This window comes from Mesorhizobium sp. CNPSo 4670, from assembly GCF_057784235.1.
The window spans coordinates 163,703-250,794 of the sequence record NZ_JBWJFQ010000009.1 but is presented as its reverse complement, the minus strand read 5'-3'; the positions used below and the strand labels follow the sequence as shown (position 1 = coordinate 250,794).

Genomic DNA, 87,092 nt, shown 5'->3' with positions numbered 1-87,092 from the left:
TGCGTTGCGTAGGATCAGTCGATTGCCGCGAGCCCGAAATGAACTGTCGCGAAACGTTAGGAACACCTGACGGGAACTGACCAAAAGGATCGCGAGCCCCCCATGATGGCAAGCGAAGCTGAATCAGGAATATAATCCTCCCCGTTGCGGCGCCCTTCAACGGAGTTCGCTACTATGGCCAGAACCAAACCTTCCAAGCAACTTTCACAGGCTGAAATCGATCGCTTCCTGACGGCAGCGGAGGCGCTTCACATCAGCATCGTCAAGCCGCTGATATCGCCTAGCTGCGATCACTACCGGTCAACGCGGATCCTGCATGAGGCGCTGTTGAAAGCTGCGGGAGGTGGCTGGCAAGGAAGTCCAGTTCATCCAGTGGAACACCACCGGACCGGTGCGACCTACCGCGGCTGGGTAGCGCCAACGGAACCATTCCGTGTCGGCTACCGTTGGGTCAGTTGGAAGGTACATCCAACATGATTCAAACCGTAGCAACGCCGCCGAGCGCCGTTCAAGCCTTTACAGTAGTGCGACGCCTGATGGCAGAAACTGGCATTACCGAAGCACAAGCTATCGAGCTTATGGCCATCCTGGGGCTCCAACTGATCGAGGGTCAACGCTATGCGCCGGAACCTGACGTGGGAGCCACCATACTCGGCGAGGCGCCGCGGTAGGTCTTCCTCTGACATGTACATGCCGCTCGGGTCGTAGTCGCCGGCGTACAGAACGATTAGCGGGCGCCCGTCATCATCTGTCGCAATGTCGTTGACGGTGGTTGCACTGGCGAAACCATGCATGACGCGGAAGCCGACTGCGAAGTGATCGAGCACCGGCTTTAGGACGCCGCGAACGGTCCCCTTCTCTGACACACTTCGACGCGATACGGCTGCTGATTCCAGAAGTCACGACGATAGGACAGTGCCACCGCGCGGGCATATTGGGCAGGGTCGTCCCAGGTCGAAACCCGCTCTAGTTCCCTGGTCTCGTCAACGATCCAGTCCCACGGAATGTCGCCCTGTTCTCGCGCGGTGCGCAGAAGGCGATAGACCTTGGCCATGTCGTTGGTCGACATCGATGGGATAAGGCCGGCCGTGAATAGTTTGTAGCCGACGTCGACCGGTGATCGGCTGCATCTCCTCGGCGATCTTGTGCATCGCCCCAATCAGGTCGAGCGAGGCTTGCGCCATGCCGCGACCTTTTTTCAATCCCGGTTGAATTTGCTCGGTCATGGCGCGGCCTCCATACGATCGAGTGCGATTGCACCATAATTTGTTGACAATCCGACGCTATTACCGCTGTTTTCTTGAACAACGAGCGCGGATGCGGTATGGTCGCATCCGTCGATCCGGTCCCCTCCTGGCGACATCCCCGATGAGCCCGCCGCCTGCCCTGCGGCGGGTTTTCGCTTTTCTGAAGCCATCAGTGTGCCCTCGCCAGTCGTATCGCGTTGGCAAGCCTAATCGCCTCCAAAGTCGTCAATCCGTAGCGGGTCTTCAATTCAGGAACGCAGGGCTGGCCCGTTCGCTCGCGCGGACCCGCCAGGTATTCGGCAGCAGCTCGCACGGCCTCGTCGGGCTGAAGGTCGGACTGGTCCATCATGCCGCCTCGCGCCGCCGGGCCGCAATCCGCTCCCGGATCCACTGCTCGACTTCGGACTTAACGAAGGCGATGCGCTTGTCGCCGAGTGGAACCGGTTGTGGGAATTTGCCAGTCGAGCGCTTCTCGTTGATTGAAGTTCTGGAGAGGCTGGTAATCCGAGCCGCCTCTTTGATAGAAATCAGAACAGCTTCGCCGTCCATGGTCAGCCACCTTTCGCTCTGCGGCGAGATGGCCAGTAGTGTTGCCAACGTCGCCTTTGTTGCGTGTGACTGAGTGAATAATCACGATTTGAGAGGCGAAAAATCGCGCGGGGATTTTATTTCTTTTGGGGACGACCACGGCAAGCAGAAGATCGTCCTAAAACGTTCAAGTCTGACGGTCTGACTCGTATTTCGAGGGCCGCGATGTAGCAATCGGTGGCGGGCCCAGGCGCAAAGCATTACCATGTCATAGTCGCTATTTTCTAATGCCTTGATACCCTGACGCGCCATCCGATTTGCTTGCAGCCATTGCAGGCGCCCGGCTGCCAAGTCGTCGTAAACTTGTCGTTCACCGGCAACATCGCCTACCCAAAAGCCGCCACCCTTGAGCTTCTCGGCGCTTGAGGTCTTTTCAAGTCGTCGTGCAAGGCGATCACGAAGATCGCGAATCTGATCATCGTCGCCAGTCATGACTGCCTCTGAAGGCGGACGATGTTCTGGCCGCCTTTCGTGGTCGACACATAAGCCGCCCAAGCATCCATCAGCTTCTTGCGCTTCGCCAATGCCGAACCGCGGCGGTATGCCTGCTCGACCTCGTCGCCGACCTTGTGGGCCAGCGCCATCTCGGCGACATCGCGCGGGAAGTTCGTCGCGTCGCCGGCCCAATCGCGGAAGCTGGACCGGAAGCCATGCACTGTGAACTCGCCCTTTTCCATGCGGCGGATGACTGCGGTCATCGCCATGTTGGACAGCGGCCTTTTCGGCGCGGCGCCTGGAAACACGTAGTCTGACAGCCGCTTTGCCTGAAGGCCCTTCAGCACAGTCACGGCGCGCGCTGTCGCCGCCGTGTTTGATAATCTCTCGCGCCTCGTCGGCCCGGCTGCGCGCATCGGCCAAGCTGATCTTGCCTGAAGCATTGCCGTATGAGCCAAGCCCCAACTCGCGGCGCACGCCCTGGCGAATGAAAATGCTTTGCGAGGACAGCTTGGTCGAGGCGGTCGAAGAGCCTACCGGCGCTGGACATGCCTCCCTCGACTACCGGTTTGTACTGGAAATCCGTCAGCGGCCGAAGACCCTCTTCGGTAAATATCTCTCTCGCATGTAGCTCCAGCGAGTTACCGGCGCGGGATTTCCTGCTCTGGAGCACGGACAGACAAATGAACGACGACGGTTCTTACCAAACCGTAAGTATGCGGTAAGGCCCCGGTGATCTGCCTTCTTTAGGGTGAAGCGTCGGGTCGCCATCACGCCCCGTCCGCGCCGATGTCACGACTAGCCCCCCAAGGTGAAAGTTATGACCGCGCCGTCGTCAGAAACCGCGTCACGCGGCCATAGAAGCGGATCCAGTCCGAGACAGAAGACAGTGATGCTCCCCTCACCGACTATGATGACGAAAGCACAGCCACGCGAGGAGGAGACCAACGCACTTGCACCTGCCCGAATTTTGCGCGGGTGAAGCAGCGCCAGAACCCCAGCGCGCGCTTCCTTGAGTTGCAGCGCATCTATTCCGACATCCACGCCGCAGGTCTGCCGAGCGCCGGGGAACCAGCGGAGACCTTGTTCGCGGGCAACAGCCTGCTGCCCTTCATCGAGACGATTCGCGCGCTTGTGCAAGGGTCAGGCGCACACACCCTACTCGATTACGGCAGTGGCAAAGCCGTCATTCACAAGCAGGCTTCCGTAACCTTGCCGAATGGCAAAACGATTGACCGCGTGCATGATTACTAGGGTGTCAGCTGTGTCACATTCTACGACCCCGGTGTGTCAGAATATTCGCAATTGCCGCAGGGCCGCTTCGACGGTGTGATCTCGACCGACGTACTGGAGCACATTCCGGAAGAAGATATTCCATGGGTGCTCAGCGAAATGTTTGGCTATGGCGAGAAATTCGTATTCGCCAACATTGCGTCCTATCCGGCGCAGAAGACACTCCCGAATGGCTGGAATGCGCACGTGACTATCAAGCCGCCAGCATGGTGGCGCGAGCAGATCGCGCGCGCGGCGATGAATTGGCCAGGCCGCGATTATCTCTTCATCGTTTCCGAAAAGCGCGGCCCCTTGGACAAGCTGATCGCCAAGATCACTGCTCGCAAAAGCGGCATGAAGCGGACTGAAATCTGCAAGCGCGCGGCCTGATTTCAGGTCAGCATCGAGGCGACGCTGTTCCCGGGCGGTGCCCCGCGGAAGTTCGACGCGAGCCCAACAGAGAGCTCGCCGGCTGTTCACGGCTGCTCTACGCGCTCATCCCGCGGACAAGCGGGCTCGACGATCACTCCGGCACGCCGGAGATGCCCAGCGCCTCGACGTAACGCTCGGCGAACACCTTGTCCAGCCACGGGTTGATCTGTCTCTGCAGGGTGAGCGTGAAGGTCGGAAACGCCTCCATCAGCCGCCGCGCCGCTGCCTGCGCCTGGTCCAGCCGGTTGAGTTTGACCAGCGCCATGATCACCACCCGGTGCGAGGAGCCGTAGTTCGGCATCTCGTGCAGGGCGCGTTCTCCCCATGCCAGCGCTTCCTCGTAGCGCTCGAGCATCAGGTAGCTCATTCCGATGCCGGAGAGCGCGATGCCCTTCTCGGGGTCGACCGGGCTCAGCCGCATTGCCCTATGAAAGTGCTCGATCGCGACGAGCGGGCGGCTGGCATGTGCGTTCACCCAGCCGCTGCCGGTATGGCCCTGCGCCGAATTTGGGTTGAGCAGCAGGGATCGTTCGATCGCGCCCAGCGCCATCTCGTAATCCTTCGCGCTGTAGGCGATCACCTGCGCGGCGAAGCGCAGGCTCGTGGGGTCGTCGCGCGCTTCCGCCAGGACCTCGCGCGCCATGCGCACGGCGACTCGGACATCGTCGGGCTCGTGCCAGCACTGGCTCACGGACAGGCTGCGGATATAGGCGCCGAGTCCCTTTGCCAAGTTGAAGCCAGGGTCGATACTGAGCGCCTCGTTGATGAGCCGGCGCACGTCGGCAAAGCCTTCGCGCGTCATGCTGTAGAAGCGCGGCAGCGCGCGTAGGTAGAGGTCGTAGGCGCTGATGTAGTCGGTCGGCTTCATGCGCGCCTGCTTGATCTCCTGCAGCCGGATGCTCGGCTCGACAGCGCCGACGACGCTCTCGGTCACCTTGTCCTGCAGCTCGAAGATGTCACTCACGTCGCCCTCGAAGCGGTCGGCCCAGACATGGTGTCCGCTGATCGCGTCCACCAACTGCCCACTGATGCGCACCCGCGATCCTGCTCTGCGGATGCTGCCTTCGAGCACGTAGCGGACGCCCAATTCGCGCCCGACCTGGCGCAGGTCCACCGCCCGGCCCTTGTAGGTGAAGGACGAGTTGCGGGCGATCACGAAGAAGGAGTTCACCCGGCTCAATCCCGTGATGATGTCCTCCACCAGCCCGTCGGCGAAATATTCCTGGTCGGGGTCGCCGCTCATGTTGGTGAAAGGCAGAACCGCGATCGAGGGTTTCTCGGGCAGGGCCGGCGGTGCAGCCGCGGTGGCGCTGGCGTCCGACTCGACGCGGTAGGCGCGCACAGGCCGCTCGATGTTCTTGAGGCGCAACTCGCCGAGCGGCGTGAAGCCGCAGTCGAGCTTGCCCTGAAGGTGGTCGTAGGCGGTGCCCGAGACGAGCACGGTGCCGGGATCGGCGACGCTTTCGAGGCGGGCGGCGATGTTGACCCCGTCGCCGTAGAGGTCGCCATCCTCCTCGCAGACAACGTCGCCGAGATTGACGCCGATGCGCAAGCGTATCCGCTCTTCCTCGGGCGTCTCCGCCTCGTGTTCTGCCAGGGCCTGCTGGATCGCCATCGCCGAGGTCACCGCGTTGACGACGCTCGCGAACTCGCACAGCATGCCGTCGCCGGTGAGCTTGACGATCCGACCCTGGTGCTCGGAGACCAGCGGTTCGAGGAGGTCCTTGCGGTAGATCTTCAGCCGCTCGAGCGTGCCGCGCTCGTCGCGCTCCGTCAGGCGTGCATAGCCGACTACGTCGCAAGCCAGGATCGCTGCGAGGTGGCGCCGCGTGGTCATTTCACCGCTCAGCCAGGCCCCTGCACGCGGGCCACCCCGCATCCATGCCCTGCCAACTTCCAGACGCCTCCCGTGCATGGTATCCATCTCTCCCAGTCTCCGACCGTCACCGATACAGAACGGAGAACGCAGCTTGACCTTGCCTTCACAAGATTTCGCTATCCCGCTTTCAAGGCGTGGAGCCTTCCAGTCGCCGCGCTAACAGCCAACCGACGACACGCCCACGCAGCCTCTGGGGACGCTGAAACGCCACTCCTCCCAGAAGGTCGGAGATATTTCCTGCCCTGTGTAACCGGTTGACGCCACCGTGGCGGTGCTTTTGTATCGGGCATAACGTGAATGGGCCTGATGGCCAGGGCCACGGGCTGCCGACAGGTTGCCGGCGGCGTACGATTTCGCAAGGTCCACCAGGTTGTCAGGTGCGGCGCAAAGGCTTGATTGCCTCGCCTACCCGGCGAGCTATCTCCTGCTCGAGATGCCGACGCCTGCGTAGCTGCGCCCGCTTGTTCGGCCTGTATTCAGCCGGGTCACGCTGCGGTTTCGTGAGGGGCAGATCGAACATCGTCGGGTGGACCCGGCGGCCCCCGGATTCGACCCAGAAGCTGTCGTAGTCTGCCGAAATACGGTGACGCAGGGCAAAATCATTTGCAAAGACATGCCCCGCGTTGGACGCGGCAACAAGACCGGAAATGTTGAGGGAGCGTGCGAGCGCCTGGGCCACCAGCAGCAACAATGTTTTGGGTCGCAGTCCTTCCATGGCCTTCGTCAGCGTGCGCGCATCATCGAGACCTTGCACACCAACCGATGCGGACTTGAGCGCGCCGATCCAAAGCACGCGTCCCTGCCCGCTGAGCCGCAGGAGCGATCTATCCACAATCGCAAGGCCCATCTCGGTGATTGGTCGCCCACCCAGGCGCAGGAGCAGGCGACACTCTGCCTCCCGGTACAACTTATCCTGGCCGGTCAGTTCAACCGTGACATTACCCACCGCGGTCGAGAGATCCAGCAGCTGTTGGCCGCCAGTGTGGCTCCTGATCAGGGCCGCGTCGGTGAAAAGCTGCGCCGCCGCAACATAGTGACCGACGACGGCGACCCGACGATGCCTGCGCCTCAGCCCAGTCGTCAGGTAGGATCGGACGGGCTTCAGGGGAATGTCCGGATACTTCTGAAGGATCGCCGCGAAGGGTTCGGCACCGAGTTTGGACTGGATGGCGGCGATGTCGCGGCGGAATATCCAACGAAGCGCCGCCCACTTGATCGTATGGACGCATCGGTTCAGTCCGCGTCGAAAGCCGGAGGTCTGCCGTTTGCGATGAACCCGCGGCGGCGATGGCGACCTTGCCCCATTCAAATGCTCACCCTTCGCATTCTCCGTGCCTCATTGTTGGAATCTTTAGCTTATCGGCGCTTCGCCGCGACATTACGGATCCGTAAGGTGGCCACGAAAATGGCCGGCTTACGGATCCGTTGAGCCGGCGGAAAAATCGCAGTGCGCTTATTCCCGTCGGATGCACGAAGAGTGCGACAATGACATGTGCTGCTGCCGACGCGTGTCGCCCTCAGCCCAAGCCACCCGACTGGTGGCCCGCGATTGCGGCAAGAAAAACCTGGCCGAATTCCTTGAGCTTCGCCGCCCCGACGCCATTCACTTCGGCGAAGGCGTCGAGATCGGCCGGGCGGCGCTCGGCCATGTCGATCAGCGTGCGATCGGAAAACACCACATAGGCCGGCACCTGACGCTCCTTGGCGAGGCGCAGCCGCAGGGTCTTCAGCGCGGCCAGCAGCGAAGCATCCACGCCTTCCATGTCCGCGGCCTGGGCGGAGCGCATCTTGCCGCGCAAGGCGCGGCTGCGCACTTCGACGCGGTAGTGGAACGGCATTTCGCCACGACCAAGCGCATGGCCCTTTTCGGCAATGGCGAGGCCGCCATGGCCGCCCGGATCCGGCATCAGGAAACCGCCCGCAACGAGTTGCCGGATCAGCGACAGCCAGAAATCCTTCTTGTGCGCCAGTCCGCTGCCGAAGCAGGCCAGCCTCTGGTGGTTCCTGGCCAGCACCTTCTCGGTCTCATGGCCGAGCAGGATATCGATGACATGGCCGGCACCGAAGCGTTCTCCGCTCTGCGCGACCGCCGCCAGGATGATCCGCGCCTCGGCTCCGCCATCGGCGCGCGGCGCCTGGTCGAGGCAGGTGTCGCAATTACCGCAAGGCGACGCTTCCTCGCCGAAATAGCCGAGCAGCACCTGGCGGCGGCATTGCGCCGTCTCGCAATAGCCGATCAGCGTGTCGAGCCGGCCATGCGAGCGCCTCTTGTGCTCGGGCGGCGCATCCTCGTCGTCGATGAACATCCGCCGCATGCGGATATCGCCAAGGCCGAACAGCATATGCGCCTCGGCAGGCCGCCCGTCGCGGCCGGCGCGGCCGATTTCCTGATAATAGGCCTCCAGGCTGCCCGGCAGATCGGTGTGGAAGACATAGGCGACATCAGGCTTGTCGATGCCCATGCCGAAGGCGATGGTTGCCACCATGACGACGCCGGACAGGGTCATGAAGCTGTTCTGGTTGGCATCACGCGCGTCCTTGCTCATGCCTGCATGGTAGGCGAGCGCGGTGACGCCGTTCTTCTCGAGGAAGGCCGCCATTTCCTCCGTCTTCTTGCGCGACAGGCAATAGACGATGCCGCTCCGGCCGGGGTGGCGCTCGACGAAGGTCAGCAACTGACGCTTGCTGTCCTGCTTGGCCGCGATGCCAAGCTTGATGTTCGGCCGGTCGAAGCCCAGCACCAGGGTTTCGACGCGCTCGGCGAACAGCCTCGCCTCGATGTCGGTGCGCGTGCCCTCGTCCGCCGTCGCCGTCAGCGCGATGATCGGCACGTTGGGGAAGATGCCCCGCAGTCGCGACAGATCTTCATATTCGCGCCGGAACGCCGGCCCCCATTGCGAGATGCAATGCGCCTCGTCGACGGCGATCAGGCTGACGTCGAGCCTGGCGAGCGCCTCGAGCATCCGCTCGGTCATCAGCCGCTCCGGCGCGAGATAGAGCAGGCGTGTCTGGCCCGCCGCGACGCGACGCCAGGCGGCGACATTGGCCTCACGGTCGATCGAGGAATTGATCGTATCGGCGGCGACGCCGGCAAGCCGCAAGGCGGCGACCTGATCCTGCATCAGCGCCACCAGTGGCGAAACGACAATGGTGAGCCCGCCCAGAACCAGCGCCGGCACCTGGTAGCAAAGCGACTTGCCCGCACCCGTCGGCATGACGGCCAGAACATGGCGCCCGGCCAGCAGCGCGTCCATGACATCGGCCTGGCCGGGACGAAAATCGTCGAAGCCGAACACGTCCTTCAGGACGCGCCGCTTGGGGTCCTCGGCCCGAATGCTCGCTGCCTGTGCCTGCATCAGTCGGACACCGGGCCGGAAACGATTTCTGGTGAACTGGAGAGGATGTGGAAACCGAACAATACGACTCTCCGCGTGATGCTTTGGAGTAGCGCAGCCGTCATCCAACCACAACGCCCCTCTGCAAGAACCTCCGTTCGTTGACATCGCCGGGTCGCACCATGGCGGCGAAGGGCTAGAGACAGAAGCTGTCCCTTCCCCCGCGACACCTGCACCGCGCTGGATTCCCTCACCCGCTGCGATGTAAGCTTGCCCCGCAAGGCCAGGGAGGGCGCGCTATGCTGCAGACCAGACAGGATGCTCTCGGCGAGCGGTTTCAGTTGCAGCGTACCGCCTTCGAGGCGCAGCCTTTCCCGGACATTGGCGTCCGCAAGGACCGGCTGAACCGCCTGTTGGCGCTGACCGAGCGGCATGAGGCCGACATCTGCGCCGCGATCGACGCCGACTTTGGCGGCCGCTCCGCGCACGAGACGCGCCTTGCGGAACTGTTTGTCGTGCGCGCCGGCATCCGCCATACGCTGTCTCATCTGAAGAGCTGGATGCGCGAACGTCGCGTTGCCACCACCATGCCGTTCCTGCCGGGCAGAAACCGCCTCGTCGCGCAGCCGCTCGGTGTCGTCGGCATCGTCTCGCCCTGGAACTACCCCTTCCAGCTTGCCGTCGCGCCGGTGACCGCGGCACTTGCCGCTGGCAATCGCGTGCTCGTCAAGCCGTCCGAACTGACTCCGGCTTTTTCGGCGTTGCTGGCGCAACTGGCCGGCGAGCATTTCGCGCCCGACGAACTCAGCGTCATCACCGGCGATGCGGAGATGGGAAAGGCCTTCGTGTCGATGCCTTTCGATCATCTGCTGTTCACCGGTTCGACCGCGGTCGGCCGCCAGGTTGCGATCGCCGCCGCCGCCAACCTGACCCCGGTTACGCTCGAACTCGGCGGCAAGTCGCCGGCGATCTTCGATCCGTCCTGCGACCTCGATGCGGCGGCAGCCAGCGTCGCCTATGGCAAGCTGTTGAATGCCGGGCAGACCTGTATCGCGCCGGACTATCTGCTGGTGCCGCAAGGGCAGGCAGGCACCGTCGCCGCGAAGCTCGCAACGGCAATAGCGCGGCTCTACCCGACCTTGCGCGACAATCCCGACTATACCGCCATCATCAGCGAGCGGCATCACCAGCGCCTGCGCGAGATGATCACCGAAGCCCGCGATACCGGCGCCGACGTCACCGAAATCAATCCGGCCGGCGAGGAGTTCGGTGCCCAGAGCCGGAAGTTGCTGCCGACCCTGGTCCGCAATGCCGGCCCGAACCTGCGCCTGATGCGCGAGGAGATTTTTGGGCCGGTGCTGCCGATCGTCGAATACGCCACCGTCGACGAGGCGATCGACCATGTGAACCGCGCGGACCGGCCGCTGGCGCTCTATTGGTTCGGGCGCGACAGCGGCAACCGTCAGCGCATCCTGCACGAGACGGTCGCCGGCGGCGTCACCATCAACGACTGCATGCTGCATCTGGTGCAGGAGAACCAGCCCTTCGGCGGCGTTGGCGCCAGCGGCATGGGCGCCTATCACGGCGAATGGGGTTTCCGCACCTTCAGCAAAGAGAAGCCGGTTTTCCTGCAGTCGCGGCTAAGCGCGGGAGGCTTGCTGCGTCCGCCCTATGGCAAGACGTTCGAGCGGATTTTCAGCCTGCTCCGGCACATCACCTGACCCAGAGCAATTCCAGGAAAAGTGTGAAACGGTTTTCCCGGGAAAAGCGCGTAGCGTTTTCCCTCAGAGAATTGCGTCAAAACAAAGAGATAGAGTGGTTCTCCGTTTCCGTGAAACGATGAACCGCTCTGGGACAGCCATCGGTTGTACGGCGCGTTAAACCTATGTTCACGATGATACGGCAGGCTCCACATCCTGCGGTCATGTCTTGAGTACCGCGGCGCCAAAAGCGCCCAGGCAACAACCCGCGCCTCCTTGGGGCGCGGGTCATTCCCCGCGCTCGATCTCGCAGCCTTGGTTTAGCAAGTCGTGGACTAGGCGAGAAAATCGGCCCGGTGCGGCGTGAAACTGTCGACCAGCCGCCCCGCCTCCAGCGCCTTGACGCCGTGCACCAGATTGGACGGCACGATGAAGCTGCCGCCGGCCGCGATGATTTCGGTCCGCCCGTCGATGGTCACCTCGAAGCGGCCCTCCGCGACATAGCTTGCCTGGACATGCGGATGCGAATGCAGGGCACCGACGCCACCCTTGTCGAAGCCGAATTCGGCCATCATCAGTTCATCGGTGTGCAGGAGGACGCGCCGCCTGTTGCCGTCCGGCGTCGCCGTCCAGCCGCCCTCGCCGGCATGCGCGAAAATCTTCGGCTCAGCCATCGTCATCTCCTATCGCGCCAGCCAGCCGCCATCCACCGGCACCGCCGCGCCATGCATGTAGTTCGACGCCGGCGCCAACAGGAAGACGGCGGCGTCGCCAATGTCTTCCGCTTCGCCCCAGCGCCCGGCAGGGATACGCGCCAGGATAGCGGCACTGCGGTCGGGATCGGCACGCAGCGCCTGCGTGTTGTTTGTCTCGATATAGCCGGGCGCGATGGCGTTGACGTTGATGCCTTTTGCCGCCCATTCGCAGGCGAGCAGCCGGGTGACGCCGAGCACGCCATGTTTCGAGGCGGTGTAGGACGCGACGCGGATGCCACCCTGGAAACTCAGCACCGAAGCGATGTTGACGATCTTGCCTTGCCGTCCGCCAGCAAGTGCGCGCCTGGCGAAGGATTGGCACAGCAGAAAGACCGTCTTCAAATTGACGTCCACGACGTCGTCCCAGTCGGCCTCGCTTAAATCGACGGCATCGGCGCGCCGGATGATACCGGCATTGTTGACCAGCCCGTCGAGCGGGCCGCTTTCGTCCCAGATCCGGTCCAGCATCGGGCCGGCGGCTGCCGTGTCGGCAAGGTCGGCGCTCACCGCCTCGAATTGCCCACCTGCGGCGGTAACCTTGCTTGCGGTATCGTCCATCGACGAGCGGCCGACGCCGATCACCGCGCCGCCGGCACGCGCGATCGAGACGGCTATGCCTTGACCGATGCCGGTGTTGGCGCCGGTGACGAGGATGCGTTTGCCGGCCAGGCTGAAGGCGGAAAGGTCGCTCACCGCAAGTCGTCCAATGCCACCGGGTCAACATCGGTATAGACGACATTGTCGCCGGCCATCGCCCAGATGAAGGCGTAGTTCGAAGTGCCGGCGCCAGAGTGGATCGACCAGCCCGGCGACAGCACCGCCTCCTCGTTGCCCATGACGATATGACGTGTCTCGTCCGGCTCGCCCATGAAGTGGAAAACGCGCGCCGTCTCGGCCAGGTCGAAATAGAGATAGGCTTCCATGCGCCGGTCATGCACATGACACGGCATGGTGTTCCACACCGAACCCGGCGCCAGCTGGGTCATGCCAACCACCAGCTGGCAGGTTTTTGCACCCTCGGCATGGATAAACTGGAAGATCGAGCGCTCGTTGCAGCTATCCTTGCTGCCGAGGTCGAGACGCTTGGCGTCGCCGATGCGGATAAGCCGTCTCGGCCAAGCCTGATGCGCCGGCGCGCTGAGCAGGTAGAATTTGGCCGGTGCGGTTTTATCCACCGAGGCGAACGACACATCCTTGCAGCCCATGCCGAGATAGAGCATGTCGCGCGCCTGCAATTCATGAGGTTGGCCGCCGGCCTTGACGACACCGGCGCCACCGATGTTGACGGCGATCAGCTCGCGGCGGTCGAGAAAATCCTTGGTCCCGGTCGGCTTGATCGCTTCCAGTTGAAGCGGTGCGTCAGTCGGCACGGCGCCGCCGACGATCATGCGATCGTAATGGGTGTAGGTCAGGCTGATACGGCCGGGCTGGAACAGATCGTCGATGTGGAAATTGTGCCGCAGTTCGTCGGTTCCCATCGCCGCGGCGGCAACGGGATCGATGGCGAAGCGCGATGTGTAGTCGGTATGGCTCTGGCTCATTGCAGTGCTGACTTGAGATGGGTCATTCGCTGGCAGCGCACTTGACCGAAGTGGCATAGAAGACCTGCCTTGCGTGCAGCCGCTCGCGGTAGCGCTGCTGGCTGGCGCTGAGGTGCGCGCGCATCGCCTCGCGCGCGGCTTCCGCGTCGCCTGACGTGATCGCATTGAGGATCACCAGATGCTCGCGCTGCAACCCGCGCTGATATGTGTCGGATTGCACCAGCTCGGTCGACCAGGGCGAGGTCACGTCGCACGGAATGGCGCGCCGGCCGAGCACGTCGAGCATCTCGACATAGAAGGGATTGTTGGTGGCGCTGGCGATGGCTCGGTGGAAGGCGAGGTCGGCCGGGCCGGTCGGCTCGCTGGCAAGCAGCAGCCGTTCGAATTCGAAGAAGGCTTCCTGGATCGCCGCCTCCTGCGCGGCGTTGCGGCGGATGGCGGCGAGCCCGGCCGATTCGATCTCGATCGCCAGCCGCACCTCGAGCACGTTGAGCGCGATCGAATCCTTGCTGCCCATGTCGGCGGCCAGCGCGCCGAACATCGTCGAGATGTGCTCGGTGACGAAGACGCCGGCGCCCTGGCGCGCCTCGACCAGCCCGTCGGCGGCAAGCTTGGCCAGAGCCTCGCGGATGACGGTGCGGCTGACGCCGAAGGTCTCGGTCAGCTGGCCTTCGGTCGGCAGTTTGTGGCCGGGCAGGATCTCGCCCGCCTGCAGCTGCTTGCGGATCGCCGCCAAGACGGTCTCCGACAGCTTTGGTTTTCTCTCGACCCTGAGGTCGGTTGCGGTATCCGATGCCATGTCGCCCCCTATTTGAACACGCTCGGCAACCAGAGCGAGATGGCCGGAATATAGGTCACAAGCCCGAGAACCACGAGGCTCGCGCGCCAGATCGAGCGCATCTCTGGCGCCCGGTTCAGAGCCGGTACGCCTTCTTGGCAAGCGTGTAGGCAAGGTCCCGCGCCAGCTCGTGCGCCTCGTCCTCGCGCAGCCGATGCTCGGCGACGAGACGCGCCAGGAACGCGCAGTCGACCCGCCGCGCCCCATCGTGGCGCGCCGGTATGGATGGAAAGGCGCGGGTGTCGTCGTTGAAGCCGACGGTGTTGTAGAAACCGGCCGTTTCGGTGGTCATCTCGCGGAAACGGCGCATGCCCTCCGGGCTGTCGTGGAACCACCAAGCCGGTCCGAGCTTCAGCGCCGGATAGGTGCCGGCGAGCGGTGCCAGTTCGCGCGCATAGCTGGACTCGTCGAGCGTGAAGAGGATGATTGTCAGGTCCCGTTCCAGGCCGACGCAATCAAGCAGGGGCTTGAGCGCCGTGACATAGTCGGTTCGGGTTGGGATATCGAAACCCTTGTCGCGGCCGAACTTCTGGAAAATGGAGGGCGAATGGTTGCGCCACGAACCGGGATGGATCTGCAGGACAAGCCCGTCATCCCGGCTCATCTTGGCCATTTCGGTCAGCATCTGGGCGCGGAACAGCCGCTTTTCGCGCTCGTCATCCGAACCATGGCGCACACGATTGAACAGTTCCTCGGCCGCCGCGTCCGACAGATTGGCGGTCTCGGCCGTCGGATGGCCGTGATCGGACGACGTCGCGCCAAAGCTTTTGAAGAAAGCACGCCGCTGGCGGTGGGCGTCGAGATAGCCGCCCCAGCTGCCAGTGTCGCAGCCGGTGATCTCGCCGAGCTTGTCGAGATTGGCCGAGAACCCCTCGAAGTCGGGATCGACGACGGCGTCCGGCCGATAGGCGGTGATGACCTTGCCCTCCCAGCCGCTGTCGCGGATCATCTGGTGCCATTTGAGCTCGTCGAGCGCGCCTTCCGTCGTTGCGATGACCTCGATGTTGAAGCGCTCGAACAGTGCGCGCGGGCGGAAATTCTCCCATTGCAGCACCGTCGCGATGGTGTCGTAGTGACGGTCGGCGGTCGCCGCGTCGAGCGGTTCGTCGATGCCGAACAGATGCGCCAGCACATGGTCGAACCACAGCCGGGTCGGCGTGCCGCGGAAAAGGAAATAGTTTTCGGAAAAGCGCCGCCAGATCGCCCTGCCGTCGGTCTCCACCGGTGCGCCGTCCAAGGTCGCCACGCCGAGGTCCTCGAGGCGAACGCCCTGGCTGAACAGCATGCGGAAGATGTAATGGTCGGGCACGATGAGCAACTGCGCCGGATCCGGGAACGGCTCGTTCAGCGCATACCAGCGCGGATCGGTATGACCGTGCGGGCTGACGATGGGCAAATCCTTGATGCCGGCATAGAGATCGCGGACGATGGAGCGCGAATGCGCGTCGGCGGGAAACAGCAAATCCGCGTTGGTCAGTGCCACGACGATCCTCCCAGAGCCGCTATCGGTAGGGTCGACAAGAAATAATGTCAACATACAAAAAATGGATTGTTGTATGATGACTTTCCAGCCATTGCGTGGCAAGAAATCGGATGTTACGCCGCTTGCCAACCATCCCCGAGGCGAGTTCATGCCGTCCGACCAGACCAGCCGAGCCACGACGACAAAACGCCTTTCCAGCGAGGCGACGCAAATAGTGCCGGCTTCGGTCGCGACACCTTCCTATGATCGCAGCCGCGTCATCCCGGGCATCGTGCATCTGGGCGTCGGCGCCTTCCATCGCGCCCATCAGGCCGCCTATGTCGACGACTGCCTGGCGGCTGGCGAGACCGGCTGGGGCATCGTCGGCGTTTCACTGCGCAGCGTCGACACACGCGATGCGCTCTCGCCGCAGGACGGGCTCTACACGCTGGCGATCAGGAGCAGTGGCGAGGAGAAACTTCGCGTCATCGGCTCCATCGCCTCGATGCTGGTGGCGCCGGAGGACCCAGGCGCGGTGCTGGCCGCGCTGACCGATCCGCGCTCCCGCATCGTGACGCTGACGATCACCGAGAAGGCCTATCTCAGGGCCGCCGGCGGCGGGCTGGACACCGCTCATCCGGATATCGTCCACGATCTGGCAAATCCGCAAATGCCGAAGACAGCGCATGGTTTCCTGGCCGAGGCGCTTGCGCGGCGACGCGCCGCCGGCACGCCGCCCTTCACCGTGCTCTGCTGCGACAACCTGCCGGCCAATGGTGCGACGCTGCACCGGCTGTTGGTCGAATTCGCCCAATTGCGCGATGTCAGGCCCGCAGCGAACGCCGATAGCGGCCTGGCCAGCCACATCGCGGACCAGGTCGCGTTTCCCTCCACCATGGTCGACCGCATCGTGCCGGCAACCACCGATGCCGACCGGGCGCGGATTGCGGTTGAACTCGGCGTCGAGGACGCCTGGCCGGTCATGACTGAGCCGTTCTGCCAATGGGTGATCGAGGACAACTTTCCAGGGGGCCGTCCGGCCTGGGAAAAATTCGGCGTCACCATGGTCAGCGATGTCGGCCCCTTCGAGGACATGAAGCTCAGGCTACTCAATGGCGCGCATTCGGGCATCGCCTATCTCGGCCTGCTCAGCGGTCATGCCACCGTCGATCGCGCCTTCGCCGATCCGGCAATCCGGCAGTTCGTCGATGCATTGTGGGCCGAAGCCAGTTCGACGCTGCCAGAGGATGCCGGACTGGATACGGCCGCCTATACGGCCGAGCTCACCGAGCGTTTTTCGAACACCGCTCTTGCCCACCGCACAGCACAGATCGCCAATGATGGCAGCCAGAAACTGCCGCAGCGCATCGTCGCATCGGCCTTGGAGTGCATTGAAGCCGGCACCGAATTGGTCCATCTCACGCTGGTGGTCGCCGCCTGGATCGCCGCCTGCGCAGCGCGGGGAAAGTCCTTGCCGGAGGGCCATTTCACCGATCCACTCGATGCGGCGCTGACGACGCTTTTGAGCCAGCAGCTATCGGCGAATGAGACCGTGACGGCGGTGTTCGACCATGCCGGCTTCGCCAGCGACCACGCCGAGCGCCAGACACTGATCGAACTCGTGGCTGTCCATCTCGTTCACCTGCGACGGGATGGTCCGACACTGGCCTTCGCCGCGTTGGGCATAGGAAGTGAATAGTCGAGTCGGGGCCGACCGGCTTAGATCGCGGGGCGAAGGGCACGACGAGTGCCACCCACACGACCATCAAAGCGATACGTGAGAGATTGGCCAGCCAAGCCAGATCTACGCCCGATAACACCGGAAATCCGATGTAGTGCCGTCGACCGTCGGGATCGCGAGGCTGTTTCTCGCTCAGCTGTTTCTTCCGTCATCGGCCACCCCCCCATGCCCAAGGCAGCCGGACTGTCCAACAAACAAAAAAGCGAGGCAAGGCCCCGCTTTCACTTGGTCATCAGAAGCGAATTTTACGCCGGCAGGATGGCGCCTTCCAGCGTCGTGAGCTGGCTAAGGAATTGTTCCGCCTTGCTGCGGGCCTCGTCGTCCTTGGCGTCGGCGGCGTCTTCCTTGGCCTCCTGGATGCGGCGCGCGAGATCGGCGCGGTCTACATCCTTCACCGCCACAGCCGATTCCGCCAGCAGCGTGCAGCCGGCCGGAACGATGTCGGCGAAGCCGCCGAACACCACATAGCGCTCTTCCCCGCCCGACGCGGTCTTAACAGTGACCACGCCCGGCTTGATCGTGGTCATGACAGGGGCGTGATGCGCCATCACAGTCATCTCGCCTTCGGCGCCCGGAATGACGACGGATTCGACCTGCTCGGAAACAAGCAGGCGCTCCGGAGAAACCAGTTCGAACTTGAAAGCTTCAGCCATGATCAATCTAGCGAATAGGGAATAGTGAGTAGCGAGTAGAAAAACCACCCGGCTCACATTGCCCCTATTCGCTACTCCCTATTCGCAATTTGCTTCTTATGCCGCTTCGGCCGCCAGCCGCTGTGCCTTCTCGACCGCTTCCTCGATGCCGCCGACCATGTAGAAGGCCGCTTCCGGAAGGTGATCATAGTCGCCGTTGCAGAGGCCCTTGAAACCCTTGATGGTGTCGGCGAGGTCGACCAGCTTGCCCGGCGCGCCGGTGAACACTTCGGCGACGAAGAAGGGCTGCGACAGGAAGCGCTCGATCTTGCGGGCGCGGGCCACCGTCTGCTTGTCCTCTTCCGACAGCTCGTCCATGCCCAGGATGGCGATGATGTCCTGCAGCGACTTGTAGCGCTGGAGGATCGACTGCACCTGGCGCGCAACGGCATAGTGCTCGTCGCCGACGACCAGCGGGTCGAGCATGCGCGACGTCGAATCAAGCGGATCGACGGCCGGGTAGATGCCCTTCTCGGCGATAGCGCGGTTGAGCGTCGTGGTCGCGTCGAGGTGGGCGAACGAGGTCGCCGGCGCCGGGTCGGTCAAGTCGTCGGCGGGCACGTAGATCGCCTGCACCGAGGTGATCGAGCCCTTGGTGGTGGTGGTGATGCGTTCCTGCAGCGCGCCCATGTCGGTGGCGAGCGTCGGCTGATAGCCCACGGCCGACGGGATACGGCCGAGCAGAGCCGACACTTCCGAACCCGCCTGCGTGAAGCGGAAGATGTTGTCGACGAAGAACAGCACGTCCTGGCCCTGGTCGCGGAAATATTCCGCAACCGTCAGGCCGGTCAGGCCGACGCGGGCACGCGCGCCCGGCGGCTCGTTCATCTGGCCATAGACGAGCGCTGCCTTGGAGCCTTCGCCGCCGCCCTTCTTGTTGACGCCGGACTCGATGAACTCGTGATAGAGATCGTTGCCTTCGCGGGTGCGCTCGCCGACGCCGGCGAACACCGAGTAGCCGCCATGGGCCTTGGCGATGTTGTTGATCAGTTCCTGGATCAGCACGGTCTTGCCGACGCCGGCGCCGCCGAACAGGCCGATCTTGCCGCCCTTGGCGTAGGGAGCCAGGAGGTCGAGCACCTTGATGCCGGTGATCAGGATTTGTGCTTCCGTCGACTGCTCGACATAGGTCGGAGCCGGCTGGTGGATGGAGCGCATTTCGATCCCGTCGACCGGGCCTTCTTCGTCGACCGGCTCGCCGATGACGTTGATGATGCGGCCGAGCATGCCCGGGCCGACTGGCACGGTGATCGGCGCGCCGGTGTCGCGCACTTCCTGGCCGCGCACCAGACCTTCGGTCGAGTCCATGGCGATGCAGCGCACGGTGTTTTCACCCAGATGCTGGGCAACTTCGAGCACCAGGCGGTTGCCGACATTGGTCGTCTCGAGCGCGTTCAGGATCGCCGGCAGGTGATCGCCGAACTGCACGTCGACAACGGCGCCGATGACCTGGCGGACCTTGCCGACAACGCCGGTTGCCTTGGTGGCCACTGCCGATGTCTTGGTCGCCGCGGCCTTGGCCGGTGCTGCCGCCGTCTTGGCCGGAGCCGCCTTCGCGGCTGCTGCCGGAGCCTTGGCCGCCTTCGCGGGGGCTGCGGTCTTCGCGGCTGCGGCCTTGGGGGCTGCCGTCTTGGGTGTTACCTTCTGGGGGGTCGCTGCTTTCGCCATCGTCTTTACCCTTTTTCGTCCTTTGTTTCTCACGCGGTCCGCTCGCGGGTCGATGACCCGCAACCGCGCCTAGAGCGCCTCGGCGCCCGAAATGATTTCGATCAGTTCCTTGGTGATCTGCGCCTGCCGCTGGCGGTTGTAGGTGATCGACAGCTTGTTGATCATCTCGCCGGCGTTGCGCGTCGCATTGTCCATGGCGCTCATCTTGGCGCCCATTTCGCCGGCCGCGTTTTCGAGCAGAGCCCGGAAAACCTGCACGGAGATGTTGCGCGGAATGAGATCGGAGAGGATTTCACCCGGCTCCGGTTCGTATTCATAGACGGCGCTGCCGCCATCCACCGCCTCGGCCGGAGCCGAAGCGATACCGGCTGGAATGATCTGCTGCGCGGTCGGGATCTGGCTGATCACCGACTTGAACTGCGAATAGAACAGCGTGCAGATGTCGAAAGCGCCCTCGTTGAAGAGGTGGATGACCTTCTTGGCGATCGCGTCGGCATTGACGAAACCCAGCGTCTTGACCTCGCGCAGATCGACACGGTCGAGGATCATCGATGCATAGTCGCGGCGCAGGATATCGAAACCCTTCTTGCCGACGCAGATGATCTTGACCTGCTTGCCGTCGGCCAAAAGCTTGCGGATATGGTCGCGGGCAAGGCGGGCGATCTGCGAATTGAAGCCGCCGCACAGGCCGCGCTCGGCGGTGCAGACGACGAGCAGATGCACGTCGTCCTTGCCGGTACCGGTCATCAGCGCCGGGGCATCGCCGCCGCCGCCGATTGCCTGGGTGATGTTGGCCAGCACGGAACCCATACGCTCCGAATAGGGGCGCGCCGCTTCCGCAGCCTCTTGCGCACGGCGCAGCTTCGCCGCGGCGACCATCTGCATCGCCTTGGTGATCTTCTGCGTCGCCTTGACCGAGGCGATACGGTTACGAAGGTCTTTTAATGAAGGCATGCTTCAAACCTGATCCCGTCTTGTCTCATCCGGACTGGCGCTTCGCTCAGGCGAAGGTCTTGGCGAAAGCGTCGATCTCGGCCTTCAGCTTGGCGCGCAGATCGTCCGACAGCGCCTTTTCCTTGCGGATGGCCTCGAGAATGTCCTTGCCCGCCGCACGCATGTGGCTGAGCAGACCATGCTCGAACTTGCCGACCTGGTTGACCGGCAGCTTGTCGAGATAGCCGTTGACGCCGGCGAAGATCACCGCGACCTGCTCTTCCGTCTTCAGCGGCGAGAACTGCGGCTGCTTCAGGAGTTCGGTCAGGCGCGATCCGCGGTTGAGCAGGCGCTGCGTGGCGGCGTCGAGATCCGAGCCGAACTGCGCGAAGGCCGCCATTTCGCGGTACTGCGCGAGCTCGCCCTTGATCGAGCCGGCGACCTGCTTCATCGCCTTGATCTGGGCGGCCGAGCCGACGCGCGACACCGACAGGCCGACGTTGACGGCCGGACGGATGCCCTGGAAGAACAGGTTGGTTTCAAGGAAGATCTGGCCGTCGGTGATCGAGATCACGTTGGTCGGGATATAGGCCGACACGTCGTTGGCCTGCGTCTCGATGATCGGCAAAGCGGTCAGCGATCCACCGCCCAGATCGTCGTTGAGCTTGGCGGCGCGCTCGAGCAGGCGCGAGTGAAGGTAGAAGACGTCGCCCGGATAGGCTTCGCGGCCCGGCGGGCGGCGCAGCAGCAGCGACATCTGGCGGTAGGCGACGGCCTGCTTCGACAGATCGTCATAGCTGATCAGCGCATGCATGCCGTTGTCGCGGAAATATTCGCCCATGGTGCAGCCAGCGAACGGCGCCAGGAACTGCATCGGCGCCGGGTCTGATGCGGTGGCGGCGATGATGATCGAATATTCGAGCGCGCCGCGCTCTTCCAGCACCTTGACGAACTGCGCCACGGTCGAGCGCTTCTGGCCGACGGCGACGTAGACGCAGTAGAGCTTTTCCTTCTCGGGGCCGTTGTCGTGCACCGACTTTTGGTTGAGCATCGTGTCGAGGATGATGGCGGTCTTGCCGGTCTGACGGTCGCCGATGACCAGCTCGCGCTGGCCGCGGCCGACCGGGATCAGCGCATCGATGGCCTTGAGGCCGGTCGACATCGGCTCGTTCACCGACTTGCGCGGGATGATGCCGGGCGCCTTGACGTCGACGCGCTTGCGCTCGACTGCCTTGATCGGGCCCTTGCCGTCGATCGGATTGCCGAGCGCGTCGACGACGCGGCCGAGCAGGCCTGGACCGACGGGAACGTCGACGATGGCGCCGGTGCGCTTGACGATGTCGCCTTCCTTGATGTCGCGGTCGGCGCCGAAGATGACGACGCCGACATTGTCGGCTTCGAGGTTGAGCGCCATGCCGCGGATGCCGCCGGGGAATTCGACCATCTCGCCGGCCTGGACATTGTCGAGGCCGTAGACGCGGGCGATACCGTCACCGACGGACAGCACCTGTCCGACTTCGGAGACCTCGGCCTCCTTGCCGAAATTCTTGATCTGGTCTTTCAGAATTGCGGAAATTTCCGCGGCGCGGATGTCCATCAGCCGACCTCTTTCAGTGCAAGCTTGAGCGAATTGAGTTTGGTTTTGAGCGACGTGTCGATCTGGCGCGAGCCCATCTTGACCACCAGTCCGCCGAGCAGCGACGGATCGACGGTGACGGAGATGGCCACGTCCTTGCCGGCAACGCTCTTCAGCGCCGCCTTGAGTTCTGTCTGCTGGGCTGCGGTCAGCTCGTGCGCCGACGTCACTTCAGCAGCGGTCTCGCCACGGTGTTCGGCGGCGATCTGGCGGAACGCCTTGATCATGCCGGGGATGGCGAACAGCCGGCGGTTACGGGCCACGACGCGCAGGAAATTGCCGGTGAGGCCGGTAATCCCCGCCTTGTCGGCGATCGCCGCGATGGCCTTAGCCAGGTCCTCGCTGGAAAACACCGGGCTGTTGATCAGCCGGGTAAGGTCGGCGCTGCCCGCGAGCATCGCCTCGAAGCTGTTGAGGTCTGCCTCGACCTTGGCGACCGAATTTGCCTGCAGGGCGAGTTCGAACAGCGAACCCGCATAGCGTTCTGCGACACCTGAGATTGGCGATGACGATTGGGCCACGGACCGTCTTTTCTCTTGTCTGACAGGCCGCAGATTGTTGGCGCGAGCAAAAACTCTGGCTAAATCTTTGACCTTACTGCATTTTTTCAAGCACGGAGGCGCGGCTTCCGCTATCCCCGGCCGAAAGTCGATTGCCGTCTAGCACAGGCATTTTAAGACCGCAATGCGTCGTTCCGCATGGTTTTCAGGCACTATTGTCGCATCCGGCAAAAGAGTCCCGCCTTCCGCCCCGGAAACCCCAGTGATTCAAGGCAGAAAGCCGAAGGCGAAGGCGAGCGGCAACGCCGCCAATGCCAATTCCACCACAATGGACACCCAATTGAAAGGCGTATTGGCGCCGTCCGACATCATCGACAGCAGCCGCCCGAAGGCAGTGAACAGCCAGGAGAAGCCAAGCGTCATGTAGATCAGCGGCTGCGCCAGCAGGATGCAGCACAGGCCGACGCCAAGATAGAAGCCCGACATCCTGCCGCGCCCCTCGGCGATCGCCGCCGCCTTCTCGGGTTTGGCCTGCAAGCGCAGGATACGGAAGGCCAGGTTAGGCGCCAGGAAAAACAAAAGACCAAGCAGCACGGTGACGACGGCGCTCGACCAGGCCAGCCATTCGCCCTGGCTCATCGGCCATGGAAACGCAAAATCCATCTTGCTTCCCCCCTCGCGCAACTCAGGACGCATTGAATGTCGCCTGTGCAGGAAGTCAAGCGCGCAGCCGGAAAGCCGGAGTTTGGCAAGGCGTACTGGAATGCCAGCGCCTGATATGAGCTCCCCGCGTGGAGCCAGCGGCTTCGCGGCCGATTCGGTTGGCAGGGAAACAAATCCTTGGACAAGAGATACGCGGACAATTTCTTCGACAGTATAGATCGCTGTCTTGCCGCCACGTAACGCAAGTATTATGCTTCGAATGTTCCTTTCGTCGACTTCTTGTTTATTTTAGCAACTTCACATGTTGTACGATCACCTGTGAAATCTGCGCGGACGGGAGCGCGGCAGGCAGGATCTCGAAATTCGGAGACGATCATGCCGGATCTTTGTCGGACATTGCATCTGGCCAGCATCTGGATCGCTGCGGCCGCCCTTGCCGGGATCGCGCAGGGTGCACGCGCGGACTGTATCGCCGAACGGCCGACTGTCATGGCTCCCGCCGATCCCTTGGTCTGCCAGCAGCTCGAGCCTACGATCAGGAAGCCTTCGGCGCTGTCCCTGGGCGACTACGAGAACAAGCTCAACCAGTATCTCGGCAGTTACTGTTATCGCGACGAAGCTGCCGGATGGGTGCACGACAAAGTCGTGCGCCAGGCCGGCCCCCGCATCGCCACCCTGGTCAACGGCGCCTGGCAGGGCAAGGATTTCGGTACCCATGCGCCTGTGATGATCTGGTATTCGCCTGACATGATGGACTGGCTTCGCAAGAATCGCTCCGCCGACGGCGAGGTCGATCATCCGCCGCCGGTTCCCGACGGTGCCATCATGGTCAAGGAGATGTTCTCGGAGCCGGCGTCGGATTGCCGGACGGTCGATCCTCTCAGGCTTTTTCCAACCAGCGGCGCCGCGATCATGATCCGCGATGCCAGCGCCTCTTACGATGGCTGGTTCTGGGGCTGGTACGGCTTTGGCAGCCAGAGCGGCTGGACTCCGGATTGGCCGGCCCTGCCGGCCGACAACAACAGCATGCCCAACATGGGCTTCGCCCAGTACTGCATGAACTGTCATGCCTCGGCGACCGACAATCTGACCTTCGCATCGCCCAAGAACATCGCGGGTGAGCCAGGCAAGCCGCTCAACTATCTCGCACAGGATTTCTTCGAGGGAGCGCCGGCAACGACCTTGCACCAGACCGTCGTTTTGCCGGTCGATGCCAACCCGCGTCTTGGCCAGCCGCTCTACAGTCCGAACGCCGACGTGATCGCTGCGCTGCAGGCCTATGTCCGCGAGATGCCGACCTATGAGACCGTCTCGCGGATGCCTTCCGAAACCTACGACAACACCTGGGTCGGGGCCAAAGGTCCCGATGCGTCCGATACGTTCCTGACCTCGAGCCAGTGCCTGGGCTGTCATGATGCCGGCAGCACCGGGTTGCAGTTCGACATGACCAAGCCAAACCCGCATGGCGATGGCCTGATCAATCTGTCTCCGCTGGCGACCTGGCGAACCTCGCCGATGGGACTGGGAGGCCGCGACCCGATATTCTTCGCGCAGCTGGCCAGTGAAACGCAAAGCTTTCACCCCAAAATGGCTGACGTGGTGCAGGACGTTTGCCTTGGCTGCCACGGCATCGCCGGGGAACGGCAGTTTCACATCGACGAGAAAGCGCACTCGGGCAAATGCGAATTGTTCACGCGCGAGATGGTCGATGCGACGCCCTGGCCGGCCGACAATCCGAGTGCCGCGCACGCCAATTACGGCATGCTCGCCCGCGATGGCATCACCTGCACATCCTGTCACCGCATGGTGCTCAACAGCAAGGCCAGCGGACCGCTCGGCGATCAGCCGCAGAACGCCTGCGTCGACGAGCGGCAGGCGCTGCTCAATCCGCACGCGACCGGCTTTGCCAAGACCTTCACCGGCAGCTTCATGGTCGGCTCGCCCGATACGCTCATCGGCCCCTTCGAGAAACCGGAAGTCGGGCCGATGCATACCGCACTCGGCATCAAACCGGTCCACGACGCCACGATCATGAGCTCCGAGGTCTGCGGAACGTGCCACACGGTTCACTTGCCGGTTCTGCAAGGCACCAACACCTTGGCGCATATCTACGAGCAGACGACCTATCCGGAATGGGCGTTCAGCGCCTATCGAACCGGCAGCACGCCGGACGGCCCGCTTCCGCTGGGCGCCGGCGCTACGCCGCGCAGCTGTCAGGGTTGTCACATGCCATCGACGGAACAGGACGGATCGCCGACGATGAGCAAGATCGCCAGCATCCAGGAAAATCTGAATTTCCCGCAGACCGAGTCCAGCAACGCACCGGATCTTTCGGTTCGCGAGGGATTTGCCCGCCACACGCTCGTCGGTCTCAACGTCTTCCTGGTCAAGATGGCGCAGCAGTTTCCCGATGTCTTCGGCATCAGGACGCGCGATCCGATGATGGGCAAGAAGGCTCTCGATCCCCTCGCCCTCACCGAGCAGGCGATGCTGGACCAGGCGTCACAGGCAACCGCTGGCGTAACTATCAGCGATCTTGCCATGACCGCCGACGCGCTAGATGCCAAGGTGACGGTGAAGAACCTGGCCGGTCACAAGTTTCCCTCCGGAGTGGGTTTCCGGCGTGCATTCCTTACCTTCAGCGTGCTCGACCAGAACGGTGAACAGCTCTGGGTCTCCGGCCGTACAAATGCCGCCGGTGTGATCGTCGGCGCCGACGGCGAGCCGCTGGATGGCGAACTCTGGTGGAAGGATGATTGTTCCGGCCGTGTCCACCCTGGCGAACGGCCGCATCAGCCGCATTACCAGAAGATCACGCGACAGGATCAGGTTCAGATCTATCAGGAACTGGTCTCCACGCCGCCCGCCGACACACCCAATCCGGTCTGCAATGCGCAGTCGAAGCCGGAAGGCGAACTGACGACCAGCTTCCTGTCGATCTGCACGGAGGTGAAGGACAACCGGATATTGCCGACCGGCTTCCTGCCGGTCGAAAGCCGGCTCGAAATCGCCAAGGCATTGGGCGCCGATGAGGAACTCGCCGTCGACGTCGGCGGGACCGCCGTCGAGGACGATCCCGACTATATTTCGGGCGGCAGCGACACGCTGAGCTACTCGATACCGCTTGCCGATTTGCCGAAGGGTGCACGCCCTGCCAGCATCGAGGCGGACCTCTACTACCAGGCGACACCTCCGTCCTATCTGCAGGATCGCTTCTGCACCGCCAAGGGCCCCGACACCGATCGCCTGTATTTCCTGGCCGGGCATCTCAATCTCGCCGGCACGCAGGCAGACGGATGGAAGCTGAAAGTGGTCGGCAGCGGAACTATCGCCGTCCGGCCCTGAGCTCTGACTTCCCAAGGGAAATCGCTGCGCGATTTCCCTTGAATTGCTTCAGGGCAGCATGAACGCCACCGCCGCCTCCGCATGGATGCGCGTCGTGTCGAAGACCGGTATATCGAAGTCCGGCTGGCCGATCAGCATGGTGATCTCGGTGCAGCCCATGATGACGCTGTCGGCGGCCTCTTCGCGGCGCAGCCGTTCGGTCTCGGCGATGTAGGCCGCTTTCGAGGCTTTGGTGACGACGCCCTGGCACAGCTCCTCGTAGATGACGCGATGCACCATGTCGCGTCCGGCGGCATCGGGCACCACGGGTTGAAGTCCATATTTGTCGGCGAGCCGACCCTTGTAAAAATCCTGTTCCATGGTGAAGCGCGTCGCCAGCAGCGCCGGGCGCTGCATACCGGCACTCTTGACGGCGACTGCGGTGGCGTCGGCTATGTGGATCAACGGGATCGATACCGACGCCTGCACCTGGTCGGCCAGCTTGTGCATGGTGTTGGTGCACAGAAGCAGTCCTTCCGCGCCGCCCGCCTCGAGCTTGCGCGCGGCGTCAACCAGAAGCACGCCGGCGCCGTCCCAGTCGCCATGATGTTGCCGCTCGGCGATCTCGGCAAAGTCGAACGACCACAGCAGCAGTTTGGCCGAATGCAGGCCGCCGAGACGCTCGCGCACGATCTCGTTGAGCAGCCGGTAGTAGATGGCGGTCGATTCCCAGCTCATGCCGCCCAGAAGGCCAAGGGTTTTCATGTGATCTTCCTGTCTTGCCGGCTTGGCCGCAGCCTATCGCCGAATCGCGACCTTACAAAAAGCTCTGCGGATCGATATCGACCTGCACCCGAACCGAGCCGCGCTGTTTTGGCCCGTTGGCCAGCATGGCGCGGATGAAGCCTTGCATGTCGGCGCGCCGTTCACCCTGAATCAGCAGGCGAAAACGGTGGCGCCCGCCGAGCAATGACAGCGGCGCCTCCGCCGGTCCCAGCACGAACAGGTCGGTGGCCTCCGGCGCGGCGCGGCGCAGGCCGCGCGCATGGCCCTCGGCCTCTGCCCTCGTCACCGCGCTGACGATGACGCCGGCAAGCCGGCCGAACGGCGGCAGGGCCACCCGTTCGCGCTCGGCGATCTCGCGCTCGTAAAAGGCCTCGGCGTCGCCGGAGACGATCGCCCGCATCACCGGATGGTCGGGCTGGAAAGTCTGCAGCAGGCCGAGGCTCTTCTTGCCGGTACGGCCGGCGCGGCCGGTCACCTGGCTGAGCAACTGGAAGGTGCGCTCGGCAGCGCGCGGATCGCCATTGGCGAGACCGAGATCGGCATCGACGACACCGACCAAAGTCATGTTCGGGAAGTTGTGACCCTTGGCGACAAGCTGCGTTCCGATGACGATGTCGGCCTCGCCATTGGCAATCGCTTCCAGTTCAAGCCGCAGCCGCCGCACGCCACCCATCAGGTCGGATGACAAGACGATGGTGCGCGCATCCGGAAAATGCGCGAGGACCTCTTCTGCGATGCGTTCGACGCCTGGTCCGCAAGCGACCAGATGATCCAGCGTGCCGCATTCCGGACAGGCTTCGGGGCGACGCTCATTGTGCCCGCAATGATGGCAGACCAGCTGGCCGCGAAACCGGTGCTCGACCAGCCAGGCCGAGCAGACCGGGCACCCGAAGCGATGGCCGCAGACGCGGCACAGCGTCAGCGGCGCATAGCCGCGCCGGTTGAGGAACAGCAGCGATTGCTCCTTCTTCCCCAGCGTCTGGCGCATCTGGTCGACCAGCACCGGCGACAGGAAGCCGCCGCGTGCCGGCGGCGCCCGCCGCATGTCGACCGCCTTGAGATGTGGAAGCGCCGCCTCGGCAAAGCGAGCGGAAAGCACCGCCCTGTTGTAGCGGCCCTGGCTGGCATTGACCCGGCTCTCGACCGATGGCGTCGCCGAGGCCAGCACCACCGGAAAGCTGCCGATATGGCCGCGCACCACCGCCATGTCGCGCGCATTGTAGAAGACGCGGTCTTCCTGCTTGTAGGCCGGGTCGTGCTCCTCGTCGACGACGATCAGGCCAAGCTCCCTGAACGGCAGGAACAGCGCCGAGCGAGCGCCGGCGACGACGCGCACGCCGCCTTCCGCCACTTGCCGCCAGACGCGTTCGCGCATCCTCGGTGGCAGGTCCGAGTGCCATTCGCCCGGCTTGGCGCCGAAACGTTGCTGGAACCGCTCGAGAAAGGCGTGCGTCAGCGCGATTTCCGGCAGCAGGATCAGCACCTGCTTGCCCTGGTCGAGGGCAGCCGCCACCGCTTCAAAATAGACCTCGGTCTTACCAGACCCGGTGACGCCGTCGAGCAGCGCGACATTGAACACACCGGCCGCGACATTGGCGCGCAGCATCTGCGCGGCATCGCTCTGGTCCGGCATCAATTCCGGCACGGCGTAGCGTGTGTCGGGCGCGGCCACCACCGGGCGCGGCGGGATCATCACCGTCTCGAACACACCTTGCGCCCTCAGGCCGTCGATCACCGTCGACGACACGCCGGCCGCGTGCGCCAGGCCGGACCGCGTCCAGGCAAGTCCGCCCTCGGCCGCCTCCAGCACGCGCTCTCTGGCACCCGTCATTCGGTCGGGCGTCAGGAGGGTGCGCTGCAGCCCCTCGATCCATGGTTCGGGGTCGAAAGCTTCGGGCGCCCTGAGCAGCATGCGCGCCACCATGCCGGGCGGCGACAGCGTGTACTGCGCCACCCAGTCGACGAAACGGCGCATTGCGCGGTCGATCGGCGGGCAATCGAAAACCTGTTCGATCGGGCGCAGCTTTTTGGCGTCGACCGTCTCGACCGCACCATCCCAGACGATGCCGGCAACCTGGCGCGGGCCAAGCGGCACGCGCACGATCGAGCCCGGCACCACGCGCATGCCGGCCGGCACGGCATAGGTGTAGGGACGTTCGGCGGGCATCGGCACCAGCACCGGTGCGGCTGCGACAAAGGGCGAATCTTCGATCATGAAGCGTGACCTTGCCCCGACTTTGGTCTAGATCAAAGGGCAACGCTGAACGTGCCTTTCCCAGCACGACGAAATCGTCAGGAGACCGCCATGAAATTTTTTGTCGACACCGCAGACGTCAAGGATATCCGTGAGCTCAACGATCTGGGCCTGCTTGACGGCGTCACCACCAACCCGTCGCTGATCCTGAAATCTGGCGGCAAGATCGCCGAGGTCACCAAGCAGATCTGCGATATCGTCAAGGGTCCGGTCTCGGCTGAAGTCACTGCCACCGAATATTCCGAGATGATGCAGCAGGCCAAGGTTCTGGCCAAGATCGCCGACAATGTCTGCATCAAGGTGCCGCTGACGCTGGACGGCCTGAAGGCCTGCAAGACGATCCGCACCGAGATGAACCGCCTGGTCAACGTCACGCTGTGCTTCTCGGCCAACCAGGCGCTGCTGGCGGCCAAGGCCGGTGCGTCCTTCATCTCGCCCTTCGTTGGCCGCATCGACGACATGGGCGTCGACGGCATGGAGCTGATCCAGGAGATCCGGCAGATCTACGACAATTATGATTTCCAGACCGAGATCCTGGTGGCTTCGGTTCGCACAGTGAACCACGTCAAGCAGGCAGCACTGATCGGCGCCGATGTCGCCACCGTGCCGGCGGCGACGCTGAAGGCGCTGGTCAAGCATCCGCTGACCGACAAGGGCCTGGAACAGTTCCTCGCCGACTGGGCAAAGACCGGCCAATCGATCGGCTAAGACCGCGATCGGCTGAGATCACACCGCTTCAAACAGAAAGGGCCGGGCAACCGGCCTTTTTTATTGCGCCCCCCGAAGACGTCAAATCGCCAAGGGCTCGCCTGCCGATCAATCGGTGCCGTTATCGTCGGGCGCGCTCACCTGCGGGCGCCGGCCCATGATGATCTCGCGTTTGCCGACATGGTTGGGTGCACCGACCAGCCCTTCCTTTTCCATGCGCTCAACCAGCGATGCGGCGCGGTTGTAACCGACACCCAGGCGGCGCTGGATGTAAGACGTCGAGCACTTCTTGTCGCGCACCACCACCTTGACCGCCTCGTCATAGATGGAATCATTGTCTTCGGCTGCAACCGATCCCTTGTCGAAGACCGCGCCCTGATCGGCTTCGGCTTCTTCTTCATCCTCGTCGGCCGTCACGGTCTCCAGATATTCGGGGCGGCCCTGCGCCTTTAGATGCGCCACGACATGCTCGACTTCCGCATCGGAAACAAACGGGCCATGCACGCGCGAAATGCGCCCGCCACCCATCATGTGCAGCATGTCGCCCTGGCCAAGCAGTTGTTCGGCGCCCTGTTCGCCCAGGATGGTGCGGCTGTCGATCTTGGAAGTCACCTGGAAGGAAATCCGGGTCGGGAAGTTGGCCTTGATCGTGCCGGTGATGACATCGACCGAAGGGCGCTGCGTTGCCATGATCAGGTGGATACCGGCAGCACGCGCCATCTGCGCAAGACGCTGGATGGCGCCTTCGATCTCCTTACCGGCAACCATCATCAGGTCGGCCATCTCGTCGACGATGACGACGATATAAGGCATCGGCGCAAGGTCGATTTCCTGCTGTTCGAAAAGCGGCTCGCCGGTGCCCTTTTCGAAGCCGGTCTGTACGGTCATCACGACCGTCTCGCCCTTGTCGCGGGCGGCAGCCGCGCGCTCATTGTAGCCGTCGATGTTGCGCACGCCGAGCCGCGCCATCTTGCGATAGCGGTCCTCCATCTCGCGCACCGCCCATTTGAGCGCGGTGACCGCCTTCTTGGGGTCCGTGACGACGGGGGTCAAAAGATGCGGGATGCCGTCATAGACGGAGAGCTCCAGCATCTTGGGGTCGACCATGATCAGGCGGCACTCTTCCGGCTTCAGTCGGTAAAGCAATGACAGGATCATGGTGTTGATGGCGACCGACTTGCCGGAGCCGGTGGTGCCTGCCACGAGCAGGTGCGGCATCTTCGCCAACTCGGCGATGACAGGCTCGCCGCCAATCGTCTTGCCGAGACAGAGCGCCAGCTTGCAGCTGGTCTTGCGGAAGCCCTCCGATTCAATCAGCTCCCGGAAATAGACCGTTTCGCGCATCTCGTTCGGAAGCTCGATGCCGATGACATTGCGGCCAGGCACGACGGCGACGCGCGCCGAAACCGCCGACATGGAGCGAGCGATATCATCGGCGAGCCCGATGACACGAGAGGATTTGACACCCGGTGCCGGTTCGAACTCATAGAGCGTGACGACCGGGCCCGGGCGAACATGAATGATCTCGCCGCGCACGCCGAAATCTTCGAGCACGCTTTCCAAAAGATCGGCGTTCTGCTCGAGCCGCTCCTGCGACATGTAGAACCCCTGCCCCTCCGGTGGCTGCTGCAACAACTCTTCGGAGGGGAGTTGATAGGAATCCCCCGCCATTGAAGGCGCGATTTTTCCGGCCAGAGGCAAGCGTGGGGACGCGGCCGCGACTCGCATGGCGACGTCCCGACGCGGCACGATTGGCACGGCAACGGCATCGCTTGCCGCAGCGGGGATTACAGCGGTCTCTGCCTGCAGAGGCGCATTGCTCGCCGGCACGTGCGGCTGGGCGACAGCTTCGTTCGAGTTGGACGGCTGGACATCAGTTAAAGGCTTCGAGGGCTGGCCCGGAAGCCATTCGATCACACGAAACAGCGAGGTGGTGTCGGCCACCATCGATGGGCTGATACCAATTCGCGCAGCGGCGGCCGGCGCCGGAGTGGCCGGGCTGACTGGCCGGGCCTGGGACGAGACGTCGACAAGGTATGGCGCCATGACCTCGAAGAAGGCGTGATCGGAGAGATGAGGCCAGCGCAGTGTCTCGGGGTTGGCTATCTTAGTCGCGGCGCTGCCTGCAGGGACGGCGGCCATGCGCACGGATGCTCGTCCCGTTGCGGCCGTCATCGGAGGTACCGACGGCACACGTCGTGCCTTGTCGTTGGCACGCCCCGGCGCAGCAGACGCTGCGGCCAGCGGCGACGTCCTTGATGCGGCCGGTTCGCTGCTGCCCTGCAACCGGGCTGTTTCCAAATTGCGGGTTTTCACCGAAACCGGCAATGCCAGCAGCGAGGGAGCGACTGGTGCCTTGTCAACGATGGGCTGTGTGACGGCCTGCTGCGTTGGGAGCGCGTCTGGAGCGCCTTGTTCGACGACAGGGTCGCTCTGCTGGCGATGCTTCTTGGTCTCGTAGTCAGGCGTACGCGTAAAACGCACATTGGGCGCGAGGAAGAAATATTCCTGCCAGGCAGGACTTTCGATGTCGCCGATCTTCGGGGAAGCATGGCTCGTCCCCTGGTCAACCCTCGGCTCCATATAGGGCCGCCTGCTACCGCCAAGATCAACAACCCGCGCGGAATAGCCGGCCTGGTGTATGCCAGACTGCCGGCCGTCCTGTCCCTGGTGAGTTGGGCGATCATGGCCGCCTGTCGCGGCTGAAGGAGCTTGCCGACCGGCCCTGCCACCCGCGCCCTCGAAACGCTCTACCCCTGGGTCATCGGGCGAAGTTGCCTTCAATGAATTGACCCGGGTAAAACGCTTGGATTCCATTCTCACGACTCGCTCTGAAACGTCTGCCGAGCAATAGGGAGCGAGTGGTTAACAGTTGCTTCCCGGCGCCGCGATCGTCGACGATCTTGGGACAGCAATGTCATCGTACCGGTCGCAACGAGCGACCCGTTGTCAGGCAGCACTCACGCCGGCGCAATCTGCCTGGGGGGAGCCACAAGGAGTGAGCGCGCTATCTCTGCGGCAATTTCGGCGGTCTGACTTTGGGCGCGCGTGATCAATGTCACCATTGCCGCCATACCCGCATTTTGAGGCGGGGAGCGTTCGAAACGATGATGCGCTAGCCGGCCGTCTTGCCGTACTTGACCAGGTCCTGGGCGATGGACAGCTGCAGCGCTTCGGCCAGCTCGCGCGCGGCACGGTTCTCGGCGTCGATCTGCGCCCGGTATGCGGCGAATTCCTGACGCGGCCTGTCGAAGGACGAGGTGATCGAGCGCCTCCCGGACGCGATCTTTGCCCCGGTCTTGGCATCGCTCAGCGTATAGTTAGCGGTCAGCGTCACGGAGCCGGCGGTCGGCTCGTCTTCGTCGGTTCCGACCTGCACGAGTGCCGCGGATTCGACGGCTTCGCCCACGCCGAGGAAGAGCGAATAGGCCGGCGAGGCCGGTTCGCCGGCGCCTCGTCCAAATCCGAAGATCAAATTGTTGCGCACCTGCTGCCCGAAACGCGTGTTGACCGGCTTGATGCCGATCGACGCCAGTTCGGAATTGGCGCTGCCGGTCGAGCCCGTCGACAGCGGTTCGCTCGAATAGAGCGGCCGCACCGTGCAGGCCGAGGCCAGCGCAAGCGAGCCTAGCAGGCCGGCAAGCGCCACGCGGCGCAACAAGCGGCCCAGCTCTGTCTTTTCCCGATCAGGCAACGACATTGACGATCCTCTGCGGCACGATGATCACCTTGCGCGGAGCCTTACCTTCGAGTGCTTTCTGCACGAAGTCGAGAGACAGTACCGCTTTTTCGACCGCACCTTGGTCCGCGTCGCGGGCAATTGTCAAATCCCCCCGCTTCTTGCCGTTGACCTGTACCGGATAGGTAACTTCGTTGTCGACGACCAGTGCCGGGTCGAAGATCGGCCACGGCCGTTCGGCGACCAGATCGGTGCCGCCGAGCGTTTCCCAGCACTCCTCGGCCAGATGCGGCATGACCGGCGCGATCAGATGCACGAGTATCTCCACAGCCTGCCGGCAAGCGCCTTTCAGCGCCGCATCGGCCTTGCCTTCGGCCACATCGTTGAGCGGCGCGGTCAGCGCATTGGCCAGTTCGTAGATGCGGGCGATGGCGCGGTTGAAGGCAAGCTTCTCGATATCCTCGCCTACCGCCTTCAGGATCTTGTGCGCAGCTTTCGAAACCACTGCCGCCTCGCCGGCATTGGCCGCCACGGACTCGATGCCGGCCAGGGTCTCGGCGGCCGTCGAGACCAGGCGCCAGATGCGCTGGATGAAGCGATGCGCGCCGGCGGCGCCGTCGTCGGTCCATTCGACATCGCGCTCGGGGGGTGAGTCCGACAACATGAACCAGCGCGCCGTGTCGGCGCCGTAGCCGTCGGTGATGTCTTCCGGGCTCACCGTGTTTTTCTTCGACTTCGACATCTTTTCCAGCGGGCCGATCGTCACCGCCTCGCCGGTGGCGATGTCGATGGCGCGGCGCTTGCCGTCGACGTCCTCCAGCCGCACTTCCGTAGGCGCCAGCCAGCGACCGTTCGATGCCGAGCCGACGCGATAGGTTTCGTGCACCACCATGCCTTGCGTGAACAGGCCCTTGAACGGCTCGGCCAGATCGACATGGCCGGTCTCGCGCATGGCGCGGGTGAAAAAGCGCGAATAGAGCAGATGCAGGATCGCGTGCTCAATGCCGCCAATATACTGGTCGACCGCCAGCCACTCATTGGCTGCCTTGGGATCGGTCGGCTCATACGCTCTGGGCGCCGTGAAGCGTGCGAAATACCACGACGAATCGACGAACGTGTCCATCGTGTCGGTTTCGCGACGCGCATCCTTGCCGCATTGCGGGCATTTGACATGGCGCCAGGTCGGATGGCGGTCGAGCGGATTGCCCGGCCGGTCGAAATCGACATCGTCGGGCAGCCTGACCGGCAGGTCGGCCTTCGGCACCGGCACCACGCCGCAATCCTCGCAATGGATCATCGGGATCGGGCAGCCCCAGTAGCGCTGGCGCGAAATGCCCCAGTCACGCAGGCGGAAATTCACCTTGCGCTCAGCCATCGGCCGGTTGCCGATGGTCTTCTGCTCCAGCAGTTTCGCGACCTCGTCGAACGCATCATCCGGCTTCATGCCGTCGAGGAAGCGCGAATTGATCATCACGCCGTCGCCGACATAGGCTTCATCGATGATCTGGAAGCTACCTGCATTCTCGCCTTCCGGCATCACCACAGGGATCACCGGCAGGCCGTATTTGTTGGCGAAGTCGAGGTCGCGCTGGTCGCCGGACGGACAGCCGAAGATTGCGCCGGTGCCGTATTCCATCAGCACGAAATTGGCGACATAGACCGGCAGCGTCCAGCTGTCGTCAAACGGATGTACGACGCGGATGCCGGTGTCGAAGCCCTTCTTCTCGGCCGTCTCCAGCGCCGCCACCGAGGTGCCCATATGGCGGACCTCGTCGATGAACTTGGCCAGCGCCGGATTGGCCTCGGCGGCCTTTTTGGCCAGCGGATGATCGGCGGCGACAGCCATGAAGGAGGCGCCGAAAATGGTGTCGGGCCTTGTCGTATAGACTTCCAGCTCATGCTCGCCGCCGATGGCGTCGGCCAGCGGCCAGCGAATCAGCAGGCCCTCGGAGCGGCCGATCCAGTTCTGCTGCATCAGCTTCACTTTCTCCGGCCAATCGTCGAGGCCGTCGAGCGAATCCAGCAGATCCTGCGCGAAGTCGGTGATCCTGAAGAACCACTGCGTCAGTTCACGTTGTTCGACCAGCGCCCCCGAACGCCAGCCGCGTCCGTCGATGACCTGCTCGTTGGCGAGCACGGTCATGTCCTCCGGATCCCAGTTCACCTTGGAGGATTTACGCGTCACCAGCCCCTTTTCGACGAAATCGAGGAACAGCATCTGCTGGCGGTGGTAGTAGTCGACGTCGCAGGTGGCGAATTCGCGCGCCCAGTCCAGCGACAGGCCCATGACCTTGAGCTGCTCGCGCATGGTGGCGATGTTCTGGTAGGTCCATTCCTTGGGATGGACCTTGTTCTGCATCGCCGCGTTCTCGGCCGGCATGCCGAAGGCGTCCCAGCCCATCGGGTGCAGTACGTTGAAGCCCTTGGCCCTCTTGTAGCGAGCCACCACGTCGCCCATCGTGTAGTTGCGGGTGTGGCCGATATGGATGCGCCCCGACGGATAGGGGAACATCTCCAGCACGTAGTATTTCGGGCGCGGATCGTCATTGTGCGCTTCGAAAAGCTTCCTGGCGTCCCAGGCCTTCTGCCATTTGGGCTCTGACGCGCGCGGATTGTATCGTTCGGTTGCCATGGGACGTTTTTCACTTAAAAGCATGCGGACTGCGGGCGACAGCTCGGCAGTTCATTGGATATGGTCCGGGTGTTCACCATGGTTTGGCAAACCCGTCAACCATATGGGTCTCGCGTCGGCCAAAAACGCGGATCAAAACAGCGGGATTTGCATATGGGCGACGCCGTTCAGCAGTTTTTCGCGGTCAAGGCCAAGATCGCCGCCGCCGAGCGCGAGGCCGGTCGCCAGAGTGGCGCGGTGACGCTGGTCGCGGTTTCCAAGACCTTTGACGCCGCCGACATAAGCCCGGTCCTCGAGGCCGGCCAGCGCGTCTTCGGCGAAAACCGCGTGCAGGAGGCGCAAGGGAAATGGCCGGCGCTGAAGGAGGCGTTTGCCGACATCGAACTGCACCTGATCGGTCCGCTGCAGTCGAACAAGGCAAAGGAGGCGGTGGCGCTGTTCGATGTCATCGAGACGGTCGATCGCGACAAGATCGCCGTCGAACTCGCCAGGGAGATCGCCAGGCAGGGCCGCGCGCCGAAGCTCTATGTCCAGGTCAACACCGGCTCCGAGCCGCAGAAGGCCGGCATCGAACCGCGCGACGCGGTCGCCTTCGTCACCCGCTGCCGTGGTGTCCACGGCCTCGCCATCGAAGGCCTGATGTGCATCCCGCCGGCCGACGAGAACCCAGGTCCTCACTTCGCTTTGCTGGAGAAGCTTGCGCATGAGGCCGGCGTCACCAAACTGTCGATGGGCATGTCCGGCGACTACGAGACGGCGGTCGCCTTCGGCGCCACCAGCGTCCGGGTCGGTTCGGCGATCTTCGGCAGCCGCTGACGCTACGGCCCTTTGGGCCAATCTGGCAGGCACGTTGTGCCAGCACTGGAAACGAAACGTACCGTTCCTATTTGTTTGGTGTCATCACGATTCACCTGGAGCCTCACCATGCGTTACAACCAGCTTGGAAATACGGGGATGTTCGTCTCCGAACTTTGCCTCGGCACCATGACCTTCGGCGCCGCCGGCGAAAACGCCCAATGGGGCCTGATCGCCAGCCTCGACCAGAAGGGCGTCAACGAGATCGTTGCGCGATCGATCGCCGCCGGCGTCAATTTCTTCGATACGGCCGACGTCTACTCGTTCGGCGAGTCCGAGCGGCTGCTCGGCCAGTCGCTGAGAGATCTCGGCGTCGACAGGCAGAAGGTGGTCATCGCCACCAAGGTGCACGGCGCCATGGGCGACGGTCCCAACCAGCGTGGCTCGTCACGCGGCCACATCATGGATTCGGTCGATGCCAGCCTCGAGCGGCTGCAGCTCGACCATATCGACCTCTATCAACTGCACGGCACCGACATGGTGACGCCGATCGACGAAACGCTGCGGGCGCTCGACGATCTGGTTGCCAGCGGCAAGGTCCGCTATGTCGGCGTTTCCAACTGGCAGGCCTGGCGCATCGCCAAGGCGCTCGGCATCGCCGACCGCAAGGGCTTTGCCCGTTTCGAGACCGTCCAGTCCTACTATTCGATCGCCGGCCGCGATCTCGAGCGCGAAATCGTGCCTCTCCTCCACGAGGAGAAGCTCGGCCTGATGGTGTGGTCGCCGATGGCCGGCGGTCTGCTCTCCGGCAAATACGGCCCCGGCGCGCCTGGCAATGGCGAGGGCCGCCGTGCCTCCTTCAACTTCCCGCCGGTCAACGAGGAGCGCGCCTGGGCAGCCGTCGCCGTCATGCGCGAGATCGCCAAAAAGCATGATGTGAGCGTTGCCACGGTGGCGCTCGGCTATGTCCTGGCCAAGCCATTCGTGATGAGCGTCATCATCGGCGCCAGCCGCATGGAGCAGCTCGAGCAGAACCTTGCCGCCACCCAGCTGAAGCTCGACACCGACGATCTTGCCCGTCTCGATGAGGTCAGCGCCTTGCCTGCCGAATATCCCGGCTGGATGGTGGAGCGTCAGGCAGCCGGTCGCCGCCCGGCGCCGTTCACGCCGAAAGCATAGCAGCAGCCAGCGCAGACATCTCGGGGGCCCACAGGCTCCCGAGAGCCGTCTCGCCTCAGGTCAGCCGCACGCTCTCGCCGAGAAAATCGAGCAAGGCCCGCACCCGCGCCGGCAGGTGCCGACCCTGGCCGACATAGACGGCGTGGGTGGCCTCCTCGTCGCCCGGATTGAAATCCTCGAGCAACCGCACCAGCCGGCCGGCCGCGATATCGGCTGCCACGTGCCAGCGCGCCAGCCGGGCAATGCCCGCGCCCGCCAGCGCCATCAGCCGCATCGCCTCGCCGTCGCTGACCAGTGTGTTGCCCGTGATCGGAACCATGACGGGGGTGCCGGCGGCGTCACGGAACGGCCAGCCGTCGAGATGCCGCACGAAGCCGAAGCCCATGCGGTTGTGCCTGTCGAGATCGGCCGGCGTCAGCGGCGTGCCATGCGTGCCGAGGTATGAGGGCGCGGCAACGACGACCACCGGGCTTTGCCCGAGCTTGCGCGCCACCAGCCGTGATTCGCCGAGCGGCCCGGCACGGATGGCGACATCGGCGCGTTCCGCCATCAGGTCGATGACGCTGTCGGTCAGCACCAGATCGACCGAAATCTCTGGGTAACGTTCGAGGAAGCGCGGCAGGAGCGGGATCAGCCGATGCACCCCGAAGGGAACGTAGGAGTTGACGCGCAACCGTCCGCGAGGCGCCGCCCCTGCCGCTGCTTCCTGCTCGGCCGCCGCCATGTCGGCCAGGATGCGCAGGCCGCTGTCGTAAAACGCGGTGCCTTCCGGTGTCAGTTGCAGTTTTCGCGTCGAACGGCTGACCAGCCGCGCGCCAAGCCGGGCCTCCAGCCGCGCGATCAGCTTGCTGACAGCCGACGGCGTCATGCGCAACGCGCGTGCCGCAGAAGAGAAACTACCTTCCTCGACGACGCGCACGAACACTTCGATCTCGCCGGAGCGATTGATGTCGGGTCTGGCCATCTGTGAATCTATTTCACAGAAAATGTGCCCGGCGCAAGTCTGGTTCACAATGCGTGGCGACACGATCTTTCGGGTTGGGGCGCGGGACGGCGCTCTTCCTCATCGAAGTGGAACCCGCCATGCCTCTTGCCCTTTACGCCCTCGCCGCCGGTGCCTTCGGCATTGGCGTCACCGAATTCGTCATCATGGGTCTGCTGCTCGACGTCAGCAAGGATCTCGGCGTCTCGATCTCGGCCGCCGGCCAGCTCATTTCCGGCTATGCGCTCGGCGTCGTCATCGGCGCGCCGCTGCTGACCATCGCCACCGGCAACTGGCCGCGCAAGACCGTGCTTCTGGCGCTGATGGCGATCTTTACTCTTGGCAATCTCGCCTGTGCCTTGGCGCCCGACTATTGGACGCTGATGGGCGCCCGCGTCATCACCGCCTTTGCCCATGGCACCTTCTTCGGTGTCGGTTCGGTGGTCGCCACCGGGCTGGTCGCGCCCAACAAGAAGGCCTCCGCAATCGCACTGATGTTCACCGGCCTGACCATCGCCAACATCCTCGGCGTGCCCTTCGGCACCTGGCTCGGCCAGGCCTTTGGCTGGCGGGCGACCTTCTGGGCGGTAACCGTGGTTGGCCTGGCGGCCTTCGCCGTCATCCTGGCGCTGGTCCCACGCAGCCGGACCGCGCCCGAGAAGAGCGACCTGCGCGCCGACCTCGCCGTGCTGCGCCGCACGCCCGTGCTGCTCGGCCTCGCCACCACCGTGCTCGGCTATGCCGGCGTCTTCGCCGTCTTCACCTACATTGCCCCGTTGCTGACGCAGATCAGCGGTTTTGGCGAAGCCGCCGTGTCGCCGATTCTGCTCGTCTTCGGCGGCGGTCTCATCGCCGGCAATCTCGCCGGCGGCAAGGTCGCCGACCGCTGGCTGGTGCCGGCCGTGCTGGGCAGCCTCGTGGTGCTGGCCCTGGTGCTCGCAACCATGACCTTCGCCATCCACAGCCAGGTGATGGCCGTGATCTATGTCGGCCTGCTGGGTGCCGCCGCCTTCGCCACCGTGGCGCCGCTGCAGATGTGGGTGCTGGAGAAGGCGCAAGGTGCGGGCCAAAGCCTTGCTTCGTCCTTCAACATCGCCGCCTTCAATCTTGGCAACGCCGCCGGCGCCTGGCTTGGCGGCGCGGTGATCGCCCAGGGCCTGGGCCTGGGTTCGCTCACCTGGGTCGCCGCCCTGCTGCCGCTTACCGCACTCGCTGTGGCGGGACTGGCACTGCGTCTCGATCGCAACCCTGCGATCGGCGAGCCTGTCTCCGTCCGCTCGTAACGCTCTCCGGCAAAACCGGATCGCCCTTTGACATCCCCTTCCAAACCATCAGGAGCCACGAAAATGGATTATCGACGTCTCGGTGCATCGGGCCTGAAAGTGCCCGCACTCTCGTTCGGCGCGGGAACCTTTGGCGGCTCCGGCCCGCTGTTCGGCGCCTGGGGCAACAGTGACGCAAGGGAAGCGCGGCGGCTGATCGACATCTGCCTCGAAGCCGGCGTCAATTTGTTCGACACCGCCGATGTCTATTCGAACGGCGCATCGGAACAGGTGCTTGGCGAAGCCATAAAAGGCCGCCGCGATGCGGTGCTGATCTCGACCAAGACTTCGCTGCCGATGGGCGACGGCCCGGCCGGCTATGGCTCGTCGCGTTCGCGGCTGATCAAATCCGTGGACGATGCGCTGAGACGGCTCGGCACCGATTACATCGACCTGCTGCAGCTGCATGCCTTCGATGCCGGCACGCCGATCGAGGAGGTCCTGTCGACTCTGGACGAGCTGGTGCGCTCCGGCAAGCTTCGCTATGTCGGCGTCTCCAACTTCTCAGGCTGGCAAGTGATGAAGTCGCTGGCGCAAGCCGACAGGCACGGCTATCCGCGCTATGTCGCGCACCAGGTCTACTATTCGCTGGTCGGCCGCGACTATGAGTGGGAGCTGATGCCGCTTGGCCTCGACCAGGGCGTCGGCGCGTTGGTGTGGAGCCCACTCGGCTGGGGCCGCCTGACCGGCAAGATCCGCCGGGGAGCAAAACTGCCGGACGAGAGCCGGCTGCACGACACCGCCAGCTTCGGCCCACCGGTCGAGGATGAGCATCTCTACCGGGTCATGGATGCCCTTGACGCGGTGGCCGAAGAAACCGGCAAGACGGTGCCGCAGATCGCCATCAACTGGCTGCTGCAGCGCCCGACCGTGTCCTCGGTCATCATCGGCGCCCGCAACGAGGAGCAGTTGCGCCAGAACCTCGGCGCCGTCGGCTGGACGTTGACGCCGGAGCAGATGAAAAAGCTCGACGCGGCAAGCGAAGTCACCGCGCCCTACCCGTATTTCCCCTATCGCCGCCAGGAAGGTTTTGCTCGGCTCAATCCGCCGGCGGTCTAACACATCAACCGTTCTGGATCGGGCGTGTCGAGATTCAGGTCAGGCCGAGTCGAAAATGGTGGCTTCCGAGAACCGGAGCGAAGCGTACTTAAAGTACGTGAGCACCGGAAGCGCAGGAAACCGCCATTCGCAGGCCGGCCTCACCCGAATATCGGAACACCCTAATGCAGCACGAACTCGCCATCCACCTTGCGCCATTCGTTCGGCGCGATCAGCTTCTGGTGCGTGTAGACAACCGAATGCAGCGGACCGTCGAGCCTGGTCTTCCAAAATTCGATGAACCGGATCAGCACCGGAAACGTCGGCGCGATGTCGTAGTCCTGCCAGATGTAGCTCTGCAGCAGGTGCGGATGATCGGGAAAATGATAAAGAATCTTGGCCGTGGTCAGGCCATATCCCTTAAGCATCAGGTCCATTTCAGAATGGTCGTGCATTGCAGCCCCCTTCGGCGGTCCCTTGGTTGAGTCTCCTTTCCTCCCAACGCTGAATTGTGCGCGCCGTTGCTTAACTGTCTATTGATTTTTCCTGATCGAGAACGGGTTTTCCGCGCGAAAACATGCAGTTAGCAGCGACATCGCCTGAGTGCTGACAGGCGGTGCAAGTCTGGCTGCGGCATCCAGCCGCGCAACCCCCCAAATCTCCAGACAAACCCAATGTCTAATATTGCCGTAACGGAGGAACTGGTAATAATGCCGCCGAATTCGCGGCCGCGTCGCCGCGATCCCGCCGGCGTTTCAAGCCGGCGGATTGGTTCGGGAGGAAAGTAAGGAATGTCCGAGGTTCATGTCCATCGCGTCCAGCCGGCGTGGAAGAAAAGCGCACTGATCGACAATGACACCTACCTGAAATGGTATGCCGACAGCGTCAAGAACCCGGACAAGTTCTGGGGCAAGCATGGCAAGCGCATCGACTGGTTCAAGCCCTTCAGCAAGGTCAAGAACACCTCCTTCGATGGCAAGGTCTCGATCAAGTGGTTCGAGGATGGGCTGACCAACGTCTCCTACAACTGCATCGACCGCCACCTGAAGAAGCGCGGCGACCAGACCGCCATCATCTGGGAAGGCGACAATCCCTACGACGACAAGAAGATCACCTACAACGAGCTTTACGAGCATGTCTGCCGACTCGCCAATGTGATGAAGAAGCACGGCGTCAAGAAGGGCGACCGCGTCACCATCTATATGCCGATGATCCCGGAAGCCGCCTACGCGATGCTGGCCTGCACGCGGCTGGGCGCCATCCACTCGATCGTCTTCGGCGGCTTCTCGCCGGACGCACTGGCCGGCCGCATCGACGACTGCAAGTCGACCTTCGTCATCACCGCCGATGAAGGCCTGCGCGGCGGCAAGCCGATCCCGCTGAAGGACAACACCGACAAGGCGATCGAGATCGCCGCCAAGGCCGGAACGAACGTCGAAAAGGTAGTGGTTGTGCGCCGCACCGGCAGCAAGACCGGCTGGGTGGCCGGACGCGACGTCTGGTACCACGACGAGGTCGCGACGGTTAAGCCCGAGTGTAAGCCGGAGAAGATGAAGGCCGAGGATCCGCTGTTCATCCTCTACACATCAGGCTCGACCGGCAAGCCGAAGGGCGTGCTCCACACCACCGCCGGCTATCTCGTCTATGCCTCGATGACACACCAATATGTCTTCGATTACCATGACGGCGACATCTACTGGTGCACCGCCGATGTCGGCTGGGTCACCGGCCACAGCTACATCGTCTACGGGCCGCTCGCCAACGGCGCCACCACGCTGATGTTCGAGGGCGTGCCGAACTATCCGTCGCAGTCGCGCTTCTGGGAAGTCATCGACAAGCACAAGGTCAACATCTTCTACACCGCGCCGACGGCATTGCGCGCGCTGATGGGCGCCGGCGATGCGCATGTCACCAGGACATCGCGCAAGTCGCTGCGCGTGCTGGGTTCGGTCGGCGAGCCGATCAATCCGGAAGCCTGGGAGTGGTATTTCAACGTCGTCGGCAACGGCAAGGTGCCTATCGTCGACACCTGGTGGCAGACCGAGACCGGCGGCATCCTGATCACCCCGCTGCCCGGCGCCACCGACCTCAAGGCAGGTTCGGCGACGCGGCCTTTCTTCGGCGTCAAGCCGCAGCTGGTCGACGGCGAGGGCAAGGTGCTGGAGGGCGCGGCCGACGGCAATCTGTGCATCACCGATTCCTGGCCGGGCCAGATGCGCACCGTCTATGGCGACCATGACCGCTTCGTGCAGACCTATTTCTCGACCTACAAGGGCAAGTACTTCACCGGTGACGGCTGCCGCCGCGACGCCGACGGCTATTACTGGATCACCGGTCGCGTCGACGACGTCATCAACGTCTCCGGCCACCGCATGGGCACGGCCGAAGTCGAATCGGCACTGGTCAGCCACGACAAGGTTTCGGAGGCAGCCGTCGTCGGCTACCCCCACGACATCAAGGGCCAGGGCATCTACAGCTACGTCACCTTGATGAAGGGGGAGGAGCCGAACGAGGAACTGCGCAAGGAGTTGATCGCCCACGTCCGCAAGGAGATCGGCGCCATCGCTTCGCCCGACAAGATCCAGTTCGCGCCCGGCCTGCCCAAGACGCGCTCGGGCAAGATCATGCGCCGCATCCTGCGCAAGATCGCCGAGGACGATTTTTCGGCACTTGGCGACACTTCGACGCTTGCCGATCCGGCCGTCGTCGATGACCTGATCGCCAACCGGCAGAACAAGAAAAGCTGATGCAATCGACAGTCGCGGTGGGTTCGGTCACCGAGCTTTGGCGCTACCCGGCGAGTTCGCTCGCCGGCGAACGCCTGGACGCGATTTCGGTGGATCAGGAAAGCATCGACGGCGACCGCATGTTCGGTCTCGTCGATGCCACCGACAATGAAATCGCGCGGCCGGACCGCGATGCGAAATGGCACAAGGTGCCGCGCATCAGGACCCGGCTGTCGCCAAACCGCGAACTGGAGGTTGCCCTTCCGGACGGCGACTGGCTGGCGGCGCCGGGAGCCGAAAGCGATCGCGCCGTTTCTGCCTATCTCGGCTTCGCGGCCTCGATCCGGCCGTTTCGGAGGGAACACGCGGCGTCCGGCTATTCCGGACCGTTGACCGCCGAGCGTTACCGCAAGGCCCCGATCCACCTTTTGACCACGGCTTCGCTGGCACGGCTGAAGGCGTTGCACCCCGAAGGCGTCCCCGATCCGCGCCGCTTCCGCCCCAACATCGTCGTCGACATGGCGCCGGTCGAAGGATCGTTCCCGGAGACCGAATGGATCGGCCGCAAGCTGGCGATCGGCGATCTGCTGCTGACAATCTCCGAGCCCTGCCGCCGCTGCGGCTTTACCATCATTGCGCAGGATGGGTTCGATCACGACCCGGCCATCCTGCGCAACCTGGTCCGCCACAACGCGCACAATCTCGGCGTCTATTGCACGGTCGACCGGCCCGCCCGCGTCGAAATCGGCGCGGCGATGCGATTCGTCTGATCACCGGTAGAGATCCGCCCGCGTCGGCGGCAGGCCGCTCGAGCCCCGCGCACGCTTGGTGACGACGGTCTGGAAAATCTGCGCCGAGGCGCGTTCGAAGGTGATCGAACAGCCAGTCAGGTAAAGCAGCCACAGGCGTGCCTTGGCTTCGCCGACCTCGGCGATCGCCTCATCGAACCGGGCGTGCAGACGTTCCGCCCAAAGCCTGCAGGTGCGGGCATAGTGCTCGCGCAGGTTCTCGACGTCATAGACGAGGAAGCCATGCGCTTCGAAATTGCCGAGCGTCATGCCGATCGTGTCGAGTTCACCACCGGGGAAGATGTATTTGATCAGCGCCTTGTATTCCGGTCCCTTGCGCAGGGTTTTCTTGATGTCGCCCTTGCTGCGCCGGGTGATGGCGTGATGCAGGTAGATGCCGCCCGGTTTCAGCAGCCGGTGGATGGTGGAGAAATAGGCGGCATGGTTGGCGAGCCCCAGATGCTCGAACATGCCGATCGACGATATCTTGTCGAAGCTACCCGAGAGCTCGGCGTAGGATTTTATCTCGATGGTGATCTTGTCCTCCAGCCCCTCGGCGCGGATGCGTTCGCGGGCAAGGTTGGTCTGTGCCTCTGACAGCGAGACACCGTGGCCGACGACGCCATAGTTCTTCACGGCATGGATCAGCATCGCTCCCCAGCCGCAGCCGATGTCGAGCAATCTTTCGCCGGGCTTCAGCCGCAGTTTGCGGCAGATATGGTCGAGCTTGTCGATTTGCGCCTGATCGATGCTGTTGGCGAAATCCTTGAAGTAGCCGCAGCTGTAGACCATGCGCTCGTCGAGAAAGAGCCGATAGAAAGCATTCGAGATATCATAGTGATGCTGGATCGCTTCCTGGCTTGACCCGCTGACGAAGGGATTGCGCCCCGAAAGATCGGTTCGCGCGGTCATCTGTTTCCTTGAAAACAGGACTGCCGGCAAGTCACGCAGGATCGCCAGCTTCGGCAATGTCTTGAGTTTCGACCTGAGCTTGCCTTGCGATGGCAGGGCGTAGAAATCAAACAGCGATCCGTCTTCGACATCGACCGCCTTGGAAATCCACATCTCGATCAGCGTCGAGAAGGTGGGGCGGCGAACCATCTGCCAGACGATGTCCGGGTCATTGATGGTGAGCACAGGGCCGGTGGCGGGGCCAATCCGCTCGCCGGTCCAGAGCCTGACGGCAAAGCCCGGCTTCAGTGTCTCAGCTACCGTTCGAACGATACGCGCGGCCTTGTCGGTGGCGTCCATGCTTCCTCCCCGAAGCCAGAGCGCCAATGTTGTCCGTTTGCCCCCGGACCGCAAGCCACCCCGTCTGGTCAGCCTGTCTGGGCAGAATGGCCGGAAAGACACACACCCGGCTTTTTGAGGGTAACGCCTTGCCATTTGCCAAATCAGACCCCATCATCTCAGCGTGTTCAACAAATCGAAAGGAGGTGATCCGATGTCGAGTGATTTCGTTTTCCAGAACGTGGCCTCAGCGGATTGCACTTTCGGGAAGCAGACTTCCCGTTAAGGCGCGAGATGCGCGGTAGGCGACCTCACGGGTCACCGCCATTGGCCGCGCCACGGACGGAAACACGGAAGGCCGCCGGCTTCGAAAGAAGCGGCGGCCTTTTCCTTTTGGACCAACATCCCGCGGAACTGCCCGCTGCTCAAAAGCTCATTTGGTGACGGTGATCTTCTCGATGTTCTGGACGATGTCGTCGAACGCCTGCTTCAATTCCGCACCTGTCGCTGCCTCGTAATAGTGTTTCAGCGACGACGTGTCCGCCGTGGAGCAGTCCTGGAGCACGCTTTTTGCCTGGTCCCTTTCGGTCGCCGTCATGGTTGGATCGTTCAGATCGAAGCCGATCGTGAAGATCTCGATGCCGACGCGCTTCATCTCGGCGCAAATGCCTTCGGCATTGTCGCGCGACATCTGGCCGACATTCTGTGATTTTGGCGCCCCGCGCTCGCCGGCGAAGGCTGTGTTGAACTGGCCGTCCGTCATCAGGATAGCGACCTTGGCGACTTTCCTCTTGTCGAAATTGGCGGGACCGGCACCGAGCCCGGCATTGACGATGGTCGAGCGCCACGAGGGTGAAAGCATGTAGTAGCCCCACTGCGCGGCGATGCCGCCGGAGGTTACGCCAGCAGCGCTGAAATCATCGATCGTGTCGAGTAGCTTGTCCTCGTCGGCCGACAACGGGATGAGTTCCGGCGTCGGGCAGGTTCTCATGTGATCGTCCCGATTGATCTTGGCCAGGTACTCCTTGCCGTTGCTGTCCCACCGCGACGTGGAAGGTCCATCGGACGAAGTGTCGGCATAGCCATCCCTGTCCTTGCGTTCGGTGGCACATTTGTCGGGCGCTGGTGTCACCGACACCGAAACCGGAGCATCCAAGGGTGGCGGCAGGTCGGGCCCGTTGTTCTCCTCGACGAAGACACTGTCAGCAAGACCGCCAGTGTTCACAGCTTCGGCGTAGGGAACAATCGCCACACGCACACGCGGATTTCTCGGATCGATGTTGTTGTCCAGCAGATCCTTGACAGCCCCGGAAGCGGCAATCTGCAGGTCGCCGATCTTGTTGGTCCTGGCCCAGATGTTCGGCCCCATCGACCCGGTCACATCGAGCATCATCGCCACTTCGATGGTCTTGTCAGAGTAGAGCGCCGTTGTGGAAGCGGCGACGCGCTTGATGTCACCCATGTTGAACATCGGGAAATACAGGGCGACATCGACATGGGCGTCGACCTGGACCGTCTTGGCGGTCCTGCTGACAATCAGCCTGTCGAGCACGATCTGATCGGCCTGCAGGATGCCTGCCTGGCTGTTGGCATCGAGAAAGGCCTGCGCCGATCTGTTGGCATCGGCTTCCCTGATGACGCCGGTCGTCAGGTCGCGTGCCGTCGACGTGACCGCGGCGTCGACCACGCCCTGCAGGCTCGATCTGGCATTGTAGAGCTGCGTTACATTGACGGAAAAACCAACAGCCAGCGCCAAGACCGAGGCGGTGAGGCCGAACAGGACTGCGAAATTTCCACCGCGATGCCTGGCGAAGACGCCAACCGCGTGAACAAGACCCCCGTAATTCCGCATCCTGCAGTCTCCACTCGCGTCGGCCTCGTCGCCGCAGGAAGGACAAATGCAGGATTCCGGCCGGGTGACGCCGCTACGGGGCGGACGGCCAACCGCTCGCTATCAACGTGTTGTTTTTGTTTGGGTTCGAGCTGCGCAACGGTGAATGACTGGTAAACAGAAAGACACTTTTTCGGCTTCGTTTACGAGCCGCTTACCATGATCAAGCCGGGGGATCATGGAATGCCTGATGACGTCCTGTTGCGGCACAGGGCTTCTGTGCCGAAGCGGACCAACTGTCAGAAATCGCAGGGCGTCAAACCGCCGGATCACATGCCCGGCTACCGAGAGATCAGGCCAGCATCTGCGCGCTGACCGTCCTGTCGATGGCGTGATAGGGCGGGTTGAACAGATTGCCTTCCTGTTCGTAGGTCCACACCTTGAACAGGCTGAGCCGGTGCGGGCCGAAGCTGTGCAGCAGCGGCACGTCGGTGGCGTCGCGGCCGCGCGCGATGACGACGCGGCCGACCCTCGGCGTGTTGTGGCGGGGATCGAACGCGTACCATTTGCCGTCGAGGAACACTTCCAGCCAGGCCGAGAAATCCATCGGCGCCGGATCGGCCGGCACGCCGATGTCGCCGAGATAGCCGTTCACATAGCGCGCCGGAATGTTCATGCAGCGGCAGAGCGTGATCGCCAGATGAGCGAAGTCGCGGCAGACGCCGACGCGCTCCTCATGCGCCTGAGCCGCAGTGCGGGTCGAACGCGCGTAGCCGTAGCCGAACGACAGCCGGTTGTGCACATAGTCGACGATCGCTTGCACCCGCGCCCAACCCGAGGGGACATGGCCGAACAGCTGCCACGCCATGGCGCTGAGATGATCGGTCTCGCAATAGCGGCTGCCGAGGAGATAACCGAGCACCTCGTCGGGCAGTTCCGCCACCGGCACTTCCCCGGCCAGCGTGTTGACTTCGTCGGTTTCACCGCTGTCCTCGATGACTGCGTCATAAAGGATACGAAAACCGCCGGCCGGCGCGGTGAAACGACGGCAGCCATTGCCATGGAGATCGTGGTAGAGCCTGGTCGACACCGCAGGCGACGTCAGCACCCGCGTCTGCCGCTTGATGTCGGCCTGCCTGTCCTTGTGGATCTCGAGCAGTGAAATCACCGGGGTGGCCGCGGTGCACTCGATAGCGATTTCGTAGCCGAGCCGGATCAGCATCGCAGTCCCCATTCGATCGTCGTGGAAAACGGTTTTGCTCAAACGCGAGAGGACGGACTGTGGTTCCCTGGGACTATCGAAAAGGTGGCCCTCGCGCCTTCCCATACCGACGCCGCGACGTTAGGTTCGGCGACCGCCATAAGCGCTCCCCAATTCAAGGAAAACCATGCTCGCAGGCAAGAAATTCGCGGCCTTCCTCTTCGATATGGACGGCACGCTGCTCAATTCGACCGCGGCCGCGGAACGCGTCTGGAGCAATTGGGCGATGGCGCACGGCCTCGACGTGGCGGCTTTCCTGCCAACGATGCATGGCAGGCGGGCCATCGAGACCGTCCGCCGGCTGGCGCTTCCCGGGGTCGACCCACAGCACGAGGCCAACGAGATTACACGGGCCGAAATCGCCGATGTCGAAGGGGTCAATGCCATCGCCGGCGCCGCAGCATTCCTGGGTGCGCTGCCGCCGGATCGCTGGGCCATCGTAACATCATCGCCGCTCGCGCTTGCGCTGGTGCGGATCGAAGCGGCGGGCATCCCGCGTCCGGCGACAATGGTCACGGCGGAAGACGTGGTTCACGGCAAGCCTGCTCCCGACTGCTTCCTGTTGGCGGCCGAACGGCTTGGCTTCGACGCCCACGACTGCGTGGTTTTCGAGGACGCAACGCCGGGCATCCAGGCGGGCGAGGCGGCCGGCGCCACGGTGGTGGTGATCACCGCGACGCATCAGCACAAGATGGAGACACCGCACGAAACCATTTTTGACTACAGCAACCTGACGGCGGTCACCGACGCCCAGGGCCGGCTTGGTCTGGAGCAGATACGAAGCGCGGCGGCTTCCTAAAGCGCGTCGGAGTTGAAAACGGATTCAAGCGACGCGCTTTAGGCCTTCTTGTTGTGCATGTCGTTGTCGCAAAACCGAGGTCACTTTTGCGCGACATGCATTAGAAATCGCTTGTCAGGCCCTTGACCTCCCAGTCACCGTAGCGGCCGGGTTCCTTGCCGCCACGGCCGCCGATTTCCTTCGGCGTCGCGGCTTCCTTCTCCAGATATTTCACGCGCCTTGCTTCGGCTTCCGCGAGCGCACGGCTGGCCTCCGGCGTCAGCGCCTTTGGCTGGATGTCATGGCCAAGCTCGGCATCGGTTTTACTGGTCTCGTCGTTCATGCGATATTTCCGGCGGATTGAAACAGGGGCAAGCCTTTCCCATCATATAGCGATGAGTTTACAGGGATCGACCCCTTTTCACCGCAGCCGGGACAGGAGCAGACGATGAACACACTTCGCACCGCCATGCTGCTTGCCGCGATGACGGCACTGTTCATGGGCGTCGGCTTTCTGATCGGCGGATCGGGCGGCATGATGATCGCGCTGGTCATTGCCGCCGGCACCAATCTGTTCAGCTACTGGAACGCCGACAAGATGGTGCTGTCGATGAACCGCGCCGTTGAAGTCGACGAAAAGAACGCGCCCGAATATTACGCCATCGTTCAGTCACTGGCCCAACAGGCCGGCCTGCCGATGCCGAAGACCTACCTGATCGACAATCCGCAGCCGAACGCCTTCGCCACCGGTCGCAACCCACAGAATGCGGCCGTCGCCGCCTCCACTGGCCTGCTGCAGAGGCTGAGCCATGAAGAGGTCGCGGCGGTGATGGCGCATGAACTCGCCCATGTGCAGCACCGCGACACGCTGACCATGACCATCGTCGCCACCTTTGCCGGGGCCATCTCGATGCTCGGAAATTTCGCCTTCTTCCTTGGCGGCAATCGCGACAACAATCCGTTCGGCTTTGTCGGCGTGCTGGCGGCGATGATCGTGGCGCCCTTTGCGGCGATGATCGTGCAGATGGCGGTCAGCCGCACCCGCGAATACGAGGCCGATCGGCGCGGCGCCGAAATCTGTGGACACCCGCTCTGGCTGGCATCCGCCCTTGACAAGATCGCTCGCGGCGCCGAACGCATTCCCAACCCCGATGCCGAGCGCAATCCGGCAATGGCGCATCTCTTCATCATCAATCCTCTTTCCGGCGAGCGCATGGACAGTCTGTTTTCCACACACCCGAGCACCGAAAACCGCATCGCCGCCTTGCAGGCGATGGCGCGCCAGATGGAAGGCAGCGACACAAGGGTCGCACCACGCCAGGCGCCGATGCCGCAACAGGCGGACGAACAGCGGCCATCGGGCCCGTGGGATCAGGCAGCTCGACCTGAACAGCCGGCAGAACCGGCCGCGCCGAAGCCCAATCCGTGGGGGCGCAACCCGACCGGGCCCAAAGGCCGGTGGTCGTGAGCGTGGCGGGCAGAGGACCTCGACGCACCGTTTCAGGCGATCAGGAACACACTGCCGGCGGCGACTTCGTTGCCGGTCTCGCCGCCCGCAAGGCGGCGGCGCGCTTGCTTGCCGCCGTCATCGACGCCAGGACGCCGCTCGACGGACTGACCGACCACGAGAACGGCCACCCGCAATACAGAGCGCTCGACCTGCGCGATCGCGGCCTGGTGCGCGCCATCCTGGTCACCGCGCTACGCTATCGCATGACCATCACCGGGCTGCTGGCGCGCCGGCTGGAGAAGCCACTGCCGCCCAACGCCACCGCCCTGTCGCACATATTGCACGTAGCGGCGGCACAGATCCTGTTCCTCGACATTCCTGACAGCGCCGCTGTCGACCTGGCGGTGACCCACGCCAAGTCCGATCCTCGCACGGTGCGTTTTTCCGGCCTGGTCAACGGCGTGCTGCGCACGCTTGCGCGCGTCAAGGAAACGGAGTTGCCTGCCGCACTTGCCGCCACCGACGAAGCGCCCAAATGGTTCTCCGACCGGCTCAAGGCTGCCTATGGCAATGAAACGGCCAGGCAGATTCTCGCCGCACATCGGCACGAAGCGCCAGTCGATTTCTCGGTCAAGGCGGATCCAGAGCTGTGGGCCGGACGGCTCGGCGGCATCGTCCTGCCGATCGGCACAATTCGGGTGGAAAAGCTTGCCGGGCCCGTCACCGAATTGCCCGGCTTCGCCGACGGCGCCTGGTGGGTTCAGGACGCCGCCGCCAGCCTGCCGGCGCGGCTGTTCGGCGATGTCAGAGGGCTTCGCGTCGCCGATCTCTGCGCCGCCCCTGGCGGCAAGACCGCGCAGCTCATTCTCGCCGGCGCCAGGGTCACTGCCGTCGACACGTCGAAGAACCGGCTCGCGCGGCTGACGCAGAATCTCGAACGTCTCGGCCTGTCCGCCGAAATCGTCCAGGCCGACCTCACCAAATACGAGCCGAAGGAATTGTTCGACGCCGTGCTCCTCGACGCGCCGTGCTCGTCGACCGGCACGGTGCGGCGACATCCCGATGTGCCATGGACCAAGACGGCAGCCGATGTCGAAAAGCTCGCCGACCTGCAACGCAGGCTGCTCGCCCGCGCCGTGACGCTGGTAAAACCCGGCGGCAGGATCGTCTTTTCCAACTGTTCGCTCGACCCGCTCGAGGGCGAGGACCTCTATCGCGCCTTTCTGGTCGGCGCGGCTGAAATAGCCAACGATCCGCTGCAGCAAGGCGAGATCGCCGGCATCGATCCGTTCCTGACGCCGCTAGGCACTTTGCGCACCACGCCCGCCGATCTGGACCTCGGCGCGCCGGAACGCTCAGGCCTCGACGGCTTCTTCGCCGCCCGCATGCGCCGAGCCGGCTAAATATTTAACCGCCGGGATTTGCTGACTTTTTTAGGGAAGGTCGGGGGCAACACCGGGTGAACCGGCGCCGTCCAATGGAATTCGCCTTCGCACGAGTCGTGCAATCATGTAAACTTGCGCCGGGGTAGAGGACGATCAGGAGGGGATTTGGCACTTGCTGCCAGCAACACGACGCGTCTGTGGACGCTTGTCGCGAAGGAGTTCTGGCGCAAGACGCGCCGGCGCTTGCGTGCCGGGCCGATGTATCGTTGGCGCTATTCCGGCCGCACGCCCGAACGTGTGCTGATCGCACCGCCGGACCTGCGTCTGGCCGATCCGCAGATCGCGCTCGAGATCTACTACGGCCGTTATCCCCTGTCGGGGCATCTGGTCGAGACCGGCGGCAGATCGCCATTCCAGATCAACGTGCCCAACCATGGCTGGCAAAAGACGCTGCACGGCTTTCGCTGGCTGCGCCACATGCGCGCCGCCGGCACCGAGCTCGCCGCCGCCAACGCCCGCGCGCTGGTCTCCGACTGGATCACCATCCATGGCAGCCATATTTCCGGCATCGCCTGGGAACCCGGCACGACGGCCAAGCGCATCATCGCCTGGCTGCAGCATTCCTCTGTCGTGCTGCAGGGCGCCGAATTCCCCTTCTACCGCGCCTTCCTGAAGACGCTTGCCGTCCAGATCCGCTACCTCAGGTCGATGGCGCGCGAAATGCCGGATGGCAAGGACAGGCTGCGCGCCCGCATCGCTTTGGCCTTCGCCGCCCTGTCCTTGCCGGCGCCGGCATCGGCGCTGCGCGGCGCCACCCGCAACCTCGCCGCGGAGCTCGACCGCCAGATCCTTGCCGATGGCGGTCACATTTCACGCAATCCGATGGTCGTCCTGGAAATCCTCGCCGACCTTTTGCCGCTGCGCCAGACCTATGCCAACCAGGCCGAAACGCCGCCGCAGGCCCTCATCGGCGCCATCGACCGCATGCTGCCGGCGCTGCGCTTCTTCCGTCATCAGGACGGCAGCCTCGCCCGCTTCAATGGCATGGGCGCCACCATCCACGATCGTATCGCCACTATCCTGCGTCACGACGACACCGCCGGTTCGCCACTGCTGCATGCGCCGCATTCCGGCTATGAGCGCCTGTCGATGGGCGGCGTCACCGTCATCGCCGACACCGGGCTGCCGCCGCCGGTCGACGTGTCCAATGCCGCGCACGCCGGCTGCCTCGCCTTCGAACTGTCGTCCGGCCGCCAGCACTACATCGTCAACGCCGGGATCGACACCTATGGCGTCGCCGAGTTCCGGCCGCTGGCGCGCGCCACCGCCGCGCACTCGACCGCCACGATCAACGACACCTCGTCGGCACGCTTCAGCCATTCGTTGCGTGTCAACGACCTGCTCGGCTCACCATTGATCGGCGGGCCGCAGCAGGTGCAGTGCAAGCGCACCGACCAGAAAGGAATTCAAGGTTTCATCGCCCGCCATGACGGCTATGTCCCGCGCTTCGGCTTCCTGCATGAGCGCGAGCTGAAACTGTCGCAGAACGGGAACGTGCTGGGCGGCAGGGACCGCTTTCTGCGGCCCGGCAATGCTGCGATCCGCAACAATGGCCGTGACTTCGTCACCATCCGCTTCCACGTCCATCCCGACGTCAACCTGCTGCAGGACGAGCATAATCGACTGGTCCTGGCCGGCGATCAGGCCGACACCTGGGTGTTCACCTCCAGCGACGTGGTGCCGGAGGTCGAGGAATCAATCTATTTCGCCGGCCTTGGCGGCCCGCGCCGCAGCCGCCAGATCGTGCTTGCCTTCAAGGCCTCGGACGTCGCCGAAGTCCACTGGCAGCTGACGCGCACCAGCATCGCCGGTTACCCGGAAAACAACTGATCGTATCTACGAAGGCAGTGGGTAGTTTTTCAATTTGAACCAATGGAAAATCTTGCGAGAAGATGGATGCTGTTGGCTCGAAGCCGAATCGGCGTGGCCTATACAAGAAGCGAGCCGTTCAGGGGCGCGGAATGACTAGCAATATACGCAAGAGAGCAGCAGCAAATATAGTGATCACCATACTTGCCGGCATCGCGGCCTTCGCCATGTTTCTCGCGGTTTTGTTTGTCGCCTTGATCGTAGCAATTCCTTTCATGAACTCCTAAGCCGAAGTTCAAACTGAGACACTATCCGGCAGCGCTTCCAGTTTGATTTCCCGATGTCATGTGCTACGGCGCGGGCACCCACCACACCAGCCGTGAAAGGCCGCCGCCCATGGCCGTCGCCGCCAAGAACATTCCAGCACCTGACCTCGTTCCGGTGCGTCGCGCCCTGCTCTCCGTCTTCGACAAGACCGGGCTGATCGATTTCGCCAGGGCGCTGGCGGCTGCCGGCGTCGAACTGGTCTCGACCGGCGGCACGGCAAAGGCGATCGCCGAGGCTGGCCTGGCGGTGCGTGACGTCTCCGAGCTCACCGGCTTTCCCGAGATCATGGATGGCCGCGTCAAGACCTTGCATCCCAGCGTGCATGGCGCGCTGCTTGGTGTGCGCGACGACCCCGAGCACTCGGCTGCGATGCGCAAATACGGCATCGAGCCGATCGATCTCGTCGTCTCCAATCTCTATCCCTTCGAGGAAGTCCGCCGCTCCGGCGCCGACTATGCCGCGATTGTCGAGAACATCGACATTGGCGGCCCAGCGATGATCCGCGCCTCGGCCAAGAACCATGCCTATGTCGCTATCGTCACCGATCCTGGCGACTACGCCTCTGTGCTGAACGCACTGGAGATGAACATTGGCTCGCTGTCGCTGGATTTCCGCAAGAAGCTGGCGGCCAAGGCCTTTGCCCGCACCGCCACCTATGACGCGGCGATCTCCGGCTGGTTCGCCGAGGCGCTCGAGATCGAGCATCCGATGTGGCGCGCCTTCGGCGGCAGGCTGGTCGAGGTGATGCGCTACGGCGAGAATCCGCACCAGAGCGCCGGCTTCTACCTCAATGGCGACAAGCGGCCGGGCGTCGCCACGGCGCGCCAGTTGCAAGGCAAGCAACTCTCCTACAACAACATCAACGACACCGACGCCGCCTTCGAACTGGCCGGCGAATTCGATCCGAACCGCTCCGCCGCCGTCGCCATCATCAAGCACGCCAACCCGTGCGGCGTCGCCGAGGGCGCGTCGCTGAAGGCAGCCTATGCCAAGGCGCTCGCCTGCGATCCGGTCTCGGCCTTCGGCGGCATCGTCGCCATGAATCGCACCCTCGACGCCGAGGCCGCCCAGGAGATCGTGAAAACCTTCACCGAGGTGATCATCGCGCCCGACGCGACCCACGAGGCAGCCGCAATCGTCGCGGCGAAAAAGAACCTGCGCCTGTTGGTGACCGGAGGCCTGCCGGACCCGCGCACCCCAGGCACGACAGTCAAATCCGTCGCCGGTGGCATCCTCGTCCAGGGCAGGGACAATGCCGTGGTCGACGACCTCGAGCTGAAAGTGGTGACCAAGCGCGCACCGACGGCGGCCGAAATGGCCGACCTGAAATTCGCCTTCCGCATCGCCAAGCACGTCAAGTCCAACGCCATCGTCTACGCCAGGGACGGCGCCACCGTCGGCATCGGCGCCGGCCAGATGAGCCGGGTCGATTCCTCGCGCATTGCCGCGCGCAAGGCGCTCGACGCGGCCGAGGCGGCGGGCCTCGCCGAACCGCTGACCAAGGGCTCGGTTGTCGCCTCCGACGCGTTCTTCCCCTTCGCCGACGGATTGCTGTCTGCGATCGAAGCCGGCGCCACCGCCGTCATCCAGCCCGGCGGCTCGATGCGCGACGACGACGTCATCGCCGCCGCCGACGCGCACGGCATCGCCATGGTATTTACCGGAGTGAGACACTTCCGGCACTAGCTGCCGGCGAGAGAGATGTTTGAGAATTCGCTCCGCTGAGTCGGATGGCGTGGTTTTCGAGAACCGGAGTGGAGCGGACATTCAAGTCCGTGAGCACCGGAAGCGCAGAAAACCGCCCCAGGCGGCCGGCGGAGTAGAATTATCGATCTCTCACTCTACCGGCTGGTCCGCCGGATAGGGCGTCCTGATCAGGATCGCCATGCCGATGCCCAGGAACAGGATGATCACCGCCATGCCGAGCCGCGCCGAGCCGCTGACGGCGGTGATGGTTGCCACCAGGAACGGCGCCAGGAAGCTGGTTGCCCGTCCGGCCAGCGCATAGATGCCGAAATAGCGGCCGGATTCCGCCGCCGTGACGCTGCGCGCCATGTAGGAGCGCGACGAAGCCTGCACCGGCCCGAAGGCCAAGCCGATCAACAGGCCGTACAGGATATAGGCCTTTTCAGCCGCAGTGCCGAACAGGCCACCCGAATCGACCGTCGACAGCTGTATCAGGCCGAGCAGCGTGAAGCCCGGACCAGTCGAGACGACGCCAACGGTGGCGATGGACAGCATGACCAGCGCAATCATCACCACCACCTTGGAACCGAGCGCGGTGTCGAGGCGCGCCGCAACCCAGCAGCCGAGGATTGCGACGACATTGAGGATGATGCCGAACATGCCGATCTCGGTGATCGACCAGTGGAACATCGCCGCCGCGAAGGTGCCGCCCAGCGCCAGCAGCGCGTTGACGCCGTCCTGGTAGATCATGCGGGCGACGAGGAAGCGGAAGATACCGCCACGCTGGCGCACCTCGGCCAGCGTTGATTTCAACTCCGACAGGCCTTCGCGCACCGCCGGCCCGATCGGGATGCCCTTGATGGCATCCGGCGTGAAGAAGAACATCGGCAGGATGAACAGGAAGTACCAGCCGGCCGACAGCGGCCCGGTGGCGCGCGCGTCCTCGCCGAGCTTCGGGTCGAGGCCGAACAGCGGGTCGAGGCCGATGATCGTCTTGCCGGTCTCGGGCGAGCCGGCCATGCAGGTGACGACGAAGATCAGCGCGATCATGCCGCCGAGATAACCGAGACCCCAGGCAATGTTGGAGATGCGGCCGATTTCGCTTTTCGGCACAAGGCGCGGCATCATCGAATCGTTGAACACGGTCGAGAATTCCGCCGCCACCGACGCCAGCGAGAACAGCGCCACGATGAGGAACAGGTTGGAGCCTGGAGCGGCGAACCACAACAGGCAAAGGCTGGTGATCTTGATCGCGGCGAAGAACGCAATCCAGGGCTTGCGCGGTCCGGTCTGGTCGGCGATCGAGCCGAGGATTGGCGACAGCACGGCGATGACCAGCCCGGCCGCGGCAATGCCATAGCCCCAGACCGCCTGGCCGGTATTGGGATCGCTCGCCATGCGCGAAACGAAATAGGGGCCGAAGATGAAGGTGGTGACGACAGTGAAGAACGGCTGCGCCGCCCAGTCGAAGAACATCCATCCCCAGATGCCGCGCCCGGACGCACGCTGCACGGTTACCTCGGTCATGTCCCCTCCTCAGCGTCTGCTCCACGCGTCGCGCGCCATGTCTGCATGTTTTTTCGTGATGGTGCAAACGAACAAGCATGGCGCCGCCCCTCATTGCCCTGCCGGGCATTTCTCCCCCTATAGTGACGGGAGAAAGACGCGGTCATCGACGTTTCGCCAACGGTCAGCGTTGTAGTAAGGCGCCGACGATCGCGACAGGCTCCCTTCTCCCCGTCACAATACGGGGAGAAGGTGGCGGCAGCCGGATGAGGGGCAGCACCAGCCTTGTGAAGCGAATGGGTTCACATCCCCGTCAGATCGCTCATCAGCCCCGACGCGACCGACAGCCGCGACACGGTGATGTCGCCGCCTTCGGTGAGCGCCTGAAGCCGCTCGCGGATGCGCGCCACCCGCTCGCCGCCGGCTTCCAGCCAGGCCACCACCGGATCCGCGGCCTTGGCATGACCGGTGAGTGCTGCCACCGCAATGCCGCGCCGCGCTGCGCCGATCGTGTCGGTGGCGCGCGACAGCGCCAGCTGATCGTAGTAGTCGGAGGGAGTGATCGAACGCGCCGCGTCCTCGACACGCGGGATACGGAAGGCATCGCTGACCGCGAAGAACGCCTTGGCCGCGGCAACGATGTCGGCGCCGGCCGTGCGCGCCGTCAGCGAGATGTCGGGGATGAGCTCCGCCACCTCGTTCAAGGCCAATTGCCCGGCCAGCTTTTCCGGCGCGCCGCTTTTGAACAGTCCGTGCCGCTTCTCCTCGATACGCTCGCGCGAGAAGGCCGGCAGCAGCGAAACGAGCCTGGGCTCCAGTGCCTTGCGCGCTTCCATGAGTTCGCCAATGCGCTGACCAAGTGGTGCGGTGCCGGCATCGTTCTTGAGATACCAGCCGCTGGTCACATAGATCAGCCGGCTGACCGCCTGGTAGAGATCAAGCTGCACCTGGCCGTCGACGAGATTGTCGAGCGCGTCGATCTCGCGATAGAGCGCCGGCAAGGCAAAACCGTCGCGCACCACCGCGAAGGTACGCACCACGTCGGCGGCGGTGCGACCGGTCGCTTCCTGCAGCCGGTTGACGAAGGACGGGCCGCCGCGATTGACCAGGTCGTTGGCGACGACGCGGGCAATGATCTCGCGGCGCAGCCGGTGGCCGTTGATCTCGGCTGCGTATTTGTTCGCCATCCGGTCCGGGAAATAGCCCATCAGGTCACGATCGAAATGCGCGTCGTCCGGCACGTCGCTGGCGACGATATCGGAAAACAGCACGATCTTAGCATAGGCCAGCAACACGCCGAGCTCGGCCCTGGTCAGCGGCTCGCCGCGTGCTTCGCGCTCGGCGAGCGCCGCCGGCGACGGCAGCGTCTCGACGGCGCGGTCGAGCAGGCCGCGTCCCTCCAGCGCCGTCATGAAGCGGCTCTGATGCGCGATGTCGGCGAGGCCGCGCTTGCGGGCGATCGAAAGCGCCAGGGTCTGCTCGTAATTGTTGGACAGCACCAGTCCGCCAACCTCGTTGGTCATTTCGGCCAGCAGCTTGTTGCGCGCCGGGCGGGTCAACGATCCCTTGCGCATGGCCGAAGCCAGCGCGATCTTGATGTTGACCTCGACGTCGGAGCAGTTGACGCCGCCCGAATTGTCGATGGCGTCGGAGTTGCAGCGGCCGCCGTTCATGCCGAACTCGATGCGGGCCCGCTGCGTCACGCCGAGATTGGCGCCCTCGCCGATCACCTTGGCGCGCACGTCGAGCGCGGTGATGCGGACGGCATCGTTGGCGCGGTCGCCGACCTCGGCGTTGGTTTCGCCGGATGCCCTCAGATACGTGCCGATGCCGCCGAACCAGAGCAGATCGACCGGCGCCTTGAGGATGGCGCCCATGATCTCGACCGGCGTCGCGGTCGTCTTCGCCAGGCCGATCGCCGCCGCCGCTGCCGCCGGCAAGGTGATCGACTTCTGGTTGCGCGACACGATGATGCCGCCTTCCGACAGCTTGGTCTTGTCGTAGTCCTGCCAACTCGAACGCGGCAGGGCGAACATGCGCTCGCGCTCGGCCATCGACGCACCCATGTCGGGATCGGGATCGATGAAGATGTCGCGATGGTCGAAGGCGGCGATCAGCCTGGTCTTCGGCGACAAAAGCATGCCGTTGCCGAACACGTCGCCCGACATGTCGCCGACACCAACGACGGTGAAGGGCGTGGTCTGGATGTCGCGGTTCATCTCGCGGAAATGCCGCTTGACCGCTTCCCAGGCGCCCTTGGCGGTGATGCCCATCTTCTTGTGGTCGTAGCCGGCCGATCCGCCGCTGGCGAAGGCGTCGTCGAGCCAGAAGCCGTGCTTCTCGCTGATGGCGTTGGCGGTGTCGGAGAAGGTCGCCGTGCCCTTGTCGGCGGCAACCACGAAATACGGATCGTCCTGGTCGCGGCGCACGACGCCGGCCGGCGGGATGACCCCGTCGAGACCGATATTGTCGGTGATCGACAGCAGGCTGGAGACAAAGTTCTTGTAAGCCGAGGTGCCGGCCTCGAAGATTACATCGCGGCTGCCGCCCGCCGGCAGGCGCTTGGGGAAAAAGCCGCCCTTGGCGCCAACCGGCACGATGACGGCGTTCTTGACCTGCTGCGCCTTGACCAGGCCGAGCACCTCGGTGCGGTAGTCCTGGGCTCGGTCCGACCAGCGCAGACCGCCACGCGCCACCGGGCCGAAGCGCAGGTGCAGCCCCTCGACCTCGGAACCGTAGACGAAGATCTCTCGCCACGGCCGCGGCGCCGGCAAGCCGTCGACTGCATGCGAATCGAGTTTGATCGCCAGCGACTGGCCTTTCTCTTTCGTATCGGCAACGAAATGATTGGTGCGCAGCGAGGCTTCGATCAGGTTGAGGTAGCGGCGGATGATGGTGTCGTCGTCGATGTTCGGCACATCTTCCAGCGCATCCTTGATCTTGGCCTTGAGGTGCTTTGCCGCCACCACGCCTTCTGTCTCGGCCGTCGGGCCAAGCCGGGCGATGAACAGCGCGTGCAGGCCGCGCGCGATATCGGGATAGCGGTTGAGCGCGGCGGCGATGAAATCCTGGCTTTGCGGAATGCCGACCTGCTGCAGATAGCGGCCATAGGCGCGCAGGATGGTGATCTCGCCCGACCACAGGCCTGCGGTCTGGGCAAGGCCGTTATAGCCGTCATTGTCGACGTCGCCGCGCCAGACAGACAGGAACGCGTCCTCGAACAGCGCGCCGCCGTCGGCAAGGTCGATCGGCTTGCCGTAGCTGTTCTCAAGCTCCATGTCGTGGATGAAGACCATGCCGGACTGGTCGTCGCCGACCTCGAAGGTGCGCTCGCTGATGACCCGGAAGCCGATGTTTTCCAGCACCGGCACGCGCCGCGACAGCGCCACCGGGCTGCCGTGGTGATAGATCTTCAGAGACGCCTGATGCGGCTTCTGGTCGGCATTGCGATAGTAGTCGATGGCGATCGGATTGCTGGCGCTGATCCTGGCGATGCGCCCGGCATCGGCAAGCGCCACCGCCGCGCTGAACGTATCGCGGTAGCTTTCCGGCAGCCGAGCGGCGATGCTCTTCAAAGCCTGGTTGCCGCCATTCGCGTCCGCCGCATCGGAAAGGGCATCCTCCCAGGTGCGCACGATGTCACGGATCGCCGCCTCGATTGCCGCTTGCTCGACCTTCGGCGTCTTGCCGCCGGAGCGGCCGATGATGAAATGGACACGCGCCAGGCCGCCTTCGGGGAAGGCCGGATAATAGGCCGACAGCCGGCCTTCGAACACGGTCTTGAGATAGCTGCCGATCTTCTCGCGCGCGACACTGTCATAACGGTCGCGCGGCACGAAGACGAGGATCGAGACGAAACGATCAAACTGGTCGACGCGCACCAGCGCCCTGACCCGCGGCCGCTCAACGAGGCCGAGAATGGCTGCGGCGTGCTTCTTCAGGATCGGTACCGGGACCTGGAACAACTCGTCGCGCGGATAGCTCTCCAGCACATTGATCAGCGCCTTGCCGGAGTGATCGTGCCGGTCGAAGCCGGACTTGGCGATGATGGTTTCGGCCTTCGACCGCAGATACGGGATCTTCATCACAGAGCGCGTGTAGGCGGTCGAGGTGAACAGGCCGACGATGCGCAATTCGCCCGCCAGCGTGCCCTTGGACGTATAGGTCTTGACGCCGATGTAGTCGAGATAGATGCGGCGGTGCACCGAGGACTTGGCATTCGCCTTGGTGACGATCAGCGGCTCCGGCCCGTGCAGGAAGGCGCGGATTTCCGGCGTTGTCGTCACCGCTTCCGTGCCGCGCCTCAGCACCAGCACGTCCGGATCGGAGAGGATACCGAGACCGGGCTTGTCGGCGCGCTCCAGCGTGCCGCTTTCCTCGCCGCCGGTGTATTTGAACTCGCGCATGCCGAGGAAGGTGAAATTGTCGTCGCGCAGCCACTCCAGGAAGGCGATCGCCTCGGCAACGCTCTTCTTGTCGAGCGGCACTGCCGAATAGCGGAACTCCGAGATCGCCTGATCGAGGCGGGCCAGCATCGGCCGCCAGTCGTGGACGGCGGCGTGCACCTGACCGAGCATCTTGCGCAGCCGCTCGGTTAATCCGGCCGCCTGCTCGGCGGTCAGCCGCGGGATATGGGCATGGATGACGCTCAGCCGGTCGTGGCTGCCGTCGTCCTTGGCGAAATTGCCGTCGCCGAGGATTTCTTCCACACCGCCTTTGCCGTGGCGAACGGTGATGACCGGGTGGGTGACCAAGGTCGGTTCGCCGGCGCTTTCGGTGATCTCGCCGAGGATGGAATCGAACAGGAACGGCATGTTGTCGTTGACGACCGTGATCACGGTCACAGGGCGGCCCTCGCGGACGACGCCTGAATCGGCATCGACGGCGACGACGCACTCACCTTTCTTGTGGCCGGCGACCGCCTGGCCGGCGAGATCGGCGGCGCGTTCGAGGTCGGCCGCCTCGTAGGCGGCAATGTCTTCGGCCGGCGCGCGGGCGAGCAGGTAGTCAGCGAGTCTTGTTGGTCTTTCCTCCGTTTTTGTCGCCGCGGTGGCTTTTTTCTTCGACTTCGCTGCGGTTTTCACGCTGGCCATGTGCCATTCCTCCCGTCGCATGCTTTTGTGACTATGGTAGCAGATGAGCGCTGTTTGGCGACAAAGGTTTGACGGCTTGTCAAGAATTATCGGAATTCGGTGACAGGACACCGCCCGACGAGGAGAAACGACCCCATGACCGGCAAAATCACTGCGCTTGACCTCGCTTCGGGAGAGCTGAGCGAGGCGACAAAAGCCTATTTCGCCAAATGCGAGGAGAAGCTCGGGCTCGTCCCCAACGTGCTGCGCGCCTATGCCTTCGACGACAAGAAGCTGCGGGCCTTCACCGACATGTACAACGACCTGATGCTGGGAGAATCCGGCCTGTCGAAGCTGGAGCGCGAGATGATCGCGGTCGCCGTCTCCTCCATCAACCATTGCTACTATTGCCTGACCGCGCATGGCGCGGCGGTGCGCCAGTTGTCCGGCGACCCGACGCTCGGCGAGATGATGGTGATGAACTTCCGCGCCGCCGAGCTAGCGCCGAGGCAGACCGCAATGCTCGAATTCGCCGTCAAGCTGACCGAAGAGCCGGCTAAGATCGTCGAGGCTGATCGAGCCGCACTGCGCAAGGCCGGCTTCACCGATCGCGACATCTGGGACATCGCCTCGACCGCTTCGTTCTTTAACATGTCGAACCGCGTGGCGGCGGCAATCGACATGCGGCCGAACGACGAATACCACGCCATGGCGAGGTAAGCTGCTAGAGCCAACCGCGCCTTACATTAGCCCTTTCGCATTCTCGTTGCATGTTCGCCGCTTTGGTCCGATGATTGCCAGGCGGCGTGACCGCATGCCGGTTCGATGCCGCTGATCAAGGGAGGAGAACATGGCGAAGTTTCTCTACGTCTATCACGGCTCGGGCAAGATGCCGACCGAGGAGGCCGAACGGCAGGCGGCAATGGACGCCTGGACGCACTGGTACGGCAAGCTCGGCTCGGCCGTGGTCGACGGCGGCAATCCGGTCGGCATGTCGAAGATGGTGCTTCCCGGCGGCAAGGTCGAGAACAATGGCGGCAGCAATCCAACCGCCGGCTATACGATCGTTGAAGCAAAAGACATCGACGATGCCGTCGGCAAGGCCAAGGACTGCCCTATCCTGATGGACCCGGCTTTCAGCGTCGAGATCGCGCCGATCATTGAAGTGATGTGACGCGCCATCTTAAGCGTGATCTCTCCTGCCGAGGGTCGGCGAAGCAAAAAACGTTCCCGCATTCGCTGACGCAGTCCCTCGGTTCAGGTTCATGCCCTGTCACCGCGCCGCGATCGCCGCGGCGGCGCCGGCCATCGTCGTGGCACTGACGCGGTTGGCGATCTTCATGGCGCGCTTGCTCTTCAACAGCTTGCGCGCCTGCGAGGCGGCGAGCACCCAGGCGAGATTGATGACGATGAGGACCACCGCCATGATCGCCGTCAATTCGACCCAGCCGATGATGCTGACCGACGCGAGGTCGATGATCGTCGGCAGCAACGCCAGGTAGAACATCATGATCTTGGGATTGCCAAGTGTCACCGCCATGCCGGCGAAGAACAGTTTTGCGGGCGAATCCTCGCGCGGCATCTCGCCTGCCTTTGCCTCGACCGGCGCGGTCCACATCTTGAAAGCAAGATAACCGAGATAGGCGACGCCGATCCATTTCACCACGACGAAGGCGAAGTGAAAACTCTGCGCCACGACAGCCAGCCCGAACACCGCCAACGACAGCCAGATGCCCTCGCCGATCCACATGGCGAGCAGGAACGGGAACACGTCGCGATACCCTTTCGAGATGACCCGCGCGACGAGCGCCGCGATCGACGGGCCCGGCGAGCCGGCGGCAACAAACAAGGCGGCGGCGAAGATCAGCAGCGAGGTGAGGTGCATGGTCAGGATCCCTGCTTTAGAGGTTCGATCCGCCACACTAACCCGACAGCTGTAACGCGGGCAAAGGCAATCAGGTGCCTTGCACCTCCAGCGTCTCGCAGCTAGAAGAACCGCCGCGAAACAATTTCGAGCGTCCCTTTGCCTCAGTAACCGCCGGTCTCGTCAACTCCCCCGACACACTGCATGGCGCCGCAATTCGCGGTGCCTGTTTTCATTTCATGTGTTCCTCTGGGCGGCGGTTCGAGACCGGTTTGGCACTGCTGAACCGCTGTCGCGGGCTTTCCGCCGTGACACCCGATTTCCGATCATAGTTAGCTACCGCCATGCCGTGCCCGCAGGGGCATCTCGACATTGCCGGCCTGATGAACTTCCCGACGGGAAGGGCTTATCGGCATGTCTGCACTCCTGCGTATCCGCTGGGCGATCGCGCCCAAGACCGCACCTCGACCACTCATCAACTGCAATCGCTGCGGCACCGTGAAGGCCTATCGCTGCAGCGAAAAATTCCGCGTCAACGCCAACGGCAAGCGCATCGACGTCTGGCTGATCTATCGTTGCATCGACTGCGACAATTCCTGGAATTTCGGCATATTGGAGCGCTGCAACCGCCGCGATATCGAACCCGCCCGGCTCGCGGCGCTCGAGAGCAATGATTCGTCACGCGCTCGGCGCCATGCTTTCGATGTCGTCGCGCTGCGCAGCCGCGTGGGACGCGTCGAAGAATTTTCCGACGTCGTCGTCCGCAAACAAATGCTTGGCTCCCCTCAAGAGGCCGCAATCGGGTTGGAACTTCAGCTCCGGCTCGAAATGCCAACATCGCTGCGGCTTGACCGCTTGCTAGCCAACGAACTCGGCATCTCGCGATCGCGGATTCAGGTGCTGGAAGAAAAACGGCTGCTGGTCGTGGACCCAGACGGCGCCAAAGCCCTGCGCAAGCCGACCCGTGAAGGGACCACGATCCGTATAGACCTTGCCGGCCAAGCCGACCTGAAGGAGATCATCTCGGCCGCCGGCGGGTGAATGGCCAGAGGGGCGAAGGACTGGTGTACTCCGCCCCCTCAACTCTGAGAAAAAGAAAGTGAGATTACGCCGCGCCGACTGCCTTGGCCGACTTCTCGAAGCGTTTGCGCTCGTTCGGGTCGAGATAGAGCTTGCGCAGGCGGATGGTCTTCGGCGTCACCTCGACCAGCTCGTCGTCCTGGATCCAGGCCAGCGCGCGTTCCAGCGTCATGCGGATCGGCGGCGTCAGCTTCACCGCCTCGTCCTTGCCGGCGGCGCGGATGTTGGTGAGCTTCTTGCCCTTCAGCACGTTCACTTCGAGGTCGTTGTCGCGGCTATGGATGCCGATGATCATGCCCTGATAGACCTTGACGCCAGGATCGATGACCATCGGGCCGCGGTCTTCCAGGTTCCACATGGCATAGGCCACCGCCTCGCCCTGCTCGTTGGAGATCAGCACGCCGTTGGTGCGGCCCGGCAATTCGCCCTTGTAGGGCTCGTAGGCGTGGAACAGCCGGTTCATGACGGCGGTGCCGCGCGTGTCGGTCAGCAGTTCCGACTGGTAGCCGATCAGGCCGCGCGTCGGCGCGTGGAAGACGATGCGCTGGCGGTTGCCGCCGGAAGGGCGCAACTCGACCATCTCGGCCTTGCGCTCCGACATCTTCTGCACGACGATGCCTGCATGCTCCTCGTCGACGTCGATGACGACTTCCTCGACCGGCTCCAGCAATTCGCCGTTCTCGCCCTTCTGCATGACGACGCGCGGCCGCGACACGGCGATTTCAAAGCCTTCGCGGCGCATCGTCTCGATCAGCACGGCCAGCTGCAATTCGCCGCGGCCGGAGACGAAGAACGAATCCTTGTCCGGCGATTCCTCGATCTTCAGCGCGACATTGCCTTCGGCCTCGCGCAGCAGGCGGTCACGGATGACGCGGCTGGTCACTTTGTCGCCTTCGGTGCCGGCAAGCGGGCTGTCGTTGACGAGGAAGGACATGGTCACGGTCGGCGGATCGATCGGCTGCGCATGCAGCGGCTCGGTCACCGACGGGTCGCAGAACGTGTCGGCGACGGTGCCCTTCGACAGGCCGGCGATGGCGACGATATCACCCGCCTGGGCTTCCTCGATCGGCTGGCGCTCGAGGCCGCGGAAGGCGAGGATCTTGGAAATACGGCCGGTTTCGACCAGCGTGCCGTCATGGTGCAGCACCTTGACCGGCTGGTTGGACTTCAGCGTGCCGCTCTCGATGCGGCCGGTGATGATGCGGCCAAGGAACGGATTGGCTTCCAGGATGGTGCCGATCATGCGGAACGGGCCGGGATGAACGGTCGGCGCCGGTACATGCTTGATGACGAGATCGAACAGCGGCGCCAGGCCCTGGTCCTTGGGGCCTTCCGGATTTTCCGAAACCCAGCCATCGCGGCCTGAACCGTAGAGGATCGGGAAGTCGAGCTGCTCGTCGGTGGCGTCGAGCGCCGCGAACAGGTCGAACACCTCGTTGACCACCTCGACATGGCGGGCGTCCGGACGGTCGATCTTGTTGATGACGACGATCGGCTTCAGGCCGACCTTGAGCGCCTTGCCGACGACGAACTTGGTCTGCGGCATCGGCCCCTCGGCGGCGTCGACCAGCACGATGGCCGAATCCACCATCGACAGGATACGCTCGACTTCGCCGCCGAAATCGGCGTGGCCGGGCGTGTCGACGATGTTGATGCGGGTGTCCTTCCAGTCGACCGAGGTCGCCTTGGCCAGGATGGTGATGCCGCGTTCCTTTTCGAGGTCGTTGGAATCCATGGCGCGCTCGGCGACGCGCTGATTGTCGCGGAAGGAGCCGGATTGCCGGAGCAATTGGTCGACGAGGGTGGTTTTTCCATGGTCGACGTGCGCGATGATCGCGATATTACGGATTTTCATGTTCTGGTCTCGGAAGCGTTGCAGGCAGCAGGCCAAAAGGCGCTGCCTCTTTCGGTTGCGCGGCTCATACAGGGTTTTTCGCAGTTGCGAAAGAGGACGCGCGATACCAAATACTCATCAAATCTTAAGCATCTGCGTGTGAGATGATTTTGTTAACCAAGGCGGGAACCTTTCGAGGCCCGGGCAGTTCGAACGTCATGACCGATAAACTCAACCGATTTTGGCCGCTCATCGCGTCTATTGCCTTTGCCGTCCTGCTGGCGGCCAACGCCGCGCAGTCGGCTGCGACGCAGAAGGAAGCCCGGCCGGCCTTGCCAACCGTTGCGCCATCCGCCGAGCAGGTCTTCGCCGACGCGCCCGACGGCGTCGACCCGATGGTGACCGGCCCGGTCAGCGCCGCCTTCAAGCAAAGGCAGGACGCCGCCAACTGCGACACCGCCGTCTGGCCGAAAATCCCGATGGTCTGCTATCCCGACTGACGACCGCCGGCAGCGGTCGTCATCCCAGAGATGACGAAGGTCGGCTTACGCCGACCGCACCGGGTCGAGCGTGACCTTGTAGAGTTCGTTGTCGTCGCGATCCATCAGCCGCACCGTCATCTGCTCGCTGGCGCCATTGATATCGACCAGCCCGAAGAATTGCAGGCCGGCTGACGGCGGCAGGTTCTGGCCTTGCTCGGCGGTTGGCGCCTTGATGAATTTCAGCTCCGGACCAAAAGTCATGTCGAAAGCGTTCGGGCCGAACGTGCCGGCATGGATCGGGCCCGAGACGAATTCCCAGAACGGATTGAAATCCTGGAACTGCGCCTTGTCGGGATTGTAGTAGTGCGCGGCGGTGTAGTGCACGTCGGCGGTCAGCCAGACGGTGTTGCTGATGCCGGCGTTCTTGATGAAGCGCAACAGGTCGGCAATCTCGAGCTCGCGTCCCTTGGCCGGGCCGTTGTCGCCGTTGCTGACCGCTTCGGCACCCGCCTTCTTGGCGGCATCGTCCCAGACGACGAGGCCGAGCGGCATGTCGGCGGCGATGATTTTCCAGGTTGCCTTCGAATTTGCCAGTTCGCGCTTCAGCCATTTCGTCTGTTGTTCGCCGAGCATGCGCGATTGCGGCGTCATCTCATCCTGCATGTCCGGGCCGTTGGGGCCGCGATAGGAACGCATGTCGAGGAAGAACACGTCGAGCAGCGGCCCATAGGCAATCTTGCGATAGACGCGGCCCGGTTCGGACGGTTCGTAGCGGATCGTCGTCATTTCATGGAACGCACGCGCCGCGCGTGCCGCCAGCACATGGATCGATTTCTCGGTGTACCGGTTGTCGGCGCTGAGATCCTTCGAATCCGACCAGTTGTTCAGCACTTCGTGGTCGTCCCACTGGTAGAACGTCGGGCAGATAGCGCTGAGGCCCAGCACGTTCTTGTCCATCATGTTGTATTTCCACTGGTCCCGGTATTCGTCCAGCGTCTCGGCGACCTTGCGCTTGCCGTCGATCAGCACGACGTTCTTCCACTTGCCGCCCCCGGGCAGGTCAACCTCGTCCTTCATGGCGCCGTCGGCATAGATGGTGTCGCCCGAATGCAGGAAGAAGTCGGGGGTGTGCTTGCCGATCGTGGCGTAAGTCTTCATGCCGGTCTCGTCGATACCCCAGCCCTGGCCGGCGGTGTCGCCCGACCAGGCGAACTTGATGTCGCGCCTGGAAGCGGGCGCGGTGCGGAAGCGGCCGGTGATCGGCTCGGAAACCGCATTGATGTCGGCGAGATCGGCGGCCGTCATGCGATAGAAGATGTCCTGGTCGGAAGCGAGGTCGGTGAGCAGACGCTTGACCGTATAGTCGCTGGCCGGCGAGGTATCGAGCGGCGCCAGGCGGACGGCATCAGTGAAACTTTCGGTCGACGACACTTCGAACATGACGCGCGACGGCCGATCCGTGCGCGTCCACACCATGCCGCTGATGGCGTCGACATCGCCTGACTGCACGCCATGGGTGAAGGCCGGGCGCTGGCTGGCGCGTGAATAGTATGGCATTGCCAGGCCTGATACGCCGACCAGGCCAGCGGCGCTGGCCGAGGTGACGAAAGCACGGCGGGTCATCGAGAGCTTGTTCATGGCTGTCTCCTGGATGGCTTGAACGGTGCCACCAAGGTCCAGCCTTAATGTTTCAGGCGCATCTCGAAACCATGAAGGTTTGATAACAACCAACAGGCAGGGCACGTTCTCCCTTCTCCTCATAGGGAAGGGAGAGCCGCACCCAGCCACCCTTACGCCGCTTGCGGTTCCGGATCGAAGGCCGGTCGGCTGGTGTTGATCAACAGCGAGATACAGGCGGCGGCGATTGCCGTCATGCCGGCGATCATGAAGGCCAGCTCGTAATTGCCCTGCAGTTCGCGCATCGTACCCCCAAAGGCTGCGGCGGCAGCTGCGCCGATCTGATGTCCGGCGACGATCCAGCCGAACACGATCGGGCCGCTGCGGTCGCCGAATGCCTCGTTGGCGAGCCTCAGCGTCGGCGGCACAGTGGCGATCCAGTCTAGGCCGTAAAGCACCGCGAAGATGATCAGGCTGGTCGCCGAGAAGCCGGAATAGGGCAGGTAGATCAGCGACAGGCCACGGATCCCGTAGTAGACGCCGAGCAGCTTGCGCGGGTCGAAACGGTCGGTGAGCCAGCCCGACAGCGTCGTGCCGATCAGGTCGAAAATGCCCATCATCGACAGCAGGCCGGCGGCCTGCACCTCGCCGATGCCCATGTCGCCGCAGAAGGCGATCAGATGCGTGCCGACCAGCCCGTTGGTGGTGAAACCGCAGACGAAGAAGGTGGCGAACAGATACCAGAAGACGCGCGTGCCGGCGGCGCGGCGCAGCGTCGAGAACGTGTGTGCGAGGAAATTGCCCTGCGAAGCCGGTGACACCGGCGGCACATCGTCGGCCGCAGCACCATAGCGCACCATGCCGATCGAAGCCGGCCGTTCCGGCACCAGCAGCCAGACCAGCGGCACCAGAGCAGCGGTGGCGATCGAAACGGCGATGACAACCGGCTGCCAGCCGCCCGACTGTGCTAGCGAGGCGATCAGCGGCAGGAACACCAGCATGCCTGAGGCACTGGAGGCCGACATCAGCCCCATGACAAGGCCGCGATTGGTCTTGAACCAGCGGTTGACGATGGTGGCCCCGAGCACGCTGGCGACAGCGCCGGAACCAATGCCCGAGAACACGCCCCAGGTGATGAACAGATGCCAGGGCTTGGTCATCAAGAGGCTGAGCGCGGTCGAGCCCGACATCACCACCAGCGAGGCAAGCAACGTGCGGCGCAGCCCGATCCGCTCCATCAGGGCGGCGGCGAACGGCCCGGTCAGGCCGTAGAGCAGGATGCCGACACCGGCGGCCAGCGAAACGACGTCGCGGCGCCAGCCGAAACTGTTCTCCAGCGGCAGCATCATGACGGCGGGCGCCGAGCGCAGGCCGGCCGCGACCAGCAGGCAGAGGAAGATGACGCCAACCACGACGAAAGCGTAGCGCTGGCCAAACGGACGGGATTGAGCTATCATGTTACTGACCGGTACGTTGCTGATAGGAGGATGTATACGTACCGATCGGTAACATTGTCAATCGAGTTCCATGATGCCAACGGACAAAAATATTGAACTGACCATCAGCGACGGTCATGCATCGGCGCCACCGAAGGCTGCCAAGAAGATCCTCGACGTGGCCTACGAGTTGTTCTACCGGCGCGGCATCAGGGCGATCGGCGTCGACGAGATCGTCAAGCGCGCCGGCGTCACCAAGCCCAGCCTCTATCGCAGCTTTCCCTCCAAGGATGAGCTGGCGGCCTCCTATCTCAGGCAGTACGACCAGGAATACTGGGAGCGTTTCGATGAGGCGGTCGCCGCCCATCCCGGCGATCCGCGTGCGCAGATCAAGGCTTTCCTGACCCGCATCGGCAACCGCACGCAGGTGGCGGACTATCGCGGCTGCGGCATGACAAATGCCGCGGTCGAGTACCCCGAACACAGCCATCCGGCCCGCGTAGTCAGCGAGGCCAACAAGCAGGAATTGCGCCGCCGCCTGCGCGCCATGGCGGTTGCAATGGGTGCGCAGGATCCCGATACGCTGGGCGACGGCCTGCTGCTGCTGATCGAAGGCGCCTATATCAGCGGCCAGCTGTTCGGGCTCGGCGGCCCGGCGCAATCGGTCGCCCGCAACGCCGATCTTCTGATTGAAGCGAGCTTGAAGAAATAGTGTTTGACGCTACGCTGCGATGGCTTGCAACGGAGTTTGTCGGCCATGCGCGCTCTTCTGATCCCGTTCGTCTTGGCCGGTTTCTGCCAGGCTGCGCAGGCCAGCGACATCTCAAGCGCCTATACCGATCTCGACTGGAAGAAGGACTGCGTGACCTACGCGCAGGCCGAAGAAGGCGACGGCGACTGGGCCGATCTCGCCTGTTCGGGCTATCGCGGCTACCCCGTTCTGATCGCCTATGACGACGCGCGCGAATCGCTGTTTTATGGCTTTCCGCCCGGCAGCGACATGACATCGGTCTGGGAGAGTTTCTCCGGCTTCAATTCGTCCGGCGCCAGGATCGAGTGGCGCATCGAAACCACGGGCGACAAGGCTGTGCCCTTTGCCGCGATCCACCGCCGCTCGATCAGCAACCCGGACGACGAAAACAAGCCGACCGAGGTGCTGCTCGTCGCCAAGGTCGGCCAGATGGACGCCCGCGATGGCTGCACGGTCGGCCTGGTGCTGGCCACCGGCAATCCCGTCGCCAACGATCAGGCGCGCAAACTGGCTGACGACAAAGCGCGGACGTTCGCTTGCGGCAAGGATCGGCACACCGTCATCGGCAACGTGCCGGCTTTTGGCCGCGTCGACAACTAAGCTCGTCGGAGATTGGCCGCAGCGCCCGTAACGTCGTCACCCACGGGCGGAGCAAGGAGCGTAGCGACGCAGCGCAGACCCGATCCATGCCGCGAAATCACAACGCCGCAGCGGTGCAGAATTCTGTTCCGCCGCGTCAGCGACAGGTATCACGGCATGGATCCCAGGGTCTGCGCGTCGCTTCGCTCCCGCTCCGCCCTGGGATGACGAAGCTGAGCTACTTGCTTGCCTTGGCCCGCGCGATTGCCTCGAGGATCATCTTCTTGGCGTATTTGGAATCGTGCCAGCCTTCGATCTTGACCCATTTGCCCGGCTCGAGATCCTTGTAGTGCTCGAAGAAGTGCTGCACCTGCTGGCGCGTGATGTCGGGCAGCTGCGTGTATTCGGTGACGTTCTCGTAGCGAAGCGTCAGCTTGGGTGACGGCACGGCGATGATCTTTTCGTCCTGGCCGGCATTGTCTTCCATGATCAGCACGCCGATCGGCCTGACATTGATGACGCAGCCCGGCACCAAGGCACGGGTGTTGCAGACCAGCACGTCGATCGGATCGCCGTCGCCCGACAGCGTGTGCGGCACGAAGCCGTAATTGCCGGGGTAGCGCATCGAGGTGTGCAGGAAGCGGTCGACGAACAGCGTGCCGGCCTCCTTGTCCATCTCGTACTTGATCGGCTCGCCGCCGATCGGCACCTCGATGATGACGTTGACGTCCTCAGGCGGATTCTTTCCGCTGGCTATGGCTTCAATGCGCATGGCTTTGTCCCTCTTATCGATGAAAGATCGATAGCGGGCGCGGCGCGGCGGCGCAATGCGGCGAATGGTGCTGGGTAGGGCCAGGTGGACAAAGCAGCCGAAAGGCCGGGCGTCATTCCCAGACGAAAGCGACCTTCTTCAGCGCCTTCTGCTCGAAGATTTCGACACCCTCGGCAACGTCACGGCCGCCGGCGCCGGCGTAGAAGGTGAGCGCGTTCTGGTTGTCTTCCAGCGCCCACACCACCATGCCCTTCAGCCCGTGATCGGCCAGACGCGCCCTGGCTGCCGCGAACAAACGGCTGCCTAGCCCGATGCCCTGATATTCGGGGCGCAGGTACAGTTCGTAGATTTCGCCTTGCTGCCTGAGTTCCCGGGCCCGGTTCTTGCCGATCGTGGCATAGCCGGCGATCTCGCCGCCGATTTCGACGACCAGCACGGTGGCGGCGCGGCGGATGGCATTCGCCCACCAATCGGCGCCGCGGCGGTTGATCATCGATGTCAGCGTGCGGTGTGGAATGATGCCGGAATAGGCGCCGCGCCAGGCCTGCAGGTGCACCTCGGCGATGGCGCCTGCGTCGCTCGGTTCGGCCTTCCTTATGTCGATCGTCAGCGTATTCATGATTTCTTAACCATAAACCCGCATTGCCCGATTGCAAGAGTCGGCGCGACCCGCCGACCACTTTCTCACAGACGATCATCGCGTCGGAGACATCGGCGAGAGCCTGTCTGAAAACGCGCTCAGCCGAGATGGATGGCGTGGTTTTCGAGAACCGAAGCCGCGGACTTTCAGGTCCGTGAGCATCGGAAGCGCAGAAAACCGCGCCAGGCGTCAGGCTGAGTAGCGTTTGCAGGCAGGCTCTCAGATCTCGACAAGATGGTCGTCGAGTTCGTTGGTGTCGCCTGATGTGACCGGGAAATGCTCGGCCAGCACCGCGCCCACCGTTTCGATCGCCTTGACGAAGCCATCGGCAAGCCGGTCGTCGCCGGCATGCGCGGTCAAGTCGCGCACCACGCCATCCCAGACATGCTGGCCGACTTTGGCATCGATGCCCGAATCGGCGACCACCTCGGCGTAGCGTTCGGCGATCGAGACGAACACCAGTACGCCGGTGCGCGCCGCGGTGCGGTGGACGTTGCGGGCGAGGAATTGCTTGATCGCATTGGCGTGCGCCGCCTGATAACGCATCCGCCTTGGTACCAGATGGATGCGCAGGCCGGGCAGCGCCCACAACAAGGCCAGCACGCAGGCCAGCGCCAGCAGCTGGGCGATGACGAAATGCGGCAGCCGGATCGACAGCCACCAGGCCTCCAGCCCATAACCAACGGCAAGGCTGACGATCAGCATGCCTGCCGTCGCCATGAAGGCGGCCGGGAAGAAATAGCCGTCGCTGGCATGCGCCATGACGCAATAGATCTCGCCATCGGTCCGGGCTTCGGCGGCACGGATCGCGGCGGCGATGCGCTCATGATCTTCCGGGCTGATCGGTCGTGTCGCCATGATCTTGTCTCACCAGCTTCCTGAAGAACCGCCACCACCGGATGAGCCACCGCCACCCGAAAACCCGCCGCCGCCGCTCGAGCCGGACGACCACCCACCACCACCGGAACTTCCCGACGACCAGCCGCTGCCCGACGACGAACCCGTTGTCCAGCTGCTGCCCGAGGATCCGCTCGGTCCGCGGCCGTAACGAAACGTCATGCCCAGCCATTTGTACACGCCCGGCGACAGCTTTGTGCCGAACATCGGCGGCAGGAACGCCATCGCCAACCCGCCGAAGAACATTGTGCCCCACAGGATCAGGAACACCGAGACGATGGGGTCGATAGGCATGCTGTTATGGGCGGGATTGCGCTGACCGCGCGCCTCCAGCTCCTCCGGATTGCCTTCCAGCACCATAACCATGTCGTCGGCGGCCTTGCTGATGCCGCCGGAGAAGTCGCCGGCGCGGAAAGCCGGCACCATGTCGTTTTCGATGATCAGCTTGGTGTGCAGGTCGGTCAGTGTGCCTTCCAGCCCATAGCCGACCTCGATGCGCATCTTGTGGTCGTTCTTGGCGACCAGCAAAAGCACGCCATTGTTCTCGCCGGCCTGGCCGAGCTTCCAGAAGCGGAACAGCCGGTTGGCGTAGGGCTCGATCTCCTCGCCGTCGAGACTGTTGGTGGTGGCGACGACGATCTGGTCGGAGCCTTTTGTCTCGAAATCGGCGAGTTTCTGCGTCAGCGCCGCCTTGGTGGCGGGGTCGATAATGCCGGCATTGTCGACGACACGGTCCGTCAGCGCCGGCAGCTGGGCGGCAAAGGCCGTGAACCCGAAGAGCAGCGCTGTCGCAGCCATCAGGACAGCCACGGCGAAACGGCAGGGTCTCGACAGGCTGACGGTGCGTGTTGTCATGCCATCACCAGCTTCCCGAGGAGCCGCCGCCGCCGGACGAACCGCCGCCGCCGGAAAAGCCGCCGCCGCCACCGCCCGAAGACCAACCGCCGCCAGAGCTTCCCGACGACCAGCCGCCACCAGACGACCGCCGGTGTGGCTCGAAGGTCATGCCGAGCCAGCGGTAGCGGCCGGGACCAAGCTTCTGGCCGAAGATCGGCGGCAGGACGGAGACCGCGATGCTGCCGAAGAAGATGATCGCCCAGATGCTGATGAAGACGGCGAAGAACAGGTCGTCGGAATTGAATGGCGCCTGCTGGTTGCGCTCGCCACGCGCCACCAGCTCCTCCGGATTGCCTTCCAGCACCATAACCATGTCGTCGACGGCCTTGCTGATGCCGCCGGAGAAGTCGCCGGCGCGGAACGCCGGCACCATGTCATTTTCGATGATCAGCTTGGTGTGCAGGTCGGTCAGCGTGCCTTCAAGACCATAACCGACCTCGATGCGCATCTTGTGGTCGTCCTTGGCCACCAGCAGCAGGACGCCGTTGTTTTCCTTCGCCTGGCCGAGTTTCCAGAAGCGGAACAGCCGGTTGGCGTAAGGTTCGATCTCCTCGCCGTCGAGACTGTTGATGGTGGCGACGACGATCTGGTCGGAGCCTTTTGTCTCGAAGTCGGCAAGCTTCTGCGTCAACGCCGCCTTGGTCGCCGCATCGATGATGCCGGCATTGTCGACGACGCGGCCGGTCAGGGCTGGCAGGTCGGCGGCGAAGGCGGTGAGGGGAAGGAAGAGAAAGCTTAGAAATAGCGCTAGGAACGCCAGGTTGGCGTTTCTTCCCACCCCCCTCTGGCCTGCCGGCCATCTCCCCCGCAAGGGGGGAGATTGGCTGTCATCACAGGCAGCGTACTCTCCGCAACGCAAACGATTGGCGAAAGCACCAAAGCTGCCGATCTCCCCCCTAGCGGGGGAGATGGCCGGCAGGCCAGAGGGGGGTGGGACGGAGCTCAAGGTCGACAGAGACCAGATTCACCAAGCGCGCGTTATCCGCCCTGCTTGGTGCCGAAATCGACCTTCGGCGTCTGCAGCTTGTCATCCTCGATGGTGAAGTTGGCGAAGGGCTGGTTGCTGCGGAACCAGAAGGTCGCCCACAGCACCGAGGGGAAGGTCTTCAGCGTCAGATTGTAGTCCTTGACCGCCTGGATGTAGTCGCGGCGCGCCACCGCGATGCGGTTTTCGGTGCCTTCGAGTTGTGCCTGCAGCGCCAGGAAATTCTGGTTGGCCTTGAGGTCGGGATAGGCCTCCGATACCGCGATCAGCCGCGACAGCGCGCTGGTCAGCCCTGCCTGGGCATCCTGGAATTTCTTGAGGGCCTCGGGATCCTTCAGCGTTTCCGGCGTCACCGTTATCTGCGTTGCCTTGGCGCGGGCCTCGACCACCGCATCGAGCGTGTCCTTCTCGTGCGAGGCGTAGCCCTTCACCGTCTCGACCAGGTTGGGGATGAGGTCGGCGCGGCGCTGATACTGGTTCAGCACCTCGCTCCACGCCGCCTTGGCGTTTTCCTCCGCCGTCGGGATGGTGTTGTAGCCGCAGCCAGCCAGCAGCGGCAGCACGATCGCCATCATCAGGAAGGCGGGCAGCGTGCGGAACATGGATGGTGGAGCAAGGCGCTGGGCAAACATGATGAGGTCCCTCGGTAGAAGTTGCATGCCAAGCATTACCACAATCAGCGGGCAAGAAAACCGCCCGACCGGCGGCCGTTCGCCTGGCACGCCCGGTGCCGTTGCAAGGCCCTGTGATTGGCCGCGCGAACGCGATAAGGTCTTGACGAAACGGGACATCATCATGGCGGACCGCCAGGACAGCGAGAGGGAATCGCGCCGTATCCTCGAGCGCATCGCGCGCGAAACGGATCCGGCCGGCAATTCGTTTGTGGCGCGCAGCACCAAAGGCATGCGCGACCACGTCACCGCGGCCGACGCCGACCGTGCCGACCCGATCGAAGTCTGGGGCACGCGCATTGGCCGCACACTCGGCCTGCTGCTGACGCTGGGCCTGATGGTCTGGCTCGTGCTTTACGTCATCCGGGGCAGTTAGGAATCAAAGAAACAATGAGCGCCGAAAAAACCGACGCGCCGCGTGCGGTCATCGTCATTTCCAGCCATGTCGCGCGCGGCTCGGTCGGCAACCGCGCGGCTGTCTTCGCGCTGGAAACTCTGGGCTTTCCGGTGTGGGCGGTGCCGACAATCATCCTGCCCTGGCATCCTGGTCATGGGCGGGCGACGCGGATCGTGCCGCCGCTCGACCAGTTCAAGGCGCTGATGGCCGATCTCGAGCGTGCGCCATGGCTGGGCGAAGTCGGCGCCGTGCTGTCCGGCTATCTCGGCGAGGCCGGCCAGGCCGAGGCCGTTGCCTCCCTGGTCGCCGCCGTGAAGGCAAAGTCACCTGACGCCGTCTACATCTGTGATCCGGTGATGGGCGATTCGGGTGGCCTCTACGTGCCGGAACCGACTGCTGCCGCCATGCGTGATCGGCTGATGCCGATCGCCGACATCGCCACCCCCAACCGGTACGAACTGGAATGGATGGCCGGCGCACCCTTGCCCGACCTGAAATCGGTAATCGCGGCCGCCCTTCACGCCGGGCCATCGACCATGCTGGTCACCTCGGCGCCGTCGCTGATGACCGGTGGCACGGGCAACCTGCTGCTCGACGGCAACCAGGTGCTGCTGGCCGAGCACCGCCTCATCGACAAGCCGCCGAACGGTCTCGGCGACCTGACGGCGGCCGTCTACCTGGCGCGCATCCTGTCCGGCCAGCCGGCGATCAAGGCGCTGCAGTCGACCACGGCGGCGGTCTACGAGATCCTGGCGCGCACCGCCAAGCGCGGCGGCGACGAACTGCAGCTCGAAACCGATGCGCAGAGCCTGTCAAACCCGATGGCGATGGTGCAGCTTCGCCACCTCACGCATCCGGGGAGGGACCGGCGGGCGTGACCCTGGCCACGACCGTCGTGACTGTCGGCGTTGACGGCTGCAAGGCCGGCTGGATCGCCGTGCGCCGCGCACCCGGTTCGATACCTCGTAGCCCCGGTTCCACACCCTCTGTCGATGTCTTTGCAAGCTTCACAGCCCTGCTTGCATCACTCCCAGCCGACGCGGTGGTCGCTGTCGACATGCCGATCGGTCTGCCCGAGTTTTCGAGCAAAGGCGGGCGCGGACCGGAAGCGCTGGTGCGGCCACTGCTCGGGCAACGGCAGTCCAGCGTCTTTTCGATCCCTTCCCGCGCCGCGCTCTATGCCGATACGGGCGACTTCACCACCATTGACGCCTGGTATGCCGCGCGTCGCCGGGCAAGCGAGGTGGCCATGACCACATCCTACCCGCCGCGTGGCGTTTCGATCCAGGCGTTCGGCATTTTTGCCAAGATCCGCGAGATCGACGCTCTGCTGGTCGCCCAGCCCGAGTTGCGCGGCCGCATCTTCGAATCGCATCCGGAAGTCGCCTTCTGCCGGCTGAATGGCGACCGGGCCATGCTCTTGCCGAAGAAGATCAAGGGCGCCGTCAATCCGGCCGGCATGGAAGAGCGCAAGGCGCTGCTCTCTAGGCATGGCTATGACAAAACCTTTCTCGACCAGATGCCGCCGCGTGGTGCCGCCGCCGACGATTTTCTCGACGCGGCCGTGATGATGCTGATCGCCGGCCGGATCGCCAAGGGCGAGGCAAAGCCGTTTCCAGACCCGCCGCTCGCCGACCGTTTCGGCATTCCGGTCGCCATCTGGGCGTGAGGCGACGTCGACGCATCTCGTCTGGTACGAGAAAAATCCTCCAACTGGATTCCGAGGGACGATCTTATGTCGATTGACGTAAAGAGCCTTATTCCCCGCAACAAACACGACCACGATGCAGTCGAGGCCATCAAAGAGGCCGGTTACCCTGCCATCGCCCCCATCCTCGGTGAGTTGATGGAGTGGACGGCGGATGGCAATTGGCCTGTTGCCCGACCTTTGGCCGCATTTCTCTCAACGATAGGAGAGCCAATCATCGAGCCGATCCGTCGCGTTCTTCGAGGAAGCGATCCCAGCATGAAGTGGCACTGTATCACTACAATGGTTCGGATTTTGCCAGTCGATATCTTGAAGGCTTTGGAAGGCGATTTGCGCAGACTGGTGGACAATCCAAGCCGGCTGGACAAGTTGGAAGGAGTGGACGAGGAAGCTGAAGAGGCGCTGCAGCGCCTGCGGCACTGACACTGCACATCCGCGTTGTGAGTTTCACGGTCAAGCCTGCACCTCGATTGCAGTCCCCAGCAATTCGGCATTGCTCGCGGTAGGCTTTTGCCGCTAGAGCGTCTTTCAGATTGCGCATCCAACCCGGAAAGGGCCAGACGCCGCCCATGCCCCATCTCCCCGACCATCTTCTCGCCGGCTACCGCAATTTCATGAGCGGCCGCTATCTGACCGAGAGCGGACGCTATCGCGAGCTTGCCCGCGAAGGCCAGGCACCGGAAACGATGATCGTCGCCTGTTGCGACTCCCGCGCGGCCCCCGAAGCGATCTTCGACGCCGGCCCCGGCGAACTCTTCGTGCTGCGCAATGTCGGCAATCTGGTGCCGCCCTACGCGCCGGACGGGGAGTTCCATTCGACCTCTGCCGCACTCGAATTTGCCGTGCAGAGCCTCAAGGTCAAGAACATCGTCGTCATGGGCCATGGTCGCTGCGGCGGCATCCGCGCCGCGCTCGACACCAATTCCGCACCGCTATCTCCCGGCGACTTCATCGGCAAATGGATGAGCCTCATCGCCCCAGCGGCCGAAACCGTGTCCTCCAGCACCTTCATGACGGCGTCGGAGCGCCAGACCGCGCTGGAGCGTATTTCGATCCGCTATTCCATCGCCAATCTCAGGACGTTTCCTTGCGTCTCGATCCTCGAAGGCAAGGGGCGGCTGTCGCTGCACGGCGCCTGGTTCGACATATCGACCGGCGAACTCTGGGTGATGAACAAGGAGACCGGCGATTTCGAACGGCCGGAGACGGCGTAGACCATGATCCCGAACCGAAGGAACGCGCCAGCGAAAGGTGACAACCGGCTCTTCGGGTAAGCTGATAGCCGATAGGAAGACGGAGGCAGCATATGATGGGAGATCGCCGTTCGATCACTTTCGTCGCGGCAGCGTTACTGTTTTCGATCATTCCTGTCCGTGCCGACGATGCCGCCATCATCGGCCGCTGGTATTCGGCCCTGCTGGTGGCTGATCGCACCGAACTGTCCGACCTGCTCGCCGACGACGTCCGTATCAAGCTGGACGACCTCGGTATCGTGCAGAGCAAGCAGGAATTCATCGCCTCGATCGACGAATGGCAGGGCGCCGTCGCGGGTGCGCAGATCCGGCACCGGATCGAAAAAAGCGAAGGCGGCGTCACCACCGTGATCGCCTGCTATGATTTTCCCAACAACGACCTGCTGATGCAGGAAACCTTCGCGGTGACCGACAATCGCATCACCGCCAGCTCGCAAGCGGCGATCGCCGAGAACTGCGACGGTTACTGACGCAAACCTGACCGGCGGCACTGTTGCGCGCGGCAAACCTGCGCCCTACATCGGTATCAACTCACCCTGCCCACCGCCTTCACCAGCGCCCGGCCTGCCTTCACCAAGGAAAGATTGTCCATGCATTCCACGAAAGCCGTCGACCTCGCCATCCATCCGCTGACCGCGTGGCAAGGGCCGCTCGGTCTGCCCGATTTCACCCGCATTGGCGACGACGACTTTGCCCCGGCCTTCGACGCCGCTCTGCAGGCGCATGAGGCGGAGATCGAGGCGATCGCCGGCAACAAGGACGCCCCGACCATCGACAACACGCTGCAGGCGCTGGAACTCGGTGGCGAGGCACTCGACCGTGTCTCATCGATCTTCTGGTGCCGCGCCGGCGCCCACACCAATGAGACGTTCCAGGCACTGGAGCGCGACATCTCGCCAAAAATGTCCAGGCATTTCTCGGCAATCTCGATGAACGAGCGGCTGTTCGCCCGTATCGACGACCTCTACCAGCGCCGCGACAGCCTGAAGCTCGATGCCGAGACGTTGCGGGTGCTGGAGAAAACCTGGAAAGGGTTTGTCCGCTCCGGCGCGAAGCTCGACGCCGACGGCAAGAAGCGGCTGGCAAAGATCAACGAGGAATTGTCCTCGCTTGGCACGAATTTCGGCCAGAACGTGCTTGCCGATGAGCGCGACTGGGCGCTGTTCCTCGACGAGGCCGACCTTGCCGGTCTGCCGGGCTTCCTGAAAAGCTCGATGGCCGAAGCCGCCGAAATGCGCGGCCAGAAGGGCCGCTGTGCCGTCACCTTGTCGCGTTCGATCTACGAGCCGTTCACGACCTTCTCGGAACGCCGCGACCTGCGCGAGATCGCCTTCCGCGCCTTCACGATGCGCGGCCAGAATGGCGGCGCCACCGACAACACAACTGTCGTGCGCGACATGCTGAAGCTGCGCGCCGAAAAGGCAAAGCTGCTCGGCTACGGCTCGTTTGCCGCGCTGAAGCTCGACGACACCATGGCCAAGACGCCCAAGGCAGTGCATGCACTGCTCGATCCGGTCTGGGAGAAGGCAGTGGAAAGGGCCGCCGCCGACCAGAGCGAATTGCAGCGGCTGGCGACGCAGGCCGGCAGCAACGAAACATTCGCCGCCTGGGACTGGCGCTTCTACCAGGAGAAGCTGCGCGCCGAAAAGTTCGCTTTCGATGAGGCCGAACTGAAACCCTACCTGCAGCTCGACCGCGTCATCGACGCCTGCTTCGACGTGGCGACAAGGCTGTTCGGCATCACCTTCGAGGAAAAGCAAGGCATTGCCGCATGGCATCCGGACGCGCGCGTCTTCGTGGTGAAAAACGCCGATGGCAGCGAGCGCGGCCTGTTCCTCGCCGACTATTTCGCGCGACCGTCAAAGCGCTCCGGCGCTTGGATGAGCGCGCTCAAGTCGGGGTACAAGCTCGGCCACGGGTCGAAACCGGTGATCTACAACATCATGAACTTCGCCAAGCCGCCGGCCGGCGATCCGGCCTTGCTGTCGGTCGACGAGGCGAGAACGTTGTTCCACGAGTTCGGCCACGCACTGCACGGCATGCTGACCGACGTCACCTGGCCGTCGGTTTCCGGCACCTCGGTCAGCCGTGATTTCGTCGAATTGCCCTCGCAGCTCTACGAACACTGGCTGACCGTGCCGGCGGTTCTGGAAAAGCACGCGCTGCACGTGAAGACCGGCAAGCCGATGCCGAAGGCGCTGCTCGACAAGATGCTGGCGGCGCGCACCTTTGGCGCCGGCTTCGCCACGGTCGAATTCACCTCTTCGGCGCTGATCGACATGGCCTATCACGCGCGCCCGGATGCGCCAGAAACACCGCTTCGTTTCGAAGCCGAAACGCTTGAAAAGCTCGACATGCCGGACACCATAGCCATGCGTCATCGCACTCCGCATTTCGGCCATGTGTTTTCCGGTGACGGCTATTCGGCTGGCTACTACTCCTACATGTGGTCGGAAGTGCTCGACGCCGATGCCTTCGCCGCTTTCGAGGAGACCGGCGACCCATTCAACCCGGCGCTTGCCGAGCGGCTGAGGAAGAACATCTACGCCGCCGGCGGCTCGAAGGACCCCGAAGAGCTCTACACAGCGTTTCGCGGCAAGATGCCGTCGCCCGATGCGATGATGGTCAAGCGCGGGCTGGTGTAAGCGCCTGTTTCGTCCTTCTCCCCCTGGGGGAGGAGGACAGGCCGCGCAAGGTCGCAACGCTGGCAATCCCTTATCCCGGCTCTATACCGCCCACGGATCCGCCACCCTAGGCCACACCGGCCGCGTCAGCTTCTTGTAGTCGGTCACCGCCGGATTGCTCGGATAGGAACTCGGCGCCGTGACATAGATGATCTCGGCGGCGATCGGCTCGAAGCCGGCGTAGAAATGGTTGGTCGACTTGATCAGCAGGATGTCCTTGGCCATCGGATCGACACCGATGTTGGAAAAGATATCCGGTTCGAAAGTCTGCGTGCGATTGGTGTTGAGGATGATGTCGACCTCGGTGCCTTCGATGCGCACCAGCGCCGTCGGCCCGAGCGTCACCCGGCTCGGCCCGAAACTCTGCCAGCCCTCCCGAACGGCCTTCAGCACCCGCACCCGCGCGTCGATCGGCTCGCCGGCTTGCGGGCCGGCCTTGCCGCCGAAACGCAGGTCGATGACGGCACCCTCGCCTGCCGCCAGGCAGAAGGTCACCGCGATCGGATCCCAGATCGTCGCCACGCCGACATTGCTCAGCCCGCGCGCCATCATCTGGCGCAGCACGACGGTGCCGTCGCCGGGCACACCGCCGCCCGGATTGTCCCAGATGTCGGCGACGACCACCGGCTTGCCCGGGTTTTCGGCGCACACAGCCAGCGCCCGATCGATGCCGTCGGCGGCGCTCAGCATCGTCATCGCCGTCTTTTCGCGCAGCGCGTAGAGTTCTCGCCCCAACCGTTCCGCCAGCGCATCGCCCTTGGCCTTGTCGTTGTCGGTGACGACCAGGATGCGCGTGCCCATTTCGGCCACGTCGGCCGCCATGAAGCCGTGGACGATCGAAATCGACAGCACGCCATCTCTGCCATGCAGCGCCTTGATGCGGTCGACGAAGGAGCGCATCGGCTCGCGGCTGGTCGGCAGCACCTGGATCATGCGGCAGTCGAAGGTCGAGATGACAGGCCTGATCTCACCACGCGCCGCGGCGAGGCCAAGCTCGACGACATGTTCGCCACGCTCGTAGAAATCGGTGTGCGGGAATTCGAGGAAGTAGGCCATGATGTCGGACGCCGCGACACGCTTTGGTGTCAGATGGCTATGCGGATCGAACTCAGAGGCGATCACCACCTTCGGACCCACCATCTCGCGGATTCGTTCGAGCAGATCGCCTTCGCAATCGTCATAGCCTTGCGCCACCATGGCGCCATGCAGGCCAAGAATGACGGCATCGACCGGCAGTGCTGCCTTGAGCTGGCCCAGAATCTCGTCTCGCAGCGCCTCATAAGTCTGCCGCTGCACCAAGCCGCCGGGCTCCGCCCAAGTGGCGGTGCCCTCGATGACGGTCAGGCCTTCGGCCACCGCGCGCCGGCGCAGGGCGACCATCGGCGAGGAGCATAGCGTCGGTGTCTCCGGATGCTTGCCGGGTCCGGCATAGAACGCCATCTCGAACGAAGCACGATCTGTCGGCACCGGCGAGAAGGTGTTGGTTTCCGTCGCCAGCGAGGCGGTGAAGATGCGCATGAAAACTCCGTGGATGCTGGGAGCAATTCCAGGAAAAGTGTGAAACGGTTTTCCATCCGGAATTGTGTCAAAACAAAGAGATGGAACGGTCCTGCGTTTCCGTGAAACGATGAACCGCTCTAGCGGCTATTTGACCGCCCCGAGCGCCAGCCCCCTGACGAGGTAGCGCTGCAGCCAGATGAACAGGATCGCCACCGGCAAGGTCGCCAGGAGCGTCGCTGCCATGACGTGGTGCCATTCGATGGTGTAGCGGCCGGCGACCAGCGAAAACACCTGGATCGGCAGCGTGTAGCTTTCCTGGCTGCGCAGCATGGTGAGCGCCACGACGAATTCGTTCCAGGCATTGATGAAGGTGAAGATCGCGGTCACCGCGATCGCCGGCAGGCAGAGCGGCAGGAACACCTTGCGCAGGGTCAGCCAGCGGCCGGCACCTTCCATCCACGCCGCTTCCTCGAGATCGCGCGGGATGGTGTCGAAATAGCTTTGCAGCATCCACACCGTGAAGGCGACGTTGAAGGCCATGTAGATGAAGCCGAGCGCCGTGGTGCTTTCGATCAGGCCCCAGGCCGCCATCAGTCGGAACAGGCCGAGTACCAGCACGATCGGCGAGATCATCTGCGAGATCAGCAGGAACTGCCGCAAGGCGCCATAGCCGGCAAAGCGGAAGCGCGACATCGCATAGGCCGCCGGAACCGAGATCAGGATGGCGCCGACCGTGGCGATAACGGACACGTAGAGCGAATTGAGCAGCGCCTGGCCGAAGCCGGTCGCCACCCACATGTCGGAGAAATTCGACCACCGGAATTCGCTCGGCCACCAGGTCGGCGACAGCACTTCCTGTCTCGGCTTGACCGCGGTCAGGAACATCACGGCAAAGGGAAAGATCGTCACCACGATCAGCGGCGCCAGCAGCAGCCAGGCAATGATCGAACGCCTTAGCTTACTCGTCATGCGCGTTGCTCCCGCATGGCCAGCCGCACATAGATCATGGTGAAGACCAGCAATATGGCGAACATCACCAGCGAGACCGCGGAAGCCTCGCCCAGTTTGCCGATGCGGAAGGCCAGCTTGTAGAGATGGGTGACCAGGATGTCGGTCGAAT

76 protein-coding genes and 1 pseudogene (1 of these 77 cut by a window edge) are annotated in these 87,092 nt (G+C 63.6%); 32 read left to right on the top strand and 45 right to left on the bottom strand.

Annotated features, from left to right (window positions below):
* Positions 1 to 174: 174 nt before the first annotated feature.
* Positions 175 to 415, top strand: a pseudogene (locus AC0ZT5_RS17610) (hypothetical protein).
* Positions 416 to 473: 58 nt separating this feature from the next.
* Entirely contained in the window at positions 474 to 671 is a 198-nt protein-coding gene (locus AC0ZT5_RS17605) for a hypothetical protein (RefSeq protein ID WP_488497452.1), read from the top strand.
* Positions 672 to 983: 312 nt separating this feature from the next.
* On the opposite strand, the gene AC0ZT5_RS17600 is transcribed toward AC0ZT5_RS17605, so the two are convergent.
* The 5 genes from AC0ZT5_RS17600 to AC0ZT5_RS17580 all read right to left on the bottom strand — a co-directional run bounded on the left by AC0ZT5_RS17600 (position 984) and on the right by AC0ZT5_RS17580 (position 2,943).
* Positions 984 to 1,226, bottom strand: coding sequence for a hypothetical protein (locus AC0ZT5_RS17600; RefSeq protein WP_488497451.1), 243 nt, complete (start codon positions 1,224 to 1,226; stop codon positions 984 to 986).
* Between the two features lie 366 nt (positions 1,227 to 1,592).
* Positions 1,593 to 1,796: a helix-turn-helix transcriptional regulator gene (locus AC0ZT5_RS17595; protein ID WP_488497450.1), complete on the bottom strand. Its 204-nt coding sequence runs from the start codon at positions 1,794 to 1,796 to the stop codon at positions 1,593 to 1,595.
* An 81-nt stretch (positions 1,797 to 1,877) separates the two neighbouring features.
* A complete protein-coding gene (locus AC0ZT5_RS17590; protein WP_488497449.1) occupies positions 1,878 to 2,267 on the bottom strand; it encodes a hypothetical protein in 390 nt (129 codons plus the stop codon).
* Complete coding sequence (locus AC0ZT5_RS17585) at positions 2,264 to 2,623, bottom strand: tyrosine-type recombinase/integrase (RefSeq protein ID WP_488497448.1); 360 nt, start codon at positions 2,621 to 2,623, stop codon at positions 2,264 to 2,266. The genes AC0ZT5_RS17590 and AC0ZT5_RS17585 overlap by 4 nt, the downstream gene beginning before the upstream one ends.
* Complete coding sequence (locus AC0ZT5_RS17580; RefSeq protein WP_488497447.1) at positions 2,620 to 2,943, bottom strand: type II restriction endonuclease; 324 nt, start codon at positions 2,941 to 2,943, stop codon at positions 2,620 to 2,622. The genes AC0ZT5_RS17585 and AC0ZT5_RS17580 overlap by 4 nt, the downstream gene beginning before the upstream one ends.
* Positions 2,944 to 3,248: 305 nt before the next feature.
* On the opposite strand from AC0ZT5_RS17580, the gene AC0ZT5_RS17575 reads away from it, so the two are divergent.
* The gene (locus tag AC0ZT5_RS17575) at positions 3,249 to 3,524 is read left to right on the top strand and encodes a hypothetical protein (RefSeq protein ID WP_488497446.1); all 276 of its coding nucleotides are present in this window, start codon (positions 3,249 to 3,251) and stop codon (positions 3,522 to 3,524) included.
* A gap of 51 nt (positions 3,525 to 3,575) precedes the next feature.
* The gene (locus AC0ZT5_RS17570) at positions 3,576 to 3,932 is read left to right on the top strand and encodes a class I SAM-dependent methyltransferase (RefSeq protein ID WP_488497445.1); all 357 of its coding nucleotides are present in this window, start codon (positions 3,576 to 3,578) and stop codon (positions 3,930 to 3,932) included.
* Between the two features lie 133 nt (positions 3,933 to 4,065).
* Here the strand turns inward: AC0ZT5_RS17570 and AC0ZT5_RS17565 are convergent, their stop codons facing one another.
* The 3 genes from AC0ZT5_RS17565 to recQ all read right to left on the bottom strand — a co-directional run bounded on the left by AC0ZT5_RS17565 (position 4,066) and on the right by recQ (position 9,209).
* Positions 4,066 to 5,811: an adenylate/guanylate cyclase domain-containing protein gene (locus tag AC0ZT5_RS17565; RefSeq protein ID WP_488497444.1), complete on the bottom strand. Its 1,746-nt coding sequence runs from the start codon at positions 5,809 to 5,811 to the stop codon at positions 4,066 to 4,068.
* A 415-nt stretch (positions 5,812 to 6,226) separates the two neighbouring features.
* A complete protein-coding gene (locus tag AC0ZT5_RS17560) occupies positions 6,227 to 7,162 on the bottom strand; it encodes a DUF535 family protein (RefSeq protein WP_488497443.1) in 936 nt (311 codons plus the stop codon).
* Positions 7,163 to 7,370: 208 nt separating this feature from the next.
* On the bottom strand, positions 7,371 to 9,209 hold the full coding sequence (gene recQ / locus AC0ZT5_RS17555) for a DNA helicase RecQ (RefSeq protein WP_488497442.1): 1,839 nt from the start codon (positions 9,207 to 9,209) through the stop codon (positions 7,371 to 7,373).
* 278 nt (positions 9,210 to 9,487) lie between these two features.
* On the opposite strand from recQ, the gene AC0ZT5_RS17550 reads away from it, so the two are divergent.
* Complete coding sequence (locus AC0ZT5_RS17550; RefSeq protein WP_488497441.1) at positions 9,488 to 10,909, top strand: coniferyl aldehyde dehydrogenase; 1,422 nt, start codon at positions 9,488 to 9,490, stop codon at positions 10,907 to 10,909.
* Positions 10,910 to 11,223: 314 nt separating this feature from the next.
* Here the strand turns inward: AC0ZT5_RS17550 and AC0ZT5_RS17545 are convergent, their stop codons facing one another.
* The 5 genes from AC0ZT5_RS17545 to uxaC all read right to left on the bottom strand — a co-directional run bounded on the left by AC0ZT5_RS17545 (position 11,224) and on the right by uxaC (position 15,559).
* Positions 11,224 to 11,562 (bottom strand): cupin domain-containing protein, encoded by a 339-nt coding sequence (locus tag AC0ZT5_RS17545; RefSeq protein ID WP_488497440.1) that lies wholly within the window; start codon positions 11,560 to 11,562, stop codon positions 11,224 to 11,226.
* Between the two features lie 9 nt (positions 11,563 to 11,571).
* A complete protein-coding gene (gene kduD / locus AC0ZT5_RS17540) occupies positions 11,572 to 12,336 on the bottom strand; it encodes a 2-dehydro-3-deoxy-D-gluconate 5-dehydrogenase KduD (protein WP_488497439.1) in 765 nt (254 codons plus the stop codon).
* Complete coding sequence (gene kduI / locus AC0ZT5_RS17535) at positions 12,333 to 13,184, bottom strand: 5-dehydro-4-deoxy-D-glucuronate isomerase (RefSeq protein ID WP_488497438.1); 852 nt, start codon at positions 13,182 to 13,184, stop codon at positions 12,333 to 12,335. Before kduI ends, kduD begins: the two co-directional genes overlap by 4 nt.
* A 22-nt stretch (positions 13,185 to 13,206) precedes the next feature.
* Positions 13,207 to 13,983 (bottom strand): FadR/GntR family transcriptional regulator, encoded by a 777-nt coding sequence (locus AC0ZT5_RS17530; RefSeq protein WP_488497437.1) that lies wholly within the window; start codon positions 13,981 to 13,983, stop codon positions 13,207 to 13,209.
* A 115-nt stretch (positions 13,984 to 14,098) separates the two neighbouring features.
* On the bottom strand, positions 14,099 to 15,559 hold the full coding sequence (uxaC, locus tag AC0ZT5_RS17525) for a glucuronate isomerase (protein WP_488497436.1): 1,461 nt from the start codon (positions 15,557 to 15,559) through the stop codon (positions 14,099 to 14,101).
* A 94-nt stretch (positions 15,560 to 15,653) separates the two neighbouring features.
* Between uxaC and AC0ZT5_RS17520 the strand changes: the two genes are divergently transcribed.
* Complete coding sequence (locus AC0ZT5_RS17520) at positions 15,654 to 17,183, top strand: mannitol dehydrogenase family protein (protein WP_488497462.1); 1,530 nt, start codon at positions 15,654 to 15,656, stop codon at positions 17,181 to 17,183.
* Positions 17,184 to 17,470: 287 nt separating this feature from the next.
* Here the strand turns inward: AC0ZT5_RS17520 and AC0ZT5_RS17515 are convergent, their stop codons facing one another.
* The 6 genes from AC0ZT5_RS17515 to AC0ZT5_RS17490 all read right to left on the bottom strand — a co-directional run bounded on the left by AC0ZT5_RS17515 (position 17,471) and on the right by AC0ZT5_RS17490 (position 23,317).
* Entirely contained in the window at positions 17,471 to 17,878 is a 408-nt protein-coding gene (locus AC0ZT5_RS17515) for a F0F1 ATP synthase subunit epsilon (RefSeq protein ID WP_184872439.1), read from the bottom strand.
* Positions 17,879 to 17,974: 96 nt separating this feature from the next.
* Positions 17,975 to 19,585 (bottom strand): F0F1 ATP synthase subunit beta, encoded by a 1,611-nt coding sequence (gene atpD / locus AC0ZT5_RS17510; RefSeq protein WP_488497435.1) that lies wholly within the window; start codon positions 19,583 to 19,585, stop codon positions 17,975 to 17,977.
* A gap of 69 nt (positions 19,586 to 19,654) precedes the next feature.
* Positions 19,655 to 20,539 carry a F0F1 ATP synthase subunit gamma gene (locus tag AC0ZT5_RS17505; RefSeq protein WP_488497434.1) on the bottom strand — a complete coding sequence of 295 codons (885 nt, stop codon included), beginning with the start codon at positions 20,537 to 20,539 and terminating at the stop codon, positions 19,655 to 19,657.
* A 46-nt stretch (positions 20,540 to 20,585) separates the two neighbouring features.
* Positions 20,586 to 22,115, bottom strand: coding sequence for a F0F1 ATP synthase subunit alpha (gene atpA / locus AC0ZT5_RS17500; RefSeq protein ID WP_184872442.1), 1,530 nt, complete (start codon positions 22,113 to 22,115; stop codon positions 20,586 to 20,588).
* The gene (locus AC0ZT5_RS17495; protein WP_488497433.1) at positions 22,115 to 22,675 is read right to left on the bottom strand and encodes a F0F1 ATP synthase subunit delta; all 561 of its coding nucleotides are present in this window, start codon (positions 22,673 to 22,675) and stop codon (positions 22,115 to 22,117) included. The genes atpA and AC0ZT5_RS17495 overlap by 1 nt, the downstream gene beginning before the upstream one ends.
* A 246-nt stretch (positions 22,676 to 22,921) precedes the next feature.
* Positions 22,922 to 23,317 (bottom strand): AGROH133_08824 family phage infection protein, encoded by a 396-nt coding sequence (locus tag AC0ZT5_RS17490; protein WP_184872444.1) that lies wholly within the window; start codon positions 23,315 to 23,317, stop codon positions 22,922 to 22,924.
* Between the two features lie 375 nt (positions 23,318 to 23,692).
* Here AC0ZT5_RS17490 and AC0ZT5_RS17485 point away from each other — a divergent pair, with 375 nt between their 5' ends.
* Positions 23,693 to 26,662 carry a hypothetical protein gene (locus AC0ZT5_RS17485; protein WP_488497432.1) on the top strand — a complete coding sequence of 990 codons (2,970 nt, stop codon included), beginning with the start codon at positions 23,693 to 23,695 and terminating at the stop codon, positions 26,660 to 26,662.
* 48 nt (positions 26,663 to 26,710) lie between these two features.
* On the opposite strand, the gene AC0ZT5_RS17480 is transcribed toward AC0ZT5_RS17485, so the two are convergent.
* Complete coding sequence (locus AC0ZT5_RS17480; protein ID WP_488497431.1) at positions 26,711 to 27,406, bottom strand: aspartate/glutamate racemase family protein; 696 nt, start codon at positions 27,404 to 27,406, stop codon at positions 26,711 to 26,713.
* A gap of 52 nt (positions 27,407 to 27,458) precedes the next feature.
* On the bottom strand, positions 27,459 to 29,642 hold the full coding sequence (locus AC0ZT5_RS17475) for a primosomal protein N' (protein ID WP_488497430.1): 2,184 nt from the start codon (positions 29,640 to 29,642) through the stop codon (positions 27,459 to 27,461).
* 90 nt (positions 29,643 to 29,732) lie between these two features.
* Here AC0ZT5_RS17475 and fsa point away from each other — a divergent pair, with 90 nt between their 5' ends.
* On the top strand, positions 29,733 to 30,389 hold the full coding sequence (gene fsa / locus AC0ZT5_RS17470; RefSeq protein ID WP_095084171.1) for a fructose-6-phosphate aldolase: 657 nt from the start codon (positions 29,733 to 29,735) through the stop codon (positions 30,387 to 30,389).
* Between the two features lie 108 nt (positions 30,390 to 30,497).
* On the opposite strand, the gene AC0ZT5_RS17465 is transcribed toward fsa, so the two are convergent.
* From AC0ZT5_RS17465 to leuS, 3 genes are all read right to left on the bottom strand, one after another.
* Positions 30,498 to 33,206, bottom strand: a complete 2,709-nt coding sequence (locus AC0ZT5_RS17465; protein ID WP_488497429.1) for a DNA translocase FtsK — start codon at positions 33,204 to 33,206, stop codon at positions 30,498 to 30,500.
* Between the two features lie 298 nt (positions 33,207 to 33,504).
* Positions 33,505 to 34,089 carry an LPS assembly lipoprotein LptE gene (gene lptE, locus AC0ZT5_RS17460; protein ID WP_488497428.1) on the bottom strand — a complete coding sequence of 195 codons (585 nt, stop codon included), beginning with the start codon at positions 34,087 to 34,089 and terminating at the stop codon, positions 33,505 to 33,507.
* Complete coding sequence (leuS, locus tag AC0ZT5_RS17455) at positions 34,076 to 36,700, bottom strand: leucine--tRNA ligase (RefSeq protein ID WP_488497427.1); 2,625 nt, start codon at positions 36,698 to 36,700, stop codon at positions 34,076 to 34,078. Before leuS ends, lptE begins: the two co-directional genes overlap by 14 nt.
* Before the next feature lie 153 nt (positions 36,701 to 36,853).
* On the opposite strand from leuS, the gene AC0ZT5_RS17450 reads away from it, so the two are divergent.
* Together AC0ZT5_RS17450 and AC0ZT5_RS17445 are read left to right on the top strand one after the other, a co-directional pair.
* On the top strand, positions 36,854 to 37,516 hold the full coding sequence (locus AC0ZT5_RS17450; protein ID WP_488497426.1) for a YggS family pyridoxal phosphate-dependent enzyme: 663 nt from the start codon (positions 36,854 to 36,856) through the stop codon (positions 37,514 to 37,516).
* Positions 37,517 to 37,624: 108 nt separating this feature from the next.
* Positions 37,625 to 38,674 carry an aldo/keto reductase gene (locus AC0ZT5_RS17445; protein WP_488497425.1) on the top strand — a complete coding sequence of 350 codons (1,050 nt, stop codon included), beginning with the start codon at positions 37,625 to 37,627 and terminating at the stop codon, positions 38,672 to 38,674.
* Positions 38,675 to 38,729: 55 nt separating this feature from the next.
* On the opposite strand, the gene AC0ZT5_RS17440 is transcribed toward AC0ZT5_RS17445, so the two are convergent.
* Positions 38,730 to 39,638 carry a LysR family transcriptional regulator gene (locus AC0ZT5_RS17440; protein ID WP_488497424.1) on the bottom strand — a complete coding sequence of 303 codons (909 nt, stop codon included), beginning with the start codon at positions 39,636 to 39,638 and terminating at the stop codon, positions 38,730 to 38,732.
* Between the two features lie 119 nt (positions 39,639 to 39,757).
* Between AC0ZT5_RS17440 and AC0ZT5_RS17435 the strand changes: the two genes are divergently transcribed.
* Both AC0ZT5_RS17435 and AC0ZT5_RS17430 read left to right on the top strand, forming a co-directional pair.
* Positions 39,758 to 40,939, top strand: a complete 1,182-nt coding sequence (locus tag AC0ZT5_RS17435; RefSeq protein ID WP_488497423.1) for an MFS transporter — start codon at positions 39,758 to 39,760, stop codon at positions 40,937 to 40,939.
* Between the two features lie 63 nt (positions 40,940 to 41,002).
* On the top strand, positions 41,003 to 42,037 hold the full coding sequence (locus AC0ZT5_RS17430) for an aldo/keto reductase (RefSeq protein WP_488497422.1): 1,035 nt from the start codon (positions 41,003 to 41,005) through the stop codon (positions 42,035 to 42,037).
* A 161-nt stretch (positions 42,038 to 42,198) separates the two neighbouring features.
* Here the strand turns inward: AC0ZT5_RS17430 and AC0ZT5_RS17425 are convergent, their stop codons facing one another.
* Positions 42,199 to 42,471 (bottom strand): usg protein, encoded by a 273-nt coding sequence (locus tag AC0ZT5_RS17425; protein ID WP_477284700.1) that lies wholly within the window; start codon positions 42,469 to 42,471, stop codon positions 42,199 to 42,201.
* A 336-nt stretch (positions 42,472 to 42,807) separates the two neighbouring features.
* Here AC0ZT5_RS17425 and acs point away from each other — a divergent pair, with 336 nt between their 5' ends.
* Positions 42,808 to 44,763, top strand: a complete 1,956-nt coding sequence (gene acs / locus AC0ZT5_RS17420) for an acetate--CoA ligase (RefSeq protein WP_488497421.1) — start codon at positions 42,808 to 42,810, stop codon at positions 44,761 to 44,763.
* Positions 44,763 to 45,512, top strand: coding sequence for an MOSC domain-containing protein (locus AC0ZT5_RS17415; RefSeq protein WP_488497420.1), 750 nt, complete (start codon positions 44,763 to 44,765; stop codon positions 45,510 to 45,512). Before acs ends, AC0ZT5_RS17415 begins: the two co-directional genes overlap by 1 nt.
* Here AC0ZT5_RS17415 and AC0ZT5_RS17410 read toward each other — a convergent pair whose 3' ends face one another.
* The 3 genes from AC0ZT5_RS17410 to AC0ZT5_RS17400 all read right to left on the bottom strand — a co-directional run bounded on the left by AC0ZT5_RS17410 (position 45,513) and on the right by AC0ZT5_RS17400 (position 49,813).
* Positions 45,513 to 46,781, bottom strand: coding sequence for a class I SAM-dependent methyltransferase (locus AC0ZT5_RS17410; protein WP_488497419.1), 1,269 nt, complete (start codon positions 46,779 to 46,781; stop codon positions 45,513 to 45,515).
* A gap of 412 nt (positions 46,782 to 47,193) precedes the next feature.
* Positions 47,194 to 48,612, bottom strand: a complete 1,419-nt coding sequence (locus tag AC0ZT5_RS17405; protein ID WP_488497418.1) for a TadE/TadG family type IV pilus assembly protein — start codon at positions 48,610 to 48,612, stop codon at positions 47,194 to 47,196.
* Between the two features lie 331 nt (positions 48,613 to 48,943).
* Positions 48,944 to 49,813 carry a transglutaminase-like domain-containing protein gene (locus AC0ZT5_RS17400; protein WP_488497417.1) on the bottom strand — a complete coding sequence of 290 codons (870 nt, stop codon included), beginning with the start codon at positions 49,811 to 49,813 and terminating at the stop codon, positions 48,944 to 48,946.
* A gap of 166 nt (positions 49,814 to 49,979) precedes the next feature.
* On the opposite strand from AC0ZT5_RS17400, the gene AC0ZT5_RS17395 reads away from it, so the two are divergent.
* Positions 49,980 to 50,651 carry an HAD-IA family hydrolase gene (locus tag AC0ZT5_RS17395; protein ID WP_488497416.1) on the top strand — a complete coding sequence of 224 codons (672 nt, stop codon included), beginning with the start codon at positions 49,980 to 49,982 and terminating at the stop codon, positions 50,649 to 50,651.
* Positions 50,652 to 50,751: 100 nt separating this feature from the next.
* Here AC0ZT5_RS17395 and AC0ZT5_RS17390 read toward each other — a convergent pair whose 3' ends face one another.
* Positions 50,752 to 50,973: a DUF1674 domain-containing protein gene (locus AC0ZT5_RS17390; protein ID WP_488497415.1), complete on the bottom strand. Its 222-nt coding sequence runs from the start codon at positions 50,971 to 50,973 to the stop codon at positions 50,752 to 50,754.
* A 105-nt stretch (positions 50,974 to 51,078) separates the two neighbouring features.
* On the opposite strand from AC0ZT5_RS17390, the gene htpX reads away from it, so the two are divergent.
* From htpX to purH, 4 genes are all read left to right on the top strand, one after another.
* Positions 51,079 to 52,098 carry a zinc metalloprotease HtpX gene (htpX, locus tag AC0ZT5_RS17385; protein WP_488497414.1) on the top strand — a complete coding sequence of 340 codons (1,020 nt, stop codon included), beginning with the start codon at positions 51,079 to 51,081 and terminating at the stop codon, positions 52,096 to 52,098.
* Positions 52,095 to 53,483 carry an RsmB/NOP family class I SAM-dependent RNA methyltransferase gene (locus AC0ZT5_RS17380; RefSeq protein ID WP_488497413.1) on the top strand — a complete coding sequence of 463 codons (1,389 nt, stop codon included), beginning with the start codon at positions 52,095 to 52,097 and terminating at the stop codon, positions 53,481 to 53,483. The genes htpX and AC0ZT5_RS17380 overlap by 4 nt, the downstream gene beginning before the upstream one ends.
* A gap of 147 nt (positions 53,484 to 53,630) precedes the next feature.
* Positions 53,631 to 55,355 carry a heparinase II/III family protein gene (locus tag AC0ZT5_RS17375; protein WP_488497412.1) on the top strand — a complete coding sequence of 575 codons (1,725 nt, stop codon included), beginning with the start codon at positions 53,631 to 53,633 and terminating at the stop codon, positions 55,353 to 55,355.
* Positions 55,356 to 55,730: 375 nt separating this feature from the next.
* Complete coding sequence (purH, locus tag AC0ZT5_RS17370; protein WP_477227614.1) at positions 55,731 to 57,347, top strand: bifunctional phosphoribosylaminoimidazolecarboxamide formyltransferase/IMP cyclohydrolase; 1,617 nt, start codon at positions 55,731 to 55,733, stop codon at positions 57,345 to 57,347.
* A 150-nt stretch (positions 57,348 to 57,497) separates the two neighbouring features.
* Here the strand turns inward: purH and AC0ZT5_RS17365 are convergent, their stop codons facing one another.
* Positions 57,498 to 58,874, bottom strand: coding sequence for an MFS transporter (locus AC0ZT5_RS17365; RefSeq protein WP_477227613.1), 1,377 nt, complete (start codon positions 58,872 to 58,874; stop codon positions 57,498 to 57,500).
* Between the two features lie 281 nt (positions 58,875 to 59,155).
* Entirely contained in the window at positions 59,156 to 63,946 is a 4,791-nt protein-coding gene (locus AC0ZT5_RS17360) for an NAD-glutamate dehydrogenase (protein WP_488497411.1), read from the bottom strand.
* A 135-nt stretch (positions 63,947 to 64,081) separates the two neighbouring features.
* Between AC0ZT5_RS17360 and AC0ZT5_RS17355 the strand changes: the two genes are divergently transcribed.
* Together AC0ZT5_RS17355 and AC0ZT5_RS17350 are read left to right on the top strand one after the other, a co-directional pair.
* A complete protein-coding gene (locus tag AC0ZT5_RS17355) occupies positions 64,082 to 64,645 on the top strand; it encodes a peroxidase-related enzyme (protein WP_488497410.1) in 564 nt (187 codons plus the stop codon).
* Positions 64,646 to 64,775: 130 nt separating this feature from the next.
* Positions 64,776 to 65,099 (top strand): YciI family protein, encoded by a 324-nt coding sequence (locus AC0ZT5_RS17350; protein WP_095084148.1) that lies wholly within the window; start codon positions 64,776 to 64,778, stop codon positions 65,097 to 65,099.
* Positions 65,100 to 65,198: 99 nt separating this feature from the next.
* Here AC0ZT5_RS17350 and AC0ZT5_RS17345 read toward each other — a convergent pair whose 3' ends face one another.
* Positions 65,199 to 65,810: a LysE family translocator gene (locus tag AC0ZT5_RS17345; RefSeq protein ID WP_488497409.1), complete on the bottom strand. Its 612-nt coding sequence runs from the start codon at positions 65,808 to 65,810 to the stop codon at positions 65,199 to 65,201.
* 393 nt (positions 65,811 to 66,203) lie between these two features.
* Between AC0ZT5_RS17345 and AC0ZT5_RS17340 the strand changes: the two genes are divergently transcribed.
* Positions 66,204 to 66,830: a DUF1062 domain-containing protein gene (locus AC0ZT5_RS17340; RefSeq protein WP_488497408.1), complete on the top strand. Its 627-nt coding sequence runs from the start codon at positions 66,204 to 66,206 to the stop codon at positions 66,828 to 66,830.
* 64 nt (positions 66,831 to 66,894) lie between these two features.
* Here AC0ZT5_RS17340 and typA read toward each other — a convergent pair whose 3' ends face one another.
* A complete protein-coding gene (gene typA, locus AC0ZT5_RS17335) occupies positions 66,895 to 68,724 on the bottom strand; it encodes a translational GTPase TypA (RefSeq protein ID WP_488497407.1) in 1,830 nt (609 codons plus the stop codon).
* A gap of 197 nt (positions 68,725 to 68,921) precedes the next feature.
* On the opposite strand from typA, the gene AC0ZT5_RS17330 reads away from it, so the two are divergent.
* Complete coding sequence (locus AC0ZT5_RS17330; protein WP_488497406.1) at positions 68,922 to 69,203, top strand: hypothetical protein; 282 nt, start codon at positions 68,922 to 68,924, stop codon at positions 69,201 to 69,203.
* A 45-nt stretch (positions 69,204 to 69,248) separates the two neighbouring features.
* Here AC0ZT5_RS17330 and AC0ZT5_RS17325 read toward each other — a convergent pair whose 3' ends face one another.
* Both AC0ZT5_RS17325 and AC0ZT5_RS17320 read right to left on the bottom strand, forming a co-directional pair.
* Entirely contained in the window at positions 69,249 to 70,823 is a 1,575-nt protein-coding gene (locus AC0ZT5_RS17325; protein ID WP_488497405.1) for an alkaline phosphatase D family protein, read from the bottom strand.
* Between the two features lie 152 nt (positions 70,824 to 70,975).
* On the bottom strand, positions 70,976 to 72,259 hold the full coding sequence (locus AC0ZT5_RS17320) for an MFS transporter (RefSeq protein WP_457150612.1): 1,284 nt from the start codon (positions 72,257 to 72,259) through the stop codon (positions 70,976 to 70,978).
* A gap of 73 nt (positions 72,260 to 72,332) precedes the next feature.
* Here AC0ZT5_RS17320 and AC0ZT5_RS17315 point away from each other — a divergent pair, with 73 nt between their 5' ends.
* Together AC0ZT5_RS17315 and AC0ZT5_RS17310 are read left to right on the top strand one after the other, a co-directional pair.
* Positions 72,333 to 72,950, top strand: coding sequence for a TetR/AcrR family transcriptional regulator (locus AC0ZT5_RS17315; RefSeq protein ID WP_488497404.1), 618 nt, complete (start codon positions 72,333 to 72,335; stop codon positions 72,948 to 72,950).
* Positions 72,951 to 72,995: 45 nt separating this feature from the next.
* Complete coding sequence (locus AC0ZT5_RS17310) at positions 72,996 to 73,589, top strand: hypothetical protein (protein ID WP_488497403.1); 594 nt, start codon at positions 72,996 to 72,998, stop codon at positions 73,587 to 73,589.
* Positions 73,590 to 73,806: 217 nt separating this feature from the next.
* Here AC0ZT5_RS17310 and ppa read toward each other — a convergent pair whose 3' ends face one another.
* From ppa to AC0ZT5_RS17280, 6 genes are all read right to left on the bottom strand, one after another.
* The gene (gene ppa, locus AC0ZT5_RS17305; protein ID WP_457150615.1) at positions 73,807 to 74,340 is read right to left on the bottom strand and encodes an inorganic diphosphatase; all 534 of its coding nucleotides are present in this window, start codon (positions 74,338 to 74,340) and stop codon (positions 73,807 to 73,809) included.
* 112 nt (positions 74,341 to 74,452) lie between these two features.
* A complete protein-coding gene (locus AC0ZT5_RS17300) occupies positions 74,453 to 74,959 on the bottom strand; it encodes a GNAT family N-acetyltransferase (RefSeq protein ID WP_488497402.1) in 507 nt (168 codons plus the stop codon).
* Positions 74,960 to 75,199: 240 nt separating this feature from the next.
* Entirely contained in the window at positions 75,200 to 75,838 is a 639-nt protein-coding gene (locus AC0ZT5_RS17295) for a TPM domain-containing protein (RefSeq protein WP_488497401.1), read from the bottom strand.
* 9 nt (positions 75,839 to 75,847) lie between these two features.
* Positions 75,848 to 76,732: a TPM domain-containing protein gene (locus tag AC0ZT5_RS17290; protein ID WP_488497400.1), complete on the bottom strand. Its 885-nt coding sequence runs from the start codon at positions 76,730 to 76,732 to the stop codon at positions 75,848 to 75,850.
* 4 nt (positions 76,733 to 76,736) lie between these two features.
* The gene (locus AC0ZT5_RS17285) at positions 76,737 to 77,552 is read right to left on the bottom strand and encodes a TPM domain-containing protein (protein WP_488497399.1); all 816 of its coding nucleotides are present in this window, start codon (positions 77,550 to 77,552) and stop codon (positions 76,737 to 76,739) included.
* 200 nt (positions 77,553 to 77,752) lie between these two features.
* Positions 77,753 to 78,391: a LemA family protein gene (locus tag AC0ZT5_RS17280; RefSeq protein ID WP_477284651.1), complete on the bottom strand. Its 639-nt coding sequence runs from the start codon at positions 78,389 to 78,391 to the stop codon at positions 77,753 to 77,755.
* Positions 78,392 to 78,554: 163 nt separating this feature from the next.
* Here AC0ZT5_RS17280 and AC0ZT5_RS17275 point away from each other — a divergent pair, with 163 nt between their 5' ends.
* From AC0ZT5_RS17275 to AC0ZT5_RS17245, 7 genes are all read left to right on the top strand, one after another.
* Positions 78,555 to 78,806: a hypothetical protein gene (locus AC0ZT5_RS17275; RefSeq protein WP_477284649.1), complete on the top strand. Its 252-nt coding sequence runs from the start codon at positions 78,555 to 78,557 to the stop codon at positions 78,804 to 78,806.
* 14 nt (positions 78,807 to 78,820) lie between these two features.
* Complete coding sequence (pdxY, locus tag AC0ZT5_RS17270; RefSeq protein ID WP_488497398.1) at positions 78,821 to 79,705, top strand: pyridoxal kinase PdxY; 885 nt, start codon at positions 78,821 to 78,823, stop codon at positions 79,703 to 79,705.
* A complete protein-coding gene (locus AC0ZT5_RS17265) occupies positions 79,702 to 80,496 on the top strand; it encodes a DUF429 domain-containing protein (RefSeq protein WP_477284645.1) in 795 nt (264 codons plus the stop codon). The genes pdxY and AC0ZT5_RS17265 overlap by 4 nt, the downstream gene beginning before the upstream one ends.
* Positions 80,497 to 80,562: 66 nt before the next feature.
* Positions 80,563 to 80,958, top strand: a complete 396-nt coding sequence (locus AC0ZT5_RS17260) for a DUF5071 domain-containing protein (RefSeq protein ID WP_477284643.1) — start codon at positions 80,563 to 80,565, stop codon at positions 80,956 to 80,958.
* Positions 80,959 to 81,104: 146 nt separating this feature from the next.
* On the top strand, positions 81,105 to 81,749 hold the full coding sequence (locus AC0ZT5_RS17255; RefSeq protein ID WP_488497397.1) for a carbonic anhydrase: 645 nt from the start codon (positions 81,105 to 81,107) through the stop codon (positions 81,747 to 81,749).
* Positions 81,750 to 81,844: 95 nt separating this feature from the next.
* Complete coding sequence (locus AC0ZT5_RS17250; RefSeq protein WP_488497461.1) at positions 81,845 to 82,258, top strand: nuclear transport factor 2 family protein; 414 nt, start codon at positions 81,845 to 81,847, stop codon at positions 82,256 to 82,258.
* A 120-nt stretch (positions 82,259 to 82,378) separates the two neighbouring features.
* Positions 82,379 to 84,433, top strand: a complete 2,055-nt coding sequence (locus tag AC0ZT5_RS17245; protein ID WP_488497396.1) for a M3 family metallopeptidase — start codon at positions 82,379 to 82,381, stop codon at positions 84,431 to 84,433.
* A gap of 81 nt (positions 84,434 to 84,514) precedes the next feature.
* Here the strand turns inward: AC0ZT5_RS17245 and AC0ZT5_RS17240 are convergent, their stop codons facing one another.
* The 3 genes from AC0ZT5_RS17240 to AC0ZT5_RS17230 all read right to left on the bottom strand — a co-directional run.
* Positions 84,515 to 85,990, bottom strand: coding sequence for a M81 family metallopeptidase (locus tag AC0ZT5_RS17240; protein ID WP_488497395.1), 1,476 nt, complete (start codon positions 85,988 to 85,990; stop codon positions 84,515 to 84,517).
* 126 nt (positions 85,991 to 86,116) lie between these two features.
* Positions 86,117 to 86,941 carry a carbohydrate ABC transporter permease gene (locus AC0ZT5_RS17235; RefSeq protein WP_488497394.1) on the bottom strand — a complete coding sequence of 275 codons (825 nt, stop codon included), beginning with the start codon at positions 86,939 to 86,941 and terminating at the stop codon, positions 86,117 to 86,119.
* Positions 86,938 to 87,092 carry the end of a carbohydrate ABC transporter permease gene (locus tag AC0ZT5_RS17230; RefSeq protein ID WP_184872491.1) on the bottom strand. Its footprint extends 715 nt past the window's final position, so the window shows 155 of its 870 coding nt (coding positions 716–870); the start codon falls outside the window, past its right edge; the stop codon is at positions 86,938 to 86,940. The genes AC0ZT5_RS17235 and AC0ZT5_RS17230 overlap by 4 nt, the downstream gene beginning before the upstream one ends.

What these genes read in the sequence shown, in the direction of transcription:
- AC0ZT5_RS17605 (WP_488497452.1), top strand. Translation starts at nt 474, where the DNA reads ATGATTCAAACCGTAGCAACGCCGCCGAGCGCCGTTCAAGCCTTTACA.
- AC0ZT5_RS17600 (WP_488497451.1), bottom strand. Translation starts at nt 1,226, where the DNA reads ATGACCGAGCAAATTCAACCGGGATTGAAAAAAGGTCGCGGCATGGCG.
- AC0ZT5_RS17595 (WP_488497450.1), bottom strand. Translation starts at nt 1,796, where the DNA reads ATGGACGGCGAAGCTGTTCTGATTTCTATCAAAGAGGCGGCTCGGATT.
- AC0ZT5_RS17590 (WP_488497449.1), bottom strand. Translation starts at nt 2,267, where the DNA reads ATGACTGGCGACGATGATCAGATTCGCGATCTTCGTGATCGCCTTGCA.
- AC0ZT5_RS17565 (WP_488497444.1), bottom strand. Translation starts at nt 5,811, where the DNA reads ATGACCACGCGGCGCCACCTCGCAGCGATCCTGGCTTGCGACGTAGTC.
- recQ (WP_488497442.1), bottom strand. Translation starts at nt 9,209, where the DNA reads ATGCAGGCACAGGCAGCGAGCATTCGGGCCGAGGACCCCAAGCGGCGC.
- AC0ZT5_RS17550 (WP_488497441.1), top strand. Translation starts at nt 9,488, where the DNA reads ATGCTGCAGACCAGACAGGATGCTCTCGGCGAGCGGTTTCAGTTGCAG.
- AC0ZT5_RS17545 (WP_488497440.1), bottom strand. Translation starts at nt 11,562, where the DNA reads ATGGCTGAGCCGAAGATTTTCGCGCATGCCGGCGAGGGCGGCTGGACG.
- kduI (WP_488497438.1), bottom strand. Translation starts at nt 13,184, where the DNA reads ATGAGCCAGAGCCATACCGACTACACATCGCGCTTCGCCATCGATCCC.
- AC0ZT5_RS17530 (WP_488497437.1), bottom strand. Translation starts at nt 13,983, where the DNA reads ATGGCATCGGATACCGCAACCGACCTCAGGGTCGAGAGAAAACCAAAG.
- uxaC (WP_488497436.1), bottom strand. Translation starts at nt 15,559, where the DNA reads ATGTTGACATTATTTCTTGTCGACCCTACCGATAGCGGCTCTGGGAGG.
- AC0ZT5_RS17520 (WP_488497462.1), top strand. Translation starts at nt 15,654, where the DNA reads ATGCCGTCCGACCAGACCAGCCGAGCCACGACGACAAAACGCCTTTCC.
- AC0ZT5_RS17515 (WP_184872439.1), bottom strand. Translation starts at nt 17,878, where the DNA reads ATGGCTGAAGCTTTCAAGTTCGAACTGGTTTCTCCGGAGCGCCTGCTT.
- atpD (WP_488497435.1), bottom strand. Translation starts at nt 19,585, where the DNA reads ATGGCGAAAGCAGCGACCCCCCAGAAGGTAACACCCAAGACGGCAGCC.
- AC0ZT5_RS17505 (WP_488497434.1), bottom strand. Translation starts at nt 20,539, where the DNA reads ATGCCTTCATTAAAAGACCTTCGTAACCGTATCGCCTCGGTCAAGGCG.
- atpA (WP_184872442.1), bottom strand. Translation starts at nt 22,115, where the DNA reads ATGGACATCCGCGCCGCGGAAATTTCCGCAATTCTGAAAGACCAGATC.
- AC0ZT5_RS17490 (WP_184872444.1), bottom strand. Translation starts at nt 23,317, where the DNA reads ATGGATTTTGCGTTTCCATGGCCGATGAGCCAGGGCGAATGGCTGGCC.
- AC0ZT5_RS17485 (WP_488497432.1), top strand. Translation starts at nt 23,693, where the DNA reads ATGCCGGATCTTTGTCGGACATTGCATCTGGCCAGCATCTGGATCGCT.
- AC0ZT5_RS17480 (WP_488497431.1), bottom strand. Translation starts at nt 27,406, where the DNA reads ATGAAAACCCTTGGCCTTCTGGGCGGCATGAGCTGGGAATCGACCGCC.
- AC0ZT5_RS17475 (WP_488497430.1), bottom strand. Translation starts at nt 29,642, where the DNA reads ATGATCGAAGATTCGCCCTTTGTCGCAGCCGCACCGGTGCTGGTGCCG.
- fsa (WP_095084171.1), top strand. Translation starts at nt 29,733, where the DNA reads ATGAAATTTTTTGTCGACACCGCAGACGTCAAGGATATCCGTGAGCTC.
- AC0ZT5_RS17465 (WP_488497429.1), bottom strand. Translation starts at nt 33,206, where the DNA reads ATGGAATCCAAGCGTTTTACCCGGGTCAATTCATTGAAGGCAACTTCG.
- lptE (WP_488497428.1), bottom strand. Translation starts at nt 34,089, where the DNA reads ATGTCGTTGCCTGATCGGGAAAAGACAGAGCTGGGCCGCTTGTTGCGC.
- leuS (WP_488497427.1), bottom strand. Translation starts at nt 36,700, where the DNA reads ATGGCAACCGAACGATACAATCCGCGCGCGTCAGAGCCCAAATGGCAG.
- AC0ZT5_RS17450 (WP_488497426.1), top strand. Translation starts at nt 36,854, where the DNA reads ATGGGCGACGCCGTTCAGCAGTTTTTCGCGGTCAAGGCCAAGATCGCC.
- AC0ZT5_RS17445 (WP_488497425.1), top strand. Translation starts at nt 37,625, where the DNA reads ATGCGTTACAACCAGCTTGGAAATACGGGGATGTTCGTCTCCGAACTT.
- AC0ZT5_RS17440 (WP_488497424.1), bottom strand. Translation starts at nt 39,638, where the DNA reads ATGGCCAGACCCGACATCAATCGCTCCGGCGAGATCGAAGTGTTCGTG.
- AC0ZT5_RS17435 (WP_488497423.1), top strand. Translation starts at nt 39,758, where the DNA reads ATGCCTCTTGCCCTTTACGCCCTCGCCGCCGGTGCCTTCGGCATTGGC.
- AC0ZT5_RS17430 (WP_488497422.1), top strand. Translation starts at nt 41,003, where the DNA reads ATGGATTATCGACGTCTCGGTGCATCGGGCCTGAAAGTGCCCGCACTC.
- AC0ZT5_RS17425 (WP_477284700.1), bottom strand. Translation starts at nt 42,471, where the DNA reads ATGCACGACCATTCTGAAATGGACCTGATGCTTAAGGGATATGGCCTG.
- acs (WP_488497421.1), top strand. Translation starts at nt 42,808, where the DNA reads ATGTCCGAGGTTCATGTCCATCGCGTCCAGCCGGCGTGGAAGAAAAGC.
- AC0ZT5_RS17415 (WP_488497420.1), top strand. Translation starts at nt 44,763, where the DNA reads ATGCAATCGACAGTCGCGGTGGGTTCGGTCACCGAGCTTTGGCGCTAC.
- AC0ZT5_RS17410 (WP_488497419.1), bottom strand. Translation starts at nt 46,781, where the DNA reads ATGGACGCCACCGACAAGGCCGCGCGTATCGTTCGAACGGTAGCTGAG.
- AC0ZT5_RS17405 (WP_488497418.1), bottom strand. Translation starts at nt 48,612, where the DNA reads ATGCGGAATTACGGGGGTCTTGTTCACGCGGTTGGCGTCTTCGCCAGG.
- AC0ZT5_RS17400 (WP_488497417.1), bottom strand. Translation starts at nt 49,813, where the DNA reads ATGCTGATCCGGCTCGGCTACGAAATCGCTATCGAGTGCACCGCGGCC.
- AC0ZT5_RS17395 (WP_488497416.1), top strand. Translation starts at nt 49,980, where the DNA reads ATGCTCGCAGGCAAGAAATTCGCGGCCTTCCTCTTCGATATGGACGGC.
- AC0ZT5_RS17390 (WP_488497415.1), bottom strand. Translation starts at nt 50,973, where the DNA reads ATGAACGACGAGACCAGTAAAACCGATGCCGAGCTTGGCCATGACATC.
- htpX (WP_488497414.1), top strand. Translation starts at nt 51,079, where the DNA reads ATGAACACACTTCGCACCGCCATGCTGCTTGCCGCGATGACGGCACTG.
- purH (WP_477227614.1), top strand. Translation starts at nt 55,731, where the DNA reads ATGGCCGTCGCCGCCAAGAACATTCCAGCACCTGACCTCGTTCCGGTG.
- AC0ZT5_RS17365 (WP_477227613.1), bottom strand. Translation starts at nt 58,874, where the DNA reads ATGACCGAGGTAACCGTGCAGCGTGCGTCCGGGCGCGGCATCTGGGGA.
- AC0ZT5_RS17360 (WP_488497411.1), bottom strand. Translation starts at nt 63,946, where the DNA reads ATGGCCAGCGTGAAAACCGCAGCGAAGTCGAAGAAAAAAGCCACCGCG.
- AC0ZT5_RS17355 (WP_488497410.1), top strand. Translation starts at nt 64,082, where the DNA reads ATGACCGGCAAAATCACTGCGCTTGACCTCGCTTCGGGAGAGCTGAGC.
- AC0ZT5_RS17350 (WP_095084148.1), top strand. Translation starts at nt 64,776, where the DNA reads ATGGCGAAGTTTCTCTACGTCTATCACGGCTCGGGCAAGATGCCGACC.
- AC0ZT5_RS17345 (WP_488497409.1), bottom strand. Translation starts at nt 65,810, where the DNA reads ATGCACCTCACCTCGCTGCTGATCTTCGCCGCCGCCTTGTTTGTTGCC.
- AC0ZT5_RS17340 (WP_488497408.1), top strand. Translation starts at nt 66,204, where the DNA reads ATGTCTGCACTCCTGCGTATCCGCTGGGCGATCGCGCCCAAGACCGCA.
- typA (WP_488497407.1), bottom strand. Translation starts at nt 68,724, where the DNA reads ATGAAAATCCGTAATATCGCGATCATCGCGCACGTCGACCATGGAAAA.
- AC0ZT5_RS17330 (WP_488497406.1), top strand. Translation starts at nt 68,922, where the DNA reads ATGACCGATAAACTCAACCGATTTTGGCCGCTCATCGCGTCTATTGCC.
- AC0ZT5_RS17325 (WP_488497405.1), bottom strand. Translation starts at nt 70,823, where the DNA reads ATGAACAAGCTCTCGATGACCCGCCGTGCTTTCGTCACCTCGGCCAGC.
- AC0ZT5_RS17320 (WP_457150612.1), bottom strand. Translation starts at nt 72,259, where the DNA reads ATGATAGCTCAATCCCGTCCGTTTGGCCAGCGCTACGCTTTCGTCGTG.
- AC0ZT5_RS17315 (WP_488497404.1), top strand. Translation starts at nt 72,333, where the DNA reads ATGCCAACGGACAAAAATATTGAACTGACCATCAGCGACGGTCATGCA.
- AC0ZT5_RS17310 (WP_488497403.1), top strand. Translation starts at nt 72,996, where the DNA reads ATGCGCGCTCTTCTGATCCCGTTCGTCTTGGCCGGTTTCTGCCAGGCT.
- ppa (WP_457150615.1), bottom strand. Translation starts at nt 74,340, where the DNA reads ATGCGCATTGAAGCCATAGCCAGCGGAAAGAATCCGCCTGAGGACGTC.
- AC0ZT5_RS17300 (WP_488497402.1), bottom strand. Translation starts at nt 74,959, where the DNA reads ATGAATACGCTGACGATCGACATAAGGAAGGCCGAACCGAGCGACGCA.
- AC0ZT5_RS17295 (WP_488497401.1), bottom strand. Translation starts at nt 75,838, where the DNA reads ATGGCGACACGACCGATCAGCCCGGAAGATCATGAGCGCATCGCCGCC.
- AC0ZT5_RS17290 (WP_488497400.1), bottom strand. Translation starts at nt 76,732, where the DNA reads ATGACAACACGCACCGTCAGCCTGTCGAGACCCTGCCGTTTCGCCGTG.
- AC0ZT5_RS17280 (WP_477284651.1), bottom strand. Translation starts at nt 78,391, where the DNA reads ATGTTTGCCCAGCGCCTTGCTCCACCATCCATGTTCCGCACGCTGCCC.
- AC0ZT5_RS17275 (WP_477284649.1), top strand. Translation starts at nt 78,555, where the DNA reads ATGGCGGACCGCCAGGACAGCGAGAGGGAATCGCGCCGTATCCTCGAG.
- pdxY (WP_488497398.1), top strand. Translation starts at nt 78,821, where the DNA reads ATGAGCGCCGAAAAAACCGACGCGCCGCGTGCGGTCATCGTCATTTCC.
- AC0ZT5_RS17260 (WP_477284643.1), top strand. Translation starts at nt 80,563, where the DNA reads ATGTCGATTGACGTAAAGAGCCTTATTCCCCGCAACAAACACGACCAC.
- AC0ZT5_RS17255 (WP_488497397.1), top strand. Translation starts at nt 81,105, where the DNA reads ATGCCCCATCTCCCCGACCATCTTCTCGCCGGCTACCGCAATTTCATG.
- AC0ZT5_RS17250 (WP_488497461.1), top strand. Translation starts at nt 81,845, where the DNA reads ATGGGAGATCGCCGTTCGATCACTTTCGTCGCGGCAGCGTTACTGTTT.
- AC0ZT5_RS17245 (WP_488497396.1), top strand. Translation starts at nt 82,379, where the DNA reads ATGCATTCCACGAAAGCCGTCGACCTCGCCATCCATCCGCTGACCGCG.
- AC0ZT5_RS17240 (WP_488497395.1), bottom strand. Translation starts at nt 85,990, where the DNA reads ATGCGCATCTTCACCGCCTCGCTGGCGACGGAAACCAACACCTTCTCG.
- AC0ZT5_RS17235 (WP_488497394.1), bottom strand. Translation starts at nt 86,941, where the DNA reads ATGACGAGTAAGCTAAGGCGTTCGATCATTGCCTGGCTGCTGCTGGCG.